Here is a 113,991-nt window from a genome sequence, read left to right as displayed (position 1 = left end):
TCATCAACTCGACGTCCCTGCACCAGATCACCGACTCGGTCGGCATTGACGCACAGATCAATCCGCGGGCGGTGACCATCTCGCGCGTGCTGCAGCATGTCCGCAAGGGTCGCATCCGCTCGGTCTACGCCGTGCAGAACGGCGCTGCCGAAGTGATCGAGGCCGAGGCGCTGGAAACCTCGCCGCTGGTCGGCCGGACGTTTCGCGAACTCGATTTGCCGGATGGCATCCGTATCGGCGCCATCTATCGCGGTGACTCCGTTATTCGGCCGGACGGCAACACAAAGATCAAGGCGCGCGACCGGGTCGTGCTCTTCGCGACAGCCGATGCCGTGCGCGATGTGGAGCAGCTGTTTCGCGTTTCCATTCAGTATTTCTAAGCAATTCCAGCGAAAGTGGAAACCGGTTTCGCGTCCGGAATTGCGTCAATGCTCTAAACATTCCCAGGGGGCCAAGATGTCGAGAATTGCCTATGTGAACGGACAATATGTCCGCCATTCAGACGCCGCCGTGCATATCGAGGACCGTGGCTTCCAGTTCGCCGATGGCGTCTACGAAGTCTGCGAAGTGCGCCAAGGCATGATCGTCGACCTGACGCGGCACCTGAACCGCCTCGATCGTTCGCTGTCGGAATTGAGGATGGCAGCGCCGATGAGCCGTGCCGCGCTCACCTTCGTGATCCGCGAAGTGCTGCGCCGCAACCACGTGAAGAACGGCATCTTCTACATGCAGGTCACCCGCGGTGCCGCCCGCCGCGACCATTTCTTTCCCGCGGAAGGCACGCCGCCGACCATCACCATCACGGCAAAAAGTGTCGATCCGTCGGTTGCTGCCAAGAAGTACGCCAACGGCATCAAGGTGATCACTCTGCCGGAAAACCGCTGGGACCGCGTCGATATCAAGACGGTCGGTCTGTTGCCTAACGTGCTTGCCAAACAGCAGGCCAAGGAAGCCGGCGCCAATGACGCGATCTTTGTCGATCGCAACGGCATCGTCATGGAAGGCGCATCCTCCAACGTCTGGATCGTCACGCCCGATGGCGAAATGGTGACGCGTCCCGCCGAGCACGGCATCCTCAAGGGAATCACCCGCACGACCGCCATCGACGTTGCCGCCAAGCTCGGCCTCAAAGTCGTCGAGCGGGAGTTCAGGACCGAGGAAATGCTGGCCGCGCGCGAAGTCTTCTTCACCTCCGCCACTGGCATCTGCGTGCCGATCATCGAAGTGGACGGAAAGCCCATCGCCAACGGCCATCCCGGCACCGTCTCCGGCAATATTCGTGACGCCTTTTTCGACATTGCGGAAAAGACGGCGATTTGATAACCAGACAATTGGGGGAAGGGAAGCTCGCGGGCGTTTCCCGGAGATCTCTATATCTGCGTGATCATGTCCCGGCGTCTCGCCGGCAAGAAAGAAAGAAGCGGCGCTATGGCGGAACGTTCTCAGAACCTTCAGGATTTATTTCTCAATACCGTACGCAAGCAGAAGATTTCCCTGACGATATTCCTGATCAACGGGGTCAAGCTGACGGGTGTTGTCACCTCGTTCGACAATTTCTGCGTTCTGCTTCGCCGTGACGGACATTCCCAGCTCGTGTATAAGCACGCGATCTCGACCATCATGCCGGGTCAGCCGATGCAGATGTTCGAGACGGAAGAAAACGCGGCTTAAGGACAACTCGTATTTCAAATCGCGATACCTCGAATGAATCCATGGTCCCGGAGGCTGAAAAGCACCGGGACGATATGCGCGCGGCCGTCATCGTGCCGGTGCTCAAACAGGCGCGGGCAAGAGCCGGGCAGGGCGATTCGCCGGCCGTAACGGCAGCACCCCGCTCCAACGAGGCGCGCCTCGAAGAGGCGATCGGTTTGGCCAAAGCCATCGATCTTGAGATCGTGCAAGGGTTGATCGTGCCGGTCAGCCAGCCACGCCCGGCCACTCTCATGGGTTCCGGCAAGATCGAGGAAATCAAGGCGCTGCTCGAGGAGCACAATGCCGGCCTCGTCATCGTCGACCATCCGCTGACGCCGGTGCAGCAACGCAATCTGGAAAAGGAACTCGGCGCCAAGGTCATCGACCGCACCGGCCTGATCCTCGAAATCTTCGGCCGCCGCGCCTCCACCAAGGAAGGCACGCTGCAGGTCGATCTGGCGCATCTCAATTATCAGAAGGGCCGTCTGGTCCGCAGCTGGACCCACCTTGAACGCCAGCGCGGCGGTGGCGGCTTCATGGGCGGTCCGGGTGAAACCCAGATCGAAGCCGACCGTCGGCTGCTGCAGGACCGTATCGTCAAGCTCGAAAAGGAGCTGGAACAGGTCGTCCGCACCCGCCAGCTTCACCGCGCCAAACGCCGCAAGGTGCCGCATCCGATCGTCGCACTTGTGGGCTACACCAACGCTGGCAAGTCGACGCTGTTCAACCGCATCACCGGCGCCGGCGTGCTGGCCGAGGACATGCTGTTTGCGACGCTCGACCCGACGCTGCGCCGCATGAAGCTGCCGCATGGCCGCACCGTCATCCTTTCCGATACCGTCGGTTTCATCTCCGACCTGCCGACCCATCTGGTCGCCGCCTTCCGCGCCACGCTGGAAGAGGTGCTGGAGGCCGACCTTATCCTGCATGTGCGAGACATGTCCGACCCGGACAACGCCGCCCAGTCGAACGACGTGATGCGCATCCTGGCCGATCTCGGTATCGACGAGAAAGAGGCCGACAAGCGCATCATCGAGGTCTGGAACAAGATCGACCGGCTCGAACCCGAAGCCCACGACGCCATGGCCGACCGCGCCAGGGGCCGCGAGAACATCATGGCAGTCTCGGCCGTCACGGGCGAGGGCGTCGATGCCCTGATGGACGAGATTTCCCAGCGGCTCTCCGGCGTCCTAACCGAAACCTCGGTCACCCTGCCGCCGGCCAAGCTCGGGCTCGTCTCCTGGGTCTACGACAATGCCATCGTCGACGAACGCTCCGACAACGAGGACGGTTCGGTGACCTTCGAGGTGCGGATGTCGGAAGCGCAGGCCGCGGAACTGGAGCGCAAGCTCGGCAACGGGCCGAAAGCCGCCAAGGAAGACTGGGACCGGTAAACCGGCGCGGCGCACTCCCGTCTTCCCCCTTGCGGGGAAGATGTCAGCGGAGCTGACAGATGGGGGTGGTTCAGCATATTCCACCGTCGGGTTCGTGGCACCACCCCCATCTGTCGCTTCCAGCGACATCTTCCCCGCAAGGGGGAAGACGGGAGGCTGCGGCACCGCCGAACGCCCTTTGCCCACAGCCACTTGACGATCTCTCGTCTCGCTCCAATTCACCGCTCGGCCGCGTTCGTGTGCCTTCCGGATTTTTCGATTATTGGATTTGAAAACATGAGTTCTCTCAAGACTCGCGCCGGCGGCCTTTTGCTGCTTCTGGTCGGCGCCGCCATCGCGTGGTTCTTCCTGCTTCGCCCGCTTCAGGAGGCGCAGGCCGGGGTGGCGGAAATCCACTACCAGCTGAAGGCCTTTGTCATCGTCCCGGCCTGCCTCGTCTTCGGGCTCGGCTTTCTCCTCGCAGGCGATGGCCTGAAATACCGCAATGCCGATCACAAGAGCCTGACCGCCACCGGCTGGGTGCTCTTCGCCATCGTCGTCATTTTAACCGCGGCGGGTTACTGGTGGCTGCAGCAACAGTTCTCGGCCTTGGGCTACCATTCCGGCGTCTGAGCCGCTTCACTCATTCGCGACCGATCCCGAGCCTCCCCACCGGATCCAGAAAATCCCCCGTCACCAGCCGGCTGACGACGTAGCGCACCATCGGCAGCCGCGTCGTCGGCCCGATCATGACGTCGCGCATCATCGGCAACACCCGGCTGTCCGACTGGTAGAACGGCGTCAGCACCTGGCTGAGCGTCTGGTAGAGCCGGATATGCATCCGACGCTGTCTGAGATGCAGCGCGAACGCCTCGTCCACCGAGCCGCTTCTCTCCAAGGCAAGCGTCAGCGACGTCGCATCCAGCAGCGCCATATTGGCCCCCTGGCCGAGCTGCGGGCTCGTCGCATGCCACGCGTCGCCGATGCGGATCACGCCATGCCCGGCGATCGGCCGGCGCGTGTGGTGCCGGTAACGGGCATGCACCGGCTCGGCGATCTCGGCAAAATGCGCCGCTTCCGGCCACATGGCTCGTACCTCGTCGATCCAGGCCTCGCGGCCCGCCTTGCGCCAGGCATCGACATCCCGGTTGCGCAGGCTCCAGAAGAAGGTCGCCATGGGGGCCGCACCGTCTCGCGCGGTGCCTACCGGCAGCACGCCCGCCATGCGGCTCGCCCGCTCGTAACGCTGTTCAAGCTCGTTGGCGTGGAAAGGTCCGTTCTCCGGCCAAGGCACGGTCGCCCAGAGCGCGCCATAGCCTAGCTCCTTGGTCGCATCATGCCCGGCGGGCGAACTCGCCCCCATGGCATCGACAACCAGATCGGCGGCCGCCGTCGCCACGCCACCTTCCAGCACGATCGCCGCCCGCTTGCCTTCGGCAAAACCGGTGACCTTCGAAGCGGTCTGGAAACTCACACCCGCCGAAACCGCCGCGTCCAGCAGCAGGTCGAACAGCGCCACCCGCTGGATGGCAATCCCATGCTCGCCGTCGCGATACCCGACCTCCAGCACCGTCTTACCCGGCTCGCCGATACCCTTGCCCGCAAGCTTGCCATGCATCCGGTTGATGACCGCGCCGCGTGCCCGCACCTGGTCGAGCAATCCCATCTCGTCCAGCACCGCCGCTCCCGTCGGCTGCAATACGAAACCGGAGCCCACCGGCTGCGGCGCCGCCATCTGGTCGTAGATCACCACCCTGGCGCCGCGCCGCGCCAGCATGGCGCCCAGTGAAAGGCCGCCGATACCGGCGCCTGCAATGGCGATCTGGAGAGCTTCAAGCTTCATGGCTGCCCGCCATGCGATAGATGAGAAGGCGTGTCTTGCGCCGGTCCGACAATTCCCAGACCTCTGTCGGTTCGACATCCGGCACGGCAAAGCTGTTGGACACCAGGATCGCTCCCGCCTTCATCTCGCGGCTGGCCTTTTGCCATAGCCGCGGCATCGGTTCCGGCGACAGGAAGGCATAGACGACATCTTCGCCGGAAAGATCCGTCTGCCAGATGTCCTGGCGCAGGATCGTGCCGCGCCCCTGAAGTTTGGAAAGGCCCCAGGAGATCAGCCAGGAAAGCGGCGCCGTCTCGACGCCACGAGCCACGCGGCCATCGCCGTGTACGCCGCGCACTACGTCGCCAAGCCCAGACCCGAGGTCGAGGAAGCGGGTGGCTTTTTTCTCCTCCATCAGCGATCGCAGCGCCGTCACCGTCGACCGGTTGGTGAGATAAAGCGGCACCCGCTCTTTGGCCGTGTTGGAAAACACGAGAAACAGGAGCACGAAGGCCACGCCGAAAGGCCAGGCCGGCAGGTGATCCACTTGCAGGGCGAGATGCAGGGCGATCGGAAATCCTGCCGCAATCCAGACCCACCAGACCGGTAGTCTCAGCAGCATCGTCACCGCGACGGCTATCGCACACTGGACGAGAAGGATGATGGTCGAACCAACGGCTCCGTGAAGGATGTCGCGCAAGGCTATTGCGGCCACAGCGGCGACCGCCGCAGCAACGGTCTGCGCCAGCGCCGCCGCGAGGATCGGAAAACGGGTGAGAACCGCCATCACGATCAGTCACCGGCCCTTTCGGTCTGTTTGGCCGCCTGCCAAAGCTCTTCCATCTCATCGAGGGTCGCCGCCTCCAGCGTCTGACTCGATTTCTCAAGCTCCGTCTCGATATAGTTGAATCGACGCCGGAATTTCGTGTTCGTGCCGCGCAGTGCCTCTTCCGGATCAGCCTTCACATGCCGGCCTATATTGACCAGCGCGAAGATCAGGTCGCCGAGCTCGTCCGCCACCTTGTCCTGACGGCCGCCGCGCAGAGCCTCGCGCAATTCGCCGACCTCTTCCTCGATCTTGTCGAGGATCGGCTCGGCCTCCGACCAGTCGAAGCCCACTTTGGCGGCCCGCTGCTGCAGCTTCAGCGCCTCGGTCAGAGCCGGCTGGGCGCGATGTACGGCGCCGAGATAACCGGCCTTGAAGTCTTCCGTGATGCCGCGCTTTGCCCGGCGCTCGGCCCGCTCGCGCTTCTCCGCCATCTTGATATCGTCCCACTGCGCCTTCACCGCATCCGGCGTATCGGCGTCGGAGAGGGCGAACACATGCGGGTGCCGGCGGATCATCTTCCGGGTGATCGCTTCGACAACATCACCGAAAGCGAATTCCCCGGCTTCCTCGGCCATGCGGGCGTGAAACACCACCTGCAGCAGCAGGTCGCCCAGTTCCTCGCAAAGATCGTCCATATCGTTGCGCTCGATCGCGTCGCCCACTTCATAGGCTTCCTCGATCGTATAGGGCTTGATGGTCATGAAATTCTGTTCGAGGTCCCAGGGGCAGCCGGTCACCGGGGTGCGCAGCGCCGCCATGATCTCGATCAGCCGCGAAATATCCTTGGATGCTTCCATTGTCTGAATTCCCTGAAGAGGATGTGTCGTCGCTCAGGCGAGCGGAATATTGTTCTCGGATTTGCCGGACTGGTAGTTTTCCGAAAGTCGGCCATAGGCGGCCTTGATCCGGGCGATCTGCGCCAGCAACTTGCCGCGCGACGGCTCGTCCTCGCTCTCGGCCAGTTCGGTGATGAAATAGGAGTTCCAGAAAGCGTTGGATCGCCGATAGCCGCCCGGCTCCAATCCAAACACTTCCTTCAAAATCTTCAGATCGTGCGGAATGGCGAAGGCGTCGCGCGAATCCTCGTGGCTGAAGAAAGAGTAGAAATTGTCGAACCCAGCCCAGGTGATTGCCGACATGCACATGGTGCAGGGTTCGTGAGTCGACAGGAAAATCAGATCCTTGGTGGAAAGTCCTGAAGTCTTTTCGTAAAAGCGCTTCAAGGTATGAACCTCGCCGTGCCAAAGTGGATTTTCCAGCTCGTTATTGGTTTCGGCAATCACCAGCGACAGGTCGGATTTCTTCAGGATCGCCGCGCCGAATACCTTGTTTCCGGCGGCGACACCCTGTTCCGTAAGCGGCAGAATGTCGTTTTCGATGACGTCGAGAAGGCGGGCGGCGATAGTCATGGATGCTGTTCCTGGATAAGGTGTCTAGGCAGTTTATAGCGTCGAACGAATGGATCGGGGCATAAAACACTTTAGTCTACTGAAATACTGGAGAAATATCGCCTTTGGTGGCTTTTGCTCAAGAACCGGTTGATTGCGAAACAGAAATACCGGCAGGCAATTCACTTCGCATATCCATTCCTTCAATTCGAGGGGGGCGTTGTGGGATATTCCTGTCATATGATTCAGGATACAAGCATGTCTCCCAGCCAACAACGCCTGTCGGTCTTCCCGGCCTTCTTCCGTGTGAGCGGACGGAACGTGCTTGTGTTCGGCAATGGTGACGAGGCCTATGCGAAGGCAAGGCTGCTGCGCAACACCGATGCGCGGATCATAGCCTATGCCGCCGAGCCGGAAGCCGACTATGCTGCCTGGCTTGCCGCCGAGAACATCGAGACCGTCCGCGCCGAGTTTTCGCCGGAGCAGGTCGCCGGCGCCACGATGATCTTCGCCGCCACCGGTGACGCCGCGCTCGATCAGGCCATCGCTACTGCCGCCCGTGCGGAAAAGATCCCGGCCAATGCGGTCGACCAGCCGGATTTCTGCGATTTCTACACGCCGGCCATCGTCAACCGCGCCCCGGTCGCCATCGCCATCGGCACGGAGGGTGCCGGCCCGGTTCTGGCCCAGATGATCCGCGCCCGCATCGACCAGATGCTGTCGCCGTCGCTTGGACGCCTCGCAAGCCTTGCCGCCGATTATCGGGGTGCTGCGGAACGGCTCGTGCCGCGCGGCGTGTCCCGCCGAATCTTCTGGCGCCGCTTCTTTTCCGGTGATGTCGCCGATGCGGTCGCCTCCAACGATACGGCCGCTGCCCGCCGTTCCGCCAATGCGCTGCTCTCCACCACCGGTCGCGCCGAAGGCAAGATCTGGCTGGTCGGCGCCGGCCCGGGTGCCGAAGACCTGCTGACGCTGCGTGCCCAGCGCGTGCTGATGGAAGCCGACGCGATCGTTTATGACGCGCTGGTGCCGCAGGCGATCGTCGATATGGGTCGCCGCGATGCGGAGCGCCTCTCGGTCGGCAAGCGCAAGAACTGCCATTCCAAGAGCCAGGAAGAGATCAACAAGCTGCTGGTCGAGCTCGGCCGCCAGGGCAAGCGCGTCGTGCGCCTGAAGTCCGGCGATCCGCTGGTTTATGGCCGTGCGGGCGAAGAGATGGCTGCGCTGCGTGAAGCCGGTATCGCCTACGAGATCGTGCCGGGCATCACCTCGGCCTTCGCTGCTGCCGCCGATTTTGATCTGCCTTTGACCCTGCGCGGCGTCGCCTCGTCGCTGATCTTCACCACCGGCCATGACCTGACCGGCAAGGTTCTCCCGGACTGGGCAAGCCTCGCCATTTCCGGTGCAACGATCGCCGTCTATATGGGCAGCTCTGTTGCAGCTTCGGTCGCCGAGCGGCTGATGGGCGCGGGCTTGAGCGCCGACACGACGGTTGCCGTCATCGAGAATGCCAGCCGGGCCGACCGCAAGCTTTTGCACGGCGTGCTGAGCGAACTGCCGGATCTGCAAGCTCGCGACGATCTCGCCGGCCCTGTGATGGTGATCATCGGCGAAGCCGTCGCCGGTGCGAATTTCGAGAAGTCCGAGCCGCTGTCCGCCTTCAAGAGCAAGGCAGGCAAGGTTCGTGAAGACAGCGTACGATAAGGGAAGACAGGAATGACCGACAAGGTTCTCACCGCCAACCGCCTGTCCGATGGCATCGCCGTCTGGCTCGATGCAAATGGCCAGTGGGTGGAAGATCTGCAGGATTCGCTGGTGGCACGCCATGCGGAGGCTGTCGCCTCGCTGGAAGCCATCGGCAAGCGCGACTTCGCCGAAAACAGGGTGGTGGACGTGGCGGTCGTCGATGTCGAGGAGCAGAACGGCAAGCTTTGGCCGACCCGCCTTCGCGAACGCATCCGGGCCCAGGGCCCGACCATGGAATATGCCGCCGGTTATCGCCCCGCCGATCCGGCCTTTATCGCAGTTTAAGGACGTCTCATGTACCGTTACGACGAGTTCGACCACGCCTTCGTTCATGGCCGTGTGGAACAGTTCCGAGATCAGGTGACCCGTCGCCTGTCCGGCGAATTGGCGGAAGACGCCTTCAAGCCGCTGCGCCTGATGAACGGCGTTTATCTGCAGCTGCATGCCTATATGCTGCGTGTCGCCATTCCCTATGGCACGCTGAATGCAAAGCAGATGCGCATGCTGGCGCATATCGCCCGCAAATACGACCGCGGTTACGGCCATTTCACCACCCGCCAGAATATCCAGTACAATTGGCCGAAGCTGTCCGACACGCCGGATATCCTCGCCGAGCTGGCGACTGTCGAAATGCACGCGCTGCAGACCTCGGGCAATTGCATCCGCAACGTCACCGCCGACCATTTTGCCGGTGCTGCCGCCGATGAGGTCGCCGATCCGCGGCCCTATGCGGAAATCCTGCGCCAGTGGTCGTCCGTCCATCCGGAATTCTCGTTCCTGCCGCGCAAGTTCAAGATCGCCGTCACCGGCGCCGAGCGCGACCGCGCCGCGATCCAGGTGCACGACATCGGCCTGCATCTCAAGAAGAACGAGGCCGGCGAAATCGGCTTTGCCGTTTATGTCGGCGGCGGGCAGGGCCGTACGCCCCTCATCGCCAAGAAGATCCGCGACTTCCTGCCGGAAGAGGACCTGCTGTCCTACACGACCGCGATCATCCGCGTGTATAACCTGCACGGCCGCCGAGACAACAAGTACAAGGCGCGCATCAAGATCCTCGTCCACGAAACCGGCGTCGAGGAACTGACCCGTCAGGTGGAGGAAGAGTTCGCGCATCTGCAGGGCACCGAGCTGAAGCTGCCGGAATCCGATGTGGCGGCCATCGCCAACTATTTCGCGCCGCCGGCACTGCCGGACCGTGCCGAGGGCTGGGCGCAGCTGGCCGGCTGGAAGAAGCAGGACGAGGACTTTGCCCGCTGGGTGAACCAGAACGTCCAGCCCAACAAGCATCCCGATTACGGCATGGTGACCATCTCCCTGAAGCCGATCGGTGGCATTCCGGGCGATGCGTCCGACGTGCAGATGGAGCTGATCGCCGATCTGGCCGAAGAGTTCGCGCACGACGAAATCCGCATCAGCCACGAGCAGAACGTCATCTTCCCGCATGTGGCGCTGGCCGATCTCGAGCCGCTTTACCGCGCGCTGGTCGCCCAGAACCTCGCTACCGCCAATGCCGGTCTGATCACCGACATCATTGCCTGTCCCGGCCTGGACTACTGCGCCCTGGCGAACGCCCGTTCGATCCCGGTAGCCCAGGAAATCTCCAACCGCTTCGGCGCACCGGAACGGCAGGCGGATATCGGCGAGCTGAAGATAAAAATCTCCGGCTGCATCAATGCCTGCGGTCACCACCATGTCGGCCATATCGGTCTCCTGGGCGTCGAGAAGAAGGGCGCCGAGCTCTATCAGATCACGCTTGGCGGCTCCGGGGATGAAAATACCTCGATTGGCGAAATCATCGGTCGCGGCTTCGAGCCGGCCAAAGTGACGGATGCGATCGAAACCATCGTCGACACCTATCTCGGCCTGCGTTTGTCGAAGGACGAAATCTTCCTCGATGCCTATCGCCGTGTCGGACCGCAGCCGTTCAAGACTGCGCTCTATGGTGACGCCAAGGCGGAGGCTGCATAAATGACCCGTATCTGGAGAGAGACCGGTTTCGTCGAGAACGACGCCTGGGTGGTCGAGACCGAAGAGGTGAAGGCGACCGAAGAGCAGAAGCCGCTTCTGCCGCTCGCAGACCTGATCGACAAGGCGGAGGCCAGCAATGATGTCGGCCTCGGCGTGCTGATCAAGCCCGGCGACGACGTGCGCAAGCTCGAACCCTATCTCTACCGCCTCGAGATCGTCGCGGTAGAGTTCCCGGCCTTCAACGACGGCCGCGCCTTCAGTCATGCCTCGCTGCTGCGCGACCGGCTGGCGTTCCGGAACGAAGTCCGCGCCGTCGGCGACGTGCTGATCGACCAGATCCCGCTGATGCTCCGTTGCGGCATCGACAGCTTTGCCGTCAAGAACGCCACGGCGCTGAAGCGGCTGGAGGAGGGCAGGTTGCCGGGCATTGCCGAGCATTACCAGCCGACCGCCCGCGACGCGGAAAAGACCGGCGGTTACAGCTGGCGCCGCCGCACGGTTGCGGCCTGACGAATGAAAAGCTGACTTTCCGGCACATATTTTTCCGGCATCCGCGACTTAAGAACGCGGATGCCTTCAAATCTGCCGGATGATGGTATATTTCGCTTTTGCGAAGAACGAAGACTGAAGAGACGATAGGCATGAACGCTCCAGCCAAGACAGAAGAATTTGCGGTCAAAATCCCGGATGGCGTTTATGCCGAGACGGTCATTTCCGTCGAGCATTACACCGACCGCCTGTTCCGCTTCCGGATGACGCGGCCGGCCGGTTTCCGTTTCCGCTCCGGCGAGTTCGCGATGATCGGCCTGATGGTCGGCGAGAAGCCGGTCTACCGTGCTTATTCGATCGCCAGCCCGGCCTGGGACGAAGAGCTGGAATTCTTCTCGATCAAGGTGCCGGACGGCCCGCTGACCTCGCATCTGCAGGCGATCAAGCCGGGCGACACAGTGCTGATGCGCAAGAAGCCGACCGGCACGCTGGTACTCGACGCGCTGACGCCGGGCAAGCGGCTCTACATGTTCTCGACCGGCACCGGCATCGCCCCCTTCGCCAGCCTGATCCGCGATCCGGAGACCTACGAAAAGTTCGACGAGGTCATCCTGACGCATACCTGCCGCGATGTCGCCGAGCTGAAATACGGCTTCGACCTGGTGCATGAGATCAACAACCACGAATTCCTGCACGAGATCGTCGGCACCAAGCTGAAGCACTACCCGACCGTCACCCGCGAAGACTTCACCTATCGCGGCCGCATCACCGACCTGATGGAAAGCGGCAAGCTGTTCACCGACCTCGGCGTGCCGCCGCTCAACCCGGAAACCGACCGCGGCATGATCTGCGGCTCGGCGGCGATGCTGAAGGACACCAAGGCGCTGCTGGAGAAGGCAGGGCTGAACGAGGGTGCGAACAACAAGCCGAGCGAATTCGTGATCGAAAGGGCGTTTGTGGGGTGAGATGCGACGGCCTTCGGCCGGCAAAACGATCCAGTGGATCGTTTTGAGCATCGAACGCCGCGAGCCGTAGCGAGCGGCCGGGAGAGATGCGACGGCCTTCGGCCGGCAAAATGCTCCAGTGGAGCATTTTGAGCATCGAACGCCCTGAGCCCTAGCGAAGGGCCGGGGGGCGGCGCGTCACCCTCAACCCCTTACTTCGCCTCACATCTCCACGCCTCCCTATCGGGCGAAGGTGAATCGTTTCAAGAACCGCACGCCTAAGCCCGACAACGCCGGCCCCCTTACCCCACTACATCCACTTCCTCACCAAACCGCCGATAAACCCGCGCAAGCGCCAATGTCGGCGCCACGGCTGGCGGCAGATCAATGCGTCGCAGCCAGACGCGTGCCAGCAGCCTCGTCGCCGGCTCCCGGTACAGCGCCAGGACGGCAAGACTGATTGCCTCCCGCAACAGGAATACCATCTCCTTGTCGTCAAACACCGGCAGGACCTGCCAGTCGCGCAGGAGGCTGAAAACGAGGCGGCCATTTTCCGTAAGCATGCCGAAAAACGCGCGGTCGTGATCCCCCAGCAGGGCGACACATTCCGGCTCGCCGCCGCCATGGCTTTCCGCAGACAACGCGGCGGAGCACTGGCCGCGGCGACAGGAGCGGCGCCGGCAGCGGGACGGCATGTCGAACAGATCGGCGGCGGAGCGACTGATCCGGGCGTTCACGGCGCAAATCCGCTCGGGCGTCAGATCCTGGAGGAACCAATTCGAACCGGACATGAAATTCTCCTTTCGGCTGCAATTGAGGGACAGGCTGAATGTGGGGCCTTAGGGCGGGCGGCGGATGCCGGACACACGTCTCCCTTGGCGATCTCGGGTTTTCGCTTCGCTCTCCCAGGGAGGATGAAGCGGTTCTCGTCATTTTCGCTCTCGGGTTTAAGCCGAGGGTCGGACGGGGCGCTGAAAGCTGCCTCGTAAATAAAGTAATAAGTGACACCTCTCAGTGCCCCGTTCGGCTGTTTTTATCCGCGACTTCGATCCCTCTGCGACGACGGGTTTTGTGGGCTATGCGGCGCCTCTCTTTTTGCAAAGAGGATCATGCACGCCATACTCTCCAGTGCCCGGCCATGACCGCCTCTCCCGACGATCGTTGCCGATCGACCGGGGGCACCTTCCGCCACCTGCGCCACGCGGCCCGGATCGATCAAGACCCTCGAACGCCGCAGGACGCCGCCCGCCACCCTCCAATGCCTCACAGGCACGCCCGGACGCGCTCTGAGGGAATGACGAGGAGCCGGTCCGACGGCCTTGCCTTGTCATTCCCGGTCGCCGGAGGGAGACCATTTTCCACGGACCCGGATGACGAGGTTTTGCGTCTCACCCTCGACCATCCGCGCCGGCTCCGCATGACTGCCACGCCTGGCAGCGTATCCGATGCGGAACGCGGCCAGTATGGCACCGGCGGGCAGGAGCGGGGAAAACGAGAACGCAAGAAATCTCCGGTCAGGCCGGTGAAGCCGGGCCGACATGAGGGATTTCAAACGCTTGGGTGAAGGGCGAGGAGGCGGGAAACAGAAAATTTCACCGGCAATCATGCCCGTTTTGGCCGCGCAGGAAAACGCGGCGCCAGTCCGACCTGCAGGAATGCGACGGTGCTGCTTTATCTCGCACAGTGATCAACGCATCGAGCCAGAGCGGGATATCGCACCACCCGGCCTTCCGCTGGCGCTTCAGGCGTTCGAAACTTGAACCGATCCCAGCGGATCGTCCCGTCGGCAAAGCCGACCGCGTCTCAACCCGCCGGACGCGGCGCGACGCCGCCGAGCTTGTGCTGGATCATGTCGACATGGCCGCGCACATAAAGCGCCACCGGCTTGCCGCCGGCCCCGGTCACCGCCAGCGCGATGATCGTCACGTCTTCCTCGAAGGCCGTGACATAGGCCACCTGCACAGGATTGACGTAAACGGACTGATTGTGAGTGTTCTTAAAACCGATCAGCGCCATCCGACTCTCCTTTTCTGCTCTGGCACATTCGTCAATGCCATGAGGAGGTTGAGGGAGGTTTAATGCGGAGGGGGTGAGATTTTGTGCGGGGGTGATCTTTCCCGATATTCTCGAATATTCAAGCTTATTGGCTTGCGTAACTTCGTCAAAAGCATGAGAGGATCAAGAGCTGCGAATGCTCAATTCGTTCCACAATCCCGGATGTATCAGCACTTGGTGGTCGGGCTTCAAATAATTTTCTCCTCGATGGCTCCAAAAATACCTGCCTTGAGATGGCACATGGCCGCCAATAAACCCAAGTTCAAAAAGCTCTTTCAGAAATCTTTCTTTATTAACATTCAGTTTGGTTGTGCTGATTGCAGTCCAAAATTCCTCGATGCTTTTATAGTTTTTCTTTCTTACCCCATATCTCAGTGTCTCGATAACCTGATGCCCGAACGTGACCCCAAGTTCATCTACCAGTTCTTTTAGAGACATTCTAGAGTATTCATCTAGTCCCGCTTTTATTTCGGTTTCCGATATAATTTCGGCGTTCGGTGATTTTTTTTGAATCGCAATTAGTAGCCGAACCACATCTCTCGGCCTCCCCCATGTGTTCTCGCGAAGAAACTGTTCAACACTGTAGGATCTCGAGCCAAAACTAACTTTCTCAGCGAAAAAATTATGAAATGGAGTTTTTTTATGAAAACTATATTCTACTTTGCGCATTAATACGTCAACTATAAGTGGCCTGTTTTTAGATGAACGTATTATCCAATTTAATTCAACATCTTTTCCATCAAGATACTTTCCAGATTCTGAATCGAGATCGTTAATCATATTGCGAACTTCTGGCCGCATCGAACAGATAAAATGAAATTCCATTTTATTTTTATAGCTGTAAGAATTTAGCTCCCAGACGGTTCGAACGATATCGCGAACCATCGCTGCTCGAAGCGTTATCTCATCTTCTTTAGCGTCTAATCGCGAGAATACCAGCTCGTCTATAAAGAAATACATCTGGTATTGTATGCAGTGTCGTGAAAATAATTCACGAGATATTCTGTTGTATACTTTCAAGGACAATTCATCTGGCTTGTCTAATTTGGTGAGATCTATACCGACTTCAGCGGCAATTGGTCCCATTTGAGGCTTGATCTTCACAGTGAGTGTCTTACTTATTCCTTCAAAAATATTCGAGAGAAGAGAGGAGGAGGGGGAAATAAAATCCGTGAATTTGTTGTTATGCCCTTCGTATATTAAAGTGTTCGCGATTTTTTGAAAAAATACTCTCTCCCAGATGTCTCTGAAATCATAATGTAGAAATAATGATCTTTGGTTTGTTACACTCGCGAATGAAACCTCATTTTGAGTTTTTGCAATATCCGCATAGTCGTCTGTTCTCAAATCATAGAAAAATCTAAAATGATGAGTAAAATATCCCTGTTTTTTTACTCGTTCAGCAAGGTGCATTTGAACAGATGTTTTTCCTGACCCTTTTCTTCCTACAATTATAAATTTCTTGTTGTTTTTTAGTGAGTCTAAACTCAGGGAACTCGGGACAACAAACGTATTTCCAAAAAAGGAATCGTTCTGGTTTGCCTCGTCGAAGGCTTCAAGGTCTCCAAAATAGCGCTCTGACAATGCAACCACAGTGCAAATCTTTCACCAGTGTTTCTGTTAAACGGAACAATATATTTTGAAGTTCGCCTTCTTCAATAGAGAAAATTCACGTATGCACAGATACTCTAAGGTAGAAACCGTCCAATAAAAAATTACCTATCTGGATCCATCGCGAGTTTTTCAGCCTGGTATACTGTCGCAAAGAGAACCGCGTTAGCGCGTGACCATCACTGCCCCGGCCGCCCGGTCTTCCCCTTCGTCCGCCCCTTGCGCTTCTGCTCGCCGGCATCCTCATAACTCCCCGCGCCGACCTTGCCGCGCACCACCGGCCGCACGCCATCATCGCGTTCCGGCTGGCCTTCCAGCAGCGGCGAAAACCGCTTGCCGGGCTCCGTTTCCGGCGGCTTCGGCGGCATCTTCCCGGTGACGGGTTTTTCCGTGCGGCCGACGGTCATTTCGTCCAGCGAGTTCTTGCGGAAGAGGGTGGACTGTCCTCGGGTCGAGCCCGAGGATGGTTCGGCGATGTCGCGGCCCATGTCGTCGAGATGTGGTTTCTGGAAAAGCGATGTTGAGGATGCTGAACCACCCCCCTCTGCCGACATCTCCCCCGCAGGGGGGGAGAGGGTTCCGGAGCGGCCGTTTTTCGGTCCGCCTTTTCCGGCGCGTTCCTGGCTGCGGGCTTCGTCGCGGGCGATCGGGTCGTCCATCGATGCCAGTTCGACCGCCTTGAGCCGCTTGATCTCGTCGCGAAGCCTCGCGGCCTTTTCGAAGTCGAGGTCAGCGGCGGCGTCGCGCATGCTTTTTTCCAGCGCGTTGAGATGGGCCTGAAGATTGTTGCCGACGAGGTGGCCGCCATCCGCAAAACCCTTGCCGGAGGCGCCGGAAATGTCGGCGCGGACGTGGTCGCGTTCGTAGACCGAGTCGAGAATGTCGGAAATCTTCGCCTTCACCGATTCGGGCGTGATGCCGTGGGCGGCGTTGTATTCCATCTGCTTTTCGCGGCGCCGCGCGGTTTCGTCCATGGCGCGCTGCATCGAGCCGGTGATCTTGTCGGCATACAGGATGACCTTGCCGTCGACGTTACGCGCCGCACGGCCGATCGTCTGAACCAGCGAGGTTTCGGAACGCAGGAAACCTTCCTTGTCGGCATCGAGAATGGCGACGAAACCGCATTCGGGAATGTCGAGGCCTTCGCGCAGCAGGTTGATGCCGACCAGCACGTCGAAGGCGCCGAGACGCAGGTCGCGGATGATCTCGATACGCTCCAGCGTGTCGATATCCGAGTGCATGTAGCGCACGCGAACGCCCTGTTCGTGCAGGTATTCGGTGAGGTCCTCGGCCATGCGCTTGGTGAGCACGGTGCAGAGCGTGCGATAACCCTTCTGGGCGGTCTCGCGGATTTCGCCGAGCACGTCGTCCACCTGGCTGCGGGCGGAGCGGACTTCCACCGGCGGATCGATCAGGCCGGTCGGGCGGATGACCTGTTCGGCGAAAACGCCGCCGGACTGGTCCATTTCCCAGCCGCCGGGCGTCGCCGAGACGGAGATCGTCTGCGGCCGCATCGCGTCCCATTCCTCGAAGCGCAGCGGCCGGTTGTCCATGCAGGACGGCAGGCGGAAACCGTATTCGGCCAGCGTCGCCTTGCGCCTGAAGTCGCCGCGATACATGCCGCCGATCTGCGGCACGGTGACGTGGCTTTCGTCGATAAAGACAAGCGCGTTGTCGGGAATATATTCGAACAGGGTCGGCGGCGGTTCGCCCGGCGCGCGGCCGGTGAGATAACGCGAATAGTTCTCGATGCCGGCGCAGGAGCCGGTGGCTTCCATCATCTCGACATCGTAGCGGGTGCGCTGTTCGAGGCGCTGGGCTTCCAAGAGGCGGCCGGCCTTTTCCAGTTCGGCAAGGCGCAGCTTCAGCTCTTCCTTGATCGACTTGATCGCGGCGTTCAGCGTCGGGCGCGGCGTGACGTAGTGCGAGTTGGCGTAGATCTTGACGCTTTTCAGGTCGCCGGTCTTGGCGCCGGTGAGGGGGTCGAATTCGGTGATCGCGTCGATCTCGTCGCCGAACATGCTGATCCGCCAGGCGGCATCCTCAAGGTGGGCCGGGAAGATTTCGATTGTGTCACCGCGGACGCGAAACGAGCCGCGCACGAAATTGATGTCCTGCCGCTTGTATTGCTGGGCGACGAGGTCGGCCAAGAGCTGACGCTGGTCCAGGCGGTCGCCCACCGTCATCTGGAAGGTCATCGCCGAATAGGTCTCGACCGAGCCGATACCATAGATGCAGGAGACCGAGGCGACGATGATGCAGTCGTCGCGCTCCAGGATGGCGCGGGTGGCGGCGTGGCGCATCCGGTCGATCTGTTCGTTGATCGAGCTTTCCTTCTCGATGAACGTATCGGAGCGCGGCACATAGGCTTCCGGCTGGTAATAGTCGTAGTAGGAGACGAAATATTCGACCGCGTTGTTGGGGAAGAAGTTCTTGAACTCGGAATAGAGCTGCGCGGCGAGCGTCTTGTTGGGCGCAAGGATCACGGCCGGGCGCTGGGTGCGGGCGATCACCTGCGCCATCGTAAAAGTCTTGCCGGAGCCGGTGACGCCGAGCAGGACCTGGCTGCGGTCGCCGGAGTTGATGCCCTCGACCAGATCGCCGATCGCCGTCGGCTGGTCGCCGGCCGGCTCGTATTCGGAGACCATCTCGATGGCGATGCCGCCTTCCGATTTCTGCGGACGCTGCGGCCGGTGCGGCGTCCACATCTTGCCGTCCTTGAACAGCGGATTGCCGCTCTCGATCAGCGCCGACAGGGCCTCGACGGTGGCGGTGACGGCGCCGGGTGCCAGGCTCTGCGCGTCTTCGAGGCTGATATCGAGGCCGGCGACCGGATTGAGACCGGCGGCGGCGCGGGTCTTCGGGTCGGAGGAGGCGCCGATCGACACGCCGCGGGCGGTCTTGCTCGCCGTGGTGTGTTTCGCCGTCTTGGGCGCTGACTTGGCTTCCTTGGCCGCCTGTTTGATGGCCTCTTCGCGCGCCGCGATCTCGATCTTCTTGCGGTGCTTGCCGGCCTTGGAGGCGATCTCGCGCTGCGTCTCGACCCCGGATGCTTCCGCTTCGGCTTCCAGCTGCTTCACCCAATCGGAAACGGAGCCCTGCAGCGGCGCGCCTTCGAAAGACGATTGGGGAGCTTCCTCGAAACCGCGGTTTTCGGACTTCGAGGGCGAGGTTTTTTTCGGTGATCTGGCCATGCCGCGAATATGGAGAGAGTCCACGCGAAATGGAAGAGGCGAGCGTCACAAAACGGGTACAAAAGGGAAACGGAATTTGCCCGAAGCGGATCAGGCCACCGCGCGCTGCTGCTGCAGATTGCGGTGGCTTTCGATCCAGCCGGCGATGCGTTCGGAGGGCATCGGGCGGCCGAGGAAATAGCCCTGGGCGGTTCCGACGCCGAGATTGCGCAGCGCGGCCGCCTCTTCCTCTCTCTCGACGCCCTCGACCACCACTTCCATGGAGAGCGAGCGGCCGAGGCCGACCATGGCGCCGACGATTTCCTGGTTCTGGCGGCTTGCCTGGATGCCGGTGACAAAACGGCGGTCGAGCTTCAGGCGGTCGACCTTCAGCTGCACCAGATAGGCGAGCGACGAATGCCCGGCGCCGAAATCGTCGACGGCGAGCTTGTAGCCGGAGCGTTCGATGCGCTTCAGCTGTTCGCCGGCCACCAGCGTGTCGAGGATCGCCTCCTCGGTGATCTCGATCTCGAACAGCGCCGGATCGATGTCATGAGCCTGGGTGATGCGGTCGAGCACGTCGGTGACCGAATAGAGGTCGAATTCGCGCGGCGAGACGTTGATGGCGACGGTCGCCTGCGGCAGGCCGAGCATCGGCAGGCGGGTGAGCAGGCGACAGGCGTCTTCGGCGACCCGCGCCGTCAGTTTGTCGGAAAGCTGCACGGCCTGCGCCGCGGCGACGATTTCCGGCGGCGAAATGGGACCGAGATAGGGGTGGTGCCAGCGCACCAGCGCCTCGAAACCGGTGATTTCTTCGGAAGGCAGGTCCACCTGCGGCTGGAACCAGGCCTCGATCTCGCCGGTGGCAAGCGCATCGGCAAGTTCCTGTTCGATCTGGTGCTGGCGTTCGGCCTGCGAACGGAAGGCCGGCTGGAATTCGCACCATTGCCCGCGCCCGCCATCCTTGGCGCGGTAAAGCGCCATGTCGGCGGATACGAACAGGTCCTCGGCGGTATCGGCATGCTGCGGAAACAGCGCGAAGCCGATCGACGTCCCGACGACGGTCGGCTGGCCCTGCAGCATCACCGGCTGGCGGCTGCGCTCCAGAATGCGTCCGGCGATCTCGCGGGCGGCTTCCGGCGCGTCCGCACCGCCCAGGATGATGGCGAATTCGTCGCCGCCGAGACGGGCAATCGTGCCCTGTTCGCCGATGACGCCGCGCAGTTTTTCGCTGACCTCGACAAGCAGCGTGTCGCCGGCGCTGTGGCCAAGCGTGTCGTTGATCGATTTGAAGCGGTCGAGGTCGAGGATCAGCAGCGCAAGCTGCTGCCCGGCGGCCAGCGCTTCGGAAATGCCCGTATGCAGTGCGGCGTTGAAGGCGGCGCGGTTGGCAAGCCCGGTCAAGGGATCGCAGCTCGCCAGCACTTCCAGCCGGTAATTGGCGCGCAGGATATCGGCATTGGCTGAAGACAGCGAATCGGCAAGCGCCGTCGCCTTCAGCGTGCCGGTGACATTGCCGACGAACACTTCCTCGCTGCGCCGGCTGCTGCGCACCAGCACGCCGGTCAGGGCGACGACATTGATCGTCATCAGCCAGCCGCCGGCGCCGCCATTGGTGGCGAGCGAGACCATGACGGCGATCTGCGGGGGAAGCGCGAAGGCGAGCGAAATCGGGCTGTGGCCGACGCCCATCAGCACGGCGCCGGTCGCCATGCCGCACATCATCAGGTAAAGCCCGCTATCGGCGCCCATCGCGTCGAACCCGTCGACGGCAAGCGGCAGGGTGGCCCAGGCGCAGCCGCTGATCAGCGCGCCGACGGTCATCACGTGCAGCGCCTGATCCGGAGCATGTTCGATGGTTTCCCAGCGCCTCAGCACGGAGGCCATGGCGATACGCAGGACGAGACTGAGCAGGATGGCGCCGAGCCAGGCGGCGGCGGCAAATGTCAGGCCGCGATCGATCGTGGACACAAACAGCGCCGAGGCCGCCACGAAGGCATTGGTCACCAGCGTCGATCCCAGCCGCTCCAGCATGGTTTCCGCCTGGGCGCGCTTGACGTCCAGCGCCAGGGCTGGATCTGTCTGACCGGTCGTGAATTCCGCTTCCATTAAATTGGCCGGGGCTTGAGCTGATCGTTCCGGCGGACTATCGCTGCACCGCAATAAGAAAGTCTTTCTTTTTCAGCGGTTTTTCAGCAATCAGCGCGGATATGCTGAACGAAAATTCAATTCCTCTGCAAATCAATGTTTAGCCGGCAAGTAAATCGGATACTGGCAAGCCGCTATCGCCGCCGTTCCGATCAACTTTTTTCGTTCAAAAGTGTTGGAACAGGAAAGCCGGTCTTGAATTACAGTTCGTCCATGTCATCGAAAGGCCGCATTTTGCCACCGCTTCCACCATATTTGTCGCGGACGCTGGCGGTCACGGAATAAGGCCGGCTGACTGGTATCCGAAACGACGTGCTTCGATTCGGAAACCTTTGGAAACAGGGCCTTTTCAAAACGAGGCTGTTTAGAAACGAGGATTGACGAATGGCTCTTTCGGGCTCCATTGCGAACCAGACCCTCGCTGCAATCCGCTTCGGCTATGGTTTGCGTCCGGGCGAGCAATTGCCGGGCGATGCGGATGCCTTGCTGGCGCAGATCAAGAAAGGCGTGGCGCAGAAGCCGCGTTTTCCGCGTGAAGGCCTGACCGGCCGTCAGGAAACCGCAACCCGCGTCCTGTCCGTCCGCGCGGCCGAAGCCAAGGCGCGTCAGGCCGGCAAACCGAATGACGACATCCGCAAGGAAACCCAGCGCGAGGCCCGCCGCATCTACCGGCAAGATGCCATGGCGCGCATCGCCCAGGCGGTGCATTCGCCGCTCGGCTTCTATGAGCGTCTGGCCAGTTTCTGGGTCGATCACTTCTCCACCAGCGTGCTGAAATCCCTGCCGATGCGGATGATCGTGCCGCTCTATGAAGCGCAGGTCATTCGCCCCAATCTCGGCGGTCCGTTCAACCGGCTCCTGCAGGCAGCAATCCTGCATCCGGCCATGCTGATCTATCTCGATCAGAACCAGAGCGTCGGTCCCGATTCGATCGCTGGGCGGCGCGACAAGCGCGGCCTCAACGAAAACCTCGGCCGTGAGCTTCTGGAACTGCACACGCTCGGCGCCGGCAGCGGTTATACGCAGGACGATGTCCGGTCCGCAGCCCTGGTGCTGACCGGGCTTGCGGTCGACAACCGAGCGCTGGAAGTCGTCTACCGGCCGCGTATCGCCGAGGAGGGGCCGATCAGCGTGCTCGGCCGCACCTATCGGGATGACGAGGGCGAGGGGCAGGATCATATCCTGATGCTCGAGGATCTGGCCGCCAATCCGAAGACGGCACTGCATATTTCCCGCAAGCTCGCCCGTCATTTCATCGCCGACAGCCCGCCGGACGAGATCGTCCAGGCGATGGTCGACGCATGGTCGAAGAGCCAGGGCAATCTGACTGAAGTCTACCGCGCCATGCTGACCCATCCGGCCGCCTGGACGGAGCCCGGCCGCAAGATCAAGAAGCCGTTCGAATTCGTGGTGTCCGGCTTCCGGGCACTGAACCTGCCGGAGCGCAATTTTGCCAATCTGGTGCGCGACCTGGATGGCGAGGACGAAGACGAAGGGCTTGCCAGCAAGGCGATGGAGATGGCCGGCGCCGATCCGCAGGGCGCCCGCAAGAAAGCGGCCGGCCGCGCCAATGCTTTGACCCTCGGCGCGTTGCAGCGCATGGGCCAGCCCATCTGGCAGCCGCCGAGCCCTGCAGGGTTTGCCGACGAGGAAAGTGTCTGGCTGGCGCCGAGCCAGCTCAGCGAGCGCATCGCCTGGTCGCGCATGGTGGCTCGCATCTTTGGTCAGAAACTGGAGCCGGCCCAATTCCTTGACATGGCTTTGGCGGATGCCGTCAATCCCGAGACGAAAACCATCATCTCCCAGGCGCCCAATCGCGTGCATGGCATCACGATGGTTCTCGCATCCCCCGAATTCAACAGGAGATAACCATGACCCTTCAGGAACGCTTCCTGTTGTCCCGCCGCGGTTTCCTGGCCGGAGCCTGTTGCGCCGCCGCCGCGCCGATCCTGACGCCGGTGACATTTGCCGCCATGCCGGGCGAAAAACGCTTCGTCACCATCATCCTGCGCGGCGCCATGGATGGGCTCGACCTTGTCCAGCCCTATGGCGACCCGGCCTTCGCGGCACTGAGGCCGATGCTCGGCCGGACGCCCGAGACGGGACTGATCGATCTCAACGGCTTTTTCGGACTGAACCCGGCGGCTTCCGCGCTGGCGCCGCTGTGGCAGGCAGGCGAGCTTTCCTTCGTGCATGCCGTTTCCACGCCCTATCGCAACCAGCGCAGCCATTTCGACGGGCAGGACATGCTGGAAAGCGGCGGCAGCGACACGAGCCAGCGCACCGGCTGGCTCAACCGGGCGCTGGCCGTGATGCCGCGCTCCGACAGCCGCAAGGCGATCGACATCAACACCTCGATGGAACTGATCCTGACCGGCCCGAATGCCGCCGATTCCTGGTCGAGCCAGAGCAATTTCACGCTTGCCGACGACGAGATTGCTTTCCTTGAACGGCTTTACGCCCGTGACCCGGCATTCTCGAAAGCCATGGCCGAAGCCAAGGAAACCGACCTTTCGGCGGATTCACTCTATGGTGACACCAAGCGCGGAGCGGGCATTGCCGACATGGCACGGCTCACCGGCGGCATGCTGCGTGAAAACTATCGGGTGGCGAGCTTCTCGATCAATGGCTGGGACACCCATGTCGGCCAGCAGGCGCAGTTCAAAAAGGCGGCCGGCGATCTCGCCACGGCGATCGTCACGCTGAAGGAGTCGCTGGGTGGTGATGCCTGGAAGAATACCGTCGTGCTGGCCATGACCGAGTTCGGCCGCACGGCCCGTGAGAACGGCTCGAAGGGCACCGACCACGGCACCGGCGGCCTCGCCATTCTGGCAGGCGGCGCGATCCCGGGCGGAAAAATCCTCGGTCAGTGGCCGGGCCTTGCCGACGACAAACTGCTCGACAGCCGCGACCTGATGCCGACCGGCGACGTGCGTGAGCTTGCCGCCGCCATGCTCTACAAGCAATTCGGCATCAAGCCGGACAACCTGACCGGCAAGGTGTTTCCGGGCCTGAGCTTCGACGCTTCGTCGCAATATCTGAGGGGGTGAGGCGCGGTCAGGCAAAACCTGAGCGATCGATCCAGTGGATCGATCGCAGCGCCGAACGCCTCGAGCCCTAGCGAGAGGCCGGGCGACCGGACCATTCTGCAAAGCCTGAGTGATCGATCCGGTGGATCGATCACAGCGATGAACGCCTCGAGCCTTAGCGAGAGGCCGGGCGATCAGTCCGCCTTGCTGTGACCGGCAAGCCCGCATAGCCGCGCCGGACGACGTGCGGTTTCACGTCAACAAATCATAGACCCTGAAAATCCAGTAGAACTGGTAGGCCAGCGCGAAGATCACGAAGCCTGCATGGAACCGCCGGTCCGCCGTAAAGGCCGCGACCACCGACACCCCGATATAGAGCGAGGTGCGCATCGGATATTCGAGGCCGAGCGAGGCGAAATAGTCGCCGCCCTTCAGCGCCGTATCGATCAGGTCTGTGACCTGCAGGCCGGCGAGAAAGCCGAAGAACCATTTTCGCCGCGACAGGAAATAGTGCTCGTAACCGTCATAATCCTGCATCGAGGTCGGGAAGAGCAGGGCGCAGAGGAAGAAGAACAGCGCGCAGAACAGGATGAGAAAGAGATAGGCGGCAAAGCCGATCACCGGCAGCACATGCAGCCGGTATTCCCACCACCAGAAATGCACCAGGAACAGAAACAGGAAGGCCACCCAGCCGAGATGCACCGGATAGATGCGCACGGCGCGCGGATGCTGGACGATGCCGGCAAGTCCGTTCAGCAGCCGCGCCAGGCTGAGGCTCACCACCATGCCCATGACCACCTTGATATGCGTGAAGGTCTCGGCGGCGGTGGGCGCGTCCATGGTCCTGATCCTTCGTTAGATCCTATTCGTCGGCCGGGACGGCGCTCGGCTTGCCGTCGTCGTCGAGCGCCACCATGATGAACGTGCCGGCCGTGACCTTTTCGAGGATGCGGAAGCGAGCGCGGTGCGCCCAGGCCTCGACCGACAGCGTGATCGACGTGCGGCCGACGCGGGTGATCTCAGTATAGACGTTGAGTGTATCGCCGATCTTGACCGGCAGTTCGAAGGCCATTTCCTTGACCGCCGCGGTTACGACGCGGCCGCGGGCCCGCTCCGCGGCGCGGATGCCGCTTGCCAGGTCCATCTGTGCCATGACCCAGCCGCCGAAAATATCGCCGGCCGCATTGGCATCGGCCGGCATGGCGAGCGTGCGCAGCGTCAGTTCACCGGTGGGCCTGGGGGCGTTGGCTGTCGTGTCGGTCATTCGGTCGTCCTTCAAGATCGAGGAAGAATCCTCCTGCCGACAAACTAGAACATCTCATGCGCCAGTGTGAACCGCTTTTAAGGCGATCGACAAACAAGAACGCGCAAGACCCGATCCTTGGCATTTTCGAACAGTTTTATCGGCCCTGAGTAGAAACGCCTGAGCGGCAAGGTCATGCTTCGCTTACCAAAAGCGATAACAATTCAAATAATTAGTCGAGTCTAATTCGCGTATATCTGGTTATTGCGTTACTTCACTACCTAGTAAGGATCATCCATTACAATTTGTCGCGAATTGCACATAATCGGGGGGTCCCATGCAACGTCTTACAATTTCCTGGCGGCTTTACGGGCTCGTGTTGCTGTCGCTCATCATCCTGGGCGGCGCCATGACCTTCAGCCTGTTCCAAAGCTATGCCTCGTCGGAGCGCGAGCGCAAGGCCGGTCTCGCACAGATGAACGATGCCGCGCTGACGGTTCTGAAGAAGTATCAGGGGCTCGAAGCCTCCGGCGCCATGACGCGCGAACAGGCGCAGACCGAAGCCAAGTCGGTGATCTCCGTCATGCGTTATGCCGAAGGTTCCGGTTATCTCTGGATCAACGACATGCTGCCGCGGATGATCATGCATCCGATCAAGCCGGAAATGGTCGGCAAGGACCTGTCGAACGACAAGGACCCGAACGGCAAGGCGCTGTTCGTCGAATTCGTCAAGACGGTTCAGGCCAGCCCGACCGGCAAGGGCTTCGTCGACTATTACTGGCCGAAGCCGGGCTTCGACCAGCCGGTCGAGAAATATTCGCACGTCGCGGGCTTTGCGCCCTGGGGCTGGATCGTCGGCACCGGCGTCTATGTCGACGACCTGCACGCCATGTTCCGCCGCGATGCGATCAACTTCGCCTCGATCTTCGGCGTCTGTGCGCTGGTTCTCGTCGGCGTCGCCACCTTCCTCGTCCGCACCGTCACCGGCCCGATCGGCAAGATCCGCCAGGCGCTGCAGTCGATCGCTTCGGGCGCCACCGGCGTCGTGGTTCCCTGCGCCGAACAGAAGAACGAGATCGGCGAGATGGCCCGCGCGCTCTCCGTCCTGCGTGACTCGGTCGAGGAACGCGCCGAACTGCAGACCCGCGAGGCAGAGCAGGCCCGGGCGCTCGCCACCGAACGCTCCGGCAACGAACGCACGCTCGCCGCTGCCGCCGATCGTCAGGGTCGCGCCATGGGCGAACTCGGCCGCGCGCTGGAAGCGCTCGCCGCCGGCGACCTGTCCGTCTCGCTTGCCGATATCGGCCAGGACTATGCCAAGCTGCGCCACGACTTCAACACCGCCGTCGGCGCGCTGCGCCAGGCGATCGAGGACATTTCCGAAACCAGCCTTGTCGTCCGCGACAGCGCGTCGGACATTTCCAGCGCCACCGGCAACCTGTCGAAGCGTACCGAACAGCAGGCCGCGGCTCTCGAAGAGACTGCAGCAGCGCTCGACGAGATCACCGCGACCGTCCGCACCGCCTCGGATCGTGCCCATGAGGCACGCACCATGGTGAGCGAGACCAAGGAAAGCGCCGGCCGCTCCGGCGAGATCGTCCGCAACGCGATCGACGCCATGGGCCGGATCGAGGGTTCTTCGGTCAAGATCAGCCAGATCATCTCGGTCATCGACGAGATCGCCTTCCAGACCAACCTGCTTGCTCTGAACGCCGGTGTCGAGGCAGCGCGTGCCGGTGAAGCCGGCCGCGGTTTTGCGGTCGTCGCCCAGGAAGTCCGCGAACTGGCGCAGCGTTCCGCAAATGCTGCGAAGGAGATCAAGACGCTGATCAGCAACTCCGCCCGCGAAGTCGAAGGCGGCGTCGCGCTGGTGCGCTCCACCGGAGATGCGCTGGTCGAGATCGCCACGCTGGTCGAGCGGGTCAATGCTCATGTGGACACGATCGCCACCGCCGCCCGCGAACAGGCGACCGGCCTGCAGGAGATCAACTCCTCGGTCAACCACATGGACCAGATGACCCAGCAGAACGCCGCGATGGTGGAAGAGACGACCGCCGCCAGCCAGACGCTCGCCGAACAAAGCCTGCATCTGCAGGGCCTGCTGGCTGCCTTCCAGCTCGGCGACCGGGGCAGGGGCGCCGGCTACGGTGCGCAGTCCCGCGCGGCCTGATCTGCCTATCTCCGCTATTGAAGCCCGCCGGATGTCCTCGTCCGGCGGGCTTCTGCGTTTCAGGCAGCCAGCTTTCGCCGGTGATAGGTCAGCGCTGCATGCAGGCATAACGCCAGCGCCTCGCGCGGCAGGGCTCCGGTCGTGGGGACGAGGAGCGCGCGATTGCCGTCAAAGACGAATTCTTCGGAAAATTGGGCTCTGAACGTATCGACGAGTGTGGTCTTGCAGTTGAACAACACCGCGCAGGCATCAGGTGCCGATTTGATGGTGCCAAGCCGGATTGTCGTGCCGCTGCCGCTTGCCTCGGTCAGATAGGCCGGCTCGCCCCATTTGAGCGTCTCAGTCAGCACACCGACACCTTCGGTCTGCGCGGCGGTGGTGAGAATGAGGTCACGGATTTCCAGAAGTCGTATCCGTACCGGCTCCGCATAGCGCTCCAGCGTTTCGTTGATGTGTCCGGGAACAAGCGTACTCGTCATGGCGCAGCAGTCCTTTTAAAGCGGGCAGGGTGATCATTTCATCTGCGTATTGAGCAAGAGGCTCTCCATCCAGTTTGTCATGGTAAGACGACGCCTGCCGCGGGTACAGGCAAATTCATCGCAATCTGTAAGCAACCGGACATTCCTTCCAGTCGCGACTGAAACCGACCGGCGGACGCCTGTTATCGACTGCAGGCACCGCTCCAATTCGACACCATGAAGCCCAGAAAAGACCTTGATTCCTCAAGGTTTCATTTACCGACTTTGCCTAAACTCCTGGCGTGTGTCATTTCGGCACCGTCCTTCGGGGCGCCCGGTGTTGGGACTGCAAGAGTGGCAATTGGTATGGCGTATGCTTCCCTTTCCCGGCGGGCTCTTTCTCGGAAGTCCTTGCTCGCGCTGACGATCACCACGATGCTGAGCGCCTGCTCTTCAGGCGATCTCGTGCCGCCCAACTCGATCGACAGCGGCACTCAGGTGGGCGCCATTTCTCCGGTTCGCGGCCTGCCGCGCGAGCCGATCGGCCAGCAGCCCTATCCGATGAATTCCGCACCGGTCTCGCAGGCGAGCAGCGGTTATCTCGGCTCGACGCCGAACGGCCCGCGTAACGATGCCTATACCGGCGACAGCGGTCATTATCTGCGCGCGCCCGATCAGGTTCAGAACGCACCGCTCGGCGCGCCGATGGCGGCTCCGGCGAACGCGCAGCAGATGGCGTCGCGCCAAGGCCGCCTGCCAATGATTGACAGCGATGAGGCGATGCAGGTGCAGGGTCGCCAGCCCGGGCCGCAGAACCAGCGGCAGATGGCCGGCATCGGCCGGACGAGCATTCCGGACGAAGGCGTCAACATGGATTCCGAACTCGGTTTCGGTCCGGACGAAAGCGACATTACCGGCCTTGCGGAAGAGCAGGATACCGATATCGCCGAAGGCGTCGGCAATCAGCCGGTGGTCGATGGCATCGGCACCGACAGTCCGCGGGCTCTTGCGCCGCGTCGCGGTGCCCAGCCCCCCTATCAGCCGCAGCCGAAATATCAGCAGATGGCGGCTCCGATGGCCGACGACCGCGTCATCGTTCCGCCGAAGCGCTCTGGCGCTGGCATTCAGGGCGATTACGCCAATGGCGGCATGACCTGGGGTGACGGTTCGCGTGTCGCGGCACCCTCGCGCGTTCCGACCAACCGCGGCGGCATGCAGGAAGTGGCGATGATCCGCCCCAATAATCCTGCCCCCTCGATGACCGACGGCCCGATGAGCCAGCGCGACGATTCCTGGATCAGGGGCGTCATGCCGCAATCGGAAGTCAGCTGCCGCGCCGAACTGCGCCGCCTGGGCGTCGAGTTCGAAGACCGTCCGCGCATCGCGCCGGGCGGCAGCTGCGGCATCGATTATCCGGTGAAATTGTCCGGCCTGTCCGGCAATATCGATGTGAAGCCGGCCGTGACCCTGAACTGCCAGACGACGCTCGCCTTCGCCAAATGGGTAAAGAACGAACTCGCCCCATCGGCCCGCCTGCGTTACCTCACCGGCGTTCAGCGGATCACCCCGCTCGGCGGTTATTCCTGCCGCCGCATGAACAATTCCAGCCAGCGCTACAACCCGATGTCGGAACACGCCAAGGGCAATGCGATCGATATCGGCGCGATCACCCTGAAGGACGGTCACGATATCGATGTGCGCAAGAAGGGCTTCTTCTCGATGCGCGAAGGCGCGCTGCTGAAATCGGTGCGCAGCGATAGCTGCAAATACTTCAACACGGTGCTTGGCCCCGGCAGCAATGCCGAACACTGGAACCATTTCCACTTCGACCTGCGTTCCCGCAACGGCGGCAAGCGCTACTGCGACTGAGGCCAGTCAATAGAGGATCGATCATGGTGGATGCCGAAACGCTGCGCCGCATCGCTCTTTCGCTTGAAGGCACGATGGAAACGCCGCATTTCGACCGCATCGCCTTCAAGGTCAAGCGCATCTACGCAACGATCGCCGCGGATCGCCTGACCGCCAATATCCGGTTTTCCCCGGACGACCAGCAGATAAAATGTGAAATGCTGCCGCACGCCTTTGCCCTGCCGAATGCCTGGGGCGCGCAAGGCTGGACGGTTGCGACGCTCTCCATGCTCAACGAAGCCGATCTGCGTGCTGCGCTGGAACTGGCATGGCAACACGCCGGTCCTGGCAAACGGCGTTCCTGATACCGGCTATTCCACTGCGTCGGCCGGATTGCCTCGGCTGTCCACCCTGTGGACATTAATCTCCCGTCAACCATGTCCGACAACCAAACTGGAACCATAAGCGCGACGGGCGCAAGACTTCCTCCGCCGCAGTGTCCGTCCCCCGACTTACCCCACCTGCGGCAGAGACCCGGCGCGAGAGCCATGCCCATGGTGGCGCCGGGTCTCGATTTGAACAGCAGTCCGCTGGGCGATACCACCAACCATCGTTACAGCCAATTTGGTGTAAGCAATTTAGTCTTTGCCGATAAATTTTAGAAGATCATCTTCGACGAACTGATTTGGTCTCCAGCCTTTAAGCATTTTATCGACCAAAAATGTGTCGGCAGCACCGAGTGCCAATGCGCCTAAAGTTCCAATACCGCCTGTTGCTAATACATCAAGTAAGGCTCCAACTCCAGTCATCACGCCAAACCTAAAACTCTTATTTGGCAGCTTATCAAGCCAAGAATCCCTCGTTGCTGCTTGGTGATATTCTTTAACTAAACCTATTTCAGGGTTGGCCCCTTTTAGCCATTGTTTGAATTTCCTTGTGTCATCCAAAAGATTAAGAAACTCAGCAAATGTCCGTTCTCCGCTGTTCATAACTTCGCGAAGCTGCCTTCCTTCAAAGTGAATATTTTGAAATAGTTCGATGTCGGCTTTACTCCGATCACGTCTTAAATTCATTAGATCAAATTTTGCTTGCATAATTTGCCCGCGTGCCGGACTGGTTACCACCTCCGCCATATGCTTCGACGCAAACGCCATATCTGCGCGCGCTTCGAAAATTTCTGCAATTAGGTGTGCTTCTGTGAGAAAATCATCCTTAGCCAACTGCTGATAACGACGATTTATATCGCCAAAATCAAAGTTTGTCTCAACATAGAATTGATTCTCGGCATCTAGATGGTGGACAATAAAACGCCAGTGATCTGGTATTTTGAAGCCGGGAACCTTGCTTTCTACTATAATTTTTGCTGATATTTCAGAGTATTTTTTATCTCTTAAATCATCGTTAGCCATTGTTATTAAATTTAATTTCGTGCCGGATAGCGTCATTTTCTCGGTGGACGATAATTTTAAAATACGCCGCGCTAATCTACCCGATTCTTGTTTATCGAAACCTTGTCTTCTTATTAGTTCATCAAGCTCGCGTTCTTTATCCCATTTAAGAGTTGGTTCGCTGTCTTTCCCTCTTAGATGAAATTCGATGAGGCTATGTATAGCAACACCGTTTTCGCGACTCGTATGCGCAGCCATATAATTTCTATAGTAGCCAAGCGTGATGTGATTTTCTTCAACTAAACGAGAAAGATCTTCAATGCCTATGCTTTTTATTAGCTCAATTGTTGTTCCTGGATCCACGATAACGTGCGTATCCTGATAAAATAACAGCGTTTCTGCCAACAAGCCAACATCCATTGCTGGCAGGTTTGCGCCTTTCCGCAACAGCGCTTTTTCAAACATGGATAAGCCTCTGCTCGTCTAAAATTGAGATTTCCTCGTTCGTAGAATGAACCGATTAGAGAATGGAAATCTACGTTATGGTTTCTTGGATCGAAAGCCATAAGTTTAAGGGCGGCAGAGCATCATAATTGCTTCTTAAAAAAAAGAAAAAGCCGGCCAAGCGGCCGGCGAGGGCGGAGGTGGGCTCGCGGGGAGTAGCCCGGTCTCCGGAAACATAAACGCATACACAAAACAGAACGCTTTACTGGATCTCTGCGGCAAGCGGAAATAAGTGGCCTGAAATGACTTTGGTCATGACGGTCGCGCAGGATGCGTGCGGCGGATGATGCGGGACCGTTGCTTGCCTGGCCGGCACAATGCTGTATGAACGTCACGGAAAAATGACAGTTGTGCCAAGGGATTCCGGGCCGAAGGGCCGGGCGTGATTTCGCTTCCGGCGCATCCGCCGGAGATTTTTATGCCCCCGATAATGGAACTCCTGCCCTTCGTTCTGGCACTGCTTGCCGGTGGTGCTTTGGCTGGAATTCTCGCCGGCATGTTCGGCATCGGTGGCGGCGCCATCCTTGTGCCGATCTTCTTCCACGTGTTCGGGCTTCTCGGCATTCCGGAGGACGTGCGCATGCAGCTGGCGCTCGGCACATCGCTTGCTATCATCGTGCCGACCTCGATCCGCTCCTTCATGGCGCACCGACAGCGCGGTGCAGTCGATACGGATCTCCTGAAAGGCTGGATCGTTGCGATACCGCTCGGCACGCTGATCGCCACCGTCATCGCCGCCAAGGCTTCCAGCACCGAGCTGCAGCTGATCTTCGCGGTCATCGCTCTTGTGCTCGCCTTCCGGATGATCTTCAACCGCGCCAGCTGGAAGCTCGGCGACGACCTGCCGGGAAATCCGGTGAAATTCCTGGTCGGCACCGGCATCGGCTTGGCTTCAGGCCTGATGGGCATCGGCGGCGGCATCTTGAACAACACGTTCATGACACTCTATGGCCGCTCGATCCACCAGGGCGTCGCGACCTCGTCCGGCGTCGGCGTGCTGATCTCGCTGCCGGGGCTGGTCGGTTATATCTGGGGTGGCTGGGGCGTGGCCGGCCTGCCGCCGTTTTCGAGCGGTTATATCAACTGGCTGGCCGTGCTGCTGCTCATCCCGGTGACGCTCTATCTCGCGCCGATTGGTGCGCGGCTGGCGCATACGATGTCGAAGCGCCAGCTCGAAGCCGGCTTCGGCATCTTCCTGATCGTCATCTCCGCACAGTTCTTCGCATCCGTCTTTCTGTAATATCAGCCGATTGGTCGTCAAAAGCGAACGCAATATTCTTCTAAACGGGATGGTTTCGAGGATGGTCGTACCTATATTGCGGCAAATCCCGCAAATCGATTCCTCTGGAAGACCCTTCCCACATGGCTCCTGTCGTCTCCATCCAGAAACTCACCAAGACCTATGGCAACGGGTTCGAGGCGCTGAAAGGCGTCGACCTCGATATCGAGCAGGGCGAAATCCTCGCGCTGCTCGGCCCGAACGGCGCCGGCAAGACGACGCTGATCTCGATCGTCTGCGGCCTCGTCAATCCTTCGGGCGGCCAGGTTCTCGTCGGCGGCCATGATGTGGTGCGCGAGTTCCGCAAAACCCGCGAACTGATCGGCCTCGTGCCGCAGGAACTGACCACCGACATGTTCGAGACGGTCTGGAACACGGTCAGCTTTTCGCGCGGCCTGCACGGCAAGAAGCCTAATCCGGCGCTGATCGAGAAGATCCTCAAGGATCTTTCGCTCTGGTCGAAGAAGGACAATACGCTGCGCGAGCTTTCCGGCGGCATGAAGCGGCGCGTGCTGATCGCCAAGGCGCTGGCGCATGAACCCAAAATCCTCTTCCTCGACGAGCCGACGGCCGGCGTCGACGTCAATCTGCGGCGCGACATGTGGCAGGTGGTCGAGGCGCTGCGGGCAACCGGCGTCACCATCATCCTCACCACCCATTATATCGAGGAGGCGGAAGAGATCGCCGACCGGGTGGGCGTCATCAATGGCGGCAAACTGCTTCTGGTCGAGGACAAGACGGCGCTGATGAAGAAGCTCGGCCGCAAGCAGCTCAGGCTCGAACTGTCCGAGCCCATGAAGGAGCTGCCGGCGAGCCTTGGCGCCTACAATCTCTCGCTTTCGGAAGACGGCACGGCGCTCATCCACGAATACAAGAGCGAGGAAGAGCAGGGCGGCATCGCAGCCCTTCTCGCCGCGCTGGCCGCCGCAAACATTCATTTTCGCGATCTTTCCACCCGGCAGAGTTCGCTCGAGGACATTTTCGTCGCGCTGGTGGAGGAAAAGGCATGAATTACGAAGCGATCAAATCCATCTACACGTTCGAAATGGCCCGCATGCGGCGCACGCTCATGCAGAGCGTCATCTCGCCGGTCATCACCACCTCGCTGTATTTCGTGGTGTTCGGCACCGCGATCGGCTCGCGTATCCCGACCATCGAAGGCGTTTCCTACGGCTCGTTCATCACGCCCGGCCTGATTATGCTGTCGCTTCTGACGCAATGCATCGCCAACGGTTCGATCGGCATCTATTTCCCGAAATTCACCGGCACGATCTATGAAATCCTTTCGGCACCGGTTGCGATGACGGAAATCCTGGTCGGTTATGTCGGGGCGGCGGCGACCAAGGGGCTGATCATCGGGTTGATCATCCTGGGCACGGCCTATGGCCTGTCGCTGATAAACCCGGCCTTCGGAACGATCTCGATCGCCCACCCTGTCATGATGCTGCTCTTCATGGTGCTGACGGCAATAAGCTTCAGCCTGCTCGGTTTCATCATCGGCATCTGGGCCAAGAATTTCGAACAGCTCAACATCGTGCCGATGTTGGTCGTGCCGCCGCTGACGTTTCTGGGTGGAAGCTTCTATTCGATCAAGATGCTGCCGGACTTCTGGCAGGCCGTCAGCCACCTGAACCCGGTTCTTTATCTGGTGAGCGGTTTCCGCTGGAGCTTCTACGAAGTCTCGGACATCAATCCCTGGATCAGCCTCGCCATGGTCGGCCTGTTCCTGGCCATCTGCCTGTCGATCGTCGGCTGGATCTTCCATACCGGATACCGGCTGCGGAACTGACCGCAGCCGGCGTTTCTCGAATGGTCAGCCTTCGCTGAGCTGCATCTGCTTGCCACCGCGGGCCGACATGACCGAGGCGCCAAGCGCTGCGGCAATGCCGAGGAAGGTCATCACGCCGAGCGGGCCCTGCAGGTCGATCAGCAGGCCGCCGAGCACCGCGCCGCTGGAGATCGCCACCTGGAAGGTGGTGAGCAGCATGGCGCCGGCGCTTTCCGCCTCGTCCGGAGCCGCACGGGTGATGAAGCTCTGGATGCTCACCGGCAGTGCGCCGAAGGCGAAGCCCCACAGGGTGACGGCTGTTGCCGAGATCGCCACCGACGGGCCGGCGATAACCAGGATGGCGGCAGAGACGGCAATCAGGCTGGAGGCGAAGACGACGCCCAGGGTCGCGCTGCGCTCGGTGATCATGCCGCCGACGATATTGCCGAAGAAGCCGCCGATACCGTAGGCAAGCAGCACGAGCGACACCATTTCGACGCCGAGCCGCGGGATTTCCTCAAGATACGGGCGGATATAGGTGAAGCCCGCGAAGTGACCGGCGACGATCAGCAGCGTGACGAGCAGGCCGACGCGGATTTTCGGACGTTTCAGGACGGCGATCATCGTGCCAAGCCCGGCATGGCCGGCAGGCGGCAGCGAGGGAATGGTGAAAGCCTGTACCAAGAGCGCCACGACGCCGACGGCGCCGGCGATGACGAAGGCGGCCCGCCAGCCGAGCGTCGAGCCGATATAGGCGCCGAGCGGTGCTGCGGTGACCGTCGCGACGGAGACGCCGGTAAAGATCATCGCCATGGCGCGGGGCAGGTGGCTCATCGGCACAAGACGCATGGCCAGCGCACCGGCCATGGCCCAGAAACCGCCGAGCCCGACGCCGAGCAGGACGCGCGAGATCAGGAGAAGCGTCAGCCCGCTGGCGAAGGCGGCAAGCGCGCTGGAAATGATCAGCAGCGCGGTGAGGCCGAACAGCGTCCAGCGCCGGTTGAGGCTGCGGGTGCCGATCACGACAGCAGGGCCGGCGATCGCGGCAACCACGGCGGTAACCGTCACCGTCTGGCCGGCCGCACCGGCGCTGATGGCGAGATCGGCGGAAATCGGGGTAAGCAGGCTCGCCGGCAGGAATTCCGCCGTCACCAGGCCGAAGACGCCCAGTGTAAGCGAGACGATCGCGTCCCACTTGGCACGCTTGGTGGATGAAGAGTCCGAGGGATCGATGCCGGACGCATGGCGCGTCTGTTCGCCCTCGTTGAAAGTGCTGTCTGTCATGGTTCACGTCCTGTGATGGGAGGAAGCACAGTCTCCCCAGTCGGGAAATGACTCGGGAAGGTGATGCCAGAGGTAGGCGTGACAGGCTGTACTTTCCATGCTAGAAAATCCGATATGCTTGACCGTTCGTCCAAATCAGATGCTGAAAACAATTTCGATCCGCTCAGCGAGATGCTGCGCGGACTGCGCCTCGATGGCGTCGAATATGGCCGCTGCCGGCTTTCCGAACCCTGGGCAACGTCCTTCCCGTCGCAGGATTGGGCGCGCTTCCACTTCATATCGGCAGGTGCGGCCTGGCTGCAGACACCGTCCGGTGAATGGCTGGAATTAAAGCCCGGCGACGCGGCGCTGGTGGCGCGCGGCGACGCCCATATCATCGCCAGCAAACCGGGCCTGCCGCCGCTGCCCTATGAGCGTCTTGGCCGCAAGGAAGTTTGTCAGGGCGTGTATGACGTCAATGTCCAATGTCCGGATGCCGGCAGCGCCACGGTGGCGCTGACCGCCTCGATGCGCTTCAACATCGACAAGCTGCATCCGCTGCTGCAGCTGATGCCCGATGTGATGCTGACCAGCGATCTCGCCAAAAGCGAACCGGCCATCCCGCATCTGCTCGATGCCATGGCGCGCGAGGTGGAAATGGACCGGGTCGGGGCAGGCGGCATTCTCGCCCGGCTGGCCGATGTATTGACGGCGACGCTGATCCGCACCTGGGTCGAGCATGGCTGTGGCGACACGACAGGCTGGATCGCCGCCGTGCGCAATCCGGAAGTCGGCCGCGTGCTGGCCGCCATCCATCTGGAGCCGGATCGCGACTGGAATATCGCCGCACTCGCCAAGATCATGGGCGCCTCGCGCTCGGGCTTTGCCGAACGGTTCCTGAAAGTGGTCGGCGAAACGCCGGCCCATTATGTGGCGCTGGTGCGCATGCATCAGGCTCGCAGATGGCTTGGCGACGGCATGCGTGTGGCAACCGTTGCTTCAAGACTGGGCTACGATGCCGAGGCCTCGTTCAGCCGCGCCTTCAAACGCATTATCGGCAACCCGCCCAGCCATTTCCGCAAGAAGGGTGAGGGCGCCGAGGCGGTACAGGACTTCGGCTGAATTGCACTCGTCAACGGCCTCGTCTAGAGCATGTCGCGCAAAAGCGTGCAGTGGTTTTGCGATCGCGACATGCGACAGAACAAGGACCTGAAGCGTGCGGAGCGAAGCTGAAAGATCGCGACACGCTTTAGGACGGTTGCCGATATAGGATTGCAGGGAGGGGAACCCATGTATTACGCCATTCTGGCCTATCACGAGGAAGGCATCGTCCAATCCTGGAGCAAGGAGGAAGACGCCGTGCTGATGGGTAAACTCCTGGAGGTCAACGACCGCCTCGTGGCGCAGAAATCGCTCGGCCCCGCCGCGCGGCTGGGCGCCACCGGAAGCGCCGTGACATTGCGCGGCCCGGGAGCCGGCGTGGTGACCGACGGGCCTTTCGCCGAGACGAAGGAACAGTTGCTCGGCCTCTACGTCGTGGACTTTCCATCCATGGATCAGGCAGTCGATGCGGCACGGGAACTGCGTCAGGCCAATCCGACTGCAGTCTATGAGATCAGGCCGGTACAGCTTTACATTCCGGGCGCTTCGCTGGAGGCGAACAAAGAAGCGTAATTGCCTCAGTCCCTCAGCCTCAGCTCATCGGTCTGCATCTGCAGCGAGCCGAGCGTCGAGAGAAAGCTCATGCCGAGCAGGCTTTCGTCCAGCCGGCCTTCCTCGGCCACCATGGCCCGCACGTTGCGGCGGACGATCGGTCCGATTGCCACCTCGTCGAGCCGGACGGGAGCAGCCTGGGCCCGGCCATTAGCGGTCATGACCGTGACGCTGTAGGTGAGCGCCTTCGGATCGAGCCCGACCTTGCGGGCGTCTTCGTAGGATAGCACCACCGTGCTGGCCCCCGTATCCACCAGCATGCCTAAAACCTTGCCGTCGATGCCGACATTGGTCTGGAAATGGCCGCCGCGGGTCTTATGGATGATCACCTCGTTGCTGCCGTCGCTCGTCTGCACCACCACTGCGGTGCCGGGCAGCAGGCCGGCGGTGACGCGGCCGGCGACTGCGCGGGCGTCGTCGCGATAAAGGTAGGCCACGACCAGACCCATGATGATCACCAGCCAGATCGCCAATTGCCGGAAGACCACGTTGAGGCTGCCGCGCCGGCCGGCTAGCACGCCGGCACCCAGGAGGCCTGCGATCGGAATGAGATAGATCAGCCGGCCGAAATCCTCGTTGTCGATGCCCATCGTGCGGCCGCCATCGTGATTGAAGACGAGGAAGGCCAATCCGGCGCCGAGAAACAGCAGGAGGATCGTCAGGGCGTTCATGCGTTATCCCGTTCCTTGGCGATGCGTTGACGCCGCGTTTCCCGCCGCGGGCGCCGTTCGACCGTTTCCAGGCGCGCCGGCAGCACATCCATCAGCCGGCGGCGTTCGGCATCGGTGTAATCCATCCAGCCGGCAATCTCGTCGCGCGTGCGGCCGCAGCCGAAGCAATAACCGGTCTTCATGTCGATCGAGCAGACGAGGGTGCAGGGCGAAATCATGGGGAAATATATCGGGGCTTCAGACGATGAGAGCAAGAGCCGAAAGCATCACGATCTCGCTGATCTGTTGTGTGGCGCCGATCGTGTCGCCCGTATGGCCCTGAAGCTTTCTGTGGACGAAACGGGTGAACCCGAAACCGGCGATGCCGGTGGCGACAAGCGAAACAACTGTACTCGGCAGGCCAAGGGCGGGCACCAGCAGCAGGAGCGAAACGGCTATACCGATGAAAAGCGCGACGTTGCAGGCGCCATCCTCCGGCTGTCCCGCACCGGCGGCAACGCCGTTCTGGCGGGCCGAGGGCAGGGCATGCCAATGGGCGACCATGACGGCGCGGCTGGCAGCGGCAGTAGCGATAAGCGCCAGCGCCGCCGTGCCTGCGTCATGACGGGCAATCGCCGCCAGAGCCGCGGCCCGAAGCCCGAACGACAGCACCAGCGCCACCACGCCATAGGAGCCGATGCGGCTGTCCTTCATGATGGTCAGCGCATGTTCCCTGTCGCGTCCGCCTCCGAGCCCGTCCGCCGCATCCGCCAATCCGTCCTCGTGCAGAGCGCCGGTCATCAGCGTCATCACCGCAAGCGCGATCAGGGCAGCGAGCAATGGGTCACGACCGGAAAACAGGAAAAGGGCAAAGGCAGGGACGATGGCGATGACCAGACCGGCAACCGGAAAGGCCTGCACCGCCCGCGAGATCGAGCCGTCATGCCCTTCGAAAAACCGCCCCGGAACCGGCAGGCGGCTGAGGAAACCGACCGAGCGGGCGAGGTCCGCAATGAATTCCGTCGCGTTTGGCAGTTGTTCCTCCGTCTCTACCCGATTATGAGAGGTCGCACAGAAGCGCGATTTGCCGACAAACACAAGCGGCCGGCTGACACGCGACCGATCGATAGACGAAAGAGATTTCCATGAGCGTGAGCGGCCTGCCTTTCGACGATTTCCGTGTTCTCCTGCAGAACCTTCCCGGTCCGGATGCACGGGCACTGGTGGCGGCGCGCGAACGCGATGCGCAGCTTACCAAGCCGCCGGGCGCGCTCGGCCGCCTCGAAGAGATCGCCTTCTGGCTTGCCGCCTGGACTGGCCGCGCACCGGCGGTCACCCGTCCGCTGGTGGCGATCTTTGCCGGCAACCATGGCGTCACCCGCCATGGTATCACGCCGTTTCCCTCGTCGGTGACACAGCAGATGGTCGAGAATTTCGCAGCCGGCGGCGCGGCGATCAACCAGATCTGCGTCACCCACGATCTCGGCCTGAAGATCTTCGACCTGGCGCTGGATTACCCGACCGGTGACATCGCCACCGAGGCCGCCCTTTCCGAACGTGATTGCGCCGCCACCATGGCCTTCGGCATGGAAGCGATCGCCGGCGGCACGGACCTTCTCTGCATCGGCGAGATGGGCATCGGCAATACGACCGTCGCCGCCGCCATCAATCTGGCGCTTTACGGCGGCGAAGCGGAAGACTGGGTCGGTCCGGGCACCGGCTCGCATGGTGAATTGCTGGAGCGCAAGATCGCCATCGTCAAGCAGGCCGTCGCGTTCCACAAGGACCACCTGTCCGATCCGCTCGAAATCCTGCGTCGCCTCGGCGGCCGCGAGATTGCCGCGATCGCCGGCGCCATTTTGGCCGCCCGCATGGAGAAGATACCGGTCCTCCTCGACGGCTACGTCGTGACGGCTGCCGCCTCCATTCTCAAGGCCATCAACCCGACAGCGCTCGATCATTGCCTGATCGGCCACGTCTCCGGCGAGCCCGGTCATCTGCGTGCCATCGAAAAGCTCGGCAAGACGCCGCTTCTGGCGCTCGGCATGCGGCTGGGCGAAGGCACGGGTGCAGCGCTCGCCGCCGGCATCGTCAAATCGGCTGCCGCCTGCCATTCCGGCATGGCCACATTCGAACAGGCGGGCGTCAGCACCAAGAGCGACGACCACAACCACGATCATGGGCATAACCACACCCACTGAGGACTGAATGGACGAAAAGACGCCGCTCGACAGCAATATCGAAAAGGCCGCCACCTTCCGGCGGATCGTCGCGTCTTTCCGCTATTCCATGCAGGGGCTGAAGAGGCTCTGGCGGGAAGCTGCCTTCCGCCAGGAGGTCTATGCCTTCGCGCTCGGCCTTATCGTGTTTGCGGCGGTCGGCGCGACCTTCCTCGATCACTTCATCTTCGTGATCCTGATGCTGATCCTGTTCGCCGTGGAGGCGCTGAATACCGCGGTCGAGGAACTGGTCGACCGGATTTCGCCGGAGATTTCCACGGTGGGGCGGCACGCGAAGGACCTGGGGTCGTTTGCGGTGTTCTGCCTGCTGTGTGTGAACGGACTGTTTGCGCTTTATGTTGTGGTGAAAAGCTTAAGTTTTTGGGGCATCTAAATAGCCAGGTTCAACGAGAGCCGCCCGGGCTTTCTTTTTTCTGTCTTCGTTTGCACCAGTGACTTCGGCGGTGTCGCTGTTGAAAGGCCGCCCTAATTTTTCGCGAATATACAGCTCGATCGCATCGGCAATTTCATCCTGCCGGCTTTCAGGAAGCGCGCTTGCCATTTTGATGGCATAATCGAGAAGTGCGGTCATGCGCACATTATGCACGCAAACCACTAGCCGGAAAAGAGCTACCTACTAAGCAAAACTCTTCCGCCGCCGCTCCACAGCCGGCGCATCGGCAACCGCCGGCACGCTTTGCAGCACGCGGGTCGAGGGCAGGATGGCGATGGCTTCGGTGCCTTCGCGCAGCTTGGAGCGCAGGATGAACTGGCCGTCGTGCTTGGCGAGGATCGCCTGGACGATCGGCAGGCCGAGGCCAGTACCCTGTTCGGCGCTCTTGATGGCGATCGAGCCTTGGCCGAAGGCGGAGAGAACCACCGGGATTTCATCTTCCGGAATACCCGGTCCGTTATCCTTGATCGCCACATACTGGCCGCCGCCGGCAGTCCAGCCGACCTTGACCATCACCTCGCCGCCCTGTGGCGTAAACTTCACGGCGTTGGAGAGCAGGTTCAGAAGCACCTGGCGCATCGACTTCTCGTCCGCCCAGACCTGCGGCAATGCCGGCTCGAACTGCTCGCGGATGGTGATGTTCTTGGCGCGCGCACGAAGCTGCACCATGCCGATGCAATCCTCGGCGATCTCAAGCAGCGACAGCGACTCTTCGCTGAGATCATAACGACCGGCCTCGATGCGCGACAGATCGAGGATTTCATTGATCAGATTGAGGAGATGCTGGCCGGAGCGGTGGATATCGCCCGAATATTCCCTGTAGGTCGGGTTGGCGAGCGGACCGAGCACTTCGGAACTCATCACTTCGGAGAAGCCCAGAATGGCGTTCAGCGGCGTTCTGAGTTCATGCGACATAGAGGCGAGGAAGCGCGATTTGGCGAGGTTCGCCTCTTCGGCGCGGCGGCGTGCTTCGTCCGACATGGATTTCGCCACTTCCAGCTCGACGATCAGGTCGTCCTTTTCCGACTGATAGGACATCAGCGTCAGGTTGGAACGGTACAGCCGGTCGGCGATATAGTGGAAGAAAACCACGGCCGTGGCGCAGATCGCCGTCATGCCGATATCGAGCACTTCACGGCTCAGAACCGCCATTACCAGCAGGGTGACGATCATCGGCAGGAAGCCGAACAGTACCGCCAGCCGCAGCATGAACACGCTCATCGCGGTCACGGAGATTGCGAAGAGCAGGACGGCGCCCTTGTAGAAATAATAGCTGTCGCCGGTACAGGTATTGCAGCCCTGCAGCGCAAACAGTGCCCAGCCGCAGCCGATCAGCACCTGTGCGGCAAGCAGCCGGCGCCGCCATTTCCTGACGTCGATCGCGGCGATTTCCGAACGGTTGGCACGCCTCGCGATCAGCAGGCTGATCGCATGTGCGCTGAGCATCAACAGCGCCCAGGCGAAAAGGTTGGCATTCGGGTTGAGATAGAATCCGATCGCCGTCAGCGTGATAACGAAGAGCGGCATGATCGAGGCGCCCTGCAAGACCGAACCGGCATGCATGGCGATCATCTCGCGATCGAAGATCTGATTGCCCTTGGAGCTCGACTGCAGGCGTTCACGGGTAGCGCGCACAGCCTTCGACACAGCCTTGTTGCGGTGGCTGCGCGACCTGTCCACAATGATCTTGTCTGTCGAGGTGCTGACGCCGTTACTCATGGCCACTGAACTATCTACCCGGGTGTTGAGAGATTATGTTCAAAACCTTAAGAGAGTCCTGCCGAGAAAGGTTTTGTTTGCCATTTCCCTAAAACTTCCGTTTTCGAATAAGGCTGGATTGTGGCCCTTAGACCAGGGATTTTGCCGAGAAGCGTGAGGGACGGCCTTTTCCTTCTGGGCTTCTTTTTCCTGCTCATCCTGATCGCCGCAAAGCTCGATCAGTCTGCCGACGAGGTGGTTGGAGGACCGTTTTACGCAATCGACGGCGACACGCTTGCGGCAGGCGGCGAAAGGCTGCGCCTGCAGGGCGTCGACGCGCCGGAACTCGACCAGACATGCATGGACGGAAGTGCGAAGAGCTGGGCCTGCGGACAGGACGCGAAGCGCCTTCTCGCCCGCTTGGTCGCCGACGTTAAAGCGGAATGCCTCGGCCGTGGACGCGACAAGTACCAACGGCTTCTGGTGCGCTGCCATGCCGGCGCGGTGAACATCAACGGCGCGATGGTACGGCAGGGATTGGCCGTCGCCTCCGGCCGGTATTCGGACGAGCAGCTGGCGGCCCGGCGAGAGCATGTCGGTCTCTGGGCGGGGACATTCGAGAACCCGCGGGATTTTCGCGCCTCGCGCGGCATGATGGACGATCCGGGTCTGTTGATCTCGCTGATGGATTGGCTGAAGGGCATGATGGGCCAGACGGAATGAACCAGGACGACATGACCTCCGGCGAATTGAGCGACCAGCATGAAGACGAGGTCGAAACCCTGCGCCAAGCAATCGCTGCCTGTCGCATCTGTCGGGATGCACCGGCCAAAGAGGGCGACCGGCTGCCGCACGAACCGCGACCGGTCGCGGTGCTCTCGACCACGGCGCGCATCCTGATTGCCGGCCAGGCGCCGGGCCTGCGTGTCCACGAAAGCGGCCTGCCGTTCAATGACGCCTCCGGCAACCGGCTGCGCGACTGGATGGCCGTTTCGCGCGAAGAATTCTACGATCCGCAAAAATTCGCCATCGTGCCGATGGGCTTCTGTTTTCCGGGCTACGACGACAAAGGCAGCGACCTGCCGCCGCGCCGCGAATGCGCACCGCTCTGGCACCATCGCACACTGGCCGTGATGCCGCAGGTGGAGCTGGTGCTCGCTGTCGGGCAATACGCCCAGGCCTGGCATCTCGGCAGCAGGCGCAAGAAAGCGATGACGGAAACAGCTGCGGCCTGGCGCGAATATTATTTCGCCAACCAGGGCCCGCGCGTTCTGCCTTTACCACATCCGAGCTGGCGCAATACCGGCTGGTTGAAGAAGAACCCATGGTTCGAGGCAGACGTGCTGCCGGTGCTGCGACAGCATGTGGATAGCTTGATACGCGCAACAATTTTCGGTTAACTGCTGCCAATTACGTGTATAACGAAAAATCATTTCGAAAGGACAGATAATGGACCGCCTCGACCGCAAGATCCTGCGCATTCTTCAGGAAGACTCCACGCTCGCCGTCGCTGATCTGGCGAAGAAGGTCGGCCTGTCGACGACGCCTTGCTGGAGACGCATCCAGAAGATGGAGGAAGACGGCGTCATCCGCCGCCGCGTCGCGCTGCTGGATCCGATCAAGGTCAATACCAAGGTCACCGTTTTCGTCTCGATCCGCACTGCCAGCCACTCGATCGAATGGCTGAAGCGCTTTTCCGAAGTCGTGGTCGATTTCCCGGAAGTGGTCGAATTCTACCGCATGAGCGGCGATGTCGATTACCTGCTGCGCGTCGTCGTGCCGGATATCGGCGCCTATGACGCCTTCTACAAGCGCCTGATCGCCAAGATCGAAATCCGCGACGTCTCGTCGGCATTCGCGATGGAGCAGATCAAGTACACGACCGAACTGCCGCTCGACTACATGATGATCGACAACCAGAAGTCCGGCGAGGAATAAGCATCGGAAAAGGCGGCTGCAGCGTGATTTGCGCTGCAGGCGTTTGCCGTGATACGGCAGCCCATGATCCATTTTGAAGACATGGTCCGTTTTGAAGATTGGGACTGTCAGTCCTGCGGTGCCTGCTGCTCCTATTCGGCGGAGTGGCCGCGCTTCTCGATGGAAACCGATGAGCAACTGGATCTGATCCCGGCGAAGTTTGTCTCGGCGGATCTGGGCGGCATGCGTTGCGAGGGAGAGCGCTGTTCTGCGCTAGCGGGGCGCATCGGCGAGCACACGACCTGTACGATTTATGAAGTCCGGCCGGAAATCTGTCGGGCCTGCCAGCCGGGCGATCCGGAGTGTTTTATCGCACGTGCGGCGCATGGAATTAAATAGCCGGTTGTACGCGGTTGCTAAAGGCCGGTTAACCTTTCAGCCGCGCCATTATTTTTTCGCCCGACAACTCCTTCGCCGCATCCTTGCCGATCCACCGCGCGGTTTTGTCGCCGGCTTCAGAAAGCCTTTCGGCAAGTCGAAGCGCCGGGCCCTGGCAGGCGTGATTGCGTTTGCCGATATTGCGCAGCGCCCAGTTGACGGCCTTCCTGACGAAATTTCGCGGATCGGCGGAATGTCTTTCGATCAGCGGCAAATAGCCGATAAAGGTCGCATCCGGCTCCTTCTTCCGGTGAACGGCCGCGCCCGCGATCATCGCGAAAGCGGTGCGCCGGACGAATTCGCGCTCATCCTCGGCAAAGCCTGCGATCAGCGCCTGCCAGAACGGCGTCTCGACGAATAGATCGGCGGCGGTATCGACGATTTCCCAGGAGGCGAAATCATCCGCCCAGGCCCATGCTTCACCTTGGGTGAGGGCGGCCGGATCAGCCGTATAGATCGCCAGCATCCGCGCCTCGCGGATGCTGGTCTTCCATAAATCGAGCGCCCGGCGGTGATTGCGCTTCACCAGCCGGGCGATCTTCTGCAGGTCGGGATTGGAAATGCCGAGCGCCGTTTCGGTCGAAATGCCGAAACGGGCCATGCCGGCAATCGCCTCCTCCGAGCGCAGCGTTTCGAGATGCGCGATGATCCCGGCCGCGTCGGAGGAAGGGCCGATCATTATTTCTTGTCGAGACGGGCGAGCAGCGAGGACGTATCCCAGCGCTTGCCGCCCATGTTCTGGACGTCGCCGTAGAACTGGTCGACAAGCGCGGTGACAGGCAGCTTGGCGCCGTTGCGGCGGGCTTCCGTCAAAACGATGTCGAGATCCTTGCGCATCCAGTCGACCGCGAAGCCGAAATCGTATTTGCCGGCATTCATCGTCTTGTAGCGGTTTTCCATCTGCCAGGAACCGGCGGCACCCTTGGAGATGACCTCGATCACCTTCTCGATGTCGAGGCCGGCCTGCTTGCCGAAATGGATCGACTCGGCAAGGCCCTGAACGACGCCGGCAATGCAGATCTGGTTCATCATCTTGGTCAGCTGGCCGGCACCCGCCGGACCCATCAGGCCGACCATGCGGGCAAAAGCGTCGATGACAGGTTTCGCCTTGTCGAAGGTCGCTTCGACACCGCCGCACATGACGGTGAGCACGCCGTTTTCCGCGCCGGCCTGACCGCCGGAGACGGGCGCATCGATAAAGCCGACGCCTTTTTCCTTCGCAGCCGCTTCCAGCTCGCGGGCGACTTCGGCACTGGCGGTGGTGTTGTCGATCAGGATCGCACCGGGTTTCATGCCGGCCAGAACGCCGGTTTCGCCCAATGTCACCGAGCGGAGATCGTCGTCATTGCCGACACAGGTGAAGACGAAATCGGCATCCCTGGCGGCTTCGGCCGGCGTCGCGCCCGTCTTGCCGCCGAACTTCTTGGCCCATTCGGCAGCCTTGGCAGCCGTGCGGTTATAGACGGTCAACTCGTGGCCGCCCTTTTCCTTGAGGTGCCCCGCCATGGGAAAGCCCATAACGCCGAGACCGATAAATGCCACCTTAGCCATGCTGATCCTCCTGAAAATTTGTTGCCCAGAGGATTAGAGCAAAGCGTCGGCGCGGAAAAGCCAAGTTCTGGGAAAAGCGTCCATTTCCAGATCAGGAAGCACGTCCCGGCGCTTCCAGCAGGTAACGACATTGGCGGATGCTCTCGCCACGGGAATTGGAGAAAACCTCGACGATGTCGATCAGCTTGAAACCAAGTTTGAGGAGAACCCGGCAGGAAGCGGCGTTATCTGCCGCATGGCCGGATTTGAGCGACGAAAGCCCGAGATCGCGAAAGGCGAAGTCCCTGAGCGCGCTGGCAGCCTCGAAGGCATAACCATGTCCCCAGGCGGTCTGCTCGTACCAATAGCCGAGTTCGCCCTGATGGCCGTCTATCCCGTCGAGATCGGCAAGGCCGATCATCCGGCCATCGAGCTCTACCGCGAAACGACAGGCGGTACCCGCCTGCCATTCCTGCTCGTGATCGGCAAACCAGTCCGCCATCACCTGTCGGTCCGGCGGAAAGCGCGCCATGCGCAGCATTTGCGTGACGTCCCAGTCCGACTGGATTTCAAAAGCGCGTTCGGCATCCGCCGCCGTGCTGGGTCTCAGCACCAGCCGTCCGGTACGGATCGGCACCCGTCCAGTACGGATCGGCAGGCGTGCGGACGGCACGGGATCAGAACGGCTTGATGACGGCGAGTGCGACGATCAAGACGAGCGAAACGAGGATGATTGGCATGCCGGCGCGCACGAAGGCCGGCGGATCGAGCTTCGGGTCTGCCTGCATGCGCCGCATCCAGCCCTGCTGCATGCCGTGCAGCGCCGAAAGCAACACCACGAACAGCAGCTTGGCATGCAGCCAGCCGTTCGAGAAACCGACATAACCGAAGATCAGCCAGAGGCCGAAGATCCAGGCACCGGCCAGTCCTGCCGTGGTGACGATGCGGTCGTATTTGCGCAGCGCCCCGATCACGCCGACGCGGATCGCCGGCGGCACCATGCCGATGACGAAAGCGTTGATCAGCATGCCGCCGATCAGCAGGAAGTCGGAAAGGATGTGCAGGGCCTTGATGGTAAAATACATGGTGAAATCAACTCCAGATCATGGCTTCGGTGAAGCCGAGTTCGGTAAAATCCTGGGCGCGCAGTGCGACGCATTCGGGATCGCTGGGAAAAAATTCGTCGAGCTGTGGCGGTTTGACGGAGGTGCCGGACAGCATGGCGTGAATCTGGCCGCGATGATGGATCTGGTGCTGGAAAAGATGCAGCAGAACGAGATCGGCGCGCTCGATCTCGACATAGGTATCACGCGGAATACGGACTTCCGCCGAGACGCCATTGTCATTCATGCTGCGACAGTGATCGATCAGGCGGTGATCGGCGGCACGTTGCTCCCGATCGAGATCGGCGAATATCGGGCAGGGGATTTCGGGCTCGTAGGCCGCGGCGCCGATACAGTCGCCTTCCAGCCCGCTGATATACATCCAGTCGACCGTCAGGTTGTGATTCAGTGTGTGGATGATCGACGGGAAGAAGCTGGTGCGCGGCGCGGCAATCTCTTCCGCAGAGAGCTGCCCGCAGGCCTTCAGCAGGCGATGATTGGCCCAGGCATTGTTGTAGGCTTGAGCAAGCAGGTAGCGTTGCGGCGTCATCAGAATCCCCTCCCTCAAAGCTGCCCCTCACAGCCCCTCACCCTAACCCTCTCCCCGCTTGCGGGGAGAGGGGACGTGCCCCTCTCCAATGTCGAGATTGGAGGAAATCGGTGCGGCATATTCCTTCTCCCCGTCAGAACGGGGAGAAGGTGCCGGCAGGCGGATGAGGGGCGCCGTGCGTCAACACCCCAATTATCGCCGAGAAAACTACCCCTTCAACCGCGCGATGACCAGATGGCCGGGGCTTGGATTTCCGTCCTGCATGCGCACGTTGATATCGGTCACTTCGACGATCTCGAAACCGGTATCGGTCAGCCGCGAACGGATGTAGGCTTCCGAATGAATGAAGCGCTGATGCGGGCCGACGATATAGGGACGACCGTCACCGGCAGGCAGCGTTTCGGAAGAGAAGATGAACAGCCCGCCGGCCACCATGTTTTCCGCCACGCCAAAGAATAGCGGCTCCAGCGCGCCGAGATAGGGCAGCACGTCGGTGGCTGTCACGAGGTCGAAAGGCTCGTCGTCATTGTCCTCGAGAAAGTCTTCGGCTTCCGCTACGTAAAGCGTCTCGTAGAGATCTTTTTCGTGAGCGATTTCAATCATGTTCTCGGAAATGTCGAGACCGGTGATATCCTCCGCCATGTCGCGCAGCGTGCCGCCGGTCAGGCCCGTGCCGCAGCCGAGATCGAGCATGCGCTTGAACGGGCCGAGCTTCAGTTCCTGCAGTCGCTGGCGCACGATGACGGGCACGGCATAACCGAGCTGCTCAACGAGGATGTCCTCGAAGCTTTCGGCATGCTGGTCGAACAGGGTTTCCACATAGGCGTCCGGCGCCTTGGGCGGCGTTTCGCCGCGGCCCATCGAGGCGATGCGCACCGCCGCCCCGCCATGGTCTTCCGGGTCGAGTTCCAGCACTTCTTCATAGGCCTTCACGGCGGCGTCGATATCGCCGGCCTTTTCCAACGCCAGAGCGCGGTTATAGGCTTCGGCCAGTGCGTCTTCGTCGATCTTTTTGCTCATGAGCGCGCATCCTTCGTTTGGAAGGCGTTTAAGCCGCCGCCTCGCGTTTGTCCATCTGCGCGACATGCGCATCGACCAGTTGCCGCACCTTCTGCCGGTCTCCGTCTGTGGCGGGATTGTAGACGACGAGCCCAAGATCCGGCCGGCCTTCGACGGCGAAAGCGGAATATTCCAGCTCGATCGCGCCGGCGCCGGGATGGTGCAGCAGTTTGGCGGTCTCGCCATAGGCATGGCGCACATCATTGTTGCTCCACATCCTCTCGAAGTCCGGGCTCTTGCGGCAGAGTTCATCCACCAGCGCTTCGACGCTTTTCGAAGCTCCGGTCCGAGTCACATCGGCTCGAAAGGCCGCGACGATGAAGGCTGCATCCTTGTCCCAGTTGGGAAGCCGGTCGCGGCGCACGTCGCTGGCAAAGATGCGGCGCAGGATATTGCGCTCCTCGGCGCCCAGCGTCTCGTAATCGGCGAGTACGGCGGAAGCGGCGCGGTTCCAGGCGACGATGTCCCAGGTGGCGTTCTTCAGATAGGCGGGCGTATATTCCATCGCGTCCAGCACCCGCTGCAACCGGGGGCTGACGCCTTCCTGCGCCTGGTAGCGCACTTCCGGCGGCCGCCCAAGGCCGAGCAGGAAGAGGTGCTCGCGCTCCACATCGGTCAGCATCAGGGCGCGGGCGATACGGTCGAGCACATCGGCAGACGGCGCCCCGCCGCGGCCCTGTTCCAGCCAAGTGTACCAGGTGGCGCTGACATTGGCGCGTTGCGCCACTTCCTCGCGCCGAAGCCCCGGCGTGCGGCGACGGGCCGTCGGAAAACCGAGTGCCACCGGATCGAGCCGCGTGCGGCGATCCTTCAGGAAATGCCCGAGCGGGTTCTCATCCATCGCCATGTCCTTTTAGGCCGAGCCTGTTAGTAATTATACCCGTATAAGGTCACTACTTTACCCGGATAATTCTCCCGCCGATAGTTGCCGCTGTCAATCAGGAGAATATCCATGCGTGTTTTCGTAACGGGTGCGACCGGTTTCGTGGGATCGGCTGTGGTGAAGGAATTGCTGGAAGCCGGCCATTCGGTGCTGGGTCTGGCGCGATCGGATGAAGGAGCCGCAGCGCTTGCCGCAACCGGTGCCAATGTCCATCGCGGTTCGATCTACGACATACCGAGCCTGCAGGCGGGTGCCGAACAGGCGGATGGCGTCATCCACACGGCCTTCAATCACGACTTTTCGAAGTTCAAGGAAAACTGCGAGACCGACCGTCGCGTCATCGAAGGTTTTGGCGACGTGTTGGCGGGTTCGGACAAGCCGCTGCTGATCACGTCCGGCACCGGCTTGCTCACGCCGGGCAAGCTGGCGACGGAGGAGGACGAGTATACGTCAAGCTCCGAGCATATCCCGCGTGTCGCTTCGGAGGAGGCTGCGGCTGCGGTCAAGGCGCGCGGCGTCAATGTCTCGGTCATCCGCCTGCCGCCGTCCGTCCATGGCGATGGCGACCACGGTTTCGTGCCGCTGCTGATCGGTGTCGCGCGGGAAAAGGGCATGGCGGCCTATATCGGCGAAGGACAGAACCGCTGGGCTGCCGTGCATCGTTCGGATGCGGCCAAAGTCTACCGGCTTGCGCTCGAACGCGGTGTCGCTGCCCGTTATCACGCGGTCGGGGAAAGCGGCGTGCCGTTTCGCCAGATCGCCGAGGTCATCGGCAGCCGACTCGGCGTACCCGTCGTTTCCAAGACACCGGAAGAGGCGGCCGCGCATTTTGGCTGGTTCGCGCATTTCGCGCAGCTCGACAACCATGCCTCCAGCGCATTGACGCAGGGATGGCTTGGCTGGAACCCGACCGGACCCAGGCTGATCGAAGATCTCGACCGGCCAGCCTATTTCGGAAACTGATCCATCGTCCCGTGGTGCTTAGTGGAGGATGATCTCACCCTTCACCGAGCGCCATTCGCTGGCCGCGATCAGCTTGCGGTGGACATAGCGGACGGAATGCAACGGTCCGTCCAGCTTCTCTTCCCAGAATTTCAGAAAGCCCTTCATTTCAGGGAATTCAGGGGCAAGATCGTAGTTCTGCCAGACATAGCTCTGCAACAGCAGCGGATGATCGGGCAGGCGGTAGAAAATCTGGGCGGTGGTCAGCCCATATCCATTCAGCATCTTTTCGAGATCGGACATCAGCGGTTCCCGTTATTGGATGGCGCTTTGGCGCCATCGAGGATGACACTTTTGTGTCACCCCAATGGGAACATGGCGTGCTTAACGGAGGCTTTACAAACCACCTCTAGAAGAGCATTCGTGAGTTATTCCAGTATGTTAGCAGCGGTGATGCACGAGTGCTGCCAAGGCTTCGACTAGCGCTTCAAATGCCGGGTCAGCCGGGCTTCCAGGAAGGCCCAGACATGCCGCAATATCTCGACGATGACGAGATAGAAGAGCGCTGCCCAGAGATAGGTCTGAAAGTCGAAGGTCTTGGAATAGGCATATCGCGCTTCGCCCATCAGGTCGTAGACCGTGACGATCGCCACGACCGCCGACCCCTTGATCATCAGGATCACCTCGTTGCCATAGGGGCGCAGCGCCACGATCATCGCCTGCGGCAGGATGATCTTGCGGAAGGTGACGAATTTCGAGATGCCGAGTGCGGCGGCACCTTCGTGCTGGCCGCGCGGCACGCTCTGGATCGCGCCGCGCAATATTTCCGCCTGATAAGCAGCAGTGTTCAGCACGAACGAAAATACGCCGCAATACCAGGCCTCGCGGAAGAACCACCACAGGCCGACCGCTTCCAGCTGCGGTTTGAAGCTGCCCAGCCCGTAATAGATCAGGAAGAGCTGAGCCAGCAGCGGCGTCGAACGGAACACATAGACATAAATATAGGCGATGCCGCTCAGCACCCGGTTGGTCGACATGCGGGCGAAGGCGATCGGCAGCGAGAGAGCCGCGCCGAACACGACCGAAATGCCGACCAGCGAAATCGTCACCCACAGGCCGTTCAGGTAGCGCGGCCCGTAGCGCAGGAATTTCGCCTGGTCGAAACCGGTGATGACGAGCGATACGAGCGCGATGGCGAGCAGTGCCCAGAGTATCAGCACGGATATGGCGGCGATGCGGGCGCCCGTGATCGCGCGCCTTGCGGCAGGCGGCGCGGGGCGCGGCGGGATGAGTTCGGCGACGGCGCTCATCGGGCAACCTCCGAACGCTTGACGCTACGCTCGATGAAGCCGAGGCCGACCGAGGAAATCGTCGCGAGGATGAGATAAAGCAGGCAGGCAATGCCGTAGAAAAAGAAGGCTTCCTTGCTGACGCGCGCCGCAATGCCGGTCTGCCGCAGGATTTCCGCAAGGCCGATTGCCGACGCGTAGGACGTGTCCTTCAAGAGGATCAGCCAGAGATTGGTGAGGCCGGGCAGGGCGATGCGGATGAGCTGCGGCAGCACGATCAGCCGCATGGTGCGCCAGCGATGCAGGCCGAGCGAGTCGCCCGCCTCATATTGGCCGCGCGGGATCGCCCGGAAGGCGGACAGCAGCACTTCCGCGGCATAGGACGAAAAGACGACGGAGAGAGCCGCCACACCCGCCGCGAATGCGTTGATCTCGATCCGCTCGTCATAACCGAACCAGGAAAAAACCGCCTGGATGAGGATCTGCAGGCCGTAATAGATCAGGAACAGTGTCAGCAGTTCCGGCAGGCCGCGAAAGATCGTCGTGTAGATGCCGGCCGCAAGCCGCAGCAGCCTGTCTTCCGATTGGGCGGCCAGCGCGATCAGGAAGCCGATGGTAAGCCCGACAGGCAAAGTCACGATGGCGAGCGTGATGGTCATCCACACGCCGGAAGCGATCTCGTCGCCCCAACCTGCATCGCCGCAGGCGACCAGCGAACCGGAATTGAACAGCGAAAAAATCCCGACAGGACCGCAAAGCGGATCGAGGGCGCTGAAGAAGGCGGAAATTTCTCCGCTCATATGGTCTTTTTCCCCTGCGGCTGTTCTGGCGCCGCTATATCTGTCTTGGCTTCATTAAAAAGAAAAACGGCGGAAGGGCAAGCCTTCCGCCGGTATCATACCAAGCTTTCGATCTTACTTGTCGCCGTAGACGTCGAAGTCGAAATACTTGTCCTGGATCTTCTTGTAGGTGCCGTTGGCGCGGATCGCGGCAATCGCGGTGGTGAACTTGTCGGCCAGCGCCTGTTCGCCCTTGCGGACTGCGATGCCGGCGCCTTCGCCGTTGATTTCCGGATCGATCGGCAGCGGCGAGAGGATCTTGCAGCACTTGCCGGCGTCGGACTTCACCCATTCGGACAGAACGACGATATCGTCCACCACGCCGTCGATACGGCCGTTGGAGACGTCGAGCTTGTATTCGTCAGCCGTCGGATAGAGCTTCAGCGTGGCGTCCGGGAAATGCTTTTCGGTGTAGTTCGAGTGGGTCGTGGAGCCCTGGGCGCCGAGCGACTTGCCCTTCAGCGATGCAGGCGTTGCGTCCTTGATGGTCGAATCCTTCGGCACGGCGATTGCCGGCGGGGTGTTGTAATACTTCTTGGAGAAGGTGACCTGCTCCTTGCGCTCCGGCGTGATCGACATGGAAGCGATGATCGCGTCGAACTTCTTGGCCTGCAGCGCCGGGATGATGCCGTCCCAGTCGTTGGTGACGAAGGTGCAGGTGGCCTTCATCTCAACGCAAAGCGCCTTTGCGATGTCGATGTCGAAGCCGGTCAGCGTGCCGTTGGCTTCGAGATTGTTGAAGGGCGGGTAGGCGCCTTCGGTACCGATGACGAGCTTTTCCTGGGCCATGGCGGAGCCAGCGAAGAGCGACAGCGCAGCGATCGACGCGGCGGCAAAGAAACGTGTGGAGATGTTCATGATGATCCTCTCTGTTGGCCTGTTCCGGCGGCGTCTTGATCTTTTATCGCCGAGGAACGGGGGGCGAAGACAAAACTCCGACCCCATCTCGGCTTTATAGATAGCGTGACGAACAAATTGCAACGGCATTTTACGTGCACGTTCTGCGGCGTCGTGGCGTGAACAACACATTCACGCGAGGTTCAGGCAGAGCAGAAGAAGCTGGTCGGGAACAAATATCGGTTGATACCGTTCAGCCGCCGCGCCAGTCCGCTAGAACAAGTCCGCCTTAAAGCGGCAATGATGGACGCGCATGAAAGGGATGACAGCCCTAGAAGAGGAAATGTCCATGTCGATGAAATTCAGACTGTTCGCCAGCGTCGCAGCACCGATCCTGTCGCTGCCGCTGATGATCCAGCCGGTGAGTGCGATGCCGCGGCCCGATGTCGAGGCCGGCTCCGTAGGCGCGACCGTGCCCGGTATCATCCAGGTGCAGGACAAACCTCTGCTGCCGCCGGGCGCTCAGGCCCAGCCGAAGGGCGGCCAGGACGAAGAGCAGAAGCCGCGCGCCCCGAAGGGAGCGCCTGATCAGGGAGGCCAGAAGGGCGCTCAGGATCAGGGCGGCGCTGAGCGTCCGCAGCGTCGCCAGCAGGCCGATCAGAATCAGGGTGGCGGCAGCGACCGCCAGCGCCCGCCGGCCCAGCAGGATGCAGGCCAGGGCCAGGGCGAACGCCCGCAGCGCCGCCAGCAGGCGGATCAGAACCAGGGCGGCAGCGATCGCCAGAAGCCGTCGGCGCAACAGAATGGCGATCCGCGGGTCAATCAGACTGCACCCACCGACAATCGTCGCCAGCAGGCCGATCAGAACCAGGGTGGAAGCGACCGTCAGCGTCCGCCGGCACAGCAGAATGCCGATCCGGGCAAGGGTGGTGCGACGCCCGTGAAGCCCCCGGCACAGCAGAGCGCAGAACCCGGCAAGGGCGGCGCGACGCCTGCCAAGCCCGCGACCCAGCAGAGCGCTGACCCGAGCAAGACCACGCAGCCTCCGGCTGCCGGCGACAATCGTCCCCAGCAGGCCGACCAGAATCAGAACGCGACCGATCCGCGCAAGCCACAGAACCAGCAGAACGCCGATCCGGGCAAAGGCGGCACGACGCCTGCAAAGCCGGCCACGCAGCAGAGCGCTGATCCGGGCAAGGGCACGCAGCCTCCGGCCGCCGGCGGCAATCGCCCGCAACAGGCCGACCAGAACCAGAACGATCCGCGCAAGCCGCCAACCCAGCAGAATGCTGATCCTGCCAAGGGTGTGCAGCCTCCGGCCCAGCAGAATGCCGATCCGGGCAAGGGCACACAGCCTCCGGCTGCCGGCGGCAATCGCCCCCAGCAGGCCGATCAGAACCAGAATCCCAATGATCCGCGCCGCCAGCCTCAGCAGAATGCTGACCAGCCGCAGTCGCGTGATCGCCAACCGATGCCGGGACAGCCGCCCGTTCAACAGCCCGGCCAGCCGCCGAGCCAGCAGAACGCCGACCAGAACCAGCGCGGCAACGACCGCAAGACCGTCAACCCGGGTGCAACCCGCGAACAGGCCGATACGCGTCCGCAGCCGCGCCCTGAAACGCCCCGCACGCCGGAACAGGTCGAACGCGCCAAGCAGCTCGCCAAGGATCCCCGTGCCGCCCGCGACAACGAAAAGGTCGTCCTTCCGGTTGAAAACGGTGCGGCCGTTCTCGACAGCGCCAAGGAAGACGACCGTCCGCGCCGCGACGGCGATCGTCCGCGCCGCCCGCCGCCGCAGCAGCAGGCAGACCAGCGCGACTTCGCGCCGCCGCGCTCCGATGCCGATGCGCAGGCCGGCCGCGATATCAGCCGCCAGCAGCGCGACCAGTGGCGCCAGCAGCGTCGTGAACTGGCGGAAGAGCGCGGCGAGCGTCTCGATGCGCGTCCGCAGTTCGAACGTCCGCGCGGCTGGGATTATCGCGACGTGCCGCCGGACATGGATCGCGACCGCGACCGTGATGGCCGCCGCGTGATCATCTCGATCGACAACGAGACCTATGTCCGCCACGACGACAGCCGCCGTTTCTACGACGAAAATCGCGGCGCTCGTCCGCAATATGAGCGTCTGCGCGACGGCCAGGTGCGTGAAGTCATCACCCGCGACGACGGCACCCGCATCGTCACCGTGCGCAACCGCTACGGTGAAATCGTCCAGCGCTCGCGCGTCGTGCGCGGTGGCGACGAATACGTGCTGTATTACGCACCGGAACTCGTCAATGCGCAGCGCGACCAGGACTATGTCTGGCGCGATCCGGGCGAAGACCTGCCACCGATGCGCCTCAGCGTGCCGGTCGACGACTACATCATCGACACGTCCAGCCAGCCGAACCGCGACTATTACCAGTTCCTGGAAAAGCCGCCGGTCGAGCGTGTCGAGCGTGTCTACACGCTGGATGAAGTGCGTTATTCGGCCCGTATCCGCGACAAGGTTCCGCGTATCGACCTCGATACCGTCACCTTCGCCACGGGCAGCGCCGAAATCCCGATGAACCAGGCAAGCTCGCTGCGCCAGGTCGCCGATGCGATCAACAAGGTGCTGCAGAAGGATCCGTCGGAAACCTTCCTGATCGAAGGTCACACGGATGCGGTCGGTTCCGACGAGAGCAACCTCGTTCTCTCCGACGAACGCGCCGAAAGCGTTGCAAGGGTTCTGACCGACGCCTTCAACATTCCGCCGGAAAACCTGTCGACGCAGGGTTATGGCGAACGTTACCTGAAGGTGCGCACCGACGGCCCGAGCCAGGAGAACCGCCGCGTCACCATCCGCCGCATCACCTCGCTGGTGAAGCCGGTTGCTTCGAACCAGTAAGGTTTGGGATTACAGACGAAAAAGCCGCCGGAGCGATCCGGCGGCTTTTTTTGTCGAGGGCGCGGCGTCGGAGGGACCTGCGTTCAATCAAGCCGGAAGACCGACAACCCGAACAATGAAGTCGGCTATCGAACCGGTATCGTTCAGATCGAAAACCGGCAGCCCGCTCTCCGCCACCAGGTGGTCCGCGGCGATCGCCACGATATGCGGATCGTTCGGCGCCAATGGCTCGCGGCTCTTCGCCTCAAGCCTCCGGGCCTCGATCTTCGGCACCGGCTCGCGCTTGTAGCCCTCGATCAGTACGAGATCGCAGGGCGCCAGCCGGGCAAGGATGTCACCAAGCGGTGGTTCCGGCTCGTCGCGCAGCTCGTGCATGATCGCGAACCGGGTGCCGGAGACGATCGCCACTTCCATGGCGCCCGCCTCCCGGTGCCGGAAGGAATCGGCGCCCGGCTTGTCGATGTCGAAATCGTGGTGGGCGTGCTTGATCGTCGAGATGCGGTAACCGCGGCGGGTGAGCTCCGCGACGAGGCGCTCGGTAAGGCCAGTCTTACCGGAATTCTTCCAGCCGGAAATGCCGAAGACACGTTGTCCCAAAGCATGCTTGCTCGTCACGCAAGCTCCTCGGCGAAGCGGCGCGCTTCGTCCAGATCGTCCGGAGTATTGATATTGAAGAATGGGTCGAGCAATCCGTTCGGCGTTTCGATCATCGGGAACTCGACAGTCACCACCGGGTGACGCTCGAAGAAGGCTTTGATCCGCCGGTTTTCTGGATCGGAGAGCCAGCGCTCCAGATCATCGGCGATCGATACGGGCCACAGGCCGAAGACGGGGTGATTGCGGCCGTCCGAGGCGGTGATGAAGATAGCCTCGGCATCGTCTGCGGTGGAGGCGAGCCGGCTGACGAGATCATGCGGTACGAACGGGCTGTCGGAAGGCACGGTCAGGAGATGGGCGGCACCGAGCCCGCGCGCCTTGATATCCCTTAATCCGGAGAGCACGCCGGCAAGCGGACCGATCTGCCCGTCGATCCGGTCCGCGACACATCTGAGCCCCAAAAAATTGGGAAAATCTACCGGCGCGTTGAGAGTAAGTTCCGAAACCTGCGGTCTCAGCCGGTACGCGATATGTTCGAGGATCGTCTGCCCGCCGATCGTTAGCAGGCCCTTGTCGGAACCCATCCGGCTCGATTTGCCGCCGGCGAGGATCAGTCCGGGCGGAAGATGATCATTCGTCATCTGCCGGTATCTCCCGAGGAGATCGCGCCGTCATGCTTGTCGACATGGCGGATGAACGCGGTCGCCAAAAGCGCGAAAACCGTGGAAACGGCCATGACGATCAGGAGAGGCATGGCGCCGCCTTCTTCCTTCAGGATCGCTCCGGAAAGCGTGGAAAGCGCCGCGCCCCCGCCGACCGTGATCGCGCCGCCAAGCCCGGAGGCGGAACCCGCGAGTTTCGGCTTTACGCTGACGATGCCGGCATTCGAGCTCGGCAGCGTCAGGCCGTTGCCGACGCCGGTCAGCGCCAGCGGCGCGAAGAATGCCGTGGCGGATTCGACGCCGGCCAGCAGGATCGCCGCGGCGATGATGACGCCGATCATGCTCGCGACACTGCCCGAAAACATCATCGTCATCGTGCCGAAACGGCGCGTGTAGCGCCCGGAAATGAAATTGCCGACCATGTAGCCGGAGGCGATCAGGAAGAACTGCACGCCGAGCATGGTGGGCGAGAGGTGATAGATCACCGTGCCGATGAAAGGCGCCCCGCCGAGGAAGGCGAAGAAGACTCCGGAAGAGAATGTCGATGTCAGCGCATAACCCCAGAAACGACGCGAGGCGAAAAGGTCCGGCCACGCCTTGAACTGCGCGGCAAAGCTTGGGGCAGGCGTGTGGTTCGTCTCGCCGAGATCGGCGGAGACGAGCATCAGGGTGGCGAGACCCAAACCCAGCATCAATATGAAATTGGCTTCCCAGCCGAACAGGTCGTTCAACGTGCCGCCAATCGTCGGCGCGATCATCGGCACCAGCGACATGCCCATGGTGACATAGGCGATCATCGAGGCGGCGCTCTCCATCGGCACCGTGTCGCGGATGATGGCGCGCGGCAGAACGAAACCGGCAACGACCGCCGTCTGCATCAGCCTGCCGATCATGAAGACCGTGACGCTGGAGGCCGTCAGGCAGATGATCGTGCCGCAAAGCAGGATGATGATGCTGCCGATCATCACCCGCCGCCGGCCGAAAATGTCCGAGAGGGGACCGAGCACCAGCTGCAGCAATGCTGTGCCGGCGATATAACCGGAAACGGCAAACTGCATGACGGCGTAGTCGGTGCCGAAGTGTTTCGCCATGGCAGACAGCGAAGGCAGAAAGACATTGAGCGAAAGGGCTCCGAGACCCGCGCAGACGACCAGCGTCACGATATGAGGCGGAGTGCGTCTGTCCAGAAACCGGCTGCTTTGCTGCACGTCGTCTTCCCTCTTCAACCCGTCTTCTGCCGCTCGCTCAAGCTGGAGGGGCGGCGCTTGCTTTCTGAGCCATCGCGAGGCTGCGTTTGCGCTCGCGATAGAAGGTATAGAGACCGGAACCTATGACGATCGCGGCGCCCGTCAACATGTAGGCATTCGGATGTTCGCCGAAAGCCAGAACGGCGATGACGAGCCCCCACAGCAGGCCGGTATAACGAAACGGCGCGATGAAGGAGATTTCGCCGCTGCGCATCGCCTTGATTACCGCCTGGTAGCCGGCAAAGACCAGGACTGCGGCAAACGCCAGATGCCCGAGCGCATAGGTACTGACCGGCTCCCAGCCGCCCGTCGGCACGATGAGGGCCGCTCCGACCACCGTATTGGCAAGCGAGGTGAAGAAGGTCACCGTCAGCGTCGGAATGTCGGTGTTGATGCGCCTCGTGGTCAGATCGCGGGCGGCGGTGAAACAGCAGGCGGTCACCGCCAGCAAAGCCACCGGCGTGAAACCTTCCGGGCCGGGGCGGACGATCAGCAGCACGCCGGCAAAACCGACGCCGATCGCCGTCCAGCGCCGCCAACCGACCGGCTCTCCGAAAAACAGGGCAGCACCCAGCGTCACGACCAGCGGCAATGCCTGCATGATCGAGGACATGGCGGCGAACTCGATATGCGCCAGCGCGGTGAGGAAGGTGAGGGTGGCGCCAAGCTCGAAAAACGTCCGCAGCAGGACCAGAGGCTTCAATACCGCTTTCAGCGACAGGCGCACGCCCATATAGACGGAAACGCCGTAGATCAGCGCGGTCGCCATGACGCCGCGTACGGCCATGATCTGCGGAATGCTGAGTTCGGAACTGACGGATTTGACGAGGGCGTCGTTGCAGGTGAAAGCCGCCATGGCAAGCGCCATCAACAGCGCGCCGCGCGAATTTTCCGACAATGCCATTCCCCGACTCCTTCGTACGGACCCGACTCCCCCGTACGGGCATGTGTCTTAAAGCACCGGCTTACGCGTCGCCAGTGCTGATTGTAGCCAACTGATGGTTCTTTGGGCGCTGCGGCGTGTGGCGATGTCCAAAAAAATGCGAGGGATTGTCCTGAAAAGCGAAATGTCAGGTTCCCGGATTAACGCTTGGTCAACCGAAATTTCAGATTGTAATGGGGAGGTCTTGTTCCCGCATGATGCTGGAAATGCACCGCCGCACATTCGCAGATGCCGCTGATGCGAAGCCGGTGCTTTTTGGTTTTCAGAGGGGGAATTATGTCTTTCATCGATCGTCTTCTTCAGAGCCGACGGATTGTTACCAAGGTTCTTTTATTCGTCATTCCACTGGTCCTGCTGATCGCGGGCGTCGGCCTTGCCGGCTATTACACCGCGAGCATGCTGAACGGACATATGACCGTGACGCGGGCGACGATCGAAAACATCGGCGACTTTGAAAACCTCCAGGCTGTTCTTCAGGATTTCACCGTCAAGCCGGAAGACAAGTCGCTGGCCGCCTTGAAGGGCGGCATCGACCGCCAGGCAAGCGGCGTAGACCGGCTCAAAAGTCTGCTCGTGACCGATGGCGACCGCGAACGCATTTCGGTCGTGACCGGCCTTGCACCGAAGATGCGCGCCGATGTGGATGCGCTCTGGGTCATCAAGCAGAAGCGCGACAAGAACGCCGAGGCGCTCGATTACAACGTCGAGGACGTACGCACGGTGGCGACAGGCGTTGCCGATCAGGTCGCCAACGTTCAGAAGCAGTTCGAAGGCAAGGAAAAATTTGCCAAGGGCATGGTTCTGGAAGCCTATGCCTACAAGGCGATCGCCGAGCAGATCGGCGAATTGCGCAATTCCGTCCGCGAAACCGGCACCGATGACGGCGCGGTCAGCACGGCCGACATGTATCTCGGCATTCTCGCCAAGACATTCGACGAAGTGCAGGCCTATCTCACGCCGAATGGCGTCAAGCAGCTGAAGCCGCTGAAGGACGCGATCGCCGACCTGACCTCCACCGTCAAGGGTGACAAGCCGCCGGCCGAAAAGGCGCAGGCGATCCGCATCACCGTCAGCGGTTTCATGAAATTCCAGTCGGAGATGGAAAAGGAAGTCGCCAACAAGGCCGGCAACGCTGCCTCGCGTTTCGCCAGCATCGAGAGCGAAGTCGCAAGCCTGCGCAGCCTGCTCGACAAGAGCGCCGACTCGCTGCGCCTGATCGACGCCATGCAGCTCTATATCGAACGTCTGCGCGTCACCCAGACCGAGGATGCCCGCAAGGAAGTCCTCGACGTCATCGGAAAGCTCAAGGATGCCAGCGCCCAGGTTTCCGAACTGGCCCGCAACCCGGCCATGCGCGAATTCTCCAACCTGCTGAAGCCGCGTCTCGCCGCCATCGAGCAGGATTCGGCCCAGCTTCTGTCGATCGCCGCCGATTGGACCAAGGCGCGCGCCAAGGCGACCGAAACGCTGACCACCGGCATGGCCGGCCTCAAGAACTTCGTCGCCCAGGCCCAGGAAGTCGGCAAGGAAGACAGCGAGCGTTCCGCCCAGCTGTCGCTCTTGGCCATGGTGGTCGGCACCGTGCTTGCCATCTTCGGCGGCCTGATGCTGGTTGAAACCCTGCGCGGTCCGCTGCGCCGCGTCACCGAGGTGATGAAGCGCCTCGCCGATGGCGATCTCGAAGTGAAGATCGAAGGCCGCGAGCGCGGCGACGAAATCGGCGACATGGTTCGCTCGGTCACCGTCTTCCGCGATGCGGCCGTCGAAAACGTCCGCCTCGAGCAGGACGCCACTGCCGCCCGCGAGCTTTCCAACGCGGAAGCCGAGCGCCGTGCTACCGAGCGTGCCCGCATTGCCGGCGAACAGCGCCAGGCACTCACGGCACTCTCCGAAGTGCTCGGCCAGCTCGCCGAGGGCGACCTCGAGCGCAGCATGGACGAGAACCTGCCGGAAGACTTCATCGAGATGGCCCGCACCTACAACCAGGCCGTCGAAGCTCTTCGCGCCACGCTGGCCGACGTCCGCTCCACCGCGGAAGAAATCGACGGCGGCACCGGTAATCTCGCATCCTCCGCCGACGATCTGGCTCGCCGTACCGAACAGCAGGCCGCAGCGCTCGAAGAAAGCTCGCGTGCCCTGCGCCACCTCAGCGAGATCGTCCGCTCGACCGCCGACAGCGCCCGCCAGACCTCGGTCTCGGTCAACGAGACGGAAGAATTCGCCGTCCGCTCCGGCGAAGTTGTGGCCCGCGCGGTCGATGCCATGGGCGAGATCAGCCGCTCTTCGGACAAGATCGCGACGATCATCGGCGTCATCGACGAGATCGCCTTCCAGACCAACCTGCTTGCGTTGAATGCCGGCGTCGAAGCTGCCCGGGCGGGCGAAGCCGGCCGCGGTTTTGCGGTCGTCGCCCAGGAAGTCCGCGAACTCGCCCAGCGCTGCGCCGGTGCCGCGCGCGAAATCAAGGGCCTCATCTCGGCAAGCTCGACCCAGGTCGAAAACGGCGTGCATCTCGTCGAGCAGACGGGTTCGGCACTCAGCGAGATCATCGGCCACATCACCGACGTGCGCAAACTGGTCGCCCAGATTTCCGCCGCTACCGGCGAACAGTCGACCGGTATCAGCGAAGTCACCAAGGCAGTCGCCGAAGTTGAACTCATCACCCAGCGCAACGCTGCGATGGTGGAGGAGAACAACGCCGAAATCCACGGGCTGCGCCAGCGCGTCGAAACGCTGTCGGAAAAGATCGAACGCTTCAAGACGCGCGATCCGAACGTGCAGTTCCACGCAGGCGCCGGCGAACGCCGCGCAGGCATGCGCCGGAGCGATGCGGCGTAAGATCGGACTGAACAGGGAAATCAAAAGCCGGGATCAAACTCCCGGCTTTTTCATTGGGTGATTGGCATCGGCACGACAAGGTTGGAGACATTTCGTTCGATCAAGGTGACCTGATGAGCCCCAGGATTTCTTGAAGCTTTCGAACAAGCTCGGCCTTCCAGCGCTTCGACGAGATGGAACAGCTTATTTTCGCCGAAGCCACCTTCTGGGTTCAACAAATAAAGAAAAGGCCCGACGGTCATCGGGCCTTTCGCTTCTCGATGCAGCGAGTGGAAGGTTGCGGCTATGCGATTACATCGAAATCGGCTGCCGTGATTGCCAGACCCTTTACGAATGTCATGGCGAATTCCACGGCCACTGCCGAGCCGGTGCCATCGGAATCGTACCAAAGCTTTCCGGTTGTCGGGTCGTAGATGATGCGGTCGCTTGCATCATGCGCCTTGGCGCCGGAATAGAAGGCTTCGGAAGAAAGATCGCCCACCTTGCCAACCTTGCTGAACATGTCGTCGTCCAGCCAGATGGTATCATCCTTGACGTTGAAGTCGTAGATCGTGTCGGAATTCGGATTGTAGATCGGGCCAAGCTGGCTATCGAACACGAATATGTCCTTGCCGTCGCCGCCGACCAGATAGTCCCAGCCAAGACCACCGTAGAGCTTATCGTCGCCGGCTTTGCCGAAAATATTATTTGCGTGGGCATCTCCCTTCAAGACGTCGGAATAGCCGGAGCCAACCAGTCTTTCGATCGATGAGTACGTATCGCCCTTGGCGTCGTTGGTATTGTCCGAAGGCTTGGCAAGATTTGCCACAACGCCTTTTGTGGCGTTGGCATAGGATGCGCCGTCCTGATATCCGTCGCCTCCGATCAGCACGTCAGCGCCGGCGCCGCCTTCAAGCGTATCGTTGTCGCCGCCGCCCGAGAGCGTATTGTTGCCGTTGTCGCCATACAACTCATCATGATAATTCGAACCGGTAAGGCTCTCGATCGAGGTATAGACATCGCCCTTGGCATCGCCGGTATTGATGGAGGAAGTCTTCAGGCTGGCGATGACGCCGCTGCCGGCTGTTTCATAGGATGCCGTATCGGAGCCGGCACCGCCGTTCAGCTTGTCTGCTCCCGCACCACCGATCAGGGTATCGTTGCCAGCACCGCCTTCGATCGTATCATTGCCGCCTTCACCGCTGATCCGGTTGGAAAGGTCATTACCGATGAGCTTGTCAGCGTAGCCGGAACCCAGCAAATACTCGATCGACAGATATGTATCGCCCTTGGCATCATTGGTGTTGGAGGAAGGTGCCGCAAGGCTTGCCACCACTCCCTTTGAGGCGCCTGCGTAAGAGGCCGTGTCGTTGCCCGCATCGCCTATCAGCTTGTCGGCTCCAGCACCGCCAGCCAGGATATCGTTTCCGTCACCACCAGACAGAGTGTCGTTGCCGGCATCGCCGGACAGGATATTGGCCGCAGTATTACCGCTCAGGCGATCATCGTAACTCGAACCGGCCAGATTCTCGATCGAATAGTACGTATCGCCCTTTGCATCGTTCGTATTACCTGAAGGCGCGATGAGATTGGCTGTGATGCCCTTTGAAGCGCCGGCATAGGACGCCGTATCCGAACCGGCGCCGCCGTTCAGCGTGTCGGCACCCGCGCCGCCGATGAGGATGTTGTTGCCGGCATTGCCCAGGATGATGTTGGCAAGCGCGTTTCCGGTGCCGTTGATCGAGGTGTTGCCGAGGAGGGTCAGGTTCTCGATCGTCGAATAGGTCGCAAGGGATCGGCTGATCGTGGACGTGATCGTGTCAATGCCTGAACTGTCGGTGACCGTGTCGCTTTCCGCTCCCAGCACATAGGTGTCGTTGCCTGCTCCACCGACCAAGCTGTCCTTGCCGCCGCCGCCGTCGAGAACGTTGTTGCCTGCATTGCCGGTAACCGTCTGTGCAAATTCGTTGCCGGTGAGATCGATGGCCGTTGTCGCGGACGATGCCGTCGTGCTTATTTTTTCGACCTGGACGCCGCTCGCCAATCGGTAGCTTGCCGATGCTTTGACCCAGTCGCTTTCCCCTTCGCCGTTTCCTTCGACAATCTTGTCTTTCAGCGAGTCGACGATATAGGTGTCGTTACCGATACCGCCTGTGAGCGTATCGTTGCCGGTACCTCCGTCGAGGTCGTCATTGCCGCCATTTCCGAAGATGGTGTCGTTACCATCGTCGCCATATAGCTTGTCATTCCCGCCGGTAACTTTTGCGGTGCTAGAGACACTGGTCCAATCGCCATAGATCACGTCGTTTCCGGCGCCGCCATAGATTGTATCTGAGCCTCCGTAGGCAATTCCGCCCTGGACCGCGAATACATCACCGACAAGTGTATCATTCTTGTTCGCGCCGTAGATTTTGTCGTCGCCGCCTTCGGCATATCCGTCGGTACCGTCGATGGTTCCGCCACCGAGTTGCCCGACATCACCAATCACCATCGAAGTGCTGTCTTTGCGGACGCGCAGAGTATCGTCGCCACCGTAGACCCGCCCTGCTAGGTCGACAAATCCTGCATCTCCGATGATTTCAAATGAATTGTAGAGAACTCCCGAAACACTGTCGTTACCTCCATATAGCGTTCCGTGGACCTCATAGGCGTCGCCGTAAACTCTCCCGCTCACATCGAATGTGTCATTGCCGCCGCGCAACTCGCCAGATTCGAAGACACCGAGAGCGTCACCGCTGACAATGCCGTCGGTAGCTCCCCGAAAAGTGTCGCTCCCGGCCTGAAGTTTCAAATAGACATATCGGCCGTCCCCGGCAAAAGTGATGGATATGCCGTTGTAAGGTATCGAAAATTCGATTGTGTCGTTACCGCTGAGGAGTATCTGCAATATGGTTTCGTCGGCGTAGTAATCCTGACTAAGGTCGGTCAGCAAATTCAAGTTGAAGGACAATCCGGTAATCGAGATGTCGGGATTTACGTTGTCCGCGTTTCTGTCGAGATAGTATTCCGCGACCTTCCCGCCGACAGGCAGTCCATCGGATCCATATTGAAATCCGCTTCCCGAAAATTTGATGGAACCGGCACTGTTTGTGCCGCCATAGGCAGTAGAGTTTCCTGCCCAGTTCTCCGTACTTTCAGCCCCCAGTGGCGACGATAAATTGAAATTCGTCGTCAAATTTCCAATTACGACTTTAGCCAAAATGAGTCCCCTTGCAACCTGTGGCGGCAACGTCACATGGAAGGGCGGTCACTGTCCATAGCTAAATACTTGTCGGCGACAAACGATAAGATGTTAAAAAACAAGAGACATCAAAGCGTCATGGAACCACGGGGTGGCATGATGAATGGCAGGGCTCCTGCGCTGGATAACTCGCCTCTCGCTACAGCTACCCGCCTGCCGAGCGCTGATATCAACCGCCCGTCACACTCATGTGCCGCGCCACCGCCGGCCTGTTGTGCGTACGGTCGATGATGAAGTCGTGGCCCTTCGGCTTGCGGCCGATGGCCTCGTCGATCGCGGCGGAGAGGTAGTCGTTGTTGTCGGAGGCGCGCAGTGGGGTGCGCAGGTCGGCGGCGTCGTTCTGGCCTAGGCACATGTAGAGCGTGCCGGTGCAGGTGAGGCGCACGCGGTTGCAGCTTTCGCAGAAATTATGGGTCATCGGCGTGATGAAGCCAAGACGGCCGCCGGTTTCCTTGACTTCGACGTAGCGGGCAGGGCCGCCGGTCTTGTAGGGGATGTCTTCCAGCGTGAACTGCTGTTCGAGGTCGGCGCGCAGCTTGGACAGCGGCAGGTACTGGTCGGTGCGGTCTTCGTCGATCTCGCCCATTGGCATGGTTTCTATGACGGTCAAGTCCATGCCGCGGCCATGCGCGAAGCGGATCATCTCGGGGATTTCGAACTCGTTGAAATCCTTCAGTGCCACGGCGTTGAGCTTGATCTTCAACCCGGCCTTCTGCGCGGCATCGATGCCTTCCATCACCTTGGAAAAATCACCCCAGCGGGTGATCGCCTTGAACTTGGCGGGATCGAGCGTATCGAGCGAGACGTTGATGCGGCGCACGCCGCAATCGTAGAGCTCGTCGGCATAACGGGCGAGCTGCGAACCGTTGGTCGTCAGCGTCAGCTCGTCGAGCGTGCCGTTGCCGATATGGCGGCCGAGCTCGCGGATCAGGAACATGATGTTCTTGCGCACCAGCGGCTCGCCGCCGGTCAGGCGCAGCTTGCGCACGCCCTTGGCGATGAAGGCGGAACAGAGCCGATCGAGCTCTTCGAGCGTCAGCAGGTCTTTCTTCGGCAGGAAGGTCATGTTTTCCGCCATGCAATAGGTGCAGCGGAAATCGCAACGGTCGGTCACGGAAACGCGCAGATAGGTCACCGCCCGGCCAAACGGGTCAATCATCGGCGCCGTATCCGACACCAATGGCGAGGCTCCCTGAAGCGGTCCCAAGAAACTGTTCACGTGGCAATTCTCCCTTGCCCACAACGTGGGGGCTTCGAGGCGCTGCGTCAAGTGTATGACAATATACCAAGGCTCATTTCAAAGCCTGGCACGGCAATCATAAAACGGCTTGCGGCAGAGCAATTCAGCTCATAACCATCTGCCGCATGAATGACAATCGGGAGTGCCTGATATGAGCGATCTCTGGCCGACGGAATTGCGGGTCTCGAAAGACCGGCAGACGCTGAACATCACCTTCAACGACGGGCAGGCGTTTCCAATTCCCGCCGAGATGATGCGGGTGCTTTCGCCCTCTGCGGAAGTGCAGGGGCACGGGCCGGGCCAGAAGGTCACCGTGCCGGGAAAACGCGACGTCGGTATCCGGGCGGTGACACCGACCGGCAACTACGCGGTACGCATCGGCTTCGACGACGGGCACGACAGCGGCATCTTCACCTGGACATATCTTCGTGAACTCGGCGAACGGGGAGTTGAACTGTTTGCCGAATACGAACAAGAGCTTGCAGACAAAGGCCTGAGCCGTGATGCTAGGCGCTAGGGTTCAATAGAAGAGGGGTAGAGCATTGGCGGCTGAAGGATATTCCAGCGATCTCGTGCAGGTTGTCGTGCTTTTGGGCGCAAGCGTCGTGGCGGCGCCCTTGTTCAAGCGGGCAGGGCTCGGTTCGGTTCTGGGGTATCTTGCGGCAGGCCTTGTTATCGGTCCCTTCGGCCTCGGCTTCTTTGCCGACTCGCAGGCGATCCTGCATGTCGCCGAACTCGGCGTGGTGATGTTCCTGTTCATCATCGGTCTTGAAATGCAGCCCTCGCGACTCTGGGGCATGCGACAGGATATTTTCGGGCTCGGCGCGTTTCAGGTTCTGGCCTGCATTGCAGCCTTGACCGGCGTCGGCGTCGCCTTCGGCTTTCCCTGGGCACCGTCCTTTGTGGCAGGCACGGGCTTTGTCCTGACCTCCACGGCGATCGTCATGCAGATGCTGCAGGAGCGCAATGCGATGTCCTCGCTGAAGGGCCAGCGCATCGTCGCGATCCTGCTCTTCGAAGACCTCGCCATCGTGCCGCTGCTGGCGCTTGTCACGCTTCTCTCCACCACAGGGGCGACGGCCACCGCATCCGAGCGATGGATGCAGATCGGCATCGCGATCGCTGCGGTTGCCGCCCTGGTTCTGGCCGGGCGTTATCTCCTCAATCCGCTCTTCCGCTTTCTGGCATCGTCAGGCGCGCGTGAGGTGATGACGGCGGCCGCACTGCTCGTCGTGCTGGGATCGGCGCTCCTGATGCAGCTCAGCGGCCTCTCCATGGCCATGGGTGCCTTTCTCGCGGGCGTGCTTCTGTCGGAATCGGCCTTCCGTCACCAGTTGGAGGCGGATATCGAGCCGTTTCGCGGCATCCTGCTCGGCCTGTTCTTTATGGGCGTCGGCATGGCGATCGATCTTTCCGTCATCGCCGCCAACTGGCAGCTCGTGATCGCCGGCGTCATCGCCTATATGGTGGTGAAAGCGCTGGCCATCTATGCCGTCGCGCGGGCGCTCAAGACCTGCCATGCCGAAGCCTTCGAACGGGCGACGCTGATGGCGCAGGGCGGCGAATTCGCTTTCGTGCTGTACGCCGCAGCCCTTTCCGAAGGCATTATCGATGCCGAGGCCAATGCCATCCTGACGGCGACGGTGATCATCTCCATGGTGCTCACGCCGCTGATGGTCATCCTGCATGACCGCATGGCACCGGCCAAGGCGCCGGACACGGATGGTTTGACCCTCCCGGAACATGTGGAAGGTTCGGTGCTGATGATCGGCTTCGGGCGCTTCGGCCAGATCGTCAGCCAGCCGCTGCTAGCCCGCGGCTACAAGCTGTCGATCATCGACATGGATGTCGAATTCATCAAGGATGCCGGCGATTTCGGCTTCAAGGTCTATTATGGCGACGGCTCGCGGCCGGATATTCTGCATGCCGCAGGCGCAGCCCACGCCAGGGCCATCCTGCTGATGATCGACGACAAGGAAATGGCGGTCAAGGCGGCCGAGATCATCAGGCACGAATTCCCGCTGACGCCGCTCCTGGCGCGCGCCTATGACCGCGGGCACGCGATCGACCTCATCCATGCCGGCGTCGATTTCCAGATCCGCGAAACCTACGAATCGGCGCTGACCTTCGGCGAGGAAGTGCTGCATGTGCTGGGCGAGGAGCCAGAACTGGCGGCCCGCGTGGTCGAGGAGTTCCGCTCCGTCGATGAGGAACGCTTCGCCATGGAACTGGTCGGCGGCATTTATGCCGGACGTTCGCTCATCCGCGGCAATGCCAGCCCCGCCGACCTTGTAGCCGCCAAGACAGGCCGCGAGCGCGAAAGGCAGGCGGCCGAAGAGGCCGCGGCAGAACTCAGCGGCCAGCCAACCTGATCTTGTATCCGCGGTTCAGGCCGTCTCCGCCTCATCGTCGAAATCGGCATGCAGCCGGACGATCAGGCGCTCCATCGATTCGGCCATCGCCATGCACTGTTCGAGCGGCTCTTCGGAAAGCGTACGCTCGATCAGCGACGTCTGGATCGCCATGGCAGATTGGGTCACCCTGCGGCCTTCTTCGGTAAGATAGAGGCGCAGCACGCGCTTGTCCTTCTTGTCGCCGCGGCGTTCGATCAACCCGCGTTTTTCCATCTGCGGCAGCGTCATGCTCATGTTGGAGCGGCCGACGAGAAGCTTGCGGGCCAGCTCCTGCTGCGAAATGCCCTCGAAACGAAAGAGGTTGATCAGGATGTCGAGATGCGGCGGCTTGATGTCGAGTGTCGCAAGTTCGCGTGTCAGCACCGTCTGCATCAACTGACACGCACGCGCCACGGCGATCCAGCTGCGGAAACGCGGGTGATCCCAGGGAAGGCTGCGGGCATCGGAGGGCAGGGCTTGATTTTTGTTCATTGTTGTACTTTATTGTTCAAGATTGAACTTTATTGGATTTTCCCACTATGGCAAACTTTGCGCTGAAGGTCATCCGTCTGGGCTTTTCCTTGAGTGGAAGCCTGTTCCCGCATACCACGGCAAAGCTGGCGTTCACGCTGTTCTGCCGAACGCCGTCCAGACGTCCGAAGGGCGAGAAGGCAGCCGCTATGGAGGCGGAGGGCCGGCGCAAACTGGCCGAAGCGCAGAAGATTCCCTTCGTATCGGGCTCCTCGACGGTGATGGCCTATCGCTTCAACGGTGACGGCAGGCCAGGGCGCCCACGGTGTCTCGTCGTCCACGGCTGGGGCTCCAACGCGGCCTATATCGCGGCGCTGCCGACCGGTCTCGCAGCTAACGGCGCTGAGATTGTCGTGCTGGACTGGCCGGGACACGGTCTTTCCAGCGGCCGTAGCCTCAACATGCGCCAGGCCGTCGAGGCCGCCATCGAGGCGGAGCGGCGTTTTGGTCGTTTCGATGCGGTTGTCGGCCATTCCTTCGGCGGCGCATGCCTGATGCTCGCCATCGGCGGCGTGTTCAAGGCCGCCGGTTCGATCTCTCCGGACAAGGCGGTGGTGATCGGCGCGCCGAGCCATATCCATTGGCTGTTCGACGATTTCGCAGCCATGGTCGGCCTGTCGTCGCGCGTCAAGCAATTGCTGATCCGCCATACGGAAAAGATCGCCGGCGCTCCGCTCGATGATTTCGATACGGTCGCCGTGGCAACCCGCCGCGATATCCCGCTGCTCGTCGTGCATGCGGAAGACGACAAGGAGGTTGCCGCCAATCACGCACGCCGTTTCGACGGCAGTGCGGCTGCCCGGCTTCATTGGGCAAACGGCCTCGGACATCGCCGGATCGTCAGCGACGGCGGTGTCATCGACACGATCGCCGCATTCCTGGCGGAGGCGTCGAAACCGTCCAGTCGGCTGTCCGACGGAGATGCTGCGGCTTGATCGACTCCTGGTGTCATCCTAGTGTCATCGCAGCCGGATAGGGGCCGGTCGAAGGCGAGGGCAGGGCATGACCATCATCACATCCATCGACGAGCTGAAGGCGATCTACGACGGCGTATCGGAGGCCTCGCTGGTGAAGGTCACGAAGACCCTCACCGCCGAATACCGGCAGATGATCGAGGCCTCGCCCTTCGTGGCGCTGGCGACCGTCGGGCCTGAGGGGCTGGATTGCTCACCGCGTGGTGACCTCGGCGGCGCGGTGCGTATTCAGGACGATGCGACGCTGCTTCTGCCCGACTGGCGCGGCAATAACCGGATCGACTCGCTGCTCAATATCGTTCGAGATCCGCGTGTCGCACTGATGTTCCTGGTGCCGGGTTCCAACACGACGATGCGCATCAATGGCCGCGCCGTGGTGTCGGTCGATCCGGATTTGTTGAACAGTTTCGAGATGGATGGCCGGCATCCGCGCAGCGTTACGGTTGTCACGCTTCAGGAAGTCTATTTCCAATGCGCCCGCGCAGTGATGCGCGCCGAGCTATGGAATCCGGAACGTTTCGTCGATCCGAAAACCTTGCCGACGCCGGGCACCCTGCTGAAGGCTGCCAAGGCGGATTTCGACAAGGAGACCTATGACCGCGAATGGCCGGAACGCGCCGCCAAGACCATGTGGTAAAGGTCGTTCCGAGAACCGGAAAAACGAAAACAAAAAAGGGCGCCATTGGCGCCCGTTTTTTTGGCCTTTGCCTGCCGATCAACGTTTGTAGATCAGCCAGCCCTTGCCGATATAGTCCTTCTTCATCCCGTCCTCAAACAGGATCGAGCGGTTACGCCCAGCATTCTTGGCGTGATAGAGAGCGGTGTCGGCGCTGGCATACAATTCGCCCGGATCTGTCGCCTGCGAGCCCATGGCGAAACCCAGCGAGATGGTGACCGTGCCGTAATCGACGCCGGAGCGCGAGTTGCGGAAGGTGCGGGTCTCCAGCGCGCGGCGCACCCGTTCGCAGATGATCATCACTTCTTCGGGCGTGTTGCCCTCGACGATCATCGCGAATTCCTCGCCGCCGGAACGGGCGACGAACACATCCTTGCGGACGTTGGAGCGGATGACGGAGGCAACGGTCGCGAGGATCTTGTCGCCGACAGGATGGCCGTAGGTGTCGTTGATCTTCTTGAAATTGTCGATATCGGCCAGAACCAGCGCCGTGACCGGCAGGATGGCGGAATTGTCATAGGTGGTCGCCAGCCGTTCGTCGAAGGCGCGGCGGTTGGCGATCCGGGTCAGCGAATCGGTATTGGCGATCCGCTTGTATTCGTCGAGTTCGCGGCGGACCTGGTCCATTTCCTGGCTGCGCTGCACGACGCCGCCGACGGTCTTTTCGCCATGCGCCATGGTCGTGCCCGTGGCTTCGCTGAGGAGCGAAAGGGCATTGGTCAGGAGGTCGGTCGAGAAATTGTTCTTCGAGCTGATGCGTTGCGCGGTTTCGCCGAGCAGCTTGCTGTAGCTTTCAAGCGAGCTCTGCTCCTGGCGCAACAGCTTCAGAAGGGAATCGAGTTCGACGAGCAGCTTGCTATGCGCATCCTCGATCACCATCGCCTGGCCGGTGCCGAGGTAGCGGTGCGCAAGTTCGTCCAGTTCTTCCTGCGTGGCGCGGCTGCCGAGACCGGCCAGTTCGCGCGTCAGATCGGGGTTGGAACCGATATAGGCTTCATAGAAGAGCTGGTAATTGCGCGGGATCGGCGCGACACCCATGGATCGCACCGCGTAAATAATCTGACTGATCAGATCGTTGGATTGCGCTTTCGGCGCCGTTGCCGTCGTCATCGACGATCCCCACTTGTTCCCACCCGCATGCAATAAGCGGAATTAGTATGTGAAAAATGTTGGAAAAGAATTAAGGGGTAGCTGCGGAACGCTCTATTCTTAAATTTATTTGGCATCGCTGAAATAATGTTTTTCTATCAGAAATGATGGACTTACGGACAACCGGACGCAATCTCGGTTAGTACTTTATGAATGTGATTGGTTGTCGTGATTGATCGATTTTGATGTTGTTCCAAGAGAAAGCCCCGCCGTAAAAAACTGCGGGGCTTCCTCTCAACTGTAATTGATTTTGGTTATTTCGGGCCGATCATGTTTTCGGGACGAACATACTGGTCGAATTCTTCATTCGTCAGGTAACCGCCGCCGACAGCCTCTTCGCGAAGCGTCGTGCCGTTCTTGTGTGCCGTTTTGGCGATCTTGGCGCAGATGTCGTAGCCGAGCTTGCTGTTGAGCGCCGTTACCAGCATCAGCGAGTTTTCCACGCCGCGCTTGATATTGTCCTCGCGCGCCTCGATGCCGACGACGCAATTGTCGGTGAAGGACACGGCGGCATCGCCAAGCAGCTGCACCGACTGCAGGAAGTTATAGGCCATCATCGGGTTGTAGACGTTGAGTTCGAAATGGCCCTGGCTGCCGGCGAAGGTCAATGCCGCGTGATTGCCGAAGATGTGGGCGCAGACCTGGGTCAGCGCTTCCGACTGGGTCGGGTTGACCTTGCCCGGCATGATCGACGAGCCCGGCTCGTTTTCCGGCAGCGACAGTTCGCCGAGGCCCGCGCGCGGGCCGGAACCGAGGAAGCGGATGTCGTTGGCGATCTTGAACAGCGCTGCGGCCGCCGCATTGATGGCACCATGGGCAAAGACCATCGAGTCGTGGGAGGCAAGCGCTTCGAACTTGTTCGGCGCGGTGACGAAGGGCAGGCCGGTGATCTTGGAGATTTCGTTGGCGACCTTTTCGGCAAAACCGATCGGCGCGTTGAGGCCGGTACCGACCGCCGTGCCGCCCTGGGCGAGCTTGGAAAGCGAAGGCAGCGTCAGTTCGATATTGGCGATCGCCGAGCCGACCTGCGCGGCATAACCGGAGAATTCCTGGCCGAGCGTCAGCGGCGTGGCATCCTGCGTATGCGTGCGGCCGATCTTGATGATGTGCGAGAAGGCCTTGACCTTGGCTTCCAGAGCTTCATGCAGGTGCTTCAGCGACGGCACGAGGTGACGCACGATGGTTTCGACGCAGGCGATATGCATCGCCGTTGGATAGGTGTCGTTCGACGACTGGCTCATGTTGACGTGATCGTTCGGATGAACCGGCTTCTTGGAGCCCATCACGCCGCCGAGCATTTCGATCGCCCGGTTGGAGATCACCTCGTTGGCGTTCATGTTCGACTGGGTGCCGGAACCCGTCTGCCATACGACGAGCGGGAAATGGTCGTTGAGCTTGCCGTCGATGACTTCCTGCGCGGCATCGATGACCGCCTTGCCGATCGCGGCATCAAGACCGGCCAGTTCCATGTTGGCACGGGCGGCCGCCTGCTTGACGATGCCGAGGGCGCGAACCATCGGCAGCGGCTGCTTTTCCCAGCCGATCTTGAAGTTTCCGAGCGAGCGCTGGGCCTGGGCGCCCCAATAACGGTCGCTTGCTACCTCGATCGGGCCAAACGTATCGGTTTCGGTACGGGTCGCTGCCATTGTCGCTGCCTCTTCTGCTCGTGATCTCTGCCGGGTCAGAAAATTTCAACAACGCGTTACCGCGTCGGCGCCGGCCGGCGGCATTACTATACGATTGAAGCGCCGCTGCAAGACACGGAAATGTCCTTTTTGGTACGTTTTAGGCGTGCCTTTTATGACACTCGGATCGGAATTATGCAGTTGAATCCGAGCGCTGTCCGTCGGGCTCTTCGCAGGCGTGAATAAAAATTTAACGAATATTTTCTTAACGTTCCCGTCACGCTCCGGTATGTTTTTACCGATGGTTCGAACAAGTCGGGCAGCCGGGCGTTTCTTTCCATCCCTCGCGCGATCGGTTAGATGGCGTGATACATATTCGAGCCCGCGGATCAGTCCCGCGGATGCAGGTGACGGGGACGACATTGCAGCACAAACACAAGAAAACTTCGATCGCGCTGGCACTCGTGTCGGGCATTTCGATTTTTACCGGAGCAGCCGCTCCCGCCCATGCCATTACGCTCATGGATTTCATTCGCGGCGGTCCGGGCAATGACCGCGGCCGTCAGCCGAGCAACAATCTGCCGGGCGTCGATACCGGCACCGGCCGCACCGCAGCCATGCCGAGCGAAAAGTCGCTCGCCGATCCCGAGCCTTTGCCGAAAGTTTCCGGCCCCCGTTATTATCCCTACAAGGCTGATGCCGAACGCGCTGTGAAGACCGCAGGCTTTGCCGCGGCAACTGCAACGGACGCAACGCGTTTCCTGGCCCAGGCCAAGGTTTCGGCCCCGGCAGAGGTCGCCGCGGCGCTCGAAGCGTTCTACGGCAAGACCGTGGAGCCGGTCTGGATTTCCGGCGGCGACGTCAACGACAAGGCGAGGGGCGTTCTCGCCCTCTTCCAGCGCGCCGGCGAATTCGGTCTCAATCCGGCCGATTACGCGTTGACGGCTCCGGCGCTGACGACCGCGAGCACCACTGCGGCGGATGCGCCAGCCACTCTGGTCAACGCTTCGGCGACCACCGCTCCGGTGGCATCCCCGGCAGATGCTCATGACCGCGCCATGATGCAGTTCGAGCTTGCCCTGTCGGAAAAGGTTCTGACCTTCGCCGAAGACATGGTGCGCGGCCGCATCGATCCGAACAGGATTTCCGGTTATCACGATTTCAAGCTCAAGGACGTCAAGCTTGCGACGGTCCTGCCGTTTTCGAAGGACGGCACGGATGCGGCGGCCTATCTGCAGGGTCTCGAGCCGAAAGGCCCGCAATACGTGGCGCTGAAGGCCGAGCTTGCCAAGCTGCGCGCCGCGGCGACCGATACCAGCCCGAAGATCGCCCTGCCGGACGATATCCTCCTGAAGCCCGGCAAGAGCAGCCCGGATCTGGCGAGCATCATTGCAGCCATCCAGCACACCGGTTCTGAAGCGCTGAAGACCAAGCATGCGGCAACCCTTGCTGCCTATCAGCAGACCCCGGACTACACGCCGGAACTGGTGGACGTGGTGAAGACCTTCCAAGCCGAAGCCGGTCTGAAGGCGGATGGCGTGATCGGCAATGCGACGGTGCGCAAGATGGTCGGCCACACGTCGCAGGACAAGATCGAGAAGGTCGTCGTCGCCATGGAACAGGCGCGCTGGTTGCCGGACGATCTCGGCCAGCGGTATGTGTTCATCAACCAGCCGGCCTACACGGTCTATTACCACGACAAGGGCGCCGAGCAGTTCTCCATGCGCGTCGTCGTCGGCGGCAAGGCGAACCAGACCTATTTCTTCCAGGACGAGATCGAGACCGTCGAGTTCAACCCTTATTGGGGCGTTCCGCAGTCGATCATCATCAACGAAATGCTGCCGAAGCTGCGCGCCGACCCGAGCTATCTCGACCGTCTCGGCTACGAGGTTTCGGTCGGCGGCAAGGCGGTCTCCTCGACCAGCGTCAACTGGTACGGCTCGACCGACAAGGTCTCCGTGCGCCAGCCGCCGTCGAGCGACAATGCGCTGGGCGACCTGAAGATTCTCTTCCCGAACAGCCATGCGATCTACATGCATGACACGCCGTCGAAGAGCTTCTTCCAGCGCGACATGCGTGCGCTGAGCCATGGTTGCGTGCGCCTTGCAGAGCCGCGCAAGATGGCGGCTGCCGTGCTCGGCACGACGGTCGACGACGTCAACGCCCGCATCGCCAACGGCCAGAACGTCGCCGCCAAGGTGCCGGTGAGGATCCCGGTCTACGTATCGTATTTCACCGCCTGGCCAAATAAGGTCGGTACGGTCGAATATTTCGACGACGTCTATGGCCGCGATACTGCCGTGGAAAAGGCATTCGACGCGACAACCAAGGCGCGCTCGGTCTAGGGCTGAGCCTCTATCGGACAATGAACACGAAAAAGGCGGCCAATGGCCGCCTTTTTCTGTGACTGGCTTTGAGTGAGGATATCAGCTGGCTGCCGCAGCTTTCGATGCGCCGGCAAGCAGGCCGCGGATGACCTCGACGGTCAGCTGGTCGTAGCTGCTGATGATATGGCTCGGATTGAGCGTTTCGACGGCGACGTCCGAATAACCAAATGTGACTGCGACGGAAGGGATGCCGGCATTCTGGGCGGCCCTGATGTCGCTGATGCTGTCGCCGATCATGACAGTCATCGCCGGATCGCCGCCGGCACGCTCGATCGTGCCGAGGATATGCCCGGCATCCGGCTTGCGGACGGGGAAGGTGTCGCCGCAGGTCATCACCTCGAAACGTTCGAGAAGCCCTAGTCCCTCCATCAACGGAAAGGCGAGCGGCTCGATCTTGTTGGTGCAGACTGCCAGTTTCATGCCGGCGGCGGAAAGCCTGTCCATGCAGTCGATCACGCCGGTGTAGGGCTTGCTGCGGCCCGGCATGCCGTCCTTGTAATGCTCCATATAGCGGTCGAAGAGCCGATCTTCGGTCGCCTGGTCGAGCGCCAGTTCGCGAAGCTCGAAGGCGCGGCGGATCATCACCCGCACGCCCTGGCCGACCAGATGCGTGATGTCCTCGAAGGTGAAGGGCGCCATGTCGACCGCTTCGACCGTGTAGTTGAGGCTGTCGATCAGGTCGGGTGCAGTATCGATCAGCGTTCCGTCGAGATCGAAGATGACGAGAGGGGTGGTCAATGAAACCTCGCAGGGCTTGGTCGGCAAAGTGTCCGATTACGGAAAGCTGCCGGGAAAAGCAAATATGCGAGATTCGCGACAGCCTTAAAACCCGGGTAAAGGGACTTTCGTTTGCCGGGCGAGGCGTGTAAACAGCGTTCGGCGAAACGATGGGGAGCTTTTGGCGGATGGACGCCCGGGAAATGAAGGTCAAGGCAGCCGAGGCCGCATTGGCCCATGTCGAAGACGGCATGAGGCTTGGTATCGGCACAGGTTCGACGGCGGAGGAATTCGTGCGCCTGCTGGCTGAAAAGGTGCATGGCGGCATCAGGGTCGAAGGCGTGCCGACATCCGAGCGCACCGCACGGCTCTGCGTCGAGCTCGGCATTCCGTTGAAATCTCTCGAAGAGCTTCCGGAACTCGACCTGACGATCGACGGAGCCGACGAGCTGGATGCCAACCTGACCCTGATCAAGGGCGGCGGCGGCGCTTTGCTGCGCGAAAAGATCGTTGCGGCGGCATCCGGCCAGATGATCGTCATCGCCGACGAGACCAAGCTCGTCGACACGCTCGGCAGGTTTCCCTTGCCGATCGAAGTCAATCCGTTCGGTCTGGCCGCGACGCGCATCGCAATCGAGCGTGCGGCTGAAAAACTCGGCCTTTCCGGCGATCTGAAGCTCAGAATGTCCGGTAACGATAACTTCATGACGGACGGCGGCCACTACATTTTAGACGCATCTTTTGGCCGCATTCCTGATGCAGAGGCTCTCTCAGGGGAGCTGAATTCCATTCCCGGTGTCGTTGAACACGGGCTGTTCATCCATATGGCGTCCTTTGCGATCATTGCCGGCCCGGCAGGAGCGCGGACGCTCAAGGCGAAATAAACTAGGAGCAACCAACTCATGATCAGATTCGCGGTTCTCGGCCGTGCCGCCGCTCTGGCGATCCTTTTCTCCGGCGCCTTCACGGTCTCGGCTCGCGCACAGGACGTTTCGGAAGCCCAGCTCGCAGCGGCGCGGGACGCCATTGCGGCGATCAACGTCACCGATCTATACGACAACATCCTGCCGAATCTGGCCGAGCGGTTGAAAGCCCAGTTCATCCAGGCTTCGCCGAACTTCCAGACGCAGATTGCGACCGTCGTAGACGAGCAGGCACTGACTCTGGCAGCGCGCCGCGCCGATCTGGAAAAGGAAGCCGCGACGATCTACGCCAAGTCCTTCTCGATTGATGAGCTGAAGTCGATCGCCACCTTCTTTAATACGGAAGCCGGCAAGAAGCTGCTCACCAACCAGCCGCTCATCACGCGCGAAATGAGCCGCGCCGCCCAGATCTGGGCAAACGGCATCTCCCGCGACCTGACGGCGCAGAGCAGCGAAAAGCTGCGCGGCATCATCGACGCGACCCCGATCCAGGCACCGGTTGTCGATACGGCTGCCCCGGCTCCTGCAGCTGCCCCCGCCAAGCCGGCAGCGGCTCCTGCCAAGCCTGCGGCCGCCCCGGCTAAACCCGCTGCTGCCGCTCCGGCTGCCAAGCCTGCGGCTCCCGCAGCCCCGGCTGCCAAGCCCGCTCCGGCACCGGCTCCGAAGCCCTGATCGGCCGAAAGATAGTCGAGGATTTTATGAAAGCCCGGAGCAATCCGGGCTTTTGCTTTTTGCGGCGCAATCACTATATGAGGTCGTCCCCGCCGCATATGTTCCCAAGGAGAATACCATGGCCGCCTACGACTACGATCTGTTTGTGATTGGTGGCGGATCGGGCGGTGTGAGGGCTGGCCGCGTGGCCGCCTCGCTCGGCAAGCGGGTCGCCGTTGCCGAAGAATATCGGTTCGGCGGCACATGCGTCATCCGCGGCTGTGTTCCGAAGAAGCTCTTCGTTTATGCGTCCCAGTTCCACGAGCATTTCGAGGATGCGGTCGGTTATGGTTGGGAGGTCGGCGAGACCAGGTTCGACTGGAAGAAGCTGATTGCCGCAAAGGACAAGGAAATCGCCCGCCTCGAGGGTCTTTATCGCCGAGGCCTGGACATGAACGGCGCCGAGATCGTCGAAAGCCGTGCCGAACTGGTCGATGCTCATACGATCCGGCTGGTGAAGACCGGCAAGACCGTGACGGCCGAGAAGATCATCATCGCGACGGGCGGTGCACCAAACCCGCACGTGGCGCTGCCGGGCCACGAGCTCTGCATCTCGTCCAACGAAGCCTTCGATCTGCCCGAACTGCCGCGCTCGATCCTGATTGCCGGCGGCGGTTATATCGCGGTCGAGTTCGCCAACATCTTCCACGGTCTGGGTGTCGATGTGACGCTGATCTATCGCGGCAAGGAAATCTTGTCCCGCTTCGACCATGACATGCGCCAGGGGCTCCACAAGGCGATGGTCGAGAAGGGCATCCGCATCATCCTCACCGATGTTATCGAGAACGTCGAGAAGGATGCCGCCGGTGGTCTGGTAGCAAAGACGATGAACGGCGAGACGATTGCCGTCGATACCGTCATGCTGGCGCTGGGCCGTGATCCGAATACGCATGGTCTCGGTCTTGAAGCGGCCGGCGTCGAGGTCAACGAACGCGGCGCAATCGTCGTCGACAAATATTCCCGCACCAGCGTGCCCAACATCTACGCGCTCGGCGACGTCACCGATCGGGTACAGCTGACGCCCGTCGCGATCCATGAGGCCATGTGCTTCATCGAGACAGAGTACAGGAACAACCCAACGGCGCCCGATCACGAGCTGATCCCCACGGCGGTCTTCTCGCAGCCGGAAATCGGCACCGTGGGTCTTTCGGAAGAAGAGGCTGCAAAGCGTTACGACGAGCTCGAAGTCTATCGCGCCGAATTCCGTCCGATGAAGGCGACGCTCTCAGGCCGCACGGAAAAGATGATCATGAAGCTCGTCGTCGATGCGGCAAGCCGCAAGGTCGTCGGCGCTCATATCCTCGGCCACGATGCGGGCGAGATGGCACAGCTTCTCGGCATTTCCCTGAAGGCCGGCGTCACCAAGGACGGTTTCGACCGCACCATGGCCGTCCACCCGACAGCGTCGGAAGAACTCGTGACCATGTACAATCCGAGCTATCGGATCAAAAACGGCGAGCGCGTATAACCGCGCTCGCCGCATTAATGGGGTTTGCCGTTTAAGTGGGACCGGCCTACTGCGTCAGGCGCAGGCTGGCCTTGCCGGCGGAGGCCTGGACGAACAGCTTCACCATGGCGGCTTCCATGTCATCGTCCGGGCCGACTTCGAAGAACAGGCTCGGCGAAGCGCACTGCTTCAGGGCCGGGCTGATCTTGCTGGCGAAAACGTTCTTGATGTAGCTGTCCCAGGTGCCGTCGCCATCCAGCGGAATATAGGTCGTGTAGAGGACGGCGATCTTGATATTGCGGTCCTTCAGCGCCTGGCAGTATTTGACGTCGATGGGCTCGTGGCATCGGCCCTTGCTGCCTTCCCAGCTGCCGGCACATGCGCCGCCGGGCTTGAGGCTGTCCTGCATTCCGTCGGTAACGAAATAGACGATCTTTTCCGGATCGGCGGCACTGGAGCCGGTACCGCCATTCCCCAGGATTTCCTTGCCGATCGCGGTCAGCGACGTATCGAAACTGGTCAGCGCGTTGTCGTTGAACCAGTCATGGTCGGTCGTCATCAATGCGACGTTTTCGGTCGCCTTGGATGCGCTGTTCATGTCGACGGTCAGAGCCGAGATCTTGTCGATGCGATAACCGGGTTCCAGCGCGAATTTGCCGAACGAATAGGCCGCGACACGGTACTGGCTGGTCGTGGTGCTGATCTGCGTCTTGATCTTGTTGATCAATGCTGCGGCCGCATCCGCCACCACGTCGACACGCAGTTTAACGTTGTTGGCGCGGGCGACGATATAGGTGCTGTTCTGATCTTCGTTGAATTTCCCGTCGCTGCCATACCAGCCGAGATGACAGGCAAAGGCGCATGCGCGGCCGCCATTGGCGCCGGTGAGGGCCTTCATCCGCTGCATTTCCTTGCTGGTCGCAGCAATGCCCATCGACGGGGTATTGTCGAGCAGCATGTAGAAATCGGTGTAGCTCTTGCTCTGGGCGCCGTAGGTGGCGGTGGCGGCACCGGAAATGGTGATCGAGTCCTGGCCGAGTATCCGCATGAAGGTCGTCGGGATCTGTGCAGTGAACGCAGCCGTCGAAGTGACCATACCGTTCAGCCTGGAGACCTTGATGTCGACATCCAGCGGCATTTCTGCGATTGCGTCACCACTGCCGTTGCCATTGCTTTTGTTGGGGTCGATGGGGCCATCGCCGCTCTGGGAGGCAGAGGAGCGCTGAGAAAGGAAGAGGGCCTTTCCGTCGGCTTCGGCGATCTGTACTTCGCCGTCCTTGGTCATGGCCATATAGGCCTTGTATCCCGGTGAGCCTTCAGAGATCGCGCCAAGTGCAGCCGCATCCGCAACGCCCATAAGATCGGTTCTCATGCTCAATGCACGGCCATAATCTACCGCCATGCCGGCCGCGCCGACCAATGGTACCAGTATTACCGCAGTCATAATGCCGAAATTGCCGGACTCGTCTTTAAGCAAACGCGCAATAACATTCATCGGTAGCCCCGAAATACGATTTCACCCCTGAAATTTCGGAGTGACTGTCTCAAAAGGAGATAAAATCACTCTTAATGTTCCTGGAACAATTGTCCGCATCTGTCGATTTTTGGTCATTGTCATACAGACAGACGATCAAGTCGGCGTGTGGTGGTGAAGCGTCTAGGCAAGGCGGCCGTTAAGGTTTATAAGCCGCTGACTTTTGAGGCGTGTAGCCCGGCAGACGATCGCCGCGGCCAGGACAGGTGATTGACATGGCACAGAATTGGACCCCGAGCAGCTGGCGTAACAAACCGATCCAGCAGGTTCCGGAATTTCCGGACAAGGCCGCTCTTGCGGCAACGGAAGCCCAGCTTGCCAGCTTTCCGCCGCTCGTCTTTGCCGGCGAAGCCCGTCGTCTGAAGAAGCAGCTCGCCAATGTCGCGGAAGGCAACGCCTTCCTGCTGCAGGGTGGCGACTGCGCTGAAAGCTTTGCCGAACATGGCGCGGACAATATCCGCGACTTCTTCCGCTCGTTCCTGCAGATGGCCGTCGTCCTGACTTACGGAGCCCAGCTTCCGGTCGTGAAGGTTGGTCGTATCGCCGGCCAGTTCGCCAAGCCGCGCTCGAATTCGCACGAGACCCAGGACGGCCAGACGCTGCTTACCTATCGCGGCGATATCGTCAACGGCACGGATTTCACGGAAGGCGCCCGCACGCCCGATCCGGAACGCCAGATGATGGCCTACCGCCAGTCGGCCGCGACGCTGAACCTGCTGCGCGCCTTCGCGATGGGTGGTTATGCCAACCTCGAAAACGTCCATAAGTGGATGCTCGGCTTCGTCAAGGATTCGCCGCAGGGTGAGCGTTACCGCAAGCTTGCCGACCGCATCAGCGAAACCATGGACTTCATGCAGGCGATCGGCATCACGTCGGAAAACCAGCCGAGCCTGCGCGAGACGGATTTCTTCACCAGCCATGAAGCGCTGCTTCTGGGTTACGAAGAAGCCTTCACCCGCGTCGACTCCACCTCGGGCGACTGGTACGCCACCTCCGGCCACATGCTGTGGATCGGCGACCGCACCCGTCAGCTCGACCATGCGCATGTCGAATATTTCCGCGGTATCAAGAACCCGATCGGTCTCAAGTGCGGCCCGTCGCTGCAGGCGGATAACCTGATCGAGCTGATCGACGCTTTGAACCCGACCAACGAGGCTGGCCGCCTGACACTGATCTGCCGTTTCGGTTACGACAAGGTCGCTGACAGCCTTCCGAAGCTGATCCGCGCCGTCGAGCGGGAAGGCAAGAAGGTGGTCTGGTCCTGCGACCCGATGCATGGCAACACGATCACGCTGAACAGCTACAAGACCCGGCCGTTCGAGCGCATCCTGTCGGAAGTCGAAAGCTTCTTCCAGATCCACCGCGCCGAAGGCACGCATCCGGGCGGCATCCATATCGAGATGACCGGCAAGGACGTGACCGAATGCACCGGTGGTGCCCGTGCGGTGACGGCCGAGGATCTGCACGACCGTTACCACACTCATTGCGACCCGCGTCTCAACGCCGACCAGGCACTGGAACTGGCGTTCCTGCTTGCCGAGCGGATGAAGAGCGGTCGCGATGAAAAGCGCATGGTCGCCAACGGCTGAGCTACGGACAACGGATTTCAATCAAAGAAGGCCGGCGATCATCGCCGGCCTTTTTCTTTGTTTTTCGTCCCGCGCTAAACCGCTGGAGACCATGCCGTAGTCTGTAAAAAATCCCTGGAACAACATTGCGGCTCAAGGTGCGGAACGCTAAATCCATAGCATGACCCAGGACATCGCCCAGACCTTCCGTATCGCCGTTGCACAACTCAATCCGACTGTCGGCGATATCGCCGGCAATCTGGCTCTCGCACGCGAGGCGCGTCGCGACGCGGCCCGCGAGGATGCCGATATAGTCCTTTTCACCGAGCTGTTCCTCTCCGGTTATCCGCCGGAAGACCTTGTCCTGAAACCCTCCTTCCTGAAGTCCTGCCTCAAGGCGGTCGAGGAGCTTGCCGCCGAGACGGCGGATGGCGGACCAGGTATCATCATCGGCTTTCCGCGCCAGAGCGAGCATGGCCGCCACAATTCCATCGCCGTGCTGGATGGGGGCAAGATCATCGCCATCCGCGACAAGATCGACTTGCCCAATTACGGCGAGTTCGACGAGAAGCGTGTCTTCGTTGCCGGCGAGATGCCGGGACCGGTGAATTTCCGAGGTGTGCGGATCGGCATTCCGATCTGCGAGGATATCTGGGGCGATCTCGGCGTCTGCGAGACGCTGTCGGAAAGCGGCGCTGAAATCCTGCTGGTGCCGAACGGTTCGCCCTATTACCGCGACAAGGTCGATATCCGTCATCAGGTCGTGCTGAAGCAGGTGATCGAAACCGGCCTGCCGCTGATCTATGCGGCACAGCTCGGCGGCCAGGACGAACTGGTGTTCGACGGCGCGAGCTTCGCCTTCAACGCCGACAAGTCGCTCGCCTTTCAGTTAAGCCAGTTCGAAACCGCCGTTTCCGTCACGGAATGGAAGCGGAAGGATGAGACCTGGCATTGCAGCCATGGCCCGATGGCGCGCATTCCCGAAAAGGAAGAGGCGGATTACCGCGCCTGCCTGCTCGGCTTCCGCGATTACGTCAACAAGAACGGCTTCAAGTCTGTCGTGCTCGGCCTTTCGGGCGGCATCGACTCGGCGATCTGTGCCGCGATTGCCGTTGACGCGCTGGGCGAGGAGCGGGTGCGCACCGTCATGCTGCCCTATCGCTATACGTCGGAAGACTCGTTCAAGGATGCCGCCGACTGCGCCAAGGCACTCGGCTGCCGTTACGACATCGTGCCGATTGCCGAGCCGGTCGACGGGCTCTCGTCGGCTCTGTCGGAATTGTTCGAAGGTACCGACGAAGGTATTACCGAGGAGAACCTGCAGAGCCGCGCTCGCGGCACGATCCTCATGGCGATCTCCAACAAGTTCGGTTCGATGGTGGTGACCACCGGCAACAAGTCGGAAATGTCGGTCGGCTACGCGACGCTCTATGGCGATATGAACGGCGGCTTCAACCCGATCAAGGACCTCTACAAGATGCAGGTCTATGCGATCTCGGCCTGGCGCAACGAGAATGTCCCGCCGACGGCGCTCGGGCCGAGCGGCGAGGTGATCCCGAAGAACATCATCTCCAAGGCGCCGTCCGCCGAGCTTCGCCCCAATCAGACTGACCAGGATTCGCTGCCGCCTTATCCGGTGCTGGACGATATCCTTGAATGCCTGGTGGAGCAGGAAATGGGCACCGAGGAAATCGTCGCTCGCGGCCACGATGCGGCGACGGTCCACCGCATCGAACATCTTCTTTACCTCGCCGAATACAAGCGCCGCCAGTCGGCGCCGGGCGTGAAGATCACCAAGAAGAATTTCGGCCGCGACCGGCGTTACCCGATCACCAACCGCTTCCGTGATCGCTGAGGCGGGCCATGGCGCTGCGGAGTTCGGTCGAGATCTTCAACATCCGTACGCGCCGGAGCCGTATCGTCTGGCAAACGGAGGAATTGTTCGAAGCGCCGAACTGGTCGCCGGATGGGCGGTATCTTCTGCTGAACAGCGACGGCCGGATGTATCGCCTGTCTCCGGCCGGTGACGGAGAGCCGGAGCCTGTCGATACCGGCTTCGCTGCCCAGTGTAACAATGACCACGGCATCTCACCGGACGGTTCCCTCATTGCGATCTCCGACAAGGTCGAATTCGGCAAGTCGGCGATCTACGTCCTGCCGGCGGCCGGCGGCGAACCGAAACTGGTGACGCCGAACCTGCCGTCCTACTGGCATGGCTGGTCGCCGGACGGAAAACGTTTCGTCTATTGTGGTATCCGCGGCGATCTGTTCGATATCTATACTATCGGCGTCAAGGGTGGAGACGAGCAGCGGATGACCTTCGGCGAGGGGCGCAATGACGGCCCCGACTATTCGCCGGACGGAAGGTGGATTTATTTCAATTCCAGCCGCAGCGGCCTCATGCAGATCTGGCGCGTTCCGGTACAAGGCGGCCCGGCCGAGCGGATCACCGACAACGACTATGGGGACTGGTTTCCGCATCCGTCACCCAGGGGTGACAAGATCGTTTTCGTTTCTTATGACGCCGACGTCTTCGACCATCCGCGCGACCTTCATGTGCGCGTCAGGCTGATGGACATGGATGGCGGCAATGTCGAGACGCTGTTCGATCTCTTCGGCGGGCAAGGCACGATGAACTCGCCAAACTGGTCACCGGATGGCGACGAATTTGCCTATGTGCGCTATTTCCCCGTCGCACCAGCGGCTTGAACCGCATCCTCTCTACAGGCATAACCGAAATGTCAGGTGCCTGCCTCGTGCAGGAGAATCGGGAATCCGGTGAAATACCGGAACGTGCCCAGCGCTGTGAGGCGGACGCTGCCGCAAATGCCACTGGAGTGATCCGGGAAGGCTGCGGCGAGGCGGATGAAGCCAAGTCAGAAGACCGGCCTGATGAGATAGACCGATCCGCGCGGACGGCGGAGAGGTTTTGAGAGATCGTGCGCTTGCGCGCGCGGCTCCCGCATTGTTGGGGAAAAACGATGCAGCTTGATCCCGTCCGGCAAGCCCTTCAGCCTGCCGCCGAATTTTCCGCAGGCGAACGAGCCGCCGTCTACCGGGCGATCGAGACACGCCGCGATGTCCGCGACCAGTTCCTGCCCGATCCGCTGCCGGAACCGCTGGTGAGACGCCTGTTGGCAGCCGCGCATGCCGCCCCCTCGGTCGGCTTCATGCAGCCGTGGAATTTCATTCTCGTCCGCGATGCGGAGATGCGTGAAGCCGCCTGGTCAGCCTTCTCCGAAGCCAATGACGAAGCTGCCGCAATGTTTGACGGCGAGCGCGGCGATCTCTATCGCAGCCTGAAACTCGAAGGCATCCGCAAGGCGCCGCTGTCGATCTGTGTGACTTGTGATCCGGACCGGGCAGGGCCGGTCGTGCTGGGCCGCACTCACAATCCGCGCATGGATGCCTACTCGACCGTTTGCGCCGTGCAGAATCTGTGGCTCGCCGCCCGCGCCGAAGGCGTCGGCGTCGGCTGGGTCAGCATTTTTCGCGATGCTGACGTGCGCAACCTGCTCGGCATCCCGGAGCGGATCGAGATCGTCGCCTGGCTTTGCCTCGGTTATGTCGATCAGCTTTATTGCGAGCCGGAACTGGCGGTCAAAGGCTGGCGGCAGCGCCTGCCGTTGGAGGGGCTTGTCTTCGAGGGGCGCTGGGAGGAGCGACGACAGGGCGAGTGACTATTGCTGCGGCTGCGGCCCGCTCGATTTCGGGTGGGCGAGGTCGATCCCCACTTCCGGCAGGAAGACCGGGCCGACCATGCGGACCTTCTTGTTCGGATCGTAGGGACGCTCCGGGCCGGGCTGTTGATGCGGGATTTCTGTGCCTGCCTTCGTCGGCGTCGCCGCCGGTGTGGTGCGCAGGTCGGTGATACCGGAATAGGGTTCCGGTTTGGGGAGTTCGATCCCTTGAACCTTCATCCGCTCCTTCTCCTCTTCCTCTACATCGGAAGGGATGCAGGCATTGCTGCGGATCGACGCGAGGATCGTGTCGCGTTCGCTGGGCTGCTTGACGAGCCGGGCGTTGTTGCGCTCTGCCGTCACCGAATCGCGCTGGCCCTCGAGCGACTGCAGTTCCTTTTGCATCTGGTCGCAGATGCCCGAAGCACCACCGCCGAGCGTGACGATACTGCCGCCGCCGCAGCCGGTGCGGCGCATCTCGACGCGAAGGGTGCGGATCTGGATATTGGTCTGCGCCAGCTCCTGCGCATATCGCCGGATTTCCGCCGTATTGCCAATCACCTGCCGAACAGTGTTGAGCTGCTTGTAGAGTGCCGCACAGGTCGCGATGTCGCGAGCCGTTGCAGCCGCCGGGGAGATGAGCAGCGCAGCGATCAGAAAACTGGGAAGGCGCTTGGCAAGGCGCATGGGCGGGTCCGGCGGTCGTTGCGGTGACGAGACGGCATCATGGTGCAGGCCGGTTGACAATATCATAAGGCGGATATCACGACCTGTTGAAATTCAGGGTAATATCCGCCTTTTCTTCAAGGATCAGCCGTAATGCTGCACTTCCGGCTGCGAGGCTTCCACGACGGCAAGCGCCGCCATGTTGACCACGCCGCGCGAAGTGACCGACGGCGACAGGATATGCACCGGCATGGCCGCGCCGAGCAGGACCGGGCCGACATGCAGCGCATCGGTCATGTTGCGCACCACGCCGAGCGAAATATTCGCCGCATCGAGGTTCGGGAAGATTAGGAGGTTGGCATCACCGGTCAGTGAGCTGTTCGGCATTGCGCGTTTGCGCACCGTTTCCGAAAGCGCCGAACCTGCCTGCATTTCGCCGTCGACTTCGAGATCGGGCGCCCGCTCGCGAACCAGCTTCAGTGCCGCGCGCATCTTCTGGGCGCTTTCGGAATCACGCGAACCGAAGTTCGAGTGGCAGATCAGCGCAGCTTTCGGTTCGATGCCGAAGCGGCGAACTTCCTCGGCCGCGAGAATGGTGATCTCGGCGATCTCTTGGGCGGACGGATTGTAATTGACGAACGTGTCGGCCAGGAACAGTGCGCCGCGCTGCGAGATGACAAGGCTGAGACCCGAAAACGCACAGACACCCGGCTTTTTGCCGATGATCATGTCGATGTCGCGCAGGTGCCGGTCATAACCACCTTCGACGCCGCAGATCAGGGCATCGGCTTCGCCACGCTTTACCGAGAGCGCACCGATCACCGTGTTGTTGGTACGCACGATCGTACGGGCGGTTTCCGGGTTGATCCCCTTGCGGCCGACGACGGCGAAATAGTCGTCGACATATTCGCGATAGCGCGGATCGTCTTCCGGGTTGACCACGGCAAAATCGACATCCGGACGGATGCGAATGCCGAAACGCTTCAGGCGGGCCTCGATGACCGACGGGCGGCCGATCAGGATCGGCACGGCGGTCTTTTCTTCGAGCAGGACCTGTGCTGCGCGCAGCACACGCTCGTCTTCGCCTTCGGCAAAGATCACCCGCTTCCTGTCGGCCGTCTTGGCGGCGGTGAAGATCGGCTTCATCACGAAGCCCGAGCGCCAGACGAAGCGGCTCAGTTGGTCGAGATAGGCATCGAAATCATGGATCGGTCGCGATGCGACACCGGTCTCGGCTGCCGCCTTGGCAACTGCCGGCGCGATGCGCAGGATCAGGCGCGGATCGAACGGCGAGGGAATCAGATAGTCCGGGCCGAAGGTCGGCGTTTCGCCTGAATAGGCCTTCGCGGCGACGTCGGAGACTTCTTCGCGGGCGAGCGCTGCGATCGCCTTGACCGCCGCCATCTTCATTTCCTCGTTGATCGTTTGGGCGCCGCAATCGAGCGCACCGCGGAAAATATACGGGAAGCAGAGGACGTTGTTGACCTGGTTCGGGAAATCCGAGCGGCCGGTGCAGATCATCGCATCCGGTCGGGCAGCGCGGGCAAGCTCCGGCATGATTTCCGGCGTCGGGTTGGCAAGCGCCATGATCAACGGCTTCGGCGCCATACGGGCCAGAAGTTCCGGCTTCAGCACGCCGGCGGCGGACAGGCCGAGGAAGACGTCCGCATCGTCGATACTGTCGGCCAGCACGCGCTTGTCGGTCTTCTGGGCGTAGATTTCCTTCCACTCGTCCATGAGAGTGTTGCGGCCGTCATAAACCAGGCCTTCGATGTCGTGGACCCAGATATTCTCCTTCTTCGCACCGAGCGAGACGAGGAGATGCAGACAGGCGAGTGCGGCGGCTCCGGCGCCCGACGTGACAATCTTCACATCGGAAATGGTCTTGCCGGCCAGTTCCAGCCCGTTCAGCACGGCGGCAGCGACGATGATCGCAGTGCCATGCTGGTCGTCGTGGAAGACCGGGATGTTCATCTTGGCGCGCAGCCGGCGCTCCACCTCGAAACATTCCGGCGCCTTGATGTCTTCCAGATTGATGCCGCCGAAGGTCGGTTCCAGCGCCGACACGGTCGACACCATCGACTCGATTGTTTCGGCGTCGATCTCGATATCGAAAACGTCGATGCCGGCAAATTTCTTGAAGAGGACGGCCTTGCCTTCCATGACCGGCTTTGACGCCAGCGGGCCGATATTGCCGAGGCCGAGCACGGCGGTGCCGTTCGAGATGACCGCGACAAGATTGGCGCGGGCGGTGTAGTCCGCGGCCATATCGGGATTATCGCGGATCGCGAGACAGGGGGCGGCAACGCCCGGCGAATAGGCGAGCGCCAGATCTCGCTGGTTGCCCAGCGGCTTGGTCGCCTGGATTTCCAGTTTGCCGGGGCGGGGATAGCGGTGGAAGAACAGCGCCTGCTCGTCGAGGTCACCCGTAATCGGTGGTGCCGACGATGTCGGTTTATCCTGCGCGTTCATGCTTCCTCCTGGCTTTTCTTGTCTGTTGAGGCGGTTCGAAACGAGCCTCCTCATTACATCAATCGATCCGGTGGAACAGCAGCTATTTTGTTCCGCCGAAGGATTTGAAGTGCGTCAAAAGACCATCTGGCGCCAAATTCATCCCCACCCTGTCATCATCCTGAAACACGAGTCTGGTTTTGAAAAAGCAAGAAAACGGCAGCGAAAGGATGACTTCGTGACCGGTGAAATGGAAACAAGACATTTCAGAACGCTCTTCATCTCGGACGTGCATCTCGGCTCCAAGGCGGCCCGCACTGACTTCCTTCTCGATTTCCTGCGTTACCATGAAGCCGATACCATCTATCTGGTGGGTGACATCGTCGATGGCTGGCGCCTGAAACGCAATTGGTACTGGCCGCAGGGCTGCAACGACGTGGTGCAGAAGCTTCTGCGCAAGGCGCGCAAGGGTACGCGGATTGTCTACATTCCGGGCAATCACGACGAATTCCTGCGCACCTTCCCGGGCACGCATTTCGGCGGCATCGAGGTGCAGGACCGCGCTATCCACGAAATGGCCGACGGCAAGAAATATCTGGTCATCCACGGCGATCAGTTCGACGTGGTCGTCCGCAACATGCGCGTCCTCGCCTATCTCGGCGACTGGGCTTATGACGCTGCGATCGCCATCAATGTCGGTCTCGCAGCCGTCCGCCGCGTCCTCGGCATGCCCTACTGGTCGTTCTCGGCCTGGGCCAAGCTGCAGGTCAAGCACGCGGTAAACTTCATCGGTGAGTTCCAGCGGGTCGTTGCCGACGAGGCCCGCCGCAGCGAGGTCGATGGTGTCATCTGTGGTCACATCCACCATGCGATCATGGAGGACATTGACGGCATCCACTACGTCAATACCGGCGATTGGGTGGAAAGCTGCACCGCGATCGTCGAGAATCATGATGGCTCCCTCGAGCTGATTTCGTGGCAGAAGATCGCCGCGACCGCCGAGGTCACCGAGATCAAGGCTCTGCCGGCGCCGAAAAACGTTGAGGATATGCAGGCGGCCTGACGTCGCCCGCACCTTTACTTCGACAAGCGTACCGAAACGGCCATATCTTGCCATAGGCAGGGTGTGGCCGTCGTGTTAGGTAAGCTGAAGATTTAGCAACCCTTCCGTGAAGTCGTGATTCCCGCAGACAAGGCGCCTGCGCCGCCGTTTTTTCAGCTTCGTTGTTCGCTGGCCTACGCCGCACCCCTCGGGGTGAACGGTGCCATACTGCCGTTCCTGCCCGTCTGGCTCGCCGGTCTCGCCTTCAGCGAATTCGAGATCGGTGTGGTGCTGACGGCGCAATTGCTGCTGCGTCTGCTGGCAGCACCGGTTGCCGGCTATTTCGCCGACCGCATGGCGGAGCGAACGTTGATGCTTGCCTGGTCGGGCGCGTTGACGTTCCTCACCGCGCTGGCGATGTTCTTCACCAATGATTTCTGGACGGCGCTGATCGTCATCGGCGTTCAGGCAGCGGTTTACGCGCCCTATGCACCGATCGTCGAATCGATCGCGGTGACCGGTGTGCGCCGCTGGGGTTTCCAGTATGGCGCAATGCGCGTCTGGGGCTCCATCGCCTTCATGGGCGTGGTTCTCGCCGTCGGCGAGCTGCGCGGCCTGTGGGGGAACATCGTCATCCCATATGCCATGGCGATCGGCTTCCTGATGACCGTCGCCGTTGCGTTCATCGCGCCGAAACTCGGGGCAACGGTTGCGCGTCCTGCAACAGCCGATCCGGCCTTGAACTCGAATTCCCTGAAGCGGCTGGACCTGCATGTGCTGATGATCGGCGCTTCCGTGGCGCAGGCGAGCCACGGCATGTTCTATGCGTTCGGCACCATCCATTGGCAGGAGATCGGCTTTTCAAGCGGCTCGATCGGCGTGCTCTGGAGTGCCGCTATCGTTGCCGAAATCACGGTTTTCTTTACAGCCGGCTGGCTTGCCCGGCATGTGCCGTCCTGGAGCCTGATGCGCATCGGCTGCGCCATGGCCGTTGTCCGCTGGACGATTTTCCCGATGGACGTCGGTTTCTGGGGCTATGTCGTCCTGCAGGTCATGCACGCCCTGACCTTCGCCTTCGTCCATATCGGCTTGCAGCACCGGCTGGTGGAATCGGTGCGCGAAGACCAGGAATCCTCCATGCAGGGCGCCTACGTCTTCTACAACGGCGTCTTCCTGGCGCTTTCGACTTTGCTGTCCGGCGCGCTCTACAAAGAATTTGGTCCGTCGAGCTATCTGGCCATGGCGGTGCTGTCGATCGTGAGCCTCGGCATTATCGCGCTTGCCGCCCGACTTCAGCCCCAGAGGCCGGCGTCCGGCGGATAAACCAGCGAGCCTTCGTAATGCAGGCCGTCCGGCCGGTCGCGTGCCAGCAGCAATGGTCCGTCGAGATCGGCATAATCGGCGTCCTGCGCCAGCAGCACGGCGGGCGCCATGGCAAGTGACGAGCCAACCATGCAGCCGATCATCACGGCAAACCCGAGCCGCTGCGCCTCCGCTTTCATGGCCAACGCCTCGGTCAGCCCGCCCGTCTTGTCGAGCTTGATGTTGACTGCGTCATAGCGGTCGCGCAGGCTTTCAAGGTCCTTGGTGGCATGCACGCTTTCGTCGGCGCAGACGGTGACAAGCCGGCGGATTCCGGCAAGGGCTGCATCCTTTCCCGCCGGCAGCGGCTGTTCGATCAGCGAGACATTCGTTTCTGCGGCGATTGCCATGTGATGCGCGAGATTGTCCTCGGTCCAGCCTTCGTTGGCGTCGACGATGAGGCGCGTTGCTGGCGCCGCGTTCCGTATGGCGCGCAGCCGCGCCTCGTCATTGTCGGTGCCGAGCTTGACCTTCAGAAGCGGGCGGTAGGCGTTCTTGCGTGCCTCCGCGGCCATGGCTTCCGGCTCGCCCAGCGACAGCGTGAAGGCGGTAATGAACGGTTTCAGGCTGGTGACGCCGATTGCATCTGCGACTCGCGTTCCGCCAAGCTTCGCTTCCAGGTCCCAGAGGGCGCAGTCGACCGCATTGCGCGCCGCTCCCGGTTTCATGTGCGATTGCAGTTCGAGGCGCGTCAGGCCGCTGCGGATCGCATCGCCGACAGCCCTGATATCCGCCAGCACGCCGTCCATGCTCTCACCGTACCGCTTGTAGGGCACGCATTCCCCACGCCCGGAAACACTGCCTTCCGAGATGGAGCAGGTGATCACCTCGGCCTCCGTCTTGGAGCCGCGCGAGATGGTGAAGGTGCCGGCGATCGGGAAGGTTTCGATTGTGGCTTCAAGGTTACGGCGCATGGTTTTAACGCTTTCCATTATGGTAATTACCCATCGGACGGCTATATTGCGTCTCTCGAAAATGCGATCAACCGTATCGTATTGCAACTTCATATGAAATTCAGACGCGAAAGAACGCAGTGACGTCGAAGGCAGCTCAGATCAAGGCCGAGGATATGCCGGAAGGCGGCGGTCAGCGCTATGTGCTTGCCGGCAATTGGCGTGGCACGACGATTTCGCCGATTCTGAAAGATTTCGAACATCTTGAAAAGGCGAAAGGCGACGGCAGGATCGAAATCGATTTGACGGGCATAGACGGCATTGATACCGCCGGCGCCTGGCTGATCCGCCGCCTGCTGACCGCCAAGAGCGATCAGGGCCACGAGACTGTGCTGATCGGCGGCGAAGGCCCGATCCAGGAACTCGTCGGCGTCCTGCCCGAAAAAGCGCCCCTGCCTCCCGCCGATAGCGGCAAGAAGGGGACGCTGTTCGAGCGCATCTTCACGCCGCTCGGCGAGACGATGGTCAGCCTCTGGGGCGATCTTTATGCGGCCATGCACATCCTCGGTTCGGCGGTGCGCGGCGCCCAGATGAAATTCGGCCGCGGGGCAGGTGTTTCGCCGGCCTCCGTCGTCACCCATATCGACCGCATGGGCGTACGCGCCGTGCCGATCATCGTGCTGATGTCCTTCCTGATCGGCGCGATCATCGCCCAGCAGGGTGCGTTCCAGCTACGGTATTTCGGCGCCGAAATTTTCGTCGTCGATCTGGTCGGCATTCTGCAGTTGCGCGAAATCGGCGTGCTCCTGACTGCGATCATGATCGCCGGCCGCTCGGGAAGCGCGATCACCGCCGAAATCGGCTCGATGAAGATGCGCGAGGAAATCGACGCGCTCACCGTCATCGGCCTCAATCCCGTCGGCGTACTGATCTTCCCGCGTTTGGTGGCGCTCACCGTCGCATTGCCGCTTTTGACGATTGTCGCGAACTTCGCAGCCCTTGCGGGTGCTGCCGTCGTCGCCTGGGCCTATTCCGGCATCACCTTCGACACTTATCTCTCCCGCCTGCACGAAGCGATCGACCATACATCCATCGCATCCGGCATGATCAAGGCGCCGTTCATGGCGCTTTGCATCGGCATAGTCGCCGCCGTCGAAGGCATGAAGGTCGGCGGCAGCGCCGAATCGCTCGGCCAGCACGTCACCACCTCCGTGGTGAAGGCGATCTTCGTCGTCATCCTGATGGATGCGCTTTTCGCCATCTTCTATTCCGCGATCGATTTCTGATGGAGAACGCGGTGGAAGAGACCCAGGAAAGCGCAGTGTTGGAAGCGCCTGTCGACAAGTCGAACGGCCGCCAGGTCGTGCTCTCCGTGCGCGACGTCACCGTCGGCTTCGGCGACAAGCTGGTGCTCGACAAGCTCAATCTCGATGTCTATCGCGGCGAGATCCTCGGTTTCGTCGGCGCCTCCGGCACCGGCAAGTCGGTGCTGATGCGCACCGTGCTCGGCCTGCTGAGCCATCGTTCCGGCACGATCGAAATCCTCGGCGTCGACTACGAAAACGCGTCCGAAGAAGATCGCATGATGGTCGACATGCGCTTGGGCGTGCTGTTCCAGCACGGCGCGCTGTTCTCGGCCCTGACAGTCAAGGAAAACATCCAGCTGCCGATGCGGGAATATCTCGATCTGCCGCAGGAACTGATGGACGAGCTTGCCTATCTGAAGGTCGAGATGGTCGGCCTGCCGCCGGACGCCGCCGACAAATATCCGTCCGAGCTGTCAGGCGGCATGATCAAGCGCGCAGCCCTTGCCCGCGCGCTGGCGCTCGACCCGGACCTGGTTTTCCTCGACGAACCGACCTCCGGCCTCGACCCGATCGGTGCTGCCGATTTCGACGCGCTGATCGCCAAACTGCGCGATACACTCGGTTTGACCGTCTATATGGTCACCCACGACCTCGACAGCCTGTTTTCCGTCTGCGACCGTATTGCGGTATTGGGAAACAAGAAGGTATTGGTGGAAGGTACACTGGAAGACATGTTTGCAAACGACGATCCCTGGGTTCAGTCCTATTTCCGCGGCAAGCGGGCACGGTCGGTCGTGATCGAAGACAAACGGCCCGCAGAAGAAGTAGAGAAGACGTAAAACCATGGAAACCAGAGCCAATTACGCACTTGTCGGTTTCTTCACGCTCGCGGTCATCATCGCAGCTTTCGGTTTCGTCTATTGGATGGCGCAATCGGGCCGCGGCGGACCTACAGCTGAGCTTGCCATCCGTATTCCCGGCTCCGCAAACGGCCTGTCCGTCGGTTCACCGGTGCGCTTCAACGGTATCGCGGTCGGCTCGGTACGCAGCCTGACGATCGATCCGGATGATCCGCGTTATTCGATCGCCTTCACGGAAGTCCGCGCCGATGCGCCGGTCTATCAGTCGACCCAGGCAGCACTCGAAGTGCAGGGCCTGACGGGCGCTGCCTATATCGAACTGTCGGGCGGCGTGAAGGGCGAGGAAAACATTCTCCAGAAGGCAATGGAGGCCGGCCGCCCCGCGGTGCTGATCGCCGAACAGTCGAGCGTCACCAACCTGCTCGCGACCGCCGACAAGATCCTCGACCGCGCCAATGATGCGATCGGCGACATCCAGGGCTTCGTGGGCGATGCGCGCGGACCGTTGACCCAGACCATCCGCAACGTCGAGACCTTCACCGGCGCGCTGGCGCAGAATTCCGACAGTATCGATAAGTTCCTGGAAAGCCTTTCGACGCTCTCTGTGACGATCGACCGCGTTTCCGGCACGCTGAATTCAACGCTCCAGGCGGCTGAAAAACTGGTCAGCGCCATCGATGCCGAACGCATCAACGCCGTCGTCGCCAATACCGAGCGCGCCACCCGCAACATCGCCACCGCCTCCGACAGCTTCCCCGATCTCGTCACAAACGTGAAGAACGCCGCGTCGAGCTTCGAGCAGGCGGGCGCGCAGGCAAACACCGTGCTGCGCCGGGTCGATACCGTCATGAGCTCAGTGAGCCCCGATCAGGTACGCACGATGCTTTCGAACATCACGGCAGCCTCGGAAGATGCCCGCCAGACGGTCAGCTCCGCGCGCAGCGTGGTCGAAAGCTTCTCGGGCCGCCGCGACGACATCAACCAGGCGATCGGCGATTTCACCGATCTGGCCCGCAAGCTGAACGACGCTTCGAGCCGCGTCGACGGCATCCTGGCCAAGGTCGACGGGCTGGTTTCGAGCGACGATTCACAGGGACTTTTCGCCGAAGCCCGCAAGACGCTTGAATCCTTCCGCAGCGTCGCCGACAACATCAATGCACGTGTCGGTCCGATCGCCGACAACCTGTCGCGATTCTCGGCAACCGGCCTGAGGGACATCGGGGTGCTGATCAACGATGCGCGGCGCACGGTCCAGTCGCTCGACCAGACGATCAACAATTTCGACCAGAACCCGCAGCGGCTGATCTTCGGCGGCGAAACGGTAAAGCAATACGACGGAAGAACGAGGCGTTAAGTGGCGTTGGAGAGTGGGGTGCCGATGACCGGCTTAAAATCCTGGATGCGAAAGACGGCTGGCCGTCCGCTGTTGGTGCTGCCGCTCGTGGCGGCTCTGGTGAGCGGCTGCGGTTCCAAGGCCAATAACGACACGTTCGACCTGTCGATCACGCCGGCGGCGCAGGGCGCGACGGCGCGCAACCGGCAGATCCTTGTGCCGGAACCGACGGCTGTGAAGCTGCTCAACAGCGAGCAGGTCGTCGTCCGCGTCTCGTCCTCGGAAGTCCAGTATCTTGCCGACTCCCGCTGGGGCGACCGTCTGCCGGCACTCGTCCAGTCGAAGCTCGTCGAAGCCTTCGAAAACTCCGGCCGCCTCGGCGGCGTTGGCAAGCCGGGGCAGGGCCTCGCGATCGACTATCAGGTCGTCACCGATATCCGCGCCTTCGAAGTGACAGCTGGCAGCCCGCGCCTCGCCGTGGTCGAAATGTCCGCCAAGCTGCTCAACGACCGCAATGGCACCGTGCGCGCCCAGAGTGTCTTCAAGGCATCCATGACCGTTTCCGGCGCCGAGAACCGCGATTTCGTCCAGGCGCTCGACAAGGCTTTCGCCAAGGTCGGCGCCGAGATCGTCGACTGGTCGCTGAAGTCGATGTGATATCGATTTGGCCAAGGTCGCGCTGGAAGACGTGCTGATCTCAACCGAGCGGCCTCACGTCATTCAGTGCGTGACCGATCATGAAATTCTGTTCCGGCAGGTCGGAACGCTGGCAGGCGTAAGGCCCCGCCATATCGATCTCGCCGGATGTGCAACCGAGCACGACTTATTCGGCGCGTTCATCCGCGGGCTATCCATGCCTTACAAGCAGCTGAACTGGAATGGTTTCGAAGAGGCCATCAACGATCTCTCCTGGATCGATCCCGGTAATATAAATATCCTCGTTCTCCATGGTACATCGCTTTATCGAAGCAATCCCAATCTGTTTCAGCAGCTCGTCAGCATCCTCGATTTGAGCGGATACCAATGGGCAAAGCCAGCGGATCTAGATAAATGGCGGGGGCATTCGCCCAGGCCTTTCCATATTATTTTCATCACCGAGCAGAAATCGGACCTGCCGCTGCAGAATTTCGACTTCGTTACGAAATATCTCCACAAATGATTGACGCCCCGAATGGCGCGAATGACACCAAAGTTGTCATTGTTGCCAATATGGCCTGCTGACCTGTCGAGATAGCTTTTCTCGATCGCATCAAGCGATCCGAGAAAGGATTTTCCGATGAAAGTTTTCGCTATCGCCTCCGCAAAATCGACGCTCACGCCTGACGAGCTGAAGAAGCATATGCCGCACGAAGTGCCGGCAACGCTGAAACATTATCTCGACGGGACCGTCGAGCAGATGTGGTTTCGGGAAGGCTCCGGCCCGATCTTCCTGATGAACGTAGAATCCGTCGAAAGGGCCAAGGCATCGCTGGATACCCTACCACTCGTTGCCGCCGGCCACATGTCCTACGAGCTGATGGAAGTTGGCCTGCTGCGTCCGCTCGGCCTGCTGATCCGGAACAGCTAAGCCGATTTCCCCTGTAGAAATGCTAGGTCACGTCCTGAAGCTTATCTGTTTCGGGGCGTGACGAACATGTCGAAGGTCAGATGCTGCTGTGCTTCCGGCAAAATGCCGCCCGGCCTTCCACGCTTCCGTTCAGTGTGGCGTCAGAGAGGACCATTCACCATGTCGCGCCAGCGATCGGGCTGGCGCAGCTTTCTGTCGCTGCGGTATTTCAGAAGATTGGCCCTGGAAAGGACGGAGAATTCGATCTCTCCGTTCTTGACCGTCTCCAGCAATGGGCTTTCCCAGCGGTAAGCGACGTCGCCCCAGTAATAGCTGACCGGACCATTCTCATCGAACTTGACGAGAACGATCTCACACAACGTATCGCGGAACGTGAAGGCGCGCTTGTGGGGAAAATGCTTGGCCAGTACCGGATGCAAAACAGCTCTCAGATCGGATATGGCGCGATCGAGATTGAGGAAATCCTGGGCCTGATAGATCAGGTCGATATCCTGATGCTGCCAGGGCGGTCGCAGTCCCGATAGCTCTTCCGCCCAGCCGCCTGCGATACCGCAGGATACGCCATGCGCAGCAAGCAGCGAGAGAATATCGGCAAGCGTCTCCAGAGTGTTGGCCATCAGAAAAAGGCTACTCCCATGCCGGAAATCTCGGCGGCGACGACGTCATCTGAACAAGAAGTAGTTCGTCATCTCCTCATAGCAAAAAGGCCGCCCGAGAGGCGGCCTTTTCGTCTGATCGATTGCGCAGTTCTTAGCTGAACCGGCCGGCGGCGTGGGCAAGCATCGTATAGACCTTGCCGGTATCCGAGGTCAGGTAGCTCTGGGTGACCGTCTTGTCGCGGTCGGTACGGGCAACGTCGGCGAGCAGCTTTTCGAAGTCGGCGATATAGCGGTCGACAGCGGTGCGGAACTCCGGCTCGCGGTCGTACTTGCGCTTAATCTCGTCAAAAGTCTGCTGGCCCTTCAGCGTGTAGAGGCGACGGGTGAAGACGTCGCGCTCGCCGCGCTGGTAGCGCCGCCACAGATCGACCGAAGCATCGTGATCGATGGCGCGGGCAATATCGACCGAGAGCGAGTTCAGCGATTCCACCATGTGGCGCGGATTGCGGTTGTCGCCATTGGCACGCTGAGCCGGTGCAGGTTCGGCCTGACGGGCCGGCTGCTGCGGCTGCTGGCGCGGTGCCGGCGGTGCTTCCGCAAACTCGTCACGCGAGGCGCCACGCAGAAGGTTGCTGATCCAACCGTCGTCACCATTATCGCGGGCCGGTTGCGGTGCACGGGTGATTTCCGGCGAACGGGCGACCGGTGCGCTTGCCGCCGGACGATCGAGCGACGGCAGGGTGCCGCGCAGGCTGTTCGACGCATACGGATCGTTGCGCGGTGCGACCGGAGCCGGCTGCGGGATGGCGGCTGCCATGGGCGCAGGTTGCTGACGAACCGGGGCAGGCTGCGGAGCGGGAGCAGGGCGGCTGCCTGAGTTTTCGGAAATCTCGAAGTTCTGCGTCGAACGGCCGACGAGCGCCGAGATGTCCTGCAGGGCCTTGATCTGCTCTGCGACGGCGCGGCGCATGGCTGCAGCGCTTTCCTTCGCTTCTTCGGGCAGGTCGAATGCACCGCGCTTCAGTTCCGAGCGGGTCGTGTCGAGTTCGCGGCGGATATCCTGAGCCGACTGGCGGATTTCCTGGGTAGCGCCCGAGAAGCGGTTGATTGCTTCCTCGACCGATTCGCGGAGCGTCTCGCGAAGCTCCTGGGCGGCGTTGCCGGACTTGGCCGTTGCGTCGGAGAGCAGGCGCTCCACGTCAGACAGCGATCCGGAAATGCTGTTGCGCATGCGTTCGGAGAGATCGCGGGTGCGCTTCTCGGCATCCGTGAGCGTTACCTCGATGGCGCGGTTCGCTTCGGTACCAGCACCGACGAGCGCTTCGCGCATCGCATCGGCGGTGGCTTCGGCGCGGTGCTGGGTTTCGCCAAGCGTGCGGCCGATATCGGCGAACGAGGCATGCAGGCTTTCGCGAAGGCGCGAGCCGACCTGCAGCGAACGCTCTTCTGCCCGTTCGAACGCACCGTCGACCAGGCCGGTCAGGCTGCGCATCGTTGCTTCGATCTCCTCAGACCGCTGGACAAGGCCGGTGGAGAGGCTGCGAAGCGCGCCCTGGCGTTCGTCGAGCGTGCTGATGAGGTTCGACTGGGCGGCACCGAGCAGATCGGACGCCTGGTTGAGGACATGGGCGTGCTCGTCGAAACGACCGACGATACCGCTGACCTGTTCGAGCGTCTGGCCGAACACTTCCGACATCTTGTCGATGTTAGTTTCCAGCATGCGGGTCGAGCCGGAAACGATCTCGGCTGCATGGCTTGCCGACTGCGTGAAGCGGTTGGCGGAAGCACCAAGCCGGCGATCGGCTTCAGCGAGGTGTTCGGCAACCACATCGGCGGAGCTGCCGATTTCCTGGGTCGCGTGCTGGACCATGGAAGCAATGTTGGAATTGCTTTCCGCCAGCTTGTCGATGAGGCTGTTGACGGCGACCGACAGGCCCTGCTCGACATAACGCATCGTGCCGGCGGCATTTTCTGTCCGCTGGCTAATTGCAGACAGCGTGTCATTGGTGCGCGCGGCAATCGCGTCGATCAGCGCCGAGTTTTCCTCGCGGATACGGGCGCTGGTCTGCTCGGCGGTGGTCGACAGGCGCTCGGCGCCCTGTTCGGCAGCGGCCGTGATTCTTTCGACGGCGGAACGTCCGGTCTGGGCATATTCCTCGACGATCGGCTTGGCCTGTTCCTCGATGAGACGCGACAGTTCGGCAGTGCGGCCGGCGAGCATCGAATTGAGGTCGCGGGTGCGGGTGTCGAGCGCAGTGCGGATAGCATCGCCGCGGGCGGCGAGCGCCCGGTCGACCGCGTCCATGGCGTCGTCGAGTTGGCTTGCAGTCGCATTCAGCGTCGTGCGGATGTCGTCGCCGCTGGCGCCGAGTGCGACCTTGGCGTCATCGAGCGCTTCGGAAATCGCCGTGACCTGACGCTTCACCAGGCTGTCTGCCTCGGCAACCTTGTTGACGATCGCGTTGCCGGCCTCGGAGAAGGCAAGCGCCACGGTCGCGGCTTGACCGGCGAGACGGTTCTGGGTCTCGGAAATGCGGCCAACGATCTGCGTCGAACGATCTTCGATCGCCTTGGTGAACTCGTTGTTGCGGTTGGTCAGTTCCTCGGTGAATTCGGCACCGGCACGGGCCAGCACTTCCGCCGAGCGGCTTGCTTCGTTGTCCATGCTGCGGGCAGCGTCGCTGACGGCTTCACGCAGCGTCGAGGCGAGGCCGACGGCCTTGCTTTCGATGGTCTTCGTTACGTTTTCGAGGCCGAAATCGAGCGCCTTGTCGATCGTGCCGAGGCGTTCCTCGATACGCGCCGTGCGGCCATCCATCGTATCGGTGATGCGGTCGGTCGCTTCGATTGCGACACGGGCGAATTCGCCGGTGCGGGTTTCGAGTGCGGAGGAGAGGGCGGTGCCGGCTTCCTCGACGACCTGCGCTGCACCGAGGATTTCGCCACGGATGCGGCCTTCCAGGCCACCGAAAGTCGATTCGATGCGGGTGCCGGTCTCTTCCAGCGCGCCCTGCACGCCACCGACGGTCTGGCGGATGCGGTTGGAGAAGGCGTCGGCCGAGCGGCCGATCTCGCCGGCGGCATCGGAGAGACGCGAGGCGAGCGTGCCGACATTGTCGCGTAGCCGCTCTTCGAGAGACTGGCCGGCGGTGTCGATCGCATCCTTGAGTGCGCCCTGATGGCTGTCGAGCGACATTTCCAACATGCCGGCGCTGGCGGCGATCGACGTGCTGATCGAGGTCACCTGATCGTTCATCAGGTTGCCGATCTGGTTCTGCGCTTCGCCGAGCGTCGTTGCCATCTGGCTGGCGCGCTGTTCGAGCGTATCGCGGATCTGCTCGTGGCCGGAGCCGAGCGTCGTTTCGATCTGCTGGTGTCCAAGGCCGATCGTCGCTGCGATACGATCCTGGGTCGAGCCCATCACCGTCTCGAGACGCTCCATGCCTTCGGCCATACCGGCTTCGAAGCGCTGGCTGCCATTGGCAAGCGCACCCTCGATGCGTCCCGAGGCATTGCCGACGACCTGTTCCAGGCGAGCGCCGCCGCCTTCCAGCACACGGGAAAGCTCCGCGGTGCGGTTTTCCAGCGACTGATCCAGGTTGGCCTGATTATTTGCATAGGCCGCACGGATTGTTTCGGCACGGTCCGCAAAGGACTGTTCGATACGGCTGTCGGCGTCGATGAGCGTGCCGACGAAGGCATTCGACTTCTCGTCGAGCATGCTCGTCAGGCGGTCTTCGCCAAGCGCGAACGAGGTGGCGATCTCCATCGACTTATCGTCGAGGATTTCGGACAGCTTTTCGCGGTTGGCGCTGAGCGCGTCGTTGATCTCGGTCGTACGGCGGCCAAGATCGATATTGATGCGCTGTTCGGATTCCGAAAGGTTGCGGCTCAGCGTCTGGGTCCGCTCGTCGAGCATGCCGGTGAGGCGGTCCTCGCCGAGTGCGAAGGAGGTCGCGATCTCCATCGACTTGTCGGAAAGAATGTCGGAAATCTTTTCGCGCGTCGTCTCAAGCGACGACTGCAGTTCCGACGCATGGCGCCCGAGGTCGCCGCTGAGACGCTGTTCGCTGTCGCTCAGCGTCCGGGCGATCTGCTCGGAGCGCTCGTCGAACATGCCGGCAAGCCGTTCCGGGGCGTTCGCCATCAGCGTTTCGAGCGCCGTGGTCTTCTGGCCGAGAACCTCGGTCAGGTGGTCATGGCTGCCGGAAAGGGCTGCAATGATCGCGCCGGAGCGGATGGCCAGGCCCTGTTCGAAGCGGGACTGGTTTTCCGACAGCGTGCTGTGAAGCGCGGTGCTGCCTTCGGAAATGGTCGTCTGGATATTCTGGTGTGCGCCCGACAGGCTTTCCTGCAATTCGCTGGTACGCGAGGACAGAAGTTCCTGGAATTCGGTCGCGCGGGCGCCGAGCGAGCCGTCGATCAGCGCATGCGCGCCGGTCAGGCTCTGCTGGATGCGGCTTGCGCCGGATGTCATCATCTCCTGGAACTCGGCGGAGCGCTGTCCGAGCACGCCGTCGATCTGTTCGTGCGCGCCGGCAAGGCTCGACTGAATTTCGCCGGTGCGGGTGGACAGGACGTTCTGGATTTCAGTGGAACGGAAGGCCAGCGTTTCCTGGATTTCGCTGCTGCGCGACGACAGGGCGTCCGAAAGCTCGCGCGAGCGGCTTTCGAGCATCGAGTCGAGCACTTCCTGGCCGGTCCCGAGCGTGGTGGCGATCGCCAGCGACTGATCGGTCATTGAATTGCTGATGCGCTCGATGCTGGAAGACAGGATGTTCTCGATCGCATCCGAGCCGCTTGCGACGGTCTCGTTGATGCGGGCAAGGCTGTCCATCAACTTGCTGTCCAGCGTGCCGGCGCGCTGGTCGAAAGCGGAGGTGAACTGCGAAACGCTTTCATCGAATGTCGTGCTGAGCTGGCCGACGGTCGCCTGCAGGCGCTCCTCGAAGAAGCCCGAACGCATGTCGAGGTCCATGACCACGTCTTCGACGGTGTTCTGCAGGCTCTGGCGGAACGATGTGCTGCGTTCGTCGAGCGAGCTGTTGAGCGACGTAAGGATCGTATCGAGCGAGCCGGTCAGCGTCTTTTCGCTGTCGGCAAGACCCTCGGTGATCTCGCGGGTACGAGCCAGCAGGGTTTCGTTCAGCTGGCGGGTGCGGTCGGCAAGTGCCGCGTTCAGCTTCTCGGTATTGGCGTCCAGCGTCGAGGCGCGGGTCTGGAATTCGTTGATCAGCGCCTGGCCGCGCTTGGAGAGAACATTGTTGATCTCCTCCATGCGCTCGTCCATTTCATGGGCGAGGGAGAAGCCGGCCGAGTTGAGCGTCTGGAGCAGCGTTTCCGTCTTGCTGGTCAGAAGCGTGCCGAGCGTGTCGCCGGCAGCGTTCGACTTTTCCATCAGCACGGCTGCACGCGTATCGATCATATGCGCAAAAGCTTCGCCGGAGGTGGCGAGGCGGATCGAGATTTCCTCGGTCGCGAGCGACAGCTCTTCCTTCAGCTGGTCATGTGCGCCGACGATCGAGGAACGGATGCGTTCTGCGTGATTGACGATCGCGTCGCGTTCTTCGCCGAGTTCGTGTACGAGGCCGCGTACACGCAGTTCGTTGTCCGTAAAGCTGCGCTCCAGCGCGTTGACTTCCGAATGGACCAGCGTTTCGAGCTCGGCGGCACGTGCGATCGTACGTTCGATGCCTTCGTTCATCGCCGAGACTTCGCGGCGAACAGCCTGGCCGACGCTCATGATGCGTTCGGACGCGACGGTTTCCGGTTCGGAAAGGCGCAGCGCCACTTCGGCCATGGAACGGGCAGCGTTGCGCAGGTCCTGGGCACGCGCCATCATGATCGCGAAGGCGAAGAAGAGCATGATCGGAATGAGGATGCCGACAGCAAGCGCCACGATGCCGGGAGCGGCGAGGACGCCTTCCATCGACGTGATCTGCCACAGCTGGTTGCCGTAGAGCATCTGGCCGAGCGCAACACCGGCGACAGCCCAGATCAGCGAAAGAATGACGGCATTGCGTATCGCCGAGCGCATCGCGCCGCCTTCCAGCGTGCGCAATATGGCGGTGGAGGAGCGGCGACCGGAATCGTTGGCCGGCTGGAATGCTGGCGATTTCGCCGCATTCTCCGCGCCCGACCGATAGGACTCGGCGTAATCTTCCTGCTGCTGCGACGGGGTCTGACGCTGCTTGGGTGTATCGGCCACTCTTGCCTCCGAGGCGTGGGGCGTTGATCTTGGACGCTGCTGCTCGTCGTTGAAGTTGATCTTCAGAGCATCTTCCAACGCCTGGAACGCCGTCTCGTCGATCGACTCGCTGCTGGTTTTTTTCGCCATGCGGTTACGCCTCGTTACATACTCGCCCGGCCATCATCCCCATCCGACACGCTGCCGCCTGCAGACTGGCGGATCGGGATACTGCCTGCCGGAAATTCCGCCGTCATGGCGCTGAATTTCCTATTCACTTTCAGCTCAGACGGCCGTTCTTTCAAACGGATGATAATGAATGCTTACCAGCCTGCCGTCCGCGGTTAACGGGAGATTCTTCCCGCCACCTTAGTCGTATTGTAGTGGCACATCCGGTGACTCGGCACAATTAAAAGGCCGGTCAGCAACAGAAGGTGCCAAACGTTGTTAACAGGATTTAAACCATAAGAATGTGCAAAAGTCCTAAAATCCCGGGACCTTAGCAGAAATTAACCATATGGGAAGATTCAGGCCCCGTTTGTGCCGGAATTTAACGGGATAGCTGCCGTCGTCCTGCACAATTCGGGACAACAGACAACAAGCCCAGAAACAACAATAGGGAAAACAGGTCAATGGCAATGGCAGCCGTCAGTATTGCGTTCGAAGCCCCTGAGACGACGCGGGGCGTTTGCCCATCTCAATCCCGTCCGATCGATCTGGTTCATCTTGCGCATCAGACCATGGGTGACAAGAGCCTCGAAGTCGAAGTGCTGCAGATGTTTGCCCGCCAGGCTCGCCGCGCGCTGCAGGACATGACCGGCATGGATGCCGCAACGACCGTAGCCGTCGCCCACCGCCTGAAGGGGGCTGCAAGCGCCGTCGGCGCCTTCAAGGTTTCCTCGGCTGCCGAGAAGCTCGAAGCCGATGGCGGCGATGCTGCGGCCAAGGCTGTGGTCGGCGCAGCCGTTATCGAAGCGGAAAACTTCATCAACAAGCTGTGCCGTTAACGGCTCTTCCATCGAAGGCACATAGCGGTTTCATGTCTGCCGGGACGTGGAGCCGCTTTGCTGTTCGAGGATAAGCAGAACGGCTCAGCGCATTCGTTTTCGGTCGAAGGCGCCTCTGGAGCAGCCTGCGGCGCCTCGAAATGTTGACTGGACCGGGCTTTTATTGGAAGACAGCGCGCTTAAATAGTGTGCCTTGACCCTTCAACATTCCGGATTTCCACATCATGACGAAACTGACCATCGTTGCCTTCGACGGAACGCGCTTCGACCTTGAGGTCGAGCCGGGCTCTACGGTGATGGAGAACGCCGTTCGCAATTCCGTGCCGGGCATCGAGGCCGAATGCGGCGGCGCCTGCGCCTGCGCCACCTGTCACGTCTATGTCGACGAGGCTTGGACCGAAAAGGTCGGCCCGCCGGCGCCGATGGAAGAAGACATGCTCGACTTCGCCTTCGAGGTGAAGCCGACGTCGCGCCTTTCCTGTCAGATCAAGATCAAGCCGGATCTTGACGGGCTCGTCGTTAACGTGCCCGAGCGCCAGGCCTGATTGAAGCCTGCTTCCGAAGGCTAGGACGTTTTCCAAAATCCGGGCAAAAAAAAGCCTCGCTGCGCGAAAGCGTCAAGCGAGGCAAGGCGGGCGCATCACCGGCAAGCGAGGGAGGAAAACGCTTACGGCTTAGAAGACGCGCCAGGAGAACTGGGAACTGAAGCGAACTGGGTACCAGACCTGGGAAACTAACTCAGGAACACCTGAAACAACTTGCGTGCGACACATCGGTCGCAAGGACCGGAATACACGCTGATCTCTGTGCTTAACCGGTTGGTCTGCTTCGGTTTCCGATGCGCCACCTTGGTAAGCTATGTCTTAGGTTGTATCCGAGAATCGTATTTTAGACCATCACCATAAATCACCCGTCATTCACCGGGTGGCCCGCAAGCTTCGCAAAAGCCTGACGGTGGTTGGAACGCTGATTCACGGTCCCAAAGCGCTTATTTGCGCTTCCGTTCCATATTGTATTGCAAAAGGCGCGACATCCGGGCGTCGAAATTGGCCGCCTCCACCTGATCGAATCGCAGCTGTTCTGCGTCGTGGTCTTCGAGCAGCCGGCGGGTCGTCTCCGCGACGTCTTTCTCCAGCGCATCGCAAGTTCTGGCGGGACGCAGGGCTTCCAACGTCCGCTCGAGCTGACGGGCATGGTTGCGGGCGATTTCCGCATGGCGCTCTTCATGCCGTTTGATATCGGCCGAAAGCGTGTCCCAGATGAAACCGAGATCCGAGCTTGCCTTGCCGCGATTGCTCCAGCGGGGCAGCATGATCCGGGTGCGCAAGGTGACGCGGGTGCCGCCGACGGTGCACTGGCCGCCTTTTTCGACATAGGTCACGTCGCCGCCGAACTTGATCTCGGTAGCGCCGGGATGCCGGTGGCCGGTAGCGTGGGTAATCGGCCCGCGTTTTTCCAGTTCCCGGTCCAGATCCTCGGCTGTGCGTCCGCCGATGCGGAAATAGGAATAGGTCTTGTTTACGGCAGGTTCGGCCATTGCCGGCACCGGGGCCGTCGCAGGGATCGCGCAGACAAGAAGAAATGCACCGAAACACCGGCGGATCCTGCGCGTTGAAAACATTCTATGGCCTGCGACGTTGAACTTATGGGGACCTTGGGGCATAGCCAGCCGGAGCGCAACACAAAGGCATCAAATTTTGCGTTACCCTTCGAAAGATGCACCGCCGGTGACATTTCCGCGCAACAGCCGTTGGCTGCTGGCCGGCAGTCGCAGCCTGGAACTCGGCGCAACCGGCCACCTGATGGCGATCATCAATGTCACGCCGGACTCGTTTTCCGATGGCGGACGGCATGCGACCGTCGAATCAGCCGTCGCGCAGGCTCTCGCCTGCGTCGAAGAGGGTGCCGTGATCCTCGATATCGGCGGTGAATCCACCAGGCCCGGCGCGGCCGAAGTCACGGCCGCGGAAGAACAGGATCGCGTCCTGCCCGTCATCGAAAGACTGGCCGGTGAAACGGACGCGCTGATCTCCATCGATACCTATCGTGCCGAAACCGCGCGGCTGGCGATGGCGGCCGGAGCCCATATCATCAACGACGTGCATGGCCTGCAGCGCGAGCCGGAGATAGCCACCGTCGCGGCAAGGACAGGCGCGGGCGTCTGCATCATGCATACCGGGCGCGGACGGGAAAAACAGGCGGATCATATCGAGGACCAGCGGCTCTTCCTTGATCGATCGCTGGAAATCGCCCGGGCGGCCGGCATTCCGGACGAGGCGATCGTGCTCGATCCGGGTTTCGGTTTCGCCAAGGACCGCGATGACGATCTCGTTCTGATGGCGCGGTTTTCGGAATTGCACCAGCTCGGTTTTCCGCTGCTTGCCGGAACGTCGCGCAAGCGCTTCATCGGCGGCGTCACCGGGCGTGAAAAGCCGGATGAGCGGGATGTCGGCACGGCGGCCACCACGGCGATCCTGCGCATGGCCGGGGCTGCGATCTTTCGGGTCCACAATGTCGCGCCCAACCGGGACGCGCTAAAGATTGCCGATGCGGTTCTGGCGGCGGCAAACCAGGCCGCACGAAACGAGGATATCTGATGGGTACCTATACGATCACTTTGAAAAACTGCGCCTTTTTTGCGCGCCACGGCGCCTTCGACGCGGAGGTGACTCTCGGCCAGCGCTTTTTCGTGGATGTCGTGATGCATGTCGAGGCTGACGATGCCTTGGAGAATGACAGCGTCGAAAGCACGGTTCATTATGGGATTGCCTATGAGATCGTCGAAAAGGTCGTGACACAGAATCGCCGCAACCTCATCGAGACGCTTGCTAAGGACATTGCCAAGGCGCTCTGCGCCTGGTCGCCGCAAATCCGCCGGACGGAAATCGTGGTGCGCAAGCCAAGCGTTCCGATCCCCGGCATTCTGGATTATGCGGAGGTTCGCATTGAGCATGTCGCCTGAACGGCCGATGGAGATTGCCGCCCTAGGGCTGGGCGGTAATATCGGCGATCCGCGCTCGGCCATGGCCGAAGCGCTCCGGCAGCTCGATCTTCGCTATGACTGTCGCGTCGTAGCCGTATCGAAACTTTATTCGACACCGCCATGGGGCAAGACCGATCAGGCGGATTTCTTCAACTGTTGTGCGCTTGTGGAGACTTCGCTCCCGCCTGAGGAGCTGCTCGACGTGTGCCTGTCGATCGAACGCGGCATGAAGCGCGTGCGGATCGAGCGCTGGGGGCCGCGGACGATCGATATCGATATCCTGGTCTACGGTGCGTTGAAGCAGGTGACGGACAAGCTCGAAATCCCGCATCCGCGCATGACGGAACGCGGCTTCGTGATGATGCCGCTTTCGGACATCGCGCCGGATATGCAGGTAAGGGGCAGGCCCGTCCGCGATTGGCTGAAGGATTCAGACACAGCTGGCATCAAGGTGGCCGACGAAGACATGCGGTGGTGGCGGAAAAACTGAAAACGCCGGCATTCCTTATGCAGAATGCCGGCGCCCTGAACTTTTGATACAGAAGAAGACGATCAGTTGTTGTCCGGTGTCGCTTCGACGGACTTGATCGAACCGACGGCGATCGAATCCATGTCGCGGTCGAGCGTTAGCCCGATAACCGGAACCATCTGGTCCTCGACCTTCACCGAAATGGTGATGTTGAGCTTGTTTTCGCCACGGACGCTTGCGACCATCGCGCCGTTCAGCTGGTTGCGATTGATGCCCATGACGACCTTGTCGCCATTGACCGAACCGGACACGATGTCGAGGCCCTTGCCTTCGGCGCCGTCGAGGAACTTGCCGGTATAACCGCGTCCGCTCTGGGTGATGATGGCCGACATCGGCTGCTGGAAAACGCCGACGCGGCAGGTGCCGTCAAGCTTCATGCCGACATTGCCGTCCGGCGACGCCGAACCGGTGATGTTGCAGTTGAACTTGGTGCCCTTGTATTTTCCGTTGACGATTTCGCCCGGACCCTTCCAGACACCGGCAACCTGCTGGAAGAAAGCCTTGTCGCGCGGGGCGGCTTCGGCTTGCGGCGCCATCGCCGACGTGGCGGCGAGAGTGGTGACGGTGAGCCCGCCGAGAAGCGAAAAGAAGCGCGAATACATGTACTTTCCCTTAGGCAGGCAGCAACTTTAGACATCCCGCAATTTAATCGGGAATGGTTAATGAGCGGTTTCAATAGCCGGAATTCAACCGCCAGGGAATAGGTTACTGCTTGTCTTCGCGCTCTCCGAAGGAGGCGATGTCACCGAGAAAATCCCCGATTCCCGGCCGTTTGACTGCCTTGAAGGGTAGCGGGCGGCAAAGATCCATGGCTGCGATACCGATACGTGCCGTCAGCAACCCGTTGATGACACCTTCGCCGAGTCGCTTGGAAAGTTTCGAAGCCAGGCCATGGCCCAAGACCTGCTGGGCGAGCCCGTCACCGACCGCAATCGAGCCCGTCACCGCAAGATGAGCCACTACGTCGCGCATCAGCCTGAGCAGGCCGAGCGTCCCGGGGCGGCCGCCGTAAAGATCGGCCATGGCGCGGATCAGCTTCGAGACCTCGAACAGCACATAGGCGAGATCGACGATCGCCCGGGGACTGACGGCCGTGACCACCGAGACGCGTTTGGAGGCGCCGAGAATCAGCCCGCGCGCTTTGCGGTCGAGCGGCGAAAGCAACTCCCGCTCGGCAAGCTCCAGCAGCTGTGGGCCGTCGATGATTTCGTCCTTCGTGGCGTCCAGCGCCGCGCGACCCTTGGCAGTTTCGGCACGATGCGAAAGAAGCCGCGTGAGCTTGGAGACCACCGTTCGCGCAGCTGCCGGGCGAGGGGTCGCCAGAGCCTCTTCCGCCTCGGCCTTCAGCGTCTGCACCGCGGCAAGTCGCATCATGCCGAAGATTTCCCGCCCGACGATGACGGCGACCGCCAGCAGGCCGACGGCAAGTGCGGTCAGCGCCGCATATCCCAGCCAGTCGGCACGGGAGAAGAGATCCCGGACGACGCTGTCGGCCCAAAGCCCGAAGGCAAGCGACAGGAATGTGCCGAACGCACCCGCCGCGAGATTGAGAAAGGAGAACTTCCTTCTCGACCGGGGCGCGGCGATTGGGATTGCCTCGGTCGAAAGCTCCGGCGGCGTCACGAACGGATCGTCTTCATCCGGCGTCACCACGATGCCGTCTGCGAAACTGCGTGGGCTCCTGCGTGCCGGCAATGTCGTTGTGGCCTTTGGAGCCGGATCGTCTGCCACGGAAAAGGAGGCGGGCCGACGCTTGGCCCCGGAGGTTTCGGGCGGCTTCATGCGAGACGGTCTCCGAACAGGAACTGCATGGCCCGGTCAAGCCGGATATGCGGTACCGAGAGCTTTACGCCGCCATTTTCGACTTCCAGCGCAGGCGGACGAAAACGGACGACGTTGATTTCCGGAAGCTCGCCGCCCGGTTGATCGATCTGTTGAAAAAGTGCTTCAGGATCTTCCGGCAAGTCACCGGGAAATATCGCAGTTTTCTTGGCGCCGTCGAATTTCTCGCCGTTGATCGTCTCGCCTGCCATCGGCGTGCCGACGATGACCGGAAGTAGATGGCCGTTTTCTTTCACCGTGGCTTCGCGGGTCGCGCGGACCGAGGCGATCGCCATGACCTCGATGCCGGCGCCGGCCATGCCGATCCGTTCGATCGCCCGGTCGACCAGCCGGCCGGTCAGCTTTTCCAGCCGATCATGGCTCTCGTGATGCAGATGATCGGCTTTGGTGGCTGCGACCAGAACCTTGTCGATTCTCCGGCCGATCAGCGAAGAGAAGAAGCTGTTGTGCCCGGGGCGGAAACAGGCCAGCACATCGGTCAGCGCCCGTTCCAGATCCTGCACCGCCTCCGGGCCGCGATTGATCGCCTGCAGCGCGTCGATCAGCACGATCTGCCGGTCGAGCCGGGCGAAATGTTCACGGAAGAAGGGTTTGACGACGACGTTCTTGTAGGCTTCGTATCGTCGCTCCATCATCGCCCGGAGTGAGCCCTTGGCCGCGGTGGCGGCCGGTATTGCCGGCAGCGGCGAAAATGTCAGCGCCGGTGAGCCCTCAAGATCGCCGGGCATCAGGAAACGGCCGGGCGGCAGTGTCGAAAGCGAGCGCTCATCCGCCTTGCAGGCCTTGAGATAAGCGGCAAAGGCTTCGGAAAGGCGGCGCGCCGTCATTTCGTCGGCCGGCGCATCCATATCCAGGCTCGATGCCAGCGCCAGCCATTCCTCCGACAATTCCGCGCGGATTCCGGTTTTCGCCAAAGCCACCGTGCGTTCGCTGAAGGTCTGGAAATCCTGCGCCAGAAGCGGCAGGTCGAGCAGCCATTCGCCGGGATAATCGACGATGTCGATCGACAGACGACCGCGCGAAAACATCCGGTTCCAGCCGCTGGCGCTCTGATAATCGAGGGTAATGCGCAGTTCGGAAATTGCGCGCGTCGAATCGGGCCAGATGCGATCGCGCACCAGCG

At 61.2% G+C, this 113,991-nt stretch carries 105 protein-coding genes and 1 riboswitch (2 of these 106 running past the window's edge); of the genes, 54 read left to right on the top strand and 51 right to left on the bottom strand.

Features of this window, described 5'->3' with window-relative positions; genetic code table 11:
• From trkA to KX729_RS01040, 5 genes are all read left to right on the top strand, one after another.
• A protein-coding gene (gene trkA, locus KX729_RS01060; RefSeq protein ID WP_219740600.1) for a Trk system potassium transporter TrkA crosses the window boundary here: on the top strand, positions 1-380 show its 3' portion. Its footprint begins 997 nt before the window's first position; only the last 380 of its 1,377 coding nucleotides appear in the window; its start codon lies beyond the left edge, outside the window; its stop codon occupies positions 378-380.
• A 76-nt stretch (positions 381-456) separates the two neighbouring features.
• A complete protein-coding gene (locus KX729_RS01055) occupies positions 457-1,320 on the top strand; it encodes a D-amino-acid transaminase (protein ID WP_219740599.1) in 864 nt (287 codons plus the stop codon).
• 108 nt (positions 1,321-1,428) lie between these two features.
• A complete protein-coding gene (gene hfq, locus KX729_RS01050) occupies positions 1,429-1,671 on the top strand; it encodes an RNA chaperone Hfq (RefSeq protein ID WP_007757453.1) in 243 nt (80 codons plus the stop codon).
• A gap of 74 nt (positions 1,672-1,745) precedes the next feature.
• Positions 1,746-3,086: a GTPase HflX gene (hflX, locus tag KX729_RS01045; protein WP_219741187.1), complete on the top strand. Its 1,341-nt coding sequence runs from the start codon at positions 1,746-1,748 to the stop codon at positions 3,084-3,086.
• A gap of 276 nt (positions 3,087-3,362) precedes the next feature.
• Positions 3,363-3,698, top strand: a complete 336-nt coding sequence (locus KX729_RS01040) for a hypothetical protein (protein ID WP_219740598.1) — start codon at positions 3,363-3,365, stop codon at positions 3,696-3,698.
• Positions 3,699-3,708: 10 nt separating this feature from the next.
• Here KX729_RS01040 and KX729_RS01035 read toward each other — a convergent pair whose 3' ends face one another.
• Genes KX729_RS01035 through KX729_RS01020 form a run of 4 tightly spaced genes read right to left on the bottom strand, consistent with a single transcriptional unit; the run spans position 3,709 to position 7,125 of the window.
• Entirely contained in the window at positions 3,709-4,908 is a 1,200-nt protein-coding gene (locus KX729_RS01035; RefSeq protein ID WP_219740597.1) for an FAD-dependent oxidoreductase, read from the bottom strand.
• Positions 4,898-5,674 carry a hypothetical protein gene (locus KX729_RS01030; RefSeq protein WP_219740596.1) on the bottom strand — a complete coding sequence of 259 codons (777 nt, stop codon included), beginning with the start codon at positions 5,672-5,674 and terminating at the stop codon, positions 4,898-4,900. The genes KX729_RS01035 and KX729_RS01030 overlap by 11 nt, the downstream gene beginning before the upstream one ends.
• Positions 5,675-5,679: 5 nt before the next feature.
• Positions 5,680-6,513: a nucleoside triphosphate pyrophosphohydrolase gene (gene mazG / locus KX729_RS01025; protein ID WP_219740595.1), complete on the bottom strand. Its 834-nt coding sequence runs from the start codon at positions 6,511-6,513 to the stop codon at positions 5,680-5,682.
• 33 nt (positions 6,514-6,546) lie between these two features.
• Complete coding sequence (locus KX729_RS01020) at positions 6,547-7,125, bottom strand: deaminase (protein ID WP_219740594.1); 579 nt, start codon at positions 7,123-7,125, stop codon at positions 6,547-6,549.
• Between the two features lie 237 nt (positions 7,126-7,362).
• On the opposite strand from KX729_RS01020, the gene cysG reads away from it, so the two are divergent.
• The 5 genes from cysG (at position 7,363) to KX729_RS00995 (ending at position 12,272) form a co-directional block, all read left to right on the top strand.
• Entirely contained in the window at positions 7,363-8,808 is a 1,446-nt protein-coding gene (cysG, locus tag KX729_RS01015; RefSeq protein WP_219740593.1) for a siroheme synthase CysG, read from the top strand.
• Between the two features lie 12 nt (positions 8,809-8,820).
• Positions 8,821-9,135: a DUF2849 domain-containing protein gene (locus KX729_RS01010; RefSeq protein WP_219740592.1), complete on the top strand. Its 315-nt coding sequence runs from the start codon at positions 8,821-8,823 to the stop codon at positions 9,133-9,135.
• A gap of 9 nt (positions 9,136-9,144) precedes the next feature.
• Positions 9,145-10,818 (top strand): nitrite/sulfite reductase, encoded by a 1,674-nt coding sequence (locus KX729_RS01005; RefSeq protein WP_219740591.1) that lies wholly within the window; start codon positions 9,145-9,147, stop codon positions 10,816-10,818.
• Positions 10,819-11,328 (top strand): DUF934 domain-containing protein, encoded by a 510-nt coding sequence (locus KX729_RS01000; RefSeq protein WP_219740590.1) that lies wholly within the window; start codon positions 10,819-10,821, stop codon positions 11,326-11,328.
• Positions 11,329-11,459: 131 nt separating this feature from the next.
• Complete coding sequence (locus KX729_RS00995) at positions 11,460-12,272, top strand: ferredoxin--NADP reductase (RefSeq protein ID WP_219740589.1); 813 nt, start codon at positions 11,460-11,462, stop codon at positions 12,270-12,272.
• A 281-nt stretch (positions 12,273-12,553) separates the two neighbouring features.
• On the opposite strand, the gene KX729_RS00990 is transcribed toward KX729_RS00995, so the two are convergent.
• The 5 genes from KX729_RS00990 to KX729_RS00970 all read right to left on the bottom strand — a co-directional run bounded on the left by KX729_RS00990 (position 12,554) and on the right by KX729_RS00970 (position 21,199).
• Complete coding sequence (locus KX729_RS00990) at positions 12,554-13,042, bottom strand: hypothetical protein (protein ID WP_219740588.1); 489 nt, start codon at positions 13,040-13,042, stop codon at positions 12,554-12,556.
• A gap of 1,012 nt (positions 13,043-14,054) precedes the next feature.
• Positions 14,055-14,267 carry a hypothetical protein gene (locus tag KX729_RS00985; protein ID WP_219740587.1) on the bottom strand — a complete coding sequence of 71 codons (213 nt, stop codon included), beginning with the start codon at positions 14,265-14,267 and terminating at the stop codon, positions 14,055-14,057.
• Positions 14,268-14,429: 162 nt separating this feature from the next.
• Positions 14,430-15,899 (bottom strand): P-loop ATPase, Sll1717 family, encoded by a 1,470-nt coding sequence (locus KX729_RS00980; protein WP_219740586.1) that lies wholly within the window; start codon positions 15,897-15,899, stop codon positions 14,430-14,432.
• Positions 15,900-16,096: 197 nt separating this feature from the next.
• A complete protein-coding gene (gene uvrB, locus KX729_RS00975) occupies positions 16,097-19,111 on the bottom strand; it encodes an excinuclease ABC subunit UvrB (RefSeq protein ID WP_219740585.1) in 3,015 nt (1,004 codons plus the stop codon).
• Between the two features lie 90 nt (positions 19,112-19,201).
• On the bottom strand, positions 19,202-21,199 hold the full coding sequence (locus KX729_RS00970) for a putative bifunctional diguanylate cyclase/phosphodiesterase (protein WP_219740584.1): 1,998 nt from the start codon (positions 21,197-21,199) through the stop codon (positions 19,202-19,204).
• Positions 21,200-21,622: 423 nt separating this feature from the next.
• Between KX729_RS00970 and KX729_RS00965 the strand changes: the two genes are divergently transcribed.
• A complete protein-coding gene (locus KX729_RS00965) occupies positions 21,623-23,107 on the top strand; it encodes a DUF1800 domain-containing protein (protein ID WP_219740583.1) in 1,485 nt (494 codons plus the stop codon).
• A gap of 2 nt (positions 23,108-23,109) precedes the next feature.
• Positions 23,110-24,288: a DUF1501 domain-containing protein gene (locus tag KX729_RS00960; RefSeq protein ID WP_219740582.1), complete on the top strand. Its 1,179-nt coding sequence runs from the start codon at positions 23,110-23,112 to the stop codon at positions 24,286-24,288.
• 231 nt (positions 24,289-24,519) lie between these two features.
• Here the strand turns inward: KX729_RS00960 and KX729_RS00955 are convergent, their stop codons facing one another.
• Both KX729_RS00955 and KX729_RS00950 read right to left on the bottom strand, forming a co-directional pair.
• On the bottom strand, positions 24,520-25,107 hold the full coding sequence (locus tag KX729_RS00955) for a hypothetical protein (protein ID WP_219740581.1): 588 nt from the start codon (positions 25,105-25,107) through the stop codon (positions 24,520-24,522).
• A 22-nt stretch (positions 25,108-25,129) separates the two neighbouring features.
• On the bottom strand, positions 25,130-25,531 hold the full coding sequence (locus tag KX729_RS00950; RefSeq protein ID WP_219740580.1) for an acyl-CoA thioesterase: 402 nt from the start codon (positions 25,529-25,531) through the stop codon (positions 25,130-25,132).
• 316 nt (positions 25,532-25,847) lie between these two features.
• Here KX729_RS00950 and KX729_RS00945 point away from each other — a divergent pair, with 316 nt between their 5' ends.
• On the top strand, positions 25,848-27,680 hold the full coding sequence (locus KX729_RS00945; RefSeq protein WP_219740579.1) for a methyl-accepting chemotaxis protein: 1,833 nt from the start codon (positions 25,848-25,850) through the stop codon (positions 27,678-27,680).
• 59 nt (positions 27,681-27,739) lie between these two features.
• Here KX729_RS00945 and KX729_RS00940 read toward each other — a convergent pair whose 3' ends face one another.
• Complete coding sequence (locus KX729_RS00940) at positions 27,740-28,159, bottom strand: DUF1801 domain-containing protein (RefSeq protein WP_219740578.1); 420 nt, start codon at positions 28,157-28,159, stop codon at positions 27,740-27,742.
• Positions 28,160-28,504: 345 nt separating this feature from the next.
• Between KX729_RS00940 and KX729_RS00935 the strand changes: the two genes are divergently transcribed.
• Both KX729_RS00935 and KX729_RS00930 read left to right on the top strand, forming a co-directional pair.
• Complete coding sequence (locus KX729_RS00935) at positions 28,505-30,007, top strand: extensin-like domain-containing protein (protein WP_219740577.1); 1,503 nt, start codon at positions 28,505-28,507, stop codon at positions 30,005-30,007.
• Between the two features lie 23 nt (positions 30,008-30,030).
• Positions 30,031-30,351 carry an MmcQ/YjbR family DNA-binding protein gene (locus KX729_RS00930; RefSeq protein ID WP_219740576.1) on the top strand — a complete coding sequence of 107 codons (321 nt, stop codon included), beginning with the start codon at positions 30,031-30,033 and terminating at the stop codon, positions 30,349-30,351.
• A gap of 273 nt (positions 30,352-30,624) precedes the next feature.
• Here KX729_RS00930 and KX729_RS00925 read toward each other — a convergent pair whose 3' ends face one another.
• On the bottom strand, positions 30,625-31,839 hold the full coding sequence (locus KX729_RS00925) for a hypothetical protein (protein ID WP_219740575.1): 1,215 nt from the start codon (positions 31,837-31,839) through the stop codon (positions 30,625-30,627).
• Between the two features lie 457 nt (positions 31,840-32,296).
• On the opposite strand from KX729_RS00925, the gene KX729_RS00920 reads away from it, so the two are divergent.
• The 3 genes from KX729_RS00920 (at position 32,297) to KX729_RS00910 (ending at position 34,946) form a co-directional block, all read left to right on the top strand.
• A complete protein-coding gene (locus KX729_RS00920) occupies positions 32,297-33,118 on the top strand; it encodes a sulfite exporter TauE/SafE family protein (RefSeq protein WP_219740574.1) in 822 nt (273 codons plus the stop codon).
• A 122-nt stretch (positions 33,119-33,240) separates the two neighbouring features.
• Positions 33,241-34,167, top strand: coding sequence for an ABC transporter ATP-binding protein (locus KX729_RS00915; protein WP_219740573.1), 927 nt, complete (start codon positions 33,241-33,243; stop codon positions 34,165-34,167).
• On the top strand, positions 34,164-34,946 hold the full coding sequence (locus KX729_RS00910; protein ID WP_219740572.1) for an ABC transporter permease: 783 nt from the start codon (positions 34,164-34,166) through the stop codon (positions 34,944-34,946). Before KX729_RS00915 ends, KX729_RS00910 begins: the two co-directional genes overlap by 4 nt.
• A 24-nt stretch (positions 34,947-34,970) precedes the next feature.
• Here the strand turns inward: KX729_RS00910 and KX729_RS00905 are convergent, their stop codons facing one another.
• The gene (locus KX729_RS00905; protein ID WP_219740571.1) at positions 34,971-36,209 is read right to left on the bottom strand and encodes an MFS transporter; all 1,239 of its coding nucleotides are present in this window, start codon (positions 36,207-36,209) and stop codon (positions 34,971-34,973) included.
• 114 nt (positions 36,210-36,323) lie between these two features.
• Between KX729_RS00905 and KX729_RS00900 the strand changes: the two genes are divergently transcribed.
• On the top strand, positions 36,324-37,310 hold the full coding sequence (locus KX729_RS00900) for an AraC family transcriptional regulator (RefSeq protein ID WP_219740570.1): 987 nt from the start codon (positions 36,324-36,326) through the stop codon (positions 37,308-37,310).
• A 168-nt stretch (positions 37,311-37,478) separates the two neighbouring features.
• Positions 37,479-37,862: a YciI family protein gene (locus KX729_RS00895; protein ID WP_219740569.1), complete on the top strand. Its 384-nt coding sequence runs from the start codon at positions 37,479-37,481 to the stop codon at positions 37,860-37,862.
• Between the two features lie 5 nt (positions 37,863-37,867).
• Here KX729_RS00895 and KX729_RS00890 read toward each other — a convergent pair whose 3' ends face one another.
• Genes KX729_RS00890 through KX729_RS00880 form a run of 3 tightly spaced genes read right to left on the bottom strand, consistent with a single transcriptional unit; the run spans position 37,868 to position 39,586 of the window.
• Entirely contained in the window at positions 37,868-38,572 is a 705-nt protein-coding gene (locus KX729_RS00890) for a TIGR02281 family clan AA aspartic protease (RefSeq protein ID WP_219740568.1), read from the bottom strand.
• Positions 38,569-38,790 carry a DUF1289 domain-containing protein gene (locus tag KX729_RS00885; RefSeq protein WP_219740567.1) on the bottom strand — a complete coding sequence of 74 codons (222 nt, stop codon included), beginning with the start codon at positions 38,788-38,790 and terminating at the stop codon, positions 38,569-38,571. The genes KX729_RS00890 and KX729_RS00885 overlap by 4 nt, the downstream gene beginning before the upstream one ends.
• Positions 38,791-38,809: 19 nt before the next feature.
• Entirely contained in the window at positions 38,810-39,586 is a 777-nt protein-coding gene (locus KX729_RS00880; protein ID WP_219741186.1) for an adenosylcobinamide-GDP ribazoletransferase, read from the bottom strand.
• Between the two features lie 110 nt (positions 39,587-39,696).
• On the opposite strand from KX729_RS00880, the gene cobT reads away from it, so the two are divergent.
• Positions 39,697-40,752, top strand: coding sequence for a nicotinate-nucleotide--dimethylbenzimidazole phosphoribosyltransferase (gene cobT / locus KX729_RS00875; protein ID WP_219740566.1), 1,056 nt, complete (start codon positions 39,697-39,699; stop codon positions 40,750-40,752).
• A gap of 7 nt (positions 40,753-40,759) precedes the next feature.
• Positions 40,760-41,164 carry a diacylglycerol kinase gene (locus tag KX729_RS00870; protein ID WP_219740565.1) on the top strand — a complete coding sequence of 135 codons (405 nt, stop codon included), beginning with the start codon at positions 40,760-40,762 and terminating at the stop codon, positions 41,162-41,164.
• Here the strand turns inward: KX729_RS00870 and KX729_RS00865 are convergent.
• Together KX729_RS00865 and KX729_RS00860 are read right to left on the bottom strand one after the other, a co-directional pair.
• On the bottom strand, positions 41,144-41,362 hold the full coding sequence (locus KX729_RS00865; protein WP_219740564.1) for a hypothetical protein: 219 nt from the start codon (positions 41,360-41,362) through the stop codon (positions 41,144-41,146). The two genes, KX729_RS00870 and KX729_RS00865, sit on opposite strands and share 21 nt — an antisense overlap.
• Positions 41,363-41,407: 45 nt before the next feature.
• Positions 41,408-42,943: a sensor histidine kinase gene (locus KX729_RS00860; protein WP_219741185.1), complete on the bottom strand. Its 1,536-nt coding sequence runs from the start codon at positions 42,941-42,943 to the stop codon at positions 41,408-41,410.
• 153 nt (positions 42,944-43,096) lie between these two features.
• Here KX729_RS00860 and KX729_RS00855 point away from each other — a divergent pair, with 153 nt between their 5' ends.
• The 4 genes from KX729_RS00855 (at position 43,097) to KX729_RS00840 (ending at position 45,238) form a co-directional block, all read left to right on the top strand.
• The gene (locus tag KX729_RS00855; RefSeq protein WP_312990463.1) at positions 43,097-43,645 is read left to right on the top strand and encodes a thermonuclease family protein; all 549 of its coding nucleotides are present in this window, start codon (positions 43,097-43,099) and stop codon (positions 43,643-43,645) included.
• An 11-nt stretch (positions 43,646-43,656) separates the two neighbouring features.
• A complete protein-coding gene (locus KX729_RS00850) occupies positions 43,657-44,322 on the top strand; it encodes a uracil-DNA glycosylase family protein (protein WP_219741183.1) in 666 nt (221 codons plus the stop codon).
• Positions 44,323-44,371: 49 nt separating this feature from the next.
• On the top strand, positions 44,372-44,860 hold the full coding sequence (locus KX729_RS00845; protein ID WP_025602611.1) for an Lrp/AsnC family transcriptional regulator: 489 nt from the start codon (positions 44,372-44,374) through the stop codon (positions 44,858-44,860).
• A 63-nt stretch (positions 44,861-44,923) separates the two neighbouring features.
• On the top strand, positions 44,924-45,238 hold the full coding sequence (locus KX729_RS00840; protein ID WP_246617340.1) for a YkgJ family cysteine cluster protein: 315 nt from the start codon (positions 44,924-44,926) through the stop codon (positions 45,236-45,238).
• A 28-nt stretch (positions 45,239-45,266) separates the two neighbouring features.
• Here the strand turns inward: KX729_RS00840 and KX729_RS00835 are convergent, their stop codons facing one another.
• The 7 genes from KX729_RS00835 to KX729_RS00805 form a co-directional block, all read right to left on the bottom strand.
• Positions 45,267-45,956 carry a DNA alkylation repair protein gene (locus tag KX729_RS00835; RefSeq protein ID WP_219740563.1) on the bottom strand — a complete coding sequence of 230 codons (690 nt, stop codon included), beginning with the start codon at positions 45,954-45,956 and terminating at the stop codon, positions 45,267-45,269.
• Positions 45,956-46,846, bottom strand: a complete 891-nt coding sequence (locus KX729_RS00830) for an NAD(P)-dependent oxidoreductase (RefSeq protein WP_312990544.1) — start codon at positions 46,844-46,846, stop codon at positions 45,956-45,958. Before KX729_RS00830 ends, KX729_RS00835 begins: the two co-directional genes overlap by 1 nt.
• A 73-nt stretch (positions 46,847-46,919) precedes the next feature.
• Positions 46,920-47,420, bottom strand: a complete 501-nt coding sequence (locus tag KX729_RS00825; RefSeq protein ID WP_312990460.1) for a GNAT family N-acetyltransferase — start codon at positions 47,418-47,420, stop codon at positions 46,920-46,922.
• Positions 47,421-47,484: 64 nt separating this feature from the next.
• The gene (locus KX729_RS00820; RefSeq protein WP_219740561.1) at positions 47,485-47,892 is read right to left on the bottom strand and encodes a CopD family protein; all 408 of its coding nucleotides are present in this window, start codon (positions 47,890-47,892) and stop codon (positions 47,485-47,487) included.
• Positions 47,893-47,899: 7 nt separating this feature from the next.
• Positions 47,900-48,460 (bottom strand): DinB family protein, encoded by a 561-nt coding sequence (locus tag KX729_RS00815; protein WP_219740560.1) that lies wholly within the window; start codon positions 48,458-48,460, stop codon positions 47,900-47,902.
• A 207-nt stretch (positions 48,461-48,667) separates the two neighbouring features.
• Positions 48,668-49,480, bottom strand: a complete 813-nt coding sequence (locus KX729_RS00810; RefSeq protein ID WP_219740559.1) for a class I SAM-dependent methyltransferase — start codon at positions 49,478-49,480, stop codon at positions 48,668-48,670.
• Positions 49,481-49,508: 28 nt separating this feature from the next.
• On the bottom strand, positions 49,509-50,360 hold the full coding sequence (locus KX729_RS00805) for a helix-turn-helix transcriptional regulator (protein ID WP_376775893.1): 852 nt from the start codon (positions 50,358-50,360) through the stop codon (positions 49,509-49,511).
• Between the two features lie 111 nt (positions 50,361-50,471).
• Here KX729_RS00805 and KX729_RS00800 point away from each other — a divergent pair, with 111 nt between their 5' ends.
• On the top strand, positions 50,472-51,365 hold the full coding sequence (locus KX729_RS00800; protein ID WP_219740557.1) for an SDR family oxidoreductase: 894 nt from the start codon (positions 50,472-50,474) through the stop codon (positions 51,363-51,365).
• Positions 51,366-51,383: 18 nt separating this feature from the next.
• Here KX729_RS00800 and KX729_RS00795 read toward each other — a convergent pair whose 3' ends face one another.
• From KX729_RS00795 to KX729_RS00780, 4 genes are all read right to left on the bottom strand, one after another.
• Entirely contained in the window at positions 51,384-51,650 is a 267-nt protein-coding gene (locus tag KX729_RS00795) for an usg protein (protein ID WP_025602627.1), read from the bottom strand.
• 173 nt (positions 51,651-51,823) lie between these two features.
• Entirely contained in the window at positions 51,824-52,654 is an 831-nt protein-coding gene (locus KX729_RS00790) for an ABC transporter permease (protein WP_219740556.1), read from the bottom strand.
• The gene (locus tag KX729_RS00785) at positions 52,651-53,433 is read right to left on the bottom strand and encodes an ABC transporter permease (RefSeq protein WP_219740555.1); all 783 of its coding nucleotides are present in this window, start codon (positions 53,431-53,433) and stop codon (positions 52,651-52,653) included. The genes KX729_RS00790 and KX729_RS00785 overlap by 4 nt, the downstream gene beginning before the upstream one ends.
• 114 nt (positions 53,434-53,547) lie before the next feature.
• The gene (locus KX729_RS00780; protein WP_219740554.1) at positions 53,548-54,330 is read right to left on the bottom strand and encodes an ABC transporter substrate-binding protein; all 783 of its coding nucleotides are present in this window, start codon (positions 54,328-54,330) and stop codon (positions 53,548-53,550) included.
• 328 nt (positions 54,331-54,658) lie between these two features.
• Between KX729_RS00780 and KX729_RS00775 the strand changes: the two genes are divergently transcribed.
• Positions 54,659-57,178, top strand: coding sequence for an OmpA family protein (locus KX729_RS00775; protein WP_246617339.1), 2,520 nt, complete (start codon positions 54,659-54,661; stop codon positions 57,176-57,178).
• 87 nt (positions 57,179-57,265) lie between these two features.
• Here the strand turns inward: KX729_RS00775 and mobB are convergent, their stop codons facing one another.
• Genes mobB through KX729_RS00755 form a run of 4 tightly spaced genes read right to left on the bottom strand, consistent with a single transcriptional unit; the run spans position 57,266 to position 60,588 of the window.
• Positions 57,266-57,793 (bottom strand): molybdopterin-guanine dinucleotide biosynthesis protein B, encoded by a 528-nt coding sequence (mobB, locus tag KX729_RS00770; protein WP_219740553.1) that lies wholly within the window; start codon positions 57,791-57,793, stop codon positions 57,266-57,268.
• A complete protein-coding gene (gene mobA, locus KX729_RS00765) occupies positions 57,790-58,416 on the bottom strand; it encodes a molybdenum cofactor guanylyltransferase MobA (RefSeq protein WP_219740552.1) in 627 nt (208 codons plus the stop codon). The genes mobB and mobA overlap by 4 nt, the downstream gene beginning before the upstream one ends.
• Entirely contained in the window at positions 58,413-59,645 is a 1,233-nt protein-coding gene (locus KX729_RS00760) for a multidrug effflux MFS transporter (protein ID WP_219740551.1), read from the bottom strand. The genes mobA and KX729_RS00760 overlap by 4 nt, the downstream gene beginning before the upstream one ends.
• Positions 59,646-59,682: 37 nt before the next feature.
• Positions 59,683-60,588 carry a DMT family transporter gene (locus KX729_RS00755; RefSeq protein WP_025602642.1) on the bottom strand — a complete coding sequence of 302 codons (906 nt, stop codon included), beginning with the start codon at positions 60,586-60,588 and terminating at the stop codon, positions 59,683-59,685.
• 315 nt (positions 60,589-60,903) lie between these two features.
• On the opposite strand from KX729_RS00755, the gene KX729_RS00750 reads away from it, so the two are divergent.
• Positions 60,904-63,465 carry a methyl-accepting chemotaxis protein gene (locus tag KX729_RS00750; RefSeq protein WP_219740550.1) on the top strand — a complete coding sequence of 854 codons (2,562 nt, stop codon included), beginning with the start codon at positions 60,904-60,906 and terminating at the stop codon, positions 63,463-63,465.
• A gap of 50 nt (positions 63,466-63,515) precedes the next feature.
• Here the strand turns inward: KX729_RS00750 and KX729_RS00745 are convergent, their stop codons facing one another.
• The 3 genes from KX729_RS00745 to moaA all read right to left on the bottom strand — a co-directional run bounded on the left by KX729_RS00745 (position 63,516) and on the right by moaA (position 67,844).
• The gene (locus tag KX729_RS00745; RefSeq protein ID WP_219740549.1) at positions 63,516-63,707 is read right to left on the bottom strand and encodes a hypothetical protein; all 192 of its coding nucleotides are present in this window, start codon (positions 63,705-63,707) and stop codon (positions 63,516-63,518) included.
• Between the two features lie 41 nt (positions 63,708-63,748).
• On the bottom strand, positions 63,749-66,679 hold the full coding sequence (locus tag KX729_RS00740) for a beta strand repeat-containing protein (protein ID WP_219740548.1): 2,931 nt from the start codon (positions 66,677-66,679) through the stop codon (positions 63,749-63,751).
• 175 nt (positions 66,680-66,854) lie between these two features.
• The gene (gene moaA / locus KX729_RS00735) at positions 66,855-67,844 is read right to left on the bottom strand and encodes a GTP 3',8-cyclase MoaA (RefSeq protein ID WP_246617368.1); all 990 of its coding nucleotides are present in this window, start codon (positions 67,842-67,844) and stop codon (positions 66,855-66,857) included.
• 232 nt (positions 67,845-68,076) lie between these two features.
• On the opposite strand from moaA, the gene KX729_RS00730 reads away from it, so the two are divergent.
• Both KX729_RS00730 and KX729_RS00725 read left to right on the top strand, forming a co-directional pair.
• Positions 68,077-68,442: a gamma-butyrobetaine hydroxylase family protein gene (locus KX729_RS00730; protein WP_219740546.1), complete on the top strand. Its 366-nt coding sequence runs from the start codon at positions 68,077-68,079 to the stop codon at positions 68,440-68,442.
• A gap of 25 nt (positions 68,443-68,467) precedes the next feature.
• Positions 68,468-70,297: a monovalent cation:proton antiporter-2 (CPA2) family protein gene (locus KX729_RS00725; RefSeq protein ID WP_219740545.1), complete on the top strand. Its 1,830-nt coding sequence runs from the start codon at positions 68,468-68,470 to the stop codon at positions 70,295-70,297.
• A gap of 15 nt (positions 70,298-70,312) precedes the next feature.
• Here the strand turns inward: KX729_RS00725 and KX729_RS00720 are convergent, their stop codons facing one another.
• Positions 70,313-70,810, bottom strand: a complete 498-nt coding sequence (locus KX729_RS00720; protein WP_219740544.1) for a MarR family winged helix-turn-helix transcriptional regulator — start codon at positions 70,808-70,810, stop codon at positions 70,313-70,315.
• Between the two features lie 47 nt (positions 70,811-70,857).
• Here KX729_RS00720 and KX729_RS00715 point away from each other — a divergent pair, with 47 nt between their 5' ends.
• Positions 70,858-71,784, top strand: a complete 927-nt coding sequence (locus KX729_RS00715; RefSeq protein WP_219740543.1) for an alpha/beta hydrolase — start codon at positions 70,858-70,860, stop codon at positions 71,782-71,784.
• Between the two features lie 67 nt (positions 71,785-71,851).
• Complete coding sequence (locus KX729_RS00710; protein ID WP_219740542.1) at positions 71,852-72,460, top strand: pyridoxamine 5'-phosphate oxidase family protein; 609 nt, start codon at positions 71,852-71,854, stop codon at positions 72,458-72,460.
• Positions 72,461-72,538: 78 nt separating this feature from the next.
• On the opposite strand, the gene KX729_RS00705 is transcribed toward KX729_RS00710, so the two are convergent.
• Both KX729_RS00705 and fumC read right to left on the bottom strand, forming a co-directional pair.
• Positions 72,539-73,609 carry a GGDEF domain-containing protein gene (locus KX729_RS00705; RefSeq protein WP_219740541.1) on the bottom strand — a complete coding sequence of 357 codons (1,071 nt, stop codon included), beginning with the start codon at positions 73,607-73,609 and terminating at the stop codon, positions 72,539-72,541.
• 293 nt (positions 73,610-73,902) lie between these two features.
• A complete protein-coding gene (gene fumC, locus KX729_RS00700) occupies positions 73,903-75,294 on the bottom strand; it encodes a class II fumarate hydratase (protein WP_219740540.1) in 1,392 nt (463 codons plus the stop codon).
• A gap of 380 nt (positions 75,295-75,674) precedes the next feature.
• Between fumC and KX729_RS00695 the strand changes: the two genes are divergently transcribed.
• Entirely contained in the window at positions 75,675-77,618 is a 1,944-nt protein-coding gene (locus KX729_RS00695; RefSeq protein WP_219740539.1) for a L,D-transpeptidase family protein, read from the top strand.
• A gap of 81 nt (positions 77,619-77,699) precedes the next feature.
• Here the strand turns inward: KX729_RS00695 and KX729_RS00690 are convergent, their stop codons facing one another.
• Positions 77,700-78,398, bottom strand: a complete 699-nt coding sequence (locus KX729_RS00690; protein ID WP_219740538.1) for an HAD family hydrolase — start codon at positions 78,396-78,398, stop codon at positions 77,700-77,702.
• Between the two features lie 167 nt (positions 78,399-78,565).
• On the opposite strand from KX729_RS00690, the gene rpiA reads away from it, so the two are divergent.
• The 3 genes from rpiA to gor all read left to right on the top strand — a co-directional run bounded on the left by rpiA (position 78,566) and on the right by gor (position 81,479).
• On the top strand, positions 78,566-79,261 hold the full coding sequence (gene rpiA, locus KX729_RS00685; protein ID WP_219740537.1) for a ribose-5-phosphate isomerase RpiA: 696 nt from the start codon (positions 78,566-78,568) through the stop codon (positions 79,259-79,261).
• Between the two features lie 18 nt (positions 79,262-79,279).
• On the top strand, positions 79,280-79,972 hold the full coding sequence (locus KX729_RS00680) for a DUF2059 domain-containing protein (RefSeq protein WP_025603457.1): 693 nt from the start codon (positions 79,280-79,282) through the stop codon (positions 79,970-79,972).
• 118 nt (positions 79,973-80,090) lie between these two features.
• Positions 80,091-81,479 (top strand): glutathione-disulfide reductase, encoded by a 1,389-nt coding sequence (gene gor, locus KX729_RS00675; RefSeq protein ID WP_219740536.1) that lies wholly within the window; start codon positions 80,091-80,093, stop codon positions 81,477-81,479.
• Positions 81,480-81,525: 46 nt separating this feature from the next.
• Here gor and KX729_RS00670 read toward each other — a convergent pair whose 3' ends face one another.
• Positions 81,526-82,953 carry a TadE/TadG family type IV pilus assembly protein gene (locus KX729_RS00670; RefSeq protein WP_219740535.1) on the bottom strand — a complete coding sequence of 476 codons (1,428 nt, stop codon included), beginning with the start codon at positions 82,951-82,953 and terminating at the stop codon, positions 81,526-81,528.
• 254 nt (positions 82,954-83,207) lie between these two features.
• Here KX729_RS00670 and KX729_RS00665 point away from each other — a divergent pair, with 254 nt between their 5' ends.
• The 4 genes from KX729_RS00665 (at position 83,208) to bluB (ending at position 88,240) form a co-directional block, all read left to right on the top strand.
• Positions 83,208-84,581 (top strand): class II 3-deoxy-7-phosphoheptulonate synthase, encoded by a 1,374-nt coding sequence (locus KX729_RS00665; RefSeq protein WP_219740534.1) that lies wholly within the window; start codon positions 83,208-83,210, stop codon positions 84,579-84,581.
• Positions 84,582-84,741: 160 nt separating this feature from the next.
• Complete coding sequence (locus tag KX729_RS00660; RefSeq protein ID WP_219740533.1) at positions 84,742-86,415, top strand: NAD+ synthase; 1,674 nt, start codon at positions 84,742-84,744, stop codon at positions 86,413-86,415.
• 14 nt (positions 86,416-86,429) lie between these two features.
• On the top strand, positions 86,430-87,269 hold the full coding sequence (locus KX729_RS00655) for a TolB family protein (protein ID WP_219741179.1): 840 nt from the start codon (positions 86,430-86,432) through the stop codon (positions 87,267-87,269).
• A 17-nt stretch (positions 87,270-87,286) separates the two neighbouring features.
• A riboswitch (cobalamin riboswitch) is annotated at positions 87,287-87,467 on the top strand.
• Between the two features lie 74 nt (positions 87,468-87,541).
• A complete protein-coding gene (gene bluB / locus KX729_RS00650) occupies positions 87,542-88,240 on the top strand; it encodes a 5,6-dimethylbenzimidazole synthase (RefSeq protein WP_219740532.1) in 699 nt (232 codons plus the stop codon).
• On the opposite strand, the gene KX729_RS00645 is transcribed toward bluB, so the two are convergent.
• Entirely contained in the window at positions 88,241-88,927 is a 687-nt protein-coding gene (locus tag KX729_RS00645; protein WP_219740531.1) for a hypothetical protein, read from the bottom strand.
• A gap of 123 nt (positions 88,928-89,050) precedes the next feature.
• On the bottom strand, positions 89,051-91,378 hold the full coding sequence (locus KX729_RS00640; protein WP_219740530.1) for an NADP-dependent malic enzyme: 2,328 nt from the start codon (positions 91,376-91,378) through the stop codon (positions 89,051-89,053).
• A 229-nt stretch (positions 91,379-91,607) separates the two neighbouring features.
• Between KX729_RS00640 and KX729_RS00635 the strand changes: the two genes are divergently transcribed.
• Complete coding sequence (locus KX729_RS00635; RefSeq protein WP_219741178.1) at positions 91,608-92,420, top strand: UDP-2,3-diacylglucosamine diphosphatase; 813 nt, start codon at positions 91,608-91,610, stop codon at positions 92,418-92,420.
• 114 nt (positions 92,421-92,534) lie between these two features.
• Positions 92,535-93,722 (top strand): MFS transporter, encoded by a 1,188-nt coding sequence (locus KX729_RS00630; protein WP_219740529.1) that lies wholly within the window; start codon positions 92,535-92,537, stop codon positions 93,720-93,722.
• Here the strand turns inward: KX729_RS00630 and dgcA are convergent.
• A complete protein-coding gene (dgcA, locus tag KX729_RS00625) occupies positions 93,692-94,675 on the bottom strand; it encodes an N-acetyl-D-Glu racemase DgcA (protein WP_219740528.1) in 984 nt (327 codons plus the stop codon). The genes KX729_RS00630 and dgcA overlap by 31 nt on opposite strands.
• Positions 94,676-94,773: 98 nt before the next feature.
• Here dgcA and KX729_RS00620 point away from each other — a divergent pair, with 98 nt between their 5' ends.
• The 6 genes from KX729_RS00620 (at position 94,774) to KX729_RS00595 (ending at position 99,721) form a co-directional block, all read left to right on the top strand.
• On the top strand, positions 94,774-95,940 hold the full coding sequence (locus KX729_RS00620; RefSeq protein WP_376775911.1) for an ABC transporter permease: 1,167 nt from the start codon (positions 94,774-94,776) through the stop codon (positions 95,938-95,940).
• Between the two features lie 35 nt (positions 95,941-95,975).
• Entirely contained in the window at positions 95,976-96,800 is an 825-nt protein-coding gene (locus tag KX729_RS00615) for an ABC transporter ATP-binding protein (RefSeq protein WP_376775910.1), read from the top strand.
• Between the two features lie 4 nt (positions 96,801-96,804).
• Positions 96,805-98,175 carry an MlaD family protein gene (locus KX729_RS00610; RefSeq protein ID WP_219740526.1) on the top strand — a complete coding sequence of 457 codons (1,371 nt, stop codon included), beginning with the start codon at positions 96,805-96,807 and terminating at the stop codon, positions 98,173-98,175.
• Between the two features lie 24 nt (positions 98,176-98,199).
• Positions 98,200-98,811, top strand: a complete 612-nt coding sequence (locus KX729_RS00605) for an ABC-type transport auxiliary lipoprotein family protein (RefSeq protein ID WP_219740525.1) — start codon at positions 98,200-98,202, stop codon at positions 98,809-98,811.
• A 7-nt stretch (positions 98,812-98,818) separates the two neighbouring features.
• The gene (locus KX729_RS00600; protein ID WP_219740524.1) at positions 98,819-99,313 is read left to right on the top strand and encodes a barstar family protein; all 495 of its coding nucleotides are present in this window, start codon (positions 98,819-98,821) and stop codon (positions 99,311-99,313) included.
• Positions 99,314-99,430: 117 nt separating this feature from the next.
• On the top strand, positions 99,431-99,721 hold the full coding sequence (locus tag KX729_RS00595; protein WP_219740523.1) for a hypothetical protein: 291 nt from the start codon (positions 99,431-99,433) through the stop codon (positions 99,719-99,721).
• Between the two features lie 140 nt (positions 99,722-99,861).
• Here KX729_RS00595 and KX729_RS00590 read toward each other — a convergent pair whose 3' ends face one another.
• Together KX729_RS00590 and KX729_RS00585 are read right to left on the bottom strand one after the other, a co-directional pair.
• On the bottom strand, positions 99,862-100,338 hold the full coding sequence (locus KX729_RS00590; RefSeq protein ID WP_219740522.1) for a hypothetical protein: 477 nt from the start codon (positions 100,336-100,338) through the stop codon (positions 99,862-99,864).
• 133 nt (positions 100,339-100,471) lie between these two features.
• On the bottom strand, positions 100,472-106,657 hold the full coding sequence (locus KX729_RS00585) for an apolipoprotein A-IV repeat region-like domain-containing protein (RefSeq protein WP_219740521.1): 6,186 nt from the start codon (positions 106,655-106,657) through the stop codon (positions 100,472-100,474).
• A 488-nt stretch (positions 106,658-107,145) separates the two neighbouring features.
• Here KX729_RS00585 and KX729_RS00580 point away from each other — a divergent pair, with 488 nt between their 5' ends.
• Both KX729_RS00580 and KX729_RS00575 read left to right on the top strand, forming a co-directional pair.
• Positions 107,146-107,514, top strand: coding sequence for an Hpt domain-containing protein (locus tag KX729_RS00580; RefSeq protein WP_219741176.1), 369 nt, complete (start codon positions 107,146-107,148; stop codon positions 107,512-107,514).
• Positions 107,515-107,738: 224 nt separating this feature from the next.
• Positions 107,739-108,059, top strand: a complete 321-nt coding sequence (locus KX729_RS00575) for a 2Fe-2S iron-sulfur cluster-binding protein (protein ID WP_219740520.1) — start codon at positions 107,739-107,741, stop codon at positions 108,057-108,059.
• Between the two features lie 443 nt (positions 108,060-108,502).
• Here KX729_RS00575 and KX729_RS00570 read toward each other — a convergent pair whose 3' ends face one another.
• Positions 108,503-109,135, bottom strand: coding sequence for a DUF922 domain-containing Zn-dependent protease (locus KX729_RS00570; RefSeq protein WP_219740519.1), 633 nt, complete (start codon positions 109,133-109,135; stop codon positions 108,503-108,505).
• Between the two features lie 106 nt (positions 109,136-109,241).
• Between KX729_RS00570 and folP the strand changes: the two genes are divergently transcribed.
• Genes folP through folK form a run of 3 tightly spaced genes read left to right on the top strand, consistent with a single transcriptional unit; the run spans position 109,242 to position 110,987 of the window.
• Positions 109,242-110,111: a dihydropteroate synthase gene (gene folP / locus KX729_RS00565; protein WP_312990418.1), complete on the top strand. Its 870-nt coding sequence runs from the start codon at positions 109,242-109,244 to the stop codon at positions 110,109-110,111.
• Positions 110,111-110,476: a dihydroneopterin aldolase gene (folB, locus tag KX729_RS00560; protein WP_219740518.1), complete on the top strand. Its 366-nt coding sequence runs from the start codon at positions 110,111-110,113 to the stop codon at positions 110,474-110,476. Before folP ends, folB begins: the two co-directional genes overlap by 1 nt.
• Positions 110,477-110,483: 7 nt before the next feature.
• Positions 110,484-110,987 carry a 2-amino-4-hydroxy-6-hydroxymethyldihydropteridine diphosphokinase gene (gene folK / locus KX729_RS00555; RefSeq protein WP_219741174.1) on the top strand — a complete coding sequence of 168 codons (504 nt, stop codon included), beginning with the start codon at positions 110,484-110,486 and terminating at the stop codon, positions 110,985-110,987.
• A gap of 62 nt (positions 110,988-111,049) precedes the next feature.
• Here the strand turns inward: folK and KX729_RS00550 are convergent, their stop codons facing one another.
• From KX729_RS00550 to KX729_RS00540, 3 genes are all read right to left on the bottom strand, one after another.
• The gene (locus tag KX729_RS00550; RefSeq protein WP_219740517.1) at positions 111,050-111,628 is read right to left on the bottom strand and encodes a hypothetical protein; all 579 of its coding nucleotides are present in this window, start codon (positions 111,626-111,628) and stop codon (positions 111,050-111,052) included.
• A gap of 103 nt (positions 111,629-111,731) precedes the next feature.
• Positions 111,732-112,808 carry a YcjF family protein gene (locus KX729_RS00545; RefSeq protein ID WP_219740516.1) on the bottom strand — a complete coding sequence of 359 codons (1,077 nt, stop codon included), beginning with the start codon at positions 112,806-112,808 and terminating at the stop codon, positions 111,732-111,734.
• Positions 112,805-113,991, bottom strand: the 3' portion of a protein-coding gene (locus KX729_RS00540) for a YcjX family GTP-binding protein (protein WP_219740515.1). Its footprint extends 283 nt past the window's final position; 1,187 of the gene's 1,470 nt are visible here — the last part of the coding sequence; its start codon lies off the right edge, out of view — the gene reads right to left on this strand; it ends in the stop codon at positions 112,805-112,807. Before KX729_RS00540 ends, KX729_RS00545 begins: the two co-directional genes overlap by 4 nt.

The organism is Neorhizobium populisoli (assembly GCF_019430945.1).
In the GTDB taxonomy this organism is placed as follows: domain Bacteria; phylum Pseudomonadota; class Alphaproteobacteria; order Rhizobiales; family Rhizobiaceae; genus Neorhizobium; species Neorhizobium populisoli.
This window is presented reverse-complemented; position numbering and strand designations above follow the sequence as displayed.

What these genes read in the sequence shown, in the direction of transcription:
- KX729_RS00635 (WP_219741178.1), top strand. Translation starts at nt 91,608, where the DNA reads ATGGAAACAAGACATTTCAGAACGCTCTTCATCTCGGACGTGCATCTC.
- uvrB (WP_219740585.1), bottom strand. Translation starts at nt 19,111, where the DNA reads ATGGCCAGATCACCGAAAAAAACCTCGCCCTCGAAGTCCGAAAACCGC.
- KX729_RS00640 (WP_219740530.1), bottom strand. Translation starts at nt 91,378, where the DNA reads ATGAACGCGCAGGATAAACCGACATCGTCGGCACCACCGATTACGGGT.
- KX729_RS00710 (WP_219740542.1), top strand. Translation starts at nt 71,852, where the DNA reads ATGACCATCATCACATCCATCGACGAGCTGAAGGCGATCTACGACGGC.
- KX729_RS00610 (WP_219740526.1), top strand. Translation starts at nt 96,805, where the DNA reads ATGGAAACCAGAGCCAATTACGCACTTGTCGGTTTCTTCACGCTCGCG.
- KX729_RS00695 (WP_219740539.1), top strand. Translation starts at nt 75,675, where the DNA reads ATGCAGGTGACGGGGACGACATTGCAGCACAAACACAAGAAAACTTCG.
- KX729_RS00845 (WP_025602611.1), top strand. Translation starts at nt 44,372, where the DNA reads ATGGACCGCCTCGACCGCAAGATCCTGCGCATTCTTCAGGAAGACTCC.
- KX729_RS01000 (WP_219740590.1), top strand. Translation starts at nt 10,819, where the DNA reads ATGACCCGTATCTGGAGAGAGACCGGTTTCGTCGAGAACGACGCCTGG.
- KX729_RS00810 (WP_219740559.1), bottom strand. Translation starts at nt 49,480, where the DNA reads ATGAGCAAAAAGATCGACGAAGACGCACTGGCCGAAGCCTATAACCGC.
- KX729_RS00670 (WP_219740535.1), bottom strand. Translation starts at nt 82,953, where the DNA reads ATGAATGTTATTGCGCGTTTGCTTAAAGACGAGTCCGGCAATTTCGGC.
- KX729_RS00750 (WP_219740550.1), top strand. Translation starts at nt 60,904, where the DNA reads ATGTCTTTCATCGATCGTCTTCTTCAGAGCCGACGGATTGTTACCAAG.
- hflX (WP_219741187.1), top strand. Translation starts at nt 1,746, where the DNA reads ATGCGCGCGGCCGTCATCGTGCCGGTGCTCAAACAGGCGCGGGCAAGA.
- KX729_RS00605 (WP_219740525.1), top strand. Translation starts at nt 98,200, where the DNA reads ATGACCGGCTTAAAATCCTGGATGCGAAAGACGGCTGGCCGTCCGCTG.
- KX729_RS00705 (WP_219740541.1), bottom strand. Translation starts at nt 73,609, where the DNA reads ATGACGACGGCAACGGCGCCGAAAGCGCAATCCAACGATCTGATCAGT.
- KX729_RS00780 (WP_219740554.1), bottom strand. Translation starts at nt 54,330, where the DNA reads ATGAACATCTCCACACGTTTCTTTGCCGCCGCGTCGATCGCTGCGCTG.
- KX729_RS00755 (WP_025602642.1), bottom strand. Translation starts at nt 60,588, where the DNA reads ATGGCATTGTCGGAAAATTCGCGCGGCGCGCTGTTGATGGCGCTTGCC.
- hfq (WP_007757453.1), top strand. Translation starts at nt 1,429, where the DNA reads ATGGCGGAACGTTCTCAGAACCTTCAGGATTTATTTCTCAATACCGTA.
- folK (WP_219741174.1), top strand. Translation starts at nt 110,484, where the DNA reads ATGGAGATTGCCGCCCTAGGGCTGGGCGGTAATATCGGCGATCCGCGC.
- KX729_RS00590 (WP_219740522.1), bottom strand. Translation starts at nt 100,338, where the DNA reads ATGGCCAACACTCTGGAGACGCTTGCCGATATTCTCTCGCTGCTTGCT.
- cysG (WP_219740593.1), top strand. Translation starts at nt 7,363, where the DNA reads ATGTCTCCCAGCCAACAACGCCTGTCGGTCTTCCCGGCCTTCTTCCGT.
- KX729_RS00905 (WP_219740571.1), bottom strand. Translation starts at nt 36,209, where the DNA reads ATGACAGACAGCACTTTCAACGAGGGCGAACAGACGCGCCATGCGTCC.
- KX729_RS00950 (WP_219740580.1), bottom strand. Translation starts at nt 25,531, where the DNA reads ATGACCGACACGACAGCCAACGCCCCCAGGCCCACCGGTGAACTGACG.
- KX729_RS00990 (WP_219740588.1), bottom strand. Translation starts at nt 13,042, where the DNA reads ATGTCCGGTTCGAATTGGTTCCTCCAGGATCTGACGCCCGAGCGGATT.
- KX729_RS00570 (WP_219740519.1), bottom strand. Translation starts at nt 109,135, where the DNA reads ATGTTTTCAACGCGCAGGATCCGCCGGTGTTTCGGTGCATTTCTTCTT.
- KX729_RS00960 (WP_219740582.1), top strand. Translation starts at nt 23,110, where the DNA reads ATGACCCTTCAGGAACGCTTCCTGTTGTCCCGCCGCGGTTTCCTGGCC.
- KX729_RS00575 (WP_219740520.1), top strand. Translation starts at nt 107,739, where the DNA reads ATGACGAAACTGACCATCGTTGCCTTCGACGGAACGCGCTTCGACCTT.
- KX729_RS00860 (WP_219741185.1), bottom strand. Translation starts at nt 42,943, where the DNA reads ATGAGTAACGGCGTCAGCACCTCGACAGACAAGATCATTGTGGACAGG.
- KX729_RS00910 (WP_219740572.1), top strand. Translation starts at nt 34,164, where the DNA reads ATGAATTACGAAGCGATCAAATCCATCTACACGTTCGAAATGGCCCGC.
- KX729_RS00820 (WP_219740561.1), bottom strand. Translation starts at nt 47,892, where the DNA reads ATGTATTTTACCATCAAGGCCCTGCACATCCTTTCCGACTTCCTGCTG.
- KX729_RS00790 (WP_219740556.1), bottom strand. Translation starts at nt 52,654, where the DNA reads ATGAGCGCCGTCGCCGAACTCATCCCGCCGCGCCCCGCGCCGCCTGCC.
- KX729_RS00915 (WP_219740573.1), top strand. Translation starts at nt 33,241, where the DNA reads ATGGCTCCTGTCGTCTCCATCCAGAAACTCACCAAGACCTATGGCAAC.
- KX729_RS00930 (WP_219740576.1), top strand. Translation starts at nt 30,031, where the DNA reads ATGGTGGATGCCGAAACGCTGCGCCGCATCGCTCTTTCGCTTGAAGGC.
- KX729_RS00840 (WP_246617340.1), top strand. Translation starts at nt 44,924, where the DNA reads ATGATCCATTTTGAAGACATGGTCCGTTTTGAAGATTGGGACTGTCAG.
- rpiA (WP_219740537.1), top strand. Translation starts at nt 78,566, where the DNA reads ATGGACGCCCGGGAAATGAAGGTCAAGGCAGCCGAGGCCGCATTGGCC.
- KX729_RS00785 (WP_219740555.1), bottom strand. Translation starts at nt 53,433, where the DNA reads ATGAGCGGAGAAATTTCCGCCTTCTTCAGCGCCCTCGATCCGCTTTGC.
- KX729_RS00870 (WP_219740565.1), top strand. Translation starts at nt 40,760, where the DNA reads ATGGACGAAAAGACGCCGCTCGACAGCAATATCGAAAAGGCCGCCACC.
- KX729_RS00550 (WP_219740517.1), bottom strand. Translation starts at nt 111,628, where the DNA reads ATGTATTCGCGCTTCTTTTCGCTTCTCGGCGGGCTCACCGTCACCACT.
- KX729_RS00885 (WP_219740567.1), bottom strand. Translation starts at nt 38,790, where the DNA reads ATGATTTCGCCCTGCACCCTCGTCTGCTCGATCGACATGAAGACCGGT.
- KX729_RS00660 (WP_219740533.1), top strand. Translation starts at nt 84,742, where the DNA reads ATGACCCAGGACATCGCCCAGACCTTCCGTATCGCCGTTGCACAACTC.
- KX729_RS00595 (WP_219740523.1), top strand. Translation starts at nt 99,431, where the DNA reads ATGAAAGTTTTCGCTATCGCCTCCGCAAAATCGACGCTCACGCCTGAC.
- KX729_RS00715 (WP_219740543.1), top strand. Translation starts at nt 70,858, where the DNA reads ATGGCAAACTTTGCGCTGAAGGTCATCCGTCTGGGCTTTTCCTTGAGT.
- KX729_RS00940 (WP_219740578.1), bottom strand. Translation starts at nt 28,159, where the DNA reads ATGACGAGTACGCTTGTTCCCGGACACATCAACGAAACGCTGGAGCGC.
- KX729_RS00665 (WP_219740534.1), top strand. Translation starts at nt 83,208, where the DNA reads ATGGCACAGAATTGGACCCCGAGCAGCTGGCGTAACAAACCGATCCAG.
- KX729_RS00850 (WP_219741183.1), top strand. Translation starts at nt 43,657, where the DNA reads ATGACCTCCGGCGAATTGAGCGACCAGCATGAAGACGAGGTCGAAACC.
- KX729_RS00680 (WP_025603457.1), top strand. Translation starts at nt 79,280, where the DNA reads ATGATCAGATTCGCGGTTCTCGGCCGTGCCGCCGCTCTGGCGATCCTT.
- KX729_RS00775 (WP_246617339.1), top strand. Translation starts at nt 54,659, where the DNA reads ATGTCGATGAAATTCAGACTGTTCGCCAGCGTCGCAGCACCGATCCTG.
- KX729_RS00815 (WP_219740560.1), bottom strand. Translation starts at nt 48,460, where the DNA reads ATGACGCCGCAACGCTACCTGCTTGCTCAAGCCTACAACAATGCCTGG.
- KX729_RS00805 (WP_376775893.1), bottom strand. Translation starts at nt 50,360, where the DNA reads ATGGATGAGAACCCGCTCGGGCATTTCCTGAAGGATCGCCGCACGCGG.
- KX729_RS00730 (WP_219740546.1), top strand. Translation starts at nt 68,077, where the DNA reads ATGAGCGATCTCTGGCCGACGGAATTGCGGGTCTCGAAAGACCGGCAG.
- KX729_RS00835 (WP_219740563.1), bottom strand. Translation starts at nt 45,956, where the DNA reads ATGATCGGCCCTTCCTCCGACGCGGCCGGGATCATCGCGCATCTCGAA.
- KX729_RS00945 (WP_219740579.1), top strand. Translation starts at nt 25,848, where the DNA reads ATGCAACGTCTTACAATTTCCTGGCGGCTTTACGGGCTCGTGTTGCTG.
- KX729_RS01010 (WP_219740592.1), top strand. Translation starts at nt 8,821, where the DNA reads ATGACCGACAAGGTTCTCACCGCCAACCGCCTGTCCGATGGCATCGCC.
- KX729_RS00865 (WP_219740564.1), bottom strand. Translation starts at nt 41,362, where the DNA reads ATGACCGCACTTCTCGATTATGCCATCAAAATGGCAAGCGCGCTTCCT.
- KX729_RS00900 (WP_219740570.1), top strand. Translation starts at nt 36,324, where the DNA reads ATGCTTGACCGTTCGTCCAAATCAGATGCTGAAAACAATTTCGATCCG.
- folB (WP_219740518.1), top strand. Translation starts at nt 110,111, where the DNA reads ATGGGTACCTATACGATCACTTTGAAAAACTGCGCCTTTTTTGCGCGC.
- KX729_RS01035 (WP_219740597.1), bottom strand. Translation starts at nt 4,908, where the DNA reads ATGAAGCTTGAAGCTCTCCAGATCGCCATTGCAGGCGCCGGTATCGGC.
- KX729_RS00925 (WP_219740575.1), bottom strand. Translation starts at nt 31,839, where the DNA reads ATGTTTGAAAAAGCGCTGTTGCGGAAAGGCGCAAACCTGCCAGCAATG.
- KX729_RS00645 (WP_219740531.1), bottom strand. Translation starts at nt 88,927, where the DNA reads ATGCGCCTTGCCAAGCGCCTTCCCAGTTTTCTGATCGCTGCGCTGCTC.
- bluB (WP_219740532.1), top strand. Translation starts at nt 87,542, where the DNA reads ATGCAGCTTGATCCCGTCCGGCAAGCCCTTCAGCCTGCCGCCGAATTT.
- cobT (WP_219740566.1), top strand. Translation starts at nt 39,697, where the DNA reads ATGAGCGTGAGCGGCCTGCCTTTCGACGATTTCCGTGTTCTCCTGCAG.
- dgcA (WP_219740528.1), bottom strand. Translation starts at nt 94,675, where the DNA reads ATGCGCCGTAACCTTGAAGCCACAATCGAAACCTTCCCGATCGCCGGC.
- KX729_RS00920 (WP_219740574.1), top strand. Translation starts at nt 32,297, where the DNA reads ATGCCCCCGATAATGGAACTCCTGCCCTTCGTTCTGGCACTGCTTGCC.
- KX729_RS00935 (WP_219740577.1), top strand. Translation starts at nt 28,505, where the DNA reads ATGGCGTATGCTTCCCTTTCCCGGCGGGCTCTTTCTCGGAAGTCCTTG.
- KX729_RS01020 (WP_219740594.1), bottom strand. Translation starts at nt 7,125, where the DNA reads ATGACTATCGCCGCCCGCCTTCTCGACGTCATCGAAAACGACATTCTG.
- KX729_RS00720 (WP_219740544.1), bottom strand. Translation starts at nt 70,810, where the DNA reads ATGAACAAAAATCAAGCCCTGCCCTCCGATGCCCGCAGCCTTCCCTGG.
- KX729_RS00895 (WP_219740569.1), top strand. Translation starts at nt 37,479, where the DNA reads ATGTATTACGCCATTCTGGCCTATCACGAGGAAGGCATCGTCCAATCC.
- KX729_RS00580 (WP_219741176.1), top strand. Translation starts at nt 107,146, where the DNA reads ATGGCAGCCGTCAGTATTGCGTTCGAAGCCCCTGAGACGACGCGGGGC.
- mobA (WP_219740552.1), bottom strand. Translation starts at nt 58,416, where the DNA reads ATGACGAATGATCATCTTCCGCCCGGACTGATCCTCGCCGGCGGCAAA.
- KX729_RS01040 (WP_219740598.1), top strand. Translation starts at nt 3,363, where the DNA reads ATGAGTTCTCTCAAGACTCGCGCCGGCGGCCTTTTGCTGCTTCTGGTC.
- KX729_RS00965 (WP_219740583.1), top strand. Translation starts at nt 21,623, where the DNA reads ATGGCTCTTTCGGGCTCCATTGCGAACCAGACCCTCGCTGCAATCCGC.
- fumC (WP_219740540.1), bottom strand. Translation starts at nt 75,294, where the DNA reads ATGGCAGCGACCCGTACCGAAACCGATACGTTTGGCCCGATCGAGGTA.
- KX729_RS00745 (WP_219740549.1), bottom strand. Translation starts at nt 63,707, where the DNA reads ATGACCGTCGGGCCTTTTCTTTATTTGTTGAACCCAGAAGGTGGCTTC.
- KX729_RS00995 (WP_219740589.1), top strand. Translation starts at nt 11,460, where the DNA reads ATGAACGCTCCAGCCAAGACAGAAGAATTTGCGGTCAAAATCCCGGAT.
- KX729_RS00545 (WP_219740516.1), bottom strand. Translation starts at nt 112,808, where the DNA reads ATGAAGCCGCCCGAAACCTCCGGGGCCAAGCGTCGGCCCGCCTCCTTT.
- KX729_RS00890 (WP_219740568.1), bottom strand. Translation starts at nt 38,572, where the DNA reads ATGAACGCCCTGACGATCCTCCTGCTGTTTCTCGGCGCCGGATTGGCC.
- KX729_RS00985 (WP_219740587.1), bottom strand. Translation starts at nt 14,267, where the DNA reads ATGGCGCTGATCGGTTTTAAGAACACTCACAATCAGTCCGTTTACGTC.
- KX729_RS00585 (WP_219740521.1), bottom strand. Translation starts at nt 106,657, where the DNA reads ATGGCGAAAAAAACCAGCAGCGAGTCGATCGACGAGACGGCGTTCCAG.
- KX729_RS00970 (WP_219740584.1), bottom strand. Translation starts at nt 21,199, where the DNA reads ATGGAAGCGGAATTCACGACCGGTCAGACAGATCCAGCCCTGGCGCTG.
- KX729_RS01030 (WP_219740596.1), bottom strand. Translation starts at nt 5,674, where the DNA reads ATGGCGGTTCTCACCCGTTTTCCGATCCTCGCGGCGGCGCTGGCGCAG.
- mazG (WP_219740595.1), bottom strand. Translation starts at nt 6,513, where the DNA reads ATGGAAGCATCCAAGGATATTTCGCGGCTGATCGAGATCATGGCGGCG.
- KX729_RS01055 (WP_219740599.1), top strand. Translation starts at nt 457, where the DNA reads ATGTCGAGAATTGCCTATGTGAACGGACAATATGTCCGCCATTCAGAC.
- KX729_RS01005 (WP_219740591.1), top strand. Translation starts at nt 9,145, where the DNA reads ATGTACCGTTACGACGAGTTCGACCACGCCTTCGTTCATGGCCGTGTG.
- KX729_RS00800 (WP_219740557.1), top strand. Translation starts at nt 50,472, where the DNA reads ATGCGTGTTTTCGTAACGGGTGCGACCGGTTTCGTGGGATCGGCTGTG.
- moaA (WP_246617368.1), bottom strand. Translation starts at nt 67,844, where the DNA reads ATGATTGACCCGTTTGGCCGGGCGGTGACCTATCTGCGCGTTTCCGTG.
- gor (WP_219740536.1), top strand. Translation starts at nt 80,091, where the DNA reads ATGGCCGCCTACGACTACGATCTGTTTGTGATTGGTGGCGGATCGGGC.
- KX729_RS00955 (WP_219740581.1), bottom strand. Translation starts at nt 25,107, where the DNA reads ATGGACGCGCCCACCGCCGCCGAGACCTTCACGCATATCAAGGTGGTC.